This is a genomic window from Phocaeicola dorei, from assembly GCF_013009555.1.
GTDB classification, from domain to species: domain Bacteria; phylum Bacteroidota; class Bacteroidia; order Bacteroidales; family Bacteroidaceae; genus Phocaeicola; species Phocaeicola dorei.
The window spans coordinates 2,948,395-3,063,737 of the sequence record NZ_CP046176.1 but is presented as its reverse complement, the minus strand read 5'-3'; the positions used below and the strand labels follow the sequence as shown (position 1 = coordinate 3,063,737).

General features: G+C 42.9%; 92 protein-coding genes, 8 tRNA genes, 3 rRNA genes, 1 pseudogene and 1 riboswitch (1 of these 105 running past the window's edge). Of the genes and pseudogenes, 71 read left to right on the top strand and 33 right to left on the bottom strand.

Translation table 11 applies throughout. The features are described 5' to 3' along the window. Window positions 1-192 precede the first annotated feature (192 nt). Window positions 193-444: a GlsB/YeaQ/YmgE family stress response membrane protein gene (locus GKD17_RS12865; protein WP_007833616.1), complete on the top strand. Its 252-nt coding sequence runs from the start codon at window positions 193-195 to the stop codon at window positions 442-444. An 87-nt stretch (window positions 445-531) separates the two neighbouring features. On the opposite strand, the gene GKD17_RS12860 is transcribed toward GKD17_RS12865, so the two are convergent. From GKD17_RS12860 to GKD17_RS12845, 4 genes are all read right to left on the bottom strand, one after another. Next, window positions 532-1,989 carry an efflux transporter outer membrane subunit gene (locus GKD17_RS12860; RefSeq protein ID WP_007833617.1) on the bottom strand — a complete coding sequence of 486 codons (1,458 nt, stop codon included), beginning with the start codon at window positions 1,987-1,989 and terminating at the stop codon, window positions 532-534. Beyond that, a complete protein-coding gene (locus tag GKD17_RS12855) occupies window positions 1,967-5,116 on the bottom strand; it encodes an efflux RND transporter permease subunit (RefSeq protein ID WP_007833619.1) in 3,150 nt (1,049 codons plus the stop codon). Before GKD17_RS12855 ends, GKD17_RS12860 begins: the two co-directional genes overlap by 23 nt. A 12-nt stretch (window positions 5,117-5,128) precedes the next feature. After that, a complete protein-coding gene (locus GKD17_RS12850) occupies window positions 5,129-6,280 on the bottom strand; it encodes an efflux RND transporter periplasmic adaptor subunit (protein WP_007833621.1) in 1,152 nt (383 codons plus the stop codon). Window positions 6,281-6,402: 122 nt separating this feature from the next. After that, complete coding sequence (locus GKD17_RS12845; protein ID WP_227191462.1) at window positions 6,403-6,708, bottom strand: hypothetical protein; 306 nt, start codon at window positions 6,706-6,708, stop codon at window positions 6,403-6,405. A gap of 233 nt (window positions 6,709-6,941) precedes the next feature. On the opposite strand from GKD17_RS12845, the gene GKD17_RS12840 reads away from it, so the two are divergent. Then, window positions 6,942-8,102: a M24 family metallopeptidase gene (locus GKD17_RS12840; RefSeq protein WP_007833625.1), complete on the top strand. Its 1,161-nt coding sequence runs from the start codon at window positions 6,942-6,944 to the stop codon at window positions 8,100-8,102. A 158-nt stretch (window positions 8,103-8,260) separates the two neighbouring features. On the opposite strand, the gene guaA (GKD17_RS12835) is transcribed toward GKD17_RS12840, so the two are convergent. The 3 genes from guaA (GKD17_RS12835) to mscL form a co-directional block, all read right to left on the bottom strand. Further along, on the bottom strand, window positions 8,261-9,568 hold the full coding sequence (gene guaA / locus GKD17_RS12835) for a glutamine-hydrolyzing GMP synthase (protein ID WP_007833627.1): 1,308 nt from the start codon (window positions 9,566-9,568) through the stop codon (window positions 8,261-8,263). 38 nt (window positions 9,569-9,606) lie between these two features. After that, the gene (gene guaA / locus GKD17_RS12830; protein WP_007833629.1) at window positions 9,607-11,160 is read right to left on the bottom strand and encodes a glutamine-hydrolyzing GMP synthase; all 1,554 of its coding nucleotides are present in this window, start codon (window positions 11,158-11,160) and stop codon (window positions 9,607-9,609) included. Window positions 11,161-11,396: 236 nt separating this feature from the next. After that, window positions 11,397-11,837, bottom strand: coding sequence for a large-conductance mechanosensitive channel protein MscL (gene mscL / locus GKD17_RS12825; RefSeq protein ID WP_007833631.1), 441 nt, complete (start codon window positions 11,835-11,837; stop codon window positions 11,397-11,399). A gap of 151 nt (window positions 11,838-11,988) precedes the next feature. On the opposite strand from mscL, the gene gap reads away from it, so the two are divergent. The 4 genes from gap to kdsA all read left to right on the top strand — a co-directional run bounded on the left by gap (window position 11,989) and on the right by kdsA (window position 15,848). Next, window positions 11,989-12,999: a type I glyceraldehyde-3-phosphate dehydrogenase gene (gene gap / locus GKD17_RS12820; protein WP_005839282.1), complete on the top strand. Its 1,011-nt coding sequence runs from the start codon at window positions 11,989-11,991 to the stop codon at window positions 12,997-12,999. A 120-nt stretch (window positions 13,000-13,119) separates the two neighbouring features. After that, window positions 13,120-14,043 carry a tRNA (adenosine(37)-N6)-dimethylallyltransferase MiaA gene (gene miaA / locus GKD17_RS12815; RefSeq protein ID WP_007833634.1) on the top strand — a complete coding sequence of 308 codons (924 nt, stop codon included), beginning with the start codon at window positions 13,120-13,122 and terminating at the stop codon, window positions 14,041-14,043. Window positions 14,044-14,048: 5 nt separating this feature from the next. Further along, on the top strand, window positions 14,049-14,978 hold the full coding sequence (locus tag GKD17_RS12810) for a diacylglycerol/lipid kinase family protein (protein WP_007833636.1): 930 nt from the start codon (window positions 14,049-14,051) through the stop codon (window positions 14,976-14,978). A 72-nt stretch (window positions 14,979-15,050) separates the two neighbouring features. Beyond that, window positions 15,051-15,848 carry a 3-deoxy-8-phosphooctulonate synthase gene (gene kdsA / locus GKD17_RS12805; RefSeq protein ID WP_007833638.1) on the top strand — a complete coding sequence of 266 codons (798 nt, stop codon included), beginning with the start codon at window positions 15,051-15,053 and terminating at the stop codon, window positions 15,846-15,848. A 162-nt stretch (window positions 15,849-16,010) separates the two neighbouring features. Here kdsA and GKD17_RS12800 read toward each other — a convergent pair whose 3' ends face one another. The 3 genes from GKD17_RS12800 to GKD17_RS12790 all read right to left on the bottom strand — a co-directional run bounded on the left by GKD17_RS12800 (window position 16,011) and on the right by GKD17_RS12790 (window position 17,541). After that, window positions 16,011-16,523 (bottom strand): ferritin-like domain-containing protein, encoded by a 513-nt coding sequence (locus tag GKD17_RS12800; RefSeq protein ID WP_005839275.1) that lies wholly within the window; start codon window positions 16,521-16,523, stop codon window positions 16,011-16,013. 32 nt (window positions 16,524-16,555) lie between these two features. After that, window positions 16,556-16,708: a hypothetical protein gene (locus GKD17_RS12795; protein ID WP_007833640.1), complete on the bottom strand. Its 153-nt coding sequence runs from the start codon at window positions 16,706-16,708 to the stop codon at window positions 16,556-16,558. A gap of 131 nt (window positions 16,709-16,839) precedes the next feature. Further along, on the bottom strand, window positions 16,840-17,541 hold the full coding sequence (locus tag GKD17_RS12790) for a Crp/Fnr family transcriptional regulator (RefSeq protein WP_005839272.1): 702 nt from the start codon (window positions 17,539-17,541) through the stop codon (window positions 16,840-16,842). Between the two features lie 275 nt (window positions 17,542-17,816). Between GKD17_RS12790 and GKD17_RS12785 the strand changes: the two genes are divergently transcribed. Continuing rightward, the gene (locus GKD17_RS12785; protein ID WP_007854809.1) at window positions 17,817-18,683 is read left to right on the top strand and encodes a hypothetical protein; all 867 of its coding nucleotides are present in this window, start codon (window positions 17,817-17,819) and stop codon (window positions 18,681-18,683) included. A gap of 105 nt (window positions 18,684-18,788) precedes the next feature. Here GKD17_RS12785 and GKD17_RS12780 read toward each other — a convergent pair whose 3' ends face one another. Next, a complete protein-coding gene (locus tag GKD17_RS12780; RefSeq protein ID WP_007833642.1) occupies window positions 18,789-20,978 on the bottom strand; it encodes a glutamine synthetase III family protein in 2,190 nt (729 codons plus the stop codon). 175 nt (window positions 20,979-21,153) lie between these two features. Here GKD17_RS12780 and GKD17_RS12775 point away from each other — a divergent pair, with 175 nt between their 5' ends. The 19 genes from GKD17_RS12775 (at window position 21,154) to glgP (ending at window position 47,432) form a co-directional block, all read left to right on the top strand. After that, on the top strand, window positions 21,154-23,352 hold the full coding sequence (locus tag GKD17_RS12775) for a DUF5686 family protein (protein WP_007833643.1): 2,199 nt from the start codon (window positions 21,154-21,156) through the stop codon (window positions 23,350-23,352). Between the two features lie 62 nt (window positions 23,353-23,414). Further along, window positions 23,415-24,848: a TolC family protein gene (locus GKD17_RS12770; protein WP_007833644.1), complete on the top strand. Its 1,434-nt coding sequence runs from the start codon at window positions 23,415-23,417 to the stop codon at window positions 24,846-24,848. 17 nt (window positions 24,849-24,865) lie between these two features. Next, window positions 24,866-25,861, top strand: a complete 996-nt coding sequence (locus tag GKD17_RS12765; RefSeq protein ID WP_007833645.1) for an HlyD family secretion protein — start codon at window positions 24,866-24,868, stop codon at window positions 25,859-25,861. Window positions 25,862-25,921: 60 nt separating this feature from the next. Next, window positions 25,922-27,094, top strand: coding sequence for an ABC transporter permease (locus GKD17_RS12760; RefSeq protein WP_007833646.1), 1,173 nt, complete (start codon window positions 25,922-25,924; stop codon window positions 27,092-27,094). Then, window positions 27,078-28,268 (top strand): ABC transporter permease, encoded by a 1,191-nt coding sequence (locus GKD17_RS12755; RefSeq protein WP_007833647.1) that lies wholly within the window; start codon window positions 27,078-27,080, stop codon window positions 28,266-28,268. The genes GKD17_RS12760 and GKD17_RS12755 overlap by 17 nt, the downstream gene beginning before the upstream one ends. Before the next feature lie 1,688 nt (window positions 28,269-29,956). After that, window positions 29,957-31,488 (top strand): 16S ribosomal RNA (locus GKD17_RS12750). Window positions 31,489-31,619: 131 nt separating this feature from the next. After that, a tRNA-Ile gene (locus GKD17_RS12745) sits at window positions 31,620-31,693 on the top strand. Window positions 31,694-31,708: 15 nt separating this feature from the next. Continuing rightward, a tRNA-Ala gene (locus GKD17_RS12740) sits at window positions 31,709-31,782 on the top strand. 129 nt (window positions 31,783-31,911) lie between these two features. After that, a 23S ribosomal RNA gene (locus GKD17_RS12735) occupies window positions 31,912-34,800 on the top strand. A gap of 78 nt (window positions 34,801-34,878) precedes the next feature. Next, window positions 34,879-34,989 (top strand): 5S ribosomal RNA (gene rrf, locus GKD17_RS12730). The 16S, 23S and 5S rRNA genes sit together here with 2 tRNA genes alongside, the layout of an rRNA operon. A gap of 258 nt (window positions 34,990-35,247) precedes the next feature. Next, a complete protein-coding gene (locus GKD17_RS12725) occupies window positions 35,248-35,838 on the top strand; it encodes an ATP synthase subunit E (protein ID WP_032936290.1) in 591 nt (196 codons plus the stop codon). Window positions 35,839-35,847: 9 nt separating this feature from the next. Next, a complete protein-coding gene (locus GKD17_RS12720) occupies window positions 35,848-36,684 on the top strand; it encodes a DUF2764 domain-containing protein (RefSeq protein WP_007834990.1) in 837 nt (278 codons plus the stop codon). A gap of 18 nt (window positions 36,685-36,702) precedes the next feature. Beyond that, complete coding sequence (locus GKD17_RS12715; protein WP_007834991.1) at window positions 36,703-38,457, top strand: V-type ATP synthase subunit A; 1,755 nt, start codon at window positions 36,703-36,705, stop codon at window positions 38,455-38,457. Window positions 38,458-38,492: 35 nt separating this feature from the next. Next, entirely contained in the window at window positions 38,493-39,815 is a 1,323-nt protein-coding gene (locus tag GKD17_RS12710) for a V-type ATP synthase subunit B (RefSeq protein WP_007834992.1), read from the top strand. Between the two features lie 14 nt (window positions 39,816-39,829). After that, window positions 39,830-40,435, top strand: a complete 606-nt coding sequence (locus GKD17_RS12705; protein ID WP_007834993.1) for a V-type ATP synthase subunit D — start codon at window positions 39,830-39,832, stop codon at window positions 40,433-40,435. Then, complete coding sequence (locus tag GKD17_RS12700; RefSeq protein WP_007834994.1) at window positions 40,432-42,237, top strand: V-type ATP synthase subunit I; 1,806 nt, start codon at window positions 40,432-40,434, stop codon at window positions 42,235-42,237. The genes GKD17_RS12705 and GKD17_RS12700 overlap by 4 nt, the downstream gene beginning before the upstream one ends. A 213-nt stretch (window positions 42,238-42,450) precedes the next feature. Continuing rightward, window positions 42,451-42,915, top strand: coding sequence for a V-type ATP synthase subunit K (locus GKD17_RS12695; protein ID WP_005839531.1), 465 nt, complete (start codon window positions 42,451-42,453; stop codon window positions 42,913-42,915). Between the two features lie 253 nt (window positions 42,916-43,168). After that, window positions 43,169-44,839 carry a glycosyltransferase gene (locus tag GKD17_RS12690; RefSeq protein ID WP_007834995.1) on the top strand — a complete coding sequence of 557 codons (1,671 nt, stop codon included), beginning with the start codon at window positions 43,169-43,171 and terminating at the stop codon, window positions 44,837-44,839. Between the two features lie 28 nt (window positions 44,840-44,867). Further along, on the top strand, window positions 44,868-47,432 hold the full coding sequence (gene glgP / locus GKD17_RS12685) for an alpha-glucan family phosphorylase (protein ID WP_007834996.1): 2,565 nt from the start codon (window positions 44,868-44,870) through the stop codon (window positions 47,430-47,432). A 242-nt stretch (window positions 47,433-47,674) separates the two neighbouring features. Here glgP and GKD17_RS12680 read toward each other — a convergent pair whose 3' ends face one another. After that, window positions 47,675-48,766: a TlpA disulfide reductase family protein gene (locus GKD17_RS12680; RefSeq protein ID WP_007834997.1), complete on the bottom strand. Its 1,092-nt coding sequence runs from the start codon at window positions 48,764-48,766 to the stop codon at window positions 47,675-47,677. A 602-nt stretch (window positions 48,767-49,368) separates the two neighbouring features. Between GKD17_RS12680 and GKD17_RS12675 the strand changes: the two genes are divergently transcribed. From GKD17_RS12675 to GKD17_RS12645, 7 genes are all read left to right on the top strand, one after another. Next, the gene (locus tag GKD17_RS12675) at window positions 49,369-50,067 is read left to right on the top strand and encodes a PAS domain-containing protein (RefSeq protein ID WP_007835000.1); all 699 of its coding nucleotides are present in this window, start codon (window positions 49,369-49,371) and stop codon (window positions 50,065-50,067) included. Between the two features lie 40 nt (window positions 50,068-50,107). After that, window positions 50,108-50,398, top strand: a complete 291-nt coding sequence (locus GKD17_RS12670) for a histidine kinase dimerization/phospho-acceptor domain-containing protein (protein WP_007835002.1) — start codon at window positions 50,108-50,110, stop codon at window positions 50,396-50,398. Between the two features lie 34 nt (window positions 50,399-50,432). Next, window positions 50,433-50,753: an ATP-binding protein gene (locus GKD17_RS12665; RefSeq protein WP_007835004.1), complete on the top strand. Its 321-nt coding sequence runs from the start codon at window positions 50,433-50,435 to the stop codon at window positions 50,751-50,753. 75 nt (window positions 50,754-50,828) lie between these two features. Next, complete coding sequence (locus GKD17_RS12660; protein WP_007835006.1) at window positions 50,829-52,223, top strand: polyamine ABC transporter ATP-binding protein; 1,395 nt, start codon at window positions 50,829-50,831, stop codon at window positions 52,221-52,223. 12 nt (window positions 52,224-52,235) lie between these two features. Next, window positions 52,236-53,033 carry an ABC transporter permease gene (locus GKD17_RS12655; protein ID WP_007843346.1) on the top strand — a complete coding sequence of 266 codons (798 nt, stop codon included), beginning with the start codon at window positions 52,236-52,238 and terminating at the stop codon, window positions 53,031-53,033. Next, entirely contained in the window at window positions 53,027-53,818 is a 792-nt protein-coding gene (locus tag GKD17_RS12650) for an ABC transporter permease (protein WP_007835009.1), read from the top strand. The genes GKD17_RS12655 and GKD17_RS12650 overlap by 7 nt, the downstream gene beginning before the upstream one ends. A 3-nt stretch (window positions 53,819-53,821) precedes the next feature. Further along, window positions 53,822-55,156 carry an ABC transporter substrate-binding protein gene (locus GKD17_RS12645; RefSeq protein WP_007835017.1) on the top strand — a complete coding sequence of 445 codons (1,335 nt, stop codon included), beginning with the start codon at window positions 53,822-53,824 and terminating at the stop codon, window positions 55,154-55,156. 130 nt (window positions 55,157-55,286) lie between these two features. Here GKD17_RS12645 and GKD17_RS12640 read toward each other — a convergent pair whose 3' ends face one another. Further along, a complete protein-coding gene (locus GKD17_RS12640; RefSeq protein ID WP_008654620.1) occupies window positions 55,287-56,225 on the bottom strand; it encodes a ribose-phosphate pyrophosphokinase in 939 nt (312 codons plus the stop codon). 163 nt (window positions 56,226-56,388) lie between these two features. Next, window positions 56,389-56,997: a thiamine phosphate synthase gene (locus GKD17_RS12635; RefSeq protein WP_007835020.1), complete on the bottom strand. Its 609-nt coding sequence runs from the start codon at window positions 56,995-56,997 to the stop codon at window positions 56,389-56,391. A 218-nt stretch (window positions 56,998-57,215) separates the two neighbouring features. Between GKD17_RS12635 and GKD17_RS12630 the strand changes: the two genes are divergently transcribed. Together GKD17_RS12630 and GKD17_RS12625 are read left to right on the top strand one after the other, a co-directional pair. Further along, window positions 57,216-57,569, top strand: a complete 354-nt coding sequence (locus GKD17_RS12630) for a hypothetical protein (protein WP_007835022.1) — start codon at window positions 57,216-57,218, stop codon at window positions 57,567-57,569. 12 nt (window positions 57,570-57,581) lie between these two features. Continuing rightward, on the top strand, window positions 57,582-58,706 hold the full coding sequence (locus GKD17_RS12625) for a glutathionylspermidine synthase family protein (protein WP_007835023.1): 1,125 nt from the start codon (window positions 57,582-57,584) through the stop codon (window positions 58,704-58,706). Between the two features lie 113 nt (window positions 58,707-58,819). Here GKD17_RS12625 and GKD17_RS12620 read toward each other — a convergent pair whose 3' ends face one another. The 9 genes from GKD17_RS12620 to GKD17_RS12580 all read right to left on the bottom strand — a co-directional run bounded on the left by GKD17_RS12620 (window position 58,820) and on the right by GKD17_RS12580 (window position 66,241). Further along, window positions 58,820-59,551, bottom strand: a complete 732-nt coding sequence (locus GKD17_RS12620; RefSeq protein WP_007835024.1) for a HesA/MoeB/ThiF family protein — start codon at window positions 59,549-59,551, stop codon at window positions 58,820-58,822. 37 nt (window positions 59,552-59,588) lie between these two features. After that, window positions 59,589-60,719, bottom strand: coding sequence for a 2-iminoacetate synthase ThiH (gene thiH / locus GKD17_RS12615; RefSeq protein WP_007835025.1), 1,131 nt, complete (start codon window positions 60,717-60,719; stop codon window positions 59,589-59,591). A gap of 91 nt (window positions 60,720-60,810) precedes the next feature. Then, window positions 60,811-61,383 carry a flavodoxin family protein gene (locus GKD17_RS12610; RefSeq protein WP_007835030.1) on the bottom strand — a complete coding sequence of 191 codons (573 nt, stop codon included), beginning with the start codon at window positions 61,381-61,383 and terminating at the stop codon, window positions 60,811-60,813. Beyond that, window positions 61,380-61,898 carry a hypothetical protein gene (locus GKD17_RS12605; RefSeq protein WP_007835032.1) on the bottom strand — a complete coding sequence of 173 codons (519 nt, stop codon included), beginning with the start codon at window positions 61,896-61,898 and terminating at the stop codon, window positions 61,380-61,382. Before GKD17_RS12605 ends, GKD17_RS12610 begins: the two co-directional genes overlap by 4 nt. Window positions 61,899-61,919: 21 nt before the next feature. Next, window positions 61,920-63,617 carry a phosphomethylpyrimidine synthase ThiC gene (thiC, locus tag GKD17_RS12600; RefSeq protein WP_007849451.1) on the bottom strand — a complete coding sequence of 566 codons (1,698 nt, stop codon included), beginning with the start codon at window positions 63,615-63,617 and terminating at the stop codon, window positions 61,920-61,922. Between the two features lie 11 nt (window positions 63,618-63,628). Further along, complete coding sequence (locus GKD17_RS12595) at window positions 63,629-64,402, bottom strand: thiazole synthase (RefSeq protein WP_007835036.1); 774 nt, start codon at window positions 64,400-64,402, stop codon at window positions 63,629-63,631. Window positions 64,403-64,419: 17 nt separating this feature from the next. After that, on the bottom strand, window positions 64,420-65,046 hold the full coding sequence (locus tag GKD17_RS12590; protein WP_007835038.1) for a thiamine phosphate synthase: 627 nt from the start codon (window positions 65,044-65,046) through the stop codon (window positions 64,420-64,422). Further along, the gene (thiS, locus tag GKD17_RS12585) at window positions 65,036-65,236 is read right to left on the bottom strand and encodes a sulfur carrier protein ThiS (RefSeq protein ID WP_007835047.1); all 201 of its coding nucleotides are present in this window, start codon (window positions 65,234-65,236) and stop codon (window positions 65,036-65,038) included. Before thiS ends, GKD17_RS12590 begins: the two co-directional genes overlap by 11 nt. A gap of 64 nt (window positions 65,237-65,300) precedes the next feature. Then, window positions 65,301-65,404: riboswitch (TPP riboswitch) on the bottom strand. A gap of 219 nt (window positions 65,405-65,623) precedes the next feature. Beyond that, window positions 65,624-66,241, bottom strand: a complete 618-nt coding sequence (locus GKD17_RS12580; protein WP_007843305.1) for a superoxide dismutase — start codon at window positions 66,239-66,241, stop codon at window positions 65,624-65,626. Between the two features lie 108 nt (window positions 66,242-66,349). On the opposite strand from GKD17_RS12580, the gene GKD17_RS12575 reads away from it, so the two are divergent. From GKD17_RS12575 to GKD17_RS12540, 8 genes are all read left to right on the top strand, one after another. Further along, a complete protein-coding gene (locus GKD17_RS12575) occupies window positions 66,350-68,740 on the top strand; it encodes an ATP-dependent helicase (RefSeq protein WP_007835054.1) in 2,391 nt (796 codons plus the stop codon). Between the two features lie 27 nt (window positions 68,741-68,767). After that, window positions 68,768-69,931 carry a carboxynorspermidine decarboxylase gene (gene nspC / locus GKD17_RS12570; protein WP_007835056.1) on the top strand — a complete coding sequence of 388 codons (1,164 nt, stop codon included), beginning with the start codon at window positions 68,768-68,770 and terminating at the stop codon, window positions 69,929-69,931. Between the two features lie 174 nt (window positions 69,932-70,105). Then, window positions 70,106-70,178, top strand: a tRNA-Gly gene (locus tag GKD17_RS12565). Window positions 70,179-70,225: 47 nt separating this feature from the next. Continuing rightward, window positions 70,226-70,306, top strand: a tRNA-Leu gene (locus GKD17_RS12560). A gap of 24 nt (window positions 70,307-70,330) precedes the next feature. Then, a tRNA-Leu gene (locus tag GKD17_RS12555) sits at window positions 70,331-70,414 on the top strand. 16 nt (window positions 70,415-70,430) lie between these two features. Next, window positions 70,431-70,503: transfer RNA gene (locus GKD17_RS12550), tRNA-Gly, on the top strand. A gap of 47 nt (window positions 70,504-70,550) precedes the next feature. Continuing rightward, window positions 70,551-70,631, top strand: a tRNA-Leu gene (locus GKD17_RS12545). A gap of 15 nt (window positions 70,632-70,646) precedes the next feature. Then, a tRNA-Gly gene (locus GKD17_RS12540) sits at window positions 70,647-70,719 on the top strand. 124 nt (window positions 70,720-70,843) lie between these two features. Here GKD17_RS12540 and GKD17_RS12535 read toward each other — a convergent pair. Then, a complete protein-coding gene (locus GKD17_RS12535; protein ID WP_007835058.1) occupies window positions 70,844-72,346 on the bottom strand; it encodes a glutamine synthetase family protein in 1,503 nt (500 codons plus the stop codon). Window positions 72,347-72,551: 205 nt separating this feature from the next. On the opposite strand from GKD17_RS12535, the gene GKD17_RS12530 reads away from it, so the two are divergent. Next, window positions 72,552-74,084: a carbon-nitrogen hydrolase family protein gene (locus GKD17_RS12530; RefSeq protein WP_007835061.1), complete on the top strand. Its 1,533-nt coding sequence runs from the start codon at window positions 72,552-72,554 to the stop codon at window positions 74,082-74,084. A gap of 125 nt (window positions 74,085-74,209) precedes the next feature. On the opposite strand, the gene GKD17_RS12525 is transcribed toward GKD17_RS12530, so the two are convergent. Continuing rightward, a complete protein-coding gene (locus GKD17_RS12525; RefSeq protein ID WP_007835062.1) occupies window positions 74,210-75,532 on the bottom strand; it encodes a sensor histidine kinase in 1,323 nt (440 codons plus the stop codon). Between the two features lie 5 nt (window positions 75,533-75,537). Then, the gene (locus GKD17_RS12520) at window positions 75,538-76,869 is read right to left on the bottom strand and encodes a sigma-54-dependent transcriptional regulator (RefSeq protein WP_007835063.1); all 1,332 of its coding nucleotides are present in this window, start codon (window positions 76,867-76,869) and stop codon (window positions 75,538-75,540) included. A gap of 331 nt (window positions 76,870-77,200) precedes the next feature. Between GKD17_RS12520 and GKD17_RS12515 the strand changes: the two genes are divergently transcribed. From GKD17_RS12515 to GKD17_RS12440, 16 genes and pseudogenes are all read left to right on the top strand, one after another. Next, window positions 77,201-78,508, top strand: coding sequence for a TolC family protein (locus tag GKD17_RS12515; protein ID WP_007835064.1), 1,308 nt, complete (start codon window positions 77,201-77,203; stop codon window positions 78,506-78,508). A 4-nt stretch (window positions 78,509-78,512) separates the two neighbouring features. Then, window positions 78,513-79,763, top strand: a complete 1,251-nt coding sequence (locus GKD17_RS12510) for an efflux RND transporter periplasmic adaptor subunit (protein WP_007835065.1) — start codon at window positions 78,513-78,515, stop codon at window positions 79,761-79,763. 15 nt (window positions 79,764-79,778) lie between these two features. Further along, window positions 79,779-80,489 carry an ABC transporter ATP-binding protein gene (locus tag GKD17_RS12505; protein ID WP_007835066.1) on the top strand — a complete coding sequence of 237 codons (711 nt, stop codon included), beginning with the start codon at window positions 79,779-79,781 and terminating at the stop codon, window positions 80,487-80,489. Continuing rightward, window positions 80,486-82,909, top strand: coding sequence for an ABC transporter permease (locus tag GKD17_RS12500; protein ID WP_007835068.1), 2,424 nt, complete (start codon window positions 80,486-80,488; stop codon window positions 82,907-82,909). Before GKD17_RS12505 ends, GKD17_RS12500 begins: the two co-directional genes overlap by 4 nt. A gap of 985 nt (window positions 82,910-83,894) precedes the next feature. Continuing rightward, entirely contained in the window at window positions 83,895-84,728 is an 834-nt protein-coding gene (locus GKD17_RS12495) for a hypothetical protein (protein ID WP_007835069.1), read from the top strand. A gap of 106 nt (window positions 84,729-84,834) precedes the next feature. Beyond that, window positions 84,835-85,407, top strand: coding sequence for a hypothetical protein (locus GKD17_RS12490; RefSeq protein ID WP_007835072.1), 573 nt, complete (start codon window positions 84,835-84,837; stop codon window positions 85,405-85,407). Between the two features lie 259 nt (window positions 85,408-85,666). Next, window positions 85,667-87,217 (top strand): lipopolysaccharide biosynthesis protein, encoded by a 1,551-nt coding sequence (locus tag GKD17_RS12485; protein WP_007835074.1) that lies wholly within the window; start codon window positions 85,667-85,669, stop codon window positions 87,215-87,217. Window positions 87,218-87,244: 27 nt separating this feature from the next. Continuing rightward, window positions 87,245-88,600: a hypothetical protein gene (locus GKD17_RS12480; protein ID WP_007835075.1), complete on the top strand. Its 1,356-nt coding sequence runs from the start codon at window positions 87,245-87,247 to the stop codon at window positions 88,598-88,600. A 148-nt stretch (window positions 88,601-88,748) separates the two neighbouring features. Beyond that, window positions 88,749-89,621 (top strand): SDR family NAD(P)-dependent oxidoreductase, encoded by an 873-nt coding sequence (locus GKD17_RS12475; RefSeq protein ID WP_007835076.1) that lies wholly within the window; start codon window positions 88,749-88,751, stop codon window positions 89,619-89,621. 16 nt (window positions 89,622-89,637) lie between these two features. Continuing rightward, window positions 89,638-91,392 carry a thiamine pyrophosphate-binding protein gene (locus GKD17_RS12470; protein ID WP_007835078.1) on the top strand — a complete coding sequence of 585 codons (1,755 nt, stop codon included), beginning with the start codon at window positions 89,638-89,640 and terminating at the stop codon, window positions 91,390-91,392. Window positions 91,393-91,567: 175 nt separating this feature from the next. Next, the gene (locus tag GKD17_RS12465; RefSeq protein ID WP_007835081.1) at window positions 91,568-92,788 is read left to right on the top strand and encodes a polysaccharide pyruvyl transferase family protein; all 1,221 of its coding nucleotides are present in this window, start codon (window positions 91,568-91,570) and stop codon (window positions 92,786-92,788) included. A 100-nt stretch (window positions 92,789-92,888) separates the two neighbouring features. Next, on the top strand, window positions 92,889-94,235 hold the full coding sequence (locus tag GKD17_RS12460; protein ID WP_007835084.1) for an O-antigen ligase family protein: 1,347 nt from the start codon (window positions 92,889-92,891) through the stop codon (window positions 94,233-94,235). Continuing rightward, entirely contained in the window at window positions 94,183-95,184 is a 1,002-nt protein-coding gene (locus GKD17_RS12455; protein WP_007835086.1) for a glycosyltransferase family protein, read from the top strand. The genes GKD17_RS12460 and GKD17_RS12455 overlap by 53 nt, the downstream gene beginning before the upstream one ends. 17 nt (window positions 95,185-95,201) lie before the next feature. Then, window positions 95,202-96,305: a glycosyltransferase family 4 protein gene (locus GKD17_RS12450; RefSeq protein WP_007835088.1), complete on the top strand. Its 1,104-nt coding sequence runs from the start codon at window positions 95,202-95,204 to the stop codon at window positions 96,303-96,305. A 77-nt stretch (window positions 96,306-96,382) separates the two neighbouring features. Continuing rightward, a complete protein-coding gene (locus tag GKD17_RS12445; RefSeq protein ID WP_229057247.1) occupies window positions 96,383-97,348 on the top strand; it encodes a hypothetical protein in 966 nt (321 codons plus the stop codon). 59 nt (window positions 97,349-97,407) lie between these two features. After that, a pseudogene (locus tag GKD17_RS12440) lies at window positions 97,408-98,547 on the top strand (ATP-binding protein); the annotation flags it as partial. Window positions 98,548-98,671: 124 nt separating this feature from the next. On the opposite strand, the gene GKD17_RS12435 reads toward GKD17_RS12440, so the two are convergent. The 5 genes from GKD17_RS12435 to GKD17_RS12415 form a co-directional block, all read right to left on the bottom strand. Next, the gene (locus tag GKD17_RS12435) at window positions 98,672-99,184 is read right to left on the bottom strand and encodes an N-acetylmuramoyl-L-alanine amidase (RefSeq protein WP_007835092.1); all 513 of its coding nucleotides are present in this window, start codon (window positions 99,182-99,184) and stop codon (window positions 98,672-98,674) included. Beyond that, entirely contained in the window at window positions 99,181-99,300 is a 120-nt protein-coding gene (locus tag GKD17_RS12430) for a smalltalk protein (protein WP_151850991.1), read from the bottom strand. Before GKD17_RS12430 ends, GKD17_RS12435 begins: the two co-directional genes overlap by 4 nt. Window positions 99,301-99,374: 74 nt before the next feature. After that, the gene (locus GKD17_RS12425; protein WP_005852691.1) at window positions 99,375-99,881 is read right to left on the bottom strand and encodes an HU family DNA-binding protein; all 507 of its coding nucleotides are present in this window, start codon (window positions 99,879-99,881) and stop codon (window positions 99,375-99,377) included. Between the two features lie 286 nt (window positions 99,882-100,167). Beyond that, window positions 100,168-100,374 carry a DUF4248 domain-containing protein gene (locus GKD17_RS12420; protein WP_008781578.1) on the bottom strand — a complete coding sequence of 69 codons (207 nt, stop codon included), beginning with the start codon at window positions 100,372-100,374 and terminating at the stop codon, window positions 100,168-100,170. A 179-nt stretch (window positions 100,375-100,553) separates the two neighbouring features. Next, window positions 100,554-102,818 (bottom strand): VapE domain-containing protein, encoded by a 2,265-nt coding sequence (locus tag GKD17_RS12415; RefSeq protein WP_007835098.1) that lies wholly within the window; start codon window positions 102,816-102,818, stop codon window positions 100,554-100,556. Window positions 102,819-102,946: 128 nt separating this feature from the next. On the opposite strand from GKD17_RS12415, the gene GKD17_RS12410 reads away from it, so the two are divergent. From GKD17_RS12410 to GKD17_RS12360, 11 genes are all read left to right on the top strand, one after another. Next, the gene (locus GKD17_RS12410) at window positions 102,947-103,393 is read left to right on the top strand and encodes a hypothetical protein (RefSeq protein ID WP_005852686.1); all 447 of its coding nucleotides are present in this window, start codon (window positions 102,947-102,949) and stop codon (window positions 103,391-103,393) included. A 39-nt stretch (window positions 103,394-103,432) separates the two neighbouring features. Further along, window positions 103,433-103,648 (top strand): hypothetical protein, encoded by a 216-nt coding sequence (locus GKD17_RS12405; protein WP_007835099.1) that lies wholly within the window; start codon window positions 103,433-103,435, stop codon window positions 103,646-103,648. 21 nt (window positions 103,649-103,669) lie between these two features. After that, complete coding sequence (locus GKD17_RS12400) at window positions 103,670-104,860, top strand: 4Fe-4S dicluster domain-containing protein (RefSeq protein WP_007835101.1); 1,191 nt, start codon at window positions 103,670-103,672, stop codon at window positions 104,858-104,860. 31 nt (window positions 104,861-104,891) lie between these two features. Further along, window positions 104,892-105,986, top strand: a complete 1,095-nt coding sequence (locus GKD17_RS12395; protein ID WP_235778235.1) for a polysaccharide pyruvyl transferase family protein — start codon at window positions 104,892-104,894, stop codon at window positions 105,984-105,986. A gap of 101 nt (window positions 105,987-106,087) precedes the next feature. Then, complete coding sequence (locus GKD17_RS12390) at window positions 106,088-107,266, top strand: glycosyltransferase (RefSeq protein WP_007835105.1); 1,179 nt, start codon at window positions 106,088-106,090, stop codon at window positions 107,264-107,266. Between the two features lie 16 nt (window positions 107,267-107,282). Then, entirely contained in the window at window positions 107,283-108,356 is a 1,074-nt protein-coding gene (locus GKD17_RS12385) for a radical SAM protein (protein ID WP_032936300.1), read from the top strand. Between the two features lie 179 nt (window positions 108,357-108,535). Beyond that, entirely contained in the window at window positions 108,536-109,756 is a 1,221-nt protein-coding gene (locus tag GKD17_RS12380; RefSeq protein WP_007835107.1) for an AAA family ATPase, read from the top strand. Between the two features lie 3 nt (window positions 109,757-109,759). Next, on the top strand, window positions 109,760-110,395 hold the full coding sequence (locus tag GKD17_RS12375; RefSeq protein WP_005852674.1) for an RloB family protein: 636 nt from the start codon (window positions 109,760-109,762) through the stop codon (window positions 110,393-110,395). 184 nt (window positions 110,396-110,579) lie between these two features. Beyond that, window positions 110,580-111,668 carry a glycosyltransferase family 4 protein gene (locus GKD17_RS12370; RefSeq protein ID WP_007835111.1) on the top strand — a complete coding sequence of 363 codons (1,089 nt, stop codon included), beginning with the start codon at window positions 110,580-110,582 and terminating at the stop codon, window positions 111,666-111,668. Window positions 111,669-111,679: 11 nt separating this feature from the next. Then, window positions 111,680-112,489 (top strand): YjbH domain-containing protein, encoded by an 810-nt coding sequence (locus GKD17_RS12365; RefSeq protein WP_007835117.1) that lies wholly within the window; start codon window positions 111,680-111,682, stop codon window positions 112,487-112,489. A gap of 10 nt (window positions 112,490-112,499) precedes the next feature. Then, complete coding sequence (locus tag GKD17_RS12360; protein ID WP_170272831.1) at window positions 112,500-114,863, top strand: DEAD/DEAH box helicase; 2,364 nt, start codon at window positions 112,500-112,502, stop codon at window positions 114,861-114,863. A 115-nt stretch (window positions 114,864-114,978) separates the two neighbouring features. Here the strand turns inward: GKD17_RS12360 and GKD17_RS12355 are convergent, their stop codons facing one another. Further along, the gene (locus GKD17_RS12355; RefSeq protein WP_007835123.1) at window positions 114,979-115,224 is read right to left on the bottom strand and encodes a TIGR03905 family TSCPD domain-containing protein; all 246 of its coding nucleotides are present in this window, start codon (window positions 115,222-115,224) and stop codon (window positions 114,979-114,981) included. Window position 115,225: 1 nt separating this feature from the next. Further along, window positions 115,226-115,343, bottom strand: partial view of a YebC/PmpR family DNA-binding transcriptional regulator gene (locus tag GKD17_RS12350; RefSeq protein ID WP_005839937.1) — the final stretch only. Its footprint extends 623 nt past the window's final position; the window shows 118 of its 741 coding nt (coding positions 624-741); its start codon lies beyond the right edge, outside the window; its stop codon occupies window positions 115,226-115,228.

Below are 115,343 nucleotides of genomic sequence, written 5' to 3'. Positions count from 1 at the left end.
AGTAAAGATGGAAGGGAGAGCAGCTGGGAAAGAAAATGCTGAAGCCGGAAAAAGAAGATCGAAAAAAGGGAAAATGCATCCTGAATAATTTTATCAATGAAGTAAAAAAAGATTTATTCAGGCAACTTTTTATACAGAATAGCTGTTTTTATCAGTAAGATGATTAATTATAAACTCTAAAAAACAAAGCGTATGTATTTTATTTGGTACATTATTATCGGAATTATTGCTGGTTTTGTTGCCGGTAAGTTGATGAGGGGAGGGGGGTTCGGTCTCTTTATTAATTTATTGGTTGGTATTGTTGGCGGTGTTCTGGGCGGCTGGGTATTCAGTTTGTTTGGTATTGCAGCAACAGGTATTATGGGCAGTCTTGTAACCTCTATTGTGGGAGCTATATTTTTGTTGTGGATTGTTTCTTTGCTCAAGAGGTCTGATATTTCCTGAATTGGTAGTAAAAAGGAACCGTCCTGACGACACGCTTGTCGGGGACGGTTCCTAAACCAAACAAATCAAAAAATATAAGTATATTAACTAATTGCTTCCACCTCCTAAAGCGCGGTAAAGCATGATATGCAGTTTACAAGATTCCACATTCAGAGCGATACGTTCCAATTCACAATCCAGGAAACGTTCATCGGCCGACAGTACATCCAGATAGCCTGCGAATCCTACTTTAAACATTTCATTTGCATTATAAATAGATCGATGATGGATACGGCTTTCTTCTTCTTTCAACTCTTTGCGCTGGTGCATTTGGGATGATGCAGTAATGAGGTTTAATACTTCTTCATAGGCTTTTAATACCGTTTCGTGATATCCTAACAAAGCGATGCGTTGCTGGCTTTTCGCATCATTCCATAATGCACGTATAGTATTTTGTTTGAATATAGGTGCTGTGATACCTGCGCCGAGATTGTAAACCAGGGATGCAGGAGCTGTAAACCATTTATCCAGATCAAATGCGTTAAAACCTCCGTTTCCTCCAATCACGATGGATGGGAAGAAAGCTTTTCGCGCTGCAGATACGTCGGATTTACTAGCTAATAATTCCAGTTCGGCAGCCTTTATATCCGGGCGATATTGCAAAAGTTGTGACGGGATCCCTGCATCTGTGGGAAACTCATAACTACATGCTGTTTCAAATGACACTCGTTTCACTTTGAAAGGCAGTCGTCCTAATAAGGTGGCGATGGCACGTTCCTTTTCACTTATTTGCTGTTCGTTTGCAAGCAGCATTTCTTCCAATTTAAGGCGTCGTGACCGGAATTGGTCTACAGAAAGTCGGGTTACTTCACCTTCTTTCATCAGTTCATTGGTTAAATTATAAGCATCTCTGGCTGTTAGGATGGCTTCGCGTAGCACATACCGCTGTTTGTCCAGTCCTATTAATTCAAAGTAGTGTGTACCTACTTCTGATATCAATAAAGTACGTGCCAGACGCATAGCTTCTACAGACTGCATCCAGCGGGATACGGCCGATCGTTTTTTATCGGTTAGCTTACCCCATATGTCAGCTTCCCATTGAAAATTAAGTCCTAGATTGAAATTCCGATAGGGATCTGGAATATGTTTGTCTTTTTCTAAATCGGGAGTGTTGGTGGTGCTGTTACCAACTCCGTCCATAGTGTACTCGCCAAAACGTTGTACTCCACCATCAATGCCTAATGAAAGATCGGGCAGCAGCGCTCCTTTTCCTACTCGAACTTGTGAACGGGCAACGGATATCCGTTCTATAGTTTGAAGGAATGTGTGATTATTATTTAACGCTTCGGCTATATAACTTTGCAATAACGTATCTGGAAAAAATGTTTTCCATGACAAGGAAGAGATAGTGGTGCTGTCCGTTTCCCTATCCATATAGAACTCGGGTAACTCTATCTTTTCTGTCGGAGTAAGGGAAGGGGCTTTGCAACTTACCATAATCAGACAGAAAGCCCCCATTATTAAACCTGTTTTGTTTATATTGTTATTTTTCATCTTCTTCATCATAGCTGACTTTATTACGGTTAAGATGTGCAGACCAACTCTCGAAAATAAGGTAAAGTCCAGGTACAAGGAAGATTCCTACAAATGTACCGATAAACATACCTCCGGCGGCGGCTGTTCCGATGGAACGGTTGCCCAAAGCACCGGCTCCGCTTGCCATTACCAACGGAATGAGTCCGCATATAAATGCAAAGGAGGTCATCAGGATGGGACGCAGACGGCTTACGGAACCTCTAACGGCAGCATCAAAAATGCTCATTCCCTGCTTGCGGTACTGATTGGCCATTTCCACAATAAGAATGGCATTTTTACCTAGCAGACCAATCAGCATCACTAAAGCTACTTGGGCATAAATATTATTCTCCAAGCCTGCCAGTTGCAGGAAAAAATAAGAACCGAAGATACCTGCCGGCAATGAAAGTATGACGGGGAAAGGCAGTAATAAACTCTCGTATTGTGCTGCCAGCAACAAATAAACAAATAGCAGGCAGATACCGAAAATAAAAACAGTTTGTCCACCCGAGTCTTTTTCTTCACGAGTAACCCCTGACCATTCTATATCATAACCGCGAGGTAATGTTCCTTTGGCAATTTGTTCCACAGCTTCGATAACCTCTCCTGAACTGACTCCTTCGGCAGGTTCACCTGTAATCAGGGCCGAGGTAAACATATTGTAGCGTGTAATCTGGTTAGGACCGAATATACGGTCCATCGTCATAAAGTTAGAGTAGGGTACCATATTTCCGTCCTTGTTCTTGGCATAGAACTTATACAGATCTTCAGGATTCATACGATACTCTGGAGAAGCCTGTAACATCACCTTATACATTTGTCCGAAACGAATAAAGTTGGATGAGTAGAAACTGCCGATATAGGATTGGAGTGTTTCCATGGATTCATTTAAATTTACTCCTAATTTAGCTGCTTTAGCAATATCCACTTTCAGCAGATATTGTGGAAAATTAGGATTGAATCCTGAGGTTGCTCCCACAATGCGCGGATCTTCATTCAGCTTTTCTACTAATGTATTGGCAACATCGGCGAATTCTGCAAAGCTGCCTGCTGTTTTATCTTGTAAACGAAGTTCGAAGCCGCTGGCATTACCGAATCCCGGAACTGTAGGAGGCAGGAAGAACTGAATATCCGCATCTTTGATATGTGAGGTACGGTCTTTGTATATCTCTATAAGTTCGGCTGCTGTTTGATCGCGTTCACTCCACGGGGTGAGATTAATCATACCCATACCGAAATTGGCGCCTTCCGTTTCAGTCATCAAACTATAACCTGCTAATGTGGAGATGCTTTCAATTTCTTTGAAAGGAAGCAGTGCAGCTTGTACAGCGTTCAAGGCTTTTTCGCTACGTTCCAATGTTGCTCCCGGAGGCGCATCTACATTAACATAAATCATACCTTGGTCTTCATTGGGAATAAAGCCTGAAGGAAGTACTTGACTCATGCCGAAAGTGGCAAGGAAGAAAATAATCAGTGTGGCATAAGTGATTATTTTCCGGCTCAAATACTTGTGTAATCCGATATTGTATTTCTTTTCAAAGCGGTCGTACCGACGGTTGAAGAAAATAAAGAAACGACGTAGCCATCCTGCTTTTTTCTTCTTTTTTCCATCAGCGGGTTTCAGTAACAAAGCACATAGGGCAGGCGAGAGAGTCAATGCGTTTACTCCTGAGATAACAATGGCTACCGCCAGTGTCAATGAGAATTGCCGATAGAAAATACCTACTGTTCCCTGCATGAAGCCCACCGGAACAAAGACTGCCGACATGACTAGCGTGATGGCGATAATGGCTCCACCGATTTCATTAATAGCTGCTACAGATGCTTTATAAGGAGAGAGTTTCTCATGATGCATCTTTACATGGACAGCCTCCACGACGACTATTGCGTTGTCTACTACAATACCTATTGCAAGCACAAGGGCGAATAAGGTCAACATATTTATGGAAAAGCCCAGCATCTCCATAAAGAAAAATGTACCGACCAATGAAACTGGTACGGCGATAGCAGGAATTAAGGTGGAACGGAAGTCTTGTAAAAATATATATACCACAATAAATACCAGTATGAATGCTTCGAGCAGTGTCTTCAGCACTGATTGTATGGAGGCGTCAAGAAAGCGTGATACGTCATAGGAGATATTGTAATCCATGCCAGGCGCAAAACTGCTTTCCTTGATTTCTGCCATTTTTGTTTTAATATTTTGGATGACTTCCCTTGCATTGGAACCGGGGCGTTGTTTGATCATAATAGATGCCGATGGTCTTCCGTCGGTCATAGAAGTCATGTTATAATCTTCAGAATCGAATTCGATAGTGGCAACGTCTTTCAGACGTAGCAGTGAACCATCGGGAAGAGCTTTCAATACGATCTCTCCATATTCTTCTGCTGTGCTGAACTTTCCGGTATATTGTAGTACATATTGCAGTTGTTGGGGTAATTTGTCTGAACTGATACCTGTCTTGCCGGGTGCTGCTTCTATATTTTGATTACGGATGGCTTCAGTTACATCTTGAGGTACCATGTTGTAGGCGGCCAGCCGGTTAGGATTCAACCATACACGCATGGCATAATCACGGCTACCCATGATTTCTACCAAGCCTACACCGTCAATACGTTTTAATTCGCGCAAAATATTGATATCGGCAAAGTTATAAACAAACTTTTCGGTATGTGCACTGTCCGTACTCATGATGTTCAAGTACATCAACATACTGTTTACTTCTTTTTCTGTAATAACTCCGGCACGGATTACCTCTTCAGGCAATTCGTCTAGCACGGTAGTCACACGGTTCTGTACATTTACGGCAGCTACGTCTGGATCGGTTCCCACTTTAAAATAGATAGTAGTGAGGGACATACCGTCGTTGGTACAAACAGTGGTCATGTAGGTCATGCCGGGTACTCCGTTGATGGCACGCTCTAACGGGGTGGCGACTGTTTTAGACATCACATCGGCACTAGCCCCAGTGTATCGGGCGGTTACCGTTACAGATGGGGGTACGATATCGGGAAATTGAGTGATGGGCAGTGTCAAGATAGACAGCACGCCCAAGCAGACGATAATGACGGAGATTACTCCTGAAAGTATCGGTCTTTTTATAAATAGCTTAAACATAAACTGTCCGTTTTATTTTACGATAGGTTGTTTTAATTCAACTTCTTTTCTGATTGCTTCCATATCAATGGTATCGGTCTTGATGGTAATGCCGTCTTTCATCATTTGCACTCCCTCGTATACGATGGCAGTATTAGGAGTGAAATCTTGTGTCACGTAGTAATTATTATAGCGTTCCAGCGGTTGAAAACTGCGTACTTTTACTACACTGGTACTATCAACGGTATACACATAGGTGAAATCTTGAATTTCGAATGTTGATTTCTGGGGAACTAGACAGATGTTGTCCATTTGAGTCATCATACGCACTTTTCCGGTCACTCCATGTTTCAGCAGTCCGTCCGGGTTCGGAAAACGAACACGGAAGGCGATGGAGCCGGTTCCTCGTTCAAAATCACCTTCTACTGTTTCCAACGTGCCTTTGTGGGAGTAGATGGAACCGTCTGGCAAAATCAGTTCCACATTATTTTCTTCGTGTTGTTTTTGTCCGCTAAGTTGTTGGCGCTTGTATTCCAGATACTCGCTTTCATTCACTTTATAGTAAGCAAAGATCTCGGAAATATCACTTACGGTAGTCAGTAAGCTTTGCGGATTTACCAGACTTCCCGTCTTATAGGGAATACGGTCTATGTAGCCGTCAAAAGGGGCAGTGATAGTGGTGTAAGAATAATCCATCTGTGAACGTTGCATTTGTGCTTTTGCCTGTTCCACTTTCATTTGGGCCACTTCTTTTTCTTTATTGGCTTGGTCGAGTCGGATTTTTGATAAGATTTGTTTGTCAACCAGCCGGCCTATTCTCTCGGCTTCATAATTTGCCATTTCATATTGTGCCTGTGCTTGTTTGTAATTGGCTTGCGCCTCTTTTACCGTTTCGCTATATTGGTCGGAACTAAGTTGGAATAGGGGCTGTCCTTTTTTGACTTTTTGTCCTTCGTCTACATATATTTTTTGAACAAAACCTTCCACTTTGGGCTTAATTTCTACAAACTGTATAGCTTGCACATCAGCTACATACGAGCGTGGAAACTCAATGGTTGTGGGGTGAAGAATGGTGATGGGAATGAATTCTTTGTGATGTTCCTGCTTGTTGTCCGATTGACCACAAGAGCATAGCAATCCTGTACATGTACACAGGACCGCAATTTTCTGAAAATTACTCTTCATGAAATTACGAATACAATTTAAAAAGATTAATAATTGAGTTTGAGTAAATAAAAGATTCGGCTTGCATTCAGATTTCTCAGAATACAAGACCAATATGTATGAAGATACTTTAATGTGACATATTAAATGCGGTATACACAAAAGATAATGTGATGATGTACCACTTTTCCCAGATTTTCACTAACAGGTGTATAACTCTGTACCGGAACTTGGGGAATAGCAAAAAGATTGATAATCATGTCAATAGTACAGGGTAAAAAACGACTGTTCGGTAGTTGTGCACGTCCCGACATGAAATAATAAGTCTCTTCTCCTCCGCTTTCTTCATTGTTGTCAGAAGGCAGGGTGGGCTGTTCCATCGTTTCTACCATAGCCAGATTGGCATCAATTAGTGGAGCGCATACATCAAATTGTACGAGTAATAACATAATTACACATACTATTCTTACCACATATTTCTTGATACCGTTGAACATGAAAAATATTTTGTTTATTAATTCGTTTGCAAATTTAATATAATTGAACACTGTTTTCAAACCAATCATCCAAAATTAGTGAGTTTTAATATATCCTTTCTCTTTTTTGGAACTACTATCCTTTATACTGACTGAAATCTGTTATTTTTGTACTCAGTATTTTAAATAATCAGATAATATTATTTATGTTACAACCCGAATTGAAATTTCGTCGAGATAAAATACGCTATTTGATGGCCCAACAAGGTATTGATGCAGCCCTGATAGCTTGTAATGTAAATTTGCTTTATACGTATGGTGAGATAGTGAACGGCTATCTTTTTTTACCGCTTCATTCACCGGCGCTTCTCTTTGTGAAACGTCCTAATAATATTGTGGGAGAATTTGTATTCCCTATCCGTAAACCCGAGCAGATGGTGGACTTGTTAAAAGAAAATGGTATACCTGTAGCTTCAAAGATAATGTTGGAAGGTGGGGAACTGCCTTATGCGGACTATATGCGTCTTGCATCTCTTTTTCCTGGATCGGAGGTAGTGGATGGAACTGCTATTATTCGTGAAGCGCGTAGCGTAAAAACTCCGTTGGAGATTGAACTTTTTCGTCGGTCGGCTGCTTTACATGCTCGAGCATATAGTAAGATTCCCGATGTATACCATCCGGGGATGACTGATCGTGAACTATCTGTTGAGGTGGAACGCCTGATGCGACTGGAAGGTTGTCTGGGAATATTCAGAGTATTTGGTCAGAGTATGGAGATATTTATGGGAAGTGTGTTGGCCGGAGATAATGCAGCTACTCCTTCGCCTTATGATTTTGCCTTAGGTGGTAAGGGATTGGACCCGTCTTTGCCCGGAGGAATGAATGGAACTTTGTTGAAAGAGGGGTATAGTGTAATGGTGGATATAGGGGGAAACTTTTACGGATATATGTGTGATATGAGTCGTGTGTTCTCCATTGGAAAATTAAATGATGAGGCTTATGCAGCTCATCAAGTTTGTCTTGAAGTACAGGATAAGGTTGCTTCTATGACAGCGCCTGGTGTGGTATGCGAGGATCTTTATAATGCGGCCATTGAGATCGTGACGAAAGCTGGATTTGCCGATCGTTTTATGGGGGTGTCCCAGCAGGCACGTTTTATAGGGCACGGCATCGGGTTGGAGATCAATGAGGCACCAGTGTTGGCTCCGCGTATTCGGAGGGAGTTGGAGGAAGGAATGGTGTTTGCCCTTGAACCTAAAATCGTATTGCCGGGAGTAGGACCGGTCGGCATTGAAAATTCTTGGGTAGTTACAGAAAACGGGGTCGGCAAACTGACCATTTGTAATGAGGAGATTATAGAGCTTTGATTCTTTGGATGCAAATATTGAACCGGAAGAAATTAAAAGAAGCGAAAAGCTTTATGGTTCTTGCCCTAGTGTCATTTTGGGCAAAGTGAAGAGCCTGAATATAAAAAGGATCCCGAAACTAAAAGTTTCGGGATCTTACATGGTTTGAAATACATTTCTTATTCCCACTCAATGGTAGCATTTGGTTTGGGCGACAGGTCATAGCATACGCGGTTCACATTCTTTACTTCTTTTAGAATACGGTCGGTAATTTTCATCAGAATGGACCAGTCTATCGGTTCGATAGTAGCTGTCATAGCATCTACGGTGTTGACAGCTCGGATAATAACAGGCCAGTCAAATGAACGGGCATTGTCACGCACGCCTACTGATTTGAAATTGGGTACTACGGTGAAATATTGCCATACTTTCTTGTCCAAGCCTGCCAGTTGGAATTCTTCACGCAAGATGGCGTCCGATTCGCGAACAGTTTCCAGGCGGTCACGAGTGATAGCCCCTAAACAGCGCACTCCCAAACCAGGACCGGGGAACGGCTGACGGTAGACCATATCGTATGGTAAACCAAGTTCCACTCCGCAGGCACGGACTTCGTCTTTGAACAACTGGCGTAAAGGTTCTACTAATTCAAACTGTAAATCCTCGGGTAAGCCACCTACATTGTGATGGGATTTTACCATTTTGGCTGTTTTAGTACCACTTTCTACGATATCAGGATAAATTGTACCTTGTCCCAAAAAGTCGATTCCATTTAGCTTACGGGCTTCTTCTTCGAACACACGAATAAATTCACCACCGATAATCTTGCGTTTCTGCTCCGGATCAGCTACATTTTCTAGTTTACTCAGGAATCGGTCTGTAGCATCCACGTAAATTAAATTAGCGTTCAACTGATTTTTAAAAACTTCAATCACTGCTTCCGATTCACCTTTGCGCATTAATCCATGGTTCACATGTACACATACCAAATTATTGCCGATGGCTTTTAGCAACAGGGCTGCTACTACAGAACTGTCCACACCTCCGGAAAGCGCCAATAAAACTTTCTTATCGCCTACTTGGCGGCGGATCAATTCAATTTGGTCATTGACAAAGTTTGTCATATTCCAGTTGGCCTCTGCCTTGCAAGTATCAAAAACAAACGATTGCACTGCATTCTTTATTGCTTCCACATCATCCGTCAGTTGGGGGAGCTTCACTTCGCAGCATGCTTTGTCATGACCGGCAGCCATTACGGGAACTCCTGCTTTGTAAATTTCGGGAAGCACGTCAATATCCACTCCGTCAATCACATGGTTTGGGCCACCATTGATAATAACACCCTTTACATTGGGCAATGCTTTCAGCTCGGCGGCTGTGATATCGTGCGGGTAAATTTCACTATATACACCCAAAGCACGAATGGCTCTGGCAAGCACGGTGTTTTCGGTACTTCCCAAATCCAAGATAACAATCATATCTTGTTTCATTCCGTTATGTTGTTTTTAAGTTATTAGTTGGTTGTCTATTATTCCCACTCAATTGTGGCAGGCGGTTTGGACGAGATGTCATAGCATACGCGGTTTACGCCTTTTACCTTATTGATGATGTCGTTTGAAACCTTAGCCATAAATTCATAAGGAAGATGAGCCCAGTCGGCGGTCATGGCATCCGTACTAGTTACGGCACGCAGGGCAACGGCACGTTCGTATGTACGTTCGTCCCCCATTACTCCCACACTTTGTACGGGTAGCAAGATTACGCCTGCCTGCCATACTTGATGGTAAAGGGATGTTTCGTTTCCATCCGAATCTTTCACTTTCCAGTCTCTCAATCCTTGGATATAGATATCATCGGCGTCTTGCAGAATACGTACTTTCTCGGGAGTGATATCACCTAAAATACGTACCGCAAGTCCTGGTCCGGGGAATGGATGGCGTGTAATCAGATGTTCCGGCATACCTAGTTCACGACCTACGTGGCGTACTTCATCCTTGAATAGCAGACGCAGAGGCTCGCATAGTTTCAAATTCATTTTTTCAGGTAGTCCACCTACGTTGTGATGACTTTTGATTACAGTGCCGGTGATGCTTAATGACTCGATACAGTCAGGATAAATGGTGCCTTGTGCCAGCCATTTCACATCTTTAATCTTATGAGCTTCTTCATCGAATACGTCAATAAAACCTTTGCCGATAATCTTACGCTTTTTTTCAGGTTCTTCCACACCTGCCAGTTCGCTGAAGAATTTTTGGCTGGCATCTACTCCGATTACATTCAGTCCGAGACATTCATAATCATGAAGTACATTTTTGAATTCGTTCTTACGCAGCATGCCGTGATCTACAAAAATGCAGGTAAGATTCTTGCCTATCGCTTTATTTAGTAATACGGCTGCTACGGATGAGTCTACTCCGCCACTCAGCCCCAATACTACTTTGTCATTTCCCAGTTGCGCTTTCAGTTCGGCTACAGTCGTTTCAATGAAGGAGGCAGCACTCCAGTCCTGTTTCCCTCCGCAAATGTTGACTACAAAATTTTTCAGGAGCTGGGTTCCGTCTTCGCTGTGGAACACTTCCGGGTGGAACTGTACTCCCCATACTTTCTCTTCCTTTATTTGATAAGCAGCGATGGCTACTTTATCTGTTGAAGCGATAATTTTGAAATTCTCCGGAATGGCGGTGATGGTATCTCCGTGGCTCATCCATACTTGTGAGTGCTCACGAACGTTCCTCAATAGTGGGTTTTCTTGGTCGAAAGTGGAAAGGTGCGCACGTCCGTATTCACGTGTGCCGGCCGGTTCTACTTTTCCACCGTTCGTATAAGACATGAACTGTGCACCATAGCAGATACCCAAAATAGGATACTTTCCGCGAATGTCACTCAAATCGACTTTAAAGGCGCTTTCATCATAAACAGAGAAGGGGCTTCCCGAAAGGATAACGCCGATTACGGACGGATCATTGTGTGGAAATTTGTTGTAAGGCACAATCTCGCAATAAGTATTCAGTTCGCGAACGCGACGGGCTATGAGCTGTGTGGTTTGTGAACCGAAGTCGAGAATAATGATCTTTTCTTGCATATATTATTAAGATATGTAAATGATTTCGTGCCGCAAAGATACTCAGAAAAAATAAAAATCCGTCATGCTGTTGAGGCTTTTTATAATTGAATTGGAAAAACTTTGTTCTTCCTGCTTCCTTGTGGGAAAATATGCAAAAAAAAATTGGAAAGTTTAGGAAATGTCGGCTAGTATGTAGATCACGGGCTGTCCGACAAGCGCTTGAGGGGCAGTCCGTTTTTTTTGTGAATAATATTTTATTTTTTGTCAGTTTGTTCTTTCAACAAATCACGGATTTCTGTAAGTAATACCTCCTCCTTGCTGGGGGCAGGCGGGGCAGCGGGAGCAGGGACTTCTTCTTTCTTGCGATTCAGTTTGGCAAGTAATCTTATAAATAAGAATATAGAAAAAGCAATGATGATAAAGTCGAAAGTGGCTTGTAGGAAGTTGCCATAATTCAACGTTACGGCAGCTTTTTCAACTCCATCCACTACTTCGGCCGGCTTTAATTGTAGTTTCAAATCTGTAAAGTTCACGCCACCTACCAGCAATCCGATGGGAGGCATGATGACATCGGCCACAATGGAAGATACTATTTTACCGAAGGCTCCACCGATGATGACACCGACTGCCATGTCAATGACGTTTCCGCGCATTGCGAACGCCTTAAAATCTTGCAAGAAGCTACTTTTTCCCATTTTTTTTTATTTTAATATGAATTTATGTGCGAATATAAAAACAAATTCTTATTTTTGCACCGCGTTTAGGAAATAAATACTAAACGTTTAACAACATTCCAACGTAGAGTGTTTAAAAGCTATATTATAAAACCTTTAAAATTTAAACAAAATGATTAAAGTAGGTATTAACGGATTTGGTCGTATCGGCCGTTTTGTATTCCGTGCAGCTCAGAAAAGAAACGATATTCAGATCGTAGGTATCAATGACCTTTGCCCGGTTGATTACTTAGCATATATGTTGAAGTATGACACTATGCACGGACAATTTGACGGTACTATCGAAGCTGACGTAGAAAATAGCAAATTGATCGTGAACGGCAATGCAATCCGCGTAACAGCTGAAAGAAATCCGGCTGACTTGAAGTGGGATGCAATCGGTGCTGAATACGTAGTTGAATCTACTGGTTTGTTCTTGACTAAAGAAAAAGCTCAGGCTCATATCGAAGCTGGTGCTAAATATGTAGTTATGTCAGCTCCTTCTAAAGATGATACTCCGATGTTCGTTTGCGGTGTAAACGAAAAGACTTATGTTAAAGGTACTCAGTTCGTTTCTAATGCTTCTTGTACTACTAACTGTTTGGCTCCTATCGCTAAGGTATTGAATGACAAATGGGGTATCACTGACGGTTTGATGACTACAGTTCACTCTACAACAGCTACTCAGAAAACAGTTGACGGTCCTTCTATGAAAGACTGGAGAGGTGGTCGTGCTGCTTCTGGCAACATTATCCCTTCATCTACTGGTGCTGCTAAAGCTGTAGGTAAAGTTATTCCTGAATTGAACGGTAAATTGACTGGTATGTCAATGCGTGTTCCGACTTTGGATGTTTCTGTAGTTGACTTGACAGTTAACTTGGCTAAACCGGCTACATACGCTGAAATCTGTGCAGCTATGAAAGAAGCTTCTGAAGGTGAATTGGCTGGTGTTTTGGGTTACACTGAAGATGCAGTTGTTTCTTCTGACTTCTTGGGTGACACTCGTACTTCTATTTTCGACGCTAAAGCTGGTATCGCTTTGACTGATACTTTTGTTAAGGTGGTTTCTTGGTATGACAACGAAATCGGTTACTCTAACAAAGTATTGGATTTGATTGCTCACATGGCTTCTGTAAACTGCTAATCAGTTAAAAACCATATAGTGAAAGCCGTCTGAAGTAATTCAGGCGGCTTTTTTTATGTAGTTTTGCGTGGTAAGTTGCACATTTTCGTTATCTTTGTGCGACTGTTACAAAAACTTAGGATGGAAAAGTACGATTTGATAACGATATTAGGACCTACCGCTTCAGGAAAGACTCCTTTGGCAGCGGCTTTAGCTTACAAGTTGGATACCGAAATTATCAGTGGAGATAGCCGGCAGGTATATCGCCGGATGGATTTAGGTACGGGAAAAGATTTGGAAGACTATATCGTGAATGGACAGCAAATTCCTTACCATCTGATAGACATTGTAGACCCCGGATACAAATATAATGTATTTGAATTTCAACGTGATTTTTTGAATGCCTATGACCAAGTGAGATGGAAGGAAAAAATTCCTATATTATGCGGAGGTACGGGGATGTATCTTGAATCCGTGCTGAAAGGATATAGGCTGCTTCCTGTTCCAGAGAATCCTAAACTTAGGGACTCATTAGCGGGTAAATCATTAGCGGAACTCACCCGGTTGTTGTCAACTTACAAGAAACTTCATAACTCTACGGACGTAGATACTGTAAAACGAGCTATCCGGGCCATTGAAATAGAAGAGTATTACAAGCACCAATCAGCGGAATGCCGTGAGTTTCCGCAAATTCATAGTTTGATCATTGGAGTGGATATAGCCCGTGAGTTACGTCGTGAAAAAATATCCCGCCGTTTGAAGCAGCGTTTGGATGAAGGGATGGTAAACGAAGTAAGGGCTTTGTTGGATAGTGGTATTTCTTCCGAGGATTTGATTTATTACGGATTGGAATATAAGTATTTGACTTTATATGTTTTGGGTGAACTTTCTTTCAATGAAATGTTTCATCAATTGGAAATAGCTATCCATCAATTTGCCAAGCGGCAGATGACCTGGTTCCGGGGCATGGAACGGCGAGGGGTCACTATACATTGGCTGGATGCTTGCCTGCCTATGGAAGATAAGGTGGAAAAAATCATTAATTTGTTACACACTAAAAACTAAATATTATGGCTGTAGAACCAAACAGATGGGGGATTATTTATAATCCGAAAGCCGGAAGCCGTAAGACTCAGAAGCGTTGGAATGAGATACGTAGCTATATGGAAAACCGTAAGGTGGTTTTTGACTACGTACAGTCCGAAGGTTTTGGGTCGGTGGAACGACTCGCCCGTACCTTGGCTAATAATGGTTATCGAACTATTGTGATTGTAGGTGGAGACGGGGCGATCAATGATGCTATTAATGGTATTATGACTTCTATGGTGGAGGATAAGACAAATATCGCTTTCGGAATCATTCCTAATGGCATTGGTAATGATTTTGCCAAATATTGGGGGTTGGATGAGGATAATTATAAAGCGGCGGTAGATTGGATTATAAATCGTCGTCTGAGGAAAATTGATGTGGGGCGTTGTAATTATTTTGATGGAGAGAAACATACTTCCCGCTATTTCCTGAATGCCATATATATAGGTTTAGGTGCGCGTATTGTACAGATCTCAGATGGTACCCGCCGTTTTTGGGGAATACGTGAGTTGTCTTTTGTCGCTTCCATGTTCCTGTTGCTGTTTGAACGTAAATTGTACCGCACGCATCTTTGTATCAACGGCGAACATATTCGTGGACGTATCATGACGGTATGTGTGGGAAGTGCCCGTGGATACGGTTTGACACCTAGTGCAGTTCCTTATAATGGCTGGTTGGATGTGTCGGTCATTTATCGTCCGGAGTTAATTCAACTTTTCTCGGGTATGTGGATGCTGTTACAGGGACGTATTCTAAATCATAAAATGGTGAAACCCTATCGTACACGGAAAGTAAAAGTACTACGTGCGCAGAATGCTTCTGTCAGTTTGGACGGGCGTATTTTAGACCGCCATTTCCCTTTGGAAATTACGATCCAGCCTGAAGCTATAACTTTGATTATCCCTAATTAAAAAATATAGATATCCATTTCTTGTTTTAAGAGTAAAAGCAGAGTAGATATCTCAACGAATAGACGTAAGATAATGACAATTTCAGATTTAAGAAAGACAGATAATTTCTTTTTATTGGCTGGTCCTTGTGTGATCGAAGGAGAGGAAATGGCTCTCCGAATAGCAGATCGTATTGTGAAAATAACAGATAAACTGGGTATTCCCTATGTGTTTAAAGGGTCTTATCGTAAGGCTAACCGTTCCCGTTTGGATTCGTTTACAGGAATAGGTGATGAAAAGGCTTTGAAAGTACTTCGTAAAGTACGGGAAACTTTTGATATTCCTATAGTAACCGATATTCACAGTGCTGGAGAAGCTGCTATGGCCGCTGAGTATGTGGATGTGTTGCAGATTCCTGCCTTTCTTTGTCGCCAGACTGACTTGCTGGTGGCGGCAGCCCATACCGGAAAGATTGTCAACATCAAGAAAGGACAATTTTTATCACCTGGTGCCATGCGTTTTGCTGCTGACAAAGTGGTGGAGGCGGGTAATGATCAGGTTATGCTGACTGAACGAGGAACGACTTTCGGGTATCAGGATCTGATTGTAGATTATCGGGGTATTCCGGAAATGCAGACTTTAGGTTTTCCTGTGATTCTGGATGTGACACATTCTCTGCAACAGCCTAATCAAACTGCTGGTGTGACAGGTGGTATGCCGCAGCTTATTGAAACGGTAGCCAAGGCTGGCATAGCGGTAGGAGTGGACGGTTTGTTTATGGAAACCCATGAAGACCCTTCTGTAGCTAAGAGTGACGGAGCGAATATGCTGAAACTGGATTTATTGGAAGGGTTATTGACCAAACTGGTGAGAATCCGTCAGGTGTTATAAATGTTATTTGTTGGGGCTTCACAGGTAAGATGGGTTAATTTTTATTTGGACTGTGGGGCAACTTGCATGAATAGTATAAAATAAGGCCGGTTCTTGCAGTAGAAATCGGCCTTACCTTTCTTTCTCCATTAAAACAGAAGAAAGAATAGAAGCAGATGTGGATTATTTTTTTAGAATATAAGCCTTCATGCGGGCTATATCATTTAAGTAATCTTGCAAATCTTGTTCATGGTCCTCTTCTTCTGCCATAATATGTTTGGCAATATCACAAGTGGTGAAGTCAATTCCGTTTGTGAATTCGGCAATTTGCTGATAACGGTAGATGGCACAACGTTCGGATTCTACATTTTGTTTCAACAAGATTTCCGAACCGAAATCTACGGGCGCATCATATTTGCAGCGAGCTAAATCAAACCATTGTTTAGGGTCAAGTACGGGTACACCTTCCAATTCAATGATACGGTCGGCCAATAATTTTGCATGGTTATATTCCTCGGCTGCATGTTCTTGAAACTCGCGTTGTACATCACCGCGCATAGCGCCTTCTACTACGAACGAACCTACCCAATACTGGTAGAAAGCCAACCATTCTTCAGACAGAGCTGCATTCAGCTGAGCCAACAAGTCCACAATGTCAATTTTATCCTTCAGGATATTCACAGATTCTTTAGCCATAATGTAAAGTTTAAGTTAGTGTTTATTATTATTTAGTCCACAGCGGGTATAGTCATGTCGTCTAACACGCCTACGCCTTCCTGGTCTACATCTTTTTTTACGTCAGAACTGGTATAAAGCCAGATACCGAATCCCAGCACAAATAAAATAAGGAGGATGATTCCCCATAATTTACCTTTACTCATAGTTTTTTGGTTTTTAGTTTCTCTAATAACAGATGGTGCAGAAAAAGGTTTTTATAAGTCGCGAAAAAAACAGGCGTCTGTTATGGAAAAACGGACGCCTGTGTGTGTGAAGTATGAATTGATATTAGATTTTATCCTATTTTGCTGATTTTTTTTAGTTTCTCTTCATCAATGATTTTAATTTTTCTACCGTCGATGGTAATTAGTTTTTCAGTTGCAAAGTTAGAAAGCGTACGGATTGCGTTCGAAGTAGTCATATTTGATAAGTTTGCCAAATCTTCTCGTGAAAGGTAAATGCTTAGTGTAGATTCATCTTCTTCTACTCCATAAGTATCTTTCAAAAATAACAGAGATTCTGCCAATCGCCCACGAATATGTTTTTGTGTAAGATTTACGGTTCTTTCATCAGAAATTCCCAAATCGATAGAAAGTTGGCGGATAAAGAACAAAGCTAATTCTGAGTTGTCTTTTATCAGTTTCATAATGGCCGGCATGGGAATAAGGCAGATAGTGCAAGGTTCGAAAGCAGAAGCAGCTGTCACAAAGTTCCCTTCGGCAAAAAAGGCTCGGTATGCGAAATATTCTTTCGTCTTTAATACGCGGATAATCTGGCTACGTCCTCCCACACCTTCTTTGTAGATTTTTACTTTTCCACTAAGAAGACACATAAGGTGCATCGGAGTTTCTCCTTCGCAGTATATCGTCTCATTCTTTTTATACTTTTGTATCGTAAAGTTCTGAGCCAAGAACTCTCTTTGTTCCTGTGTTAAAGGTTGCCATAAGTCTGGTATACTTTCAGCAATCTCAGTTTCTGATAATTCTTTTCTAACCATAAACGTGCTATAAAACCGTGTTATAGAGCACAAATATAAGAAGAAAAAATAAAAGGACGAAGTAATCAGAAGAAAAAAGAAAGATATATTATTAATGCGAATCAGTAGTTGAAATACCTACTTGATTCAGTTAGTTAAAATGTTATTATTCAATTAATTATCTCGTTTATTTATTTCTCAATCTCCTTGAAAATCAGTATATTAGAAGAATAAAACCACTCATTATTCTAATTATGATTCCCAAGGAGAAAGAGCTAAAACTTATAAAAATATATATGTACATCTGCGATATTTACCAGTCTTCACTGAAGTTTTACTGCCAGAGATTCAGTAATAATGCAACTCCTATCTTTACAGACCAGGAACTGCTTACCGTATATCTGTTTTGCGGAGCCTATCAGCGATACTTCCAAATCAAAGAGATACATACATTCACTGAAGAATATTTGCTCTCATGGTTCCCCAACCTACCTTCTTATCAGACATTCAACTATCGGTTAAACCTGATGAGTGAGGCCATTAGTGAACTTGTAAAGCATCTCATTACATTCTTTAAACCAGAGGATTGCGATTCTATGACATCACTTATTGACTCTATGCCTATTATTACCTGTGCAGGAAAGAATAAAACAGGAAAGGTAGCTACTGAAATTGCAACCAAAGGATACTGTTCTACAAAGAACATGTATTACTTCGGTCTCAAACTCCATGCTTTAGCCTTCCGCAGGGAAGGAACTATTCCATTCCCGGAAATGATTCTCTTATCATCGGCAGAAGAGAATGACCTGACAGTTCTTAAAAGAGAAGCCGCTGATAGCCTTATAAACAGAAACATCTTTGCCGATAAGATATACTCGGATTTTTCTTACTGGGGCAATAAGCAACAAGAACAAGGAACTACTATGCTAACTCCCGTGAAAGCAATAAAAGGAGAGGAACCAGTTATTACTCAAAGAGAGAAAGCTGGAAGAGAACTGTTCTCTACTGCTGTTTCAAAGGTCAGACAGCCTATAGAAGCGTTTTTCAACTGGCTGAATGAGAAAACAAATATTCAAAGAGCGATGAAAGTCAGATCAACATCTGGACTTTTAGTACATACGATGGGAAAAATTGCCATCGCATTCATTTATCTAATTTTTTAAAACAAGAATCAGAAATCAACTACTGATTCGCATTATTAATTTATCTTCAAAAAATAACAAAAGGATAGGTTTTTATCTCCTATCCTTTCTTTTTTGTGTGAAATTTTATTTGGTGAACAGTAATTCACGATATTTAGGTAATGGCCAAATCTCATCGTCTATTTCTAGTTCCAAATGGTCAATATGGTCGCGGATTTCTTCCAAATATGGACGCACTTGTTCCTCGTAACTGAAGGCTTTCTCTACTTGGCTTCCCAAATGATTTGCTACTTTTCGGGCTTCTGTCATGTTGTGCACAGCTTTTTTAATAGCAAGTATGCGGTTTTGAATTTCACGTACCAAATTCTTCCGGTCCTCGGTCAGTTTTTCATATTCTTCGGTGGAGAATATCTCTTTTAGACCACGAAGATTTTCTAATAGTCTGTTCTGATAAATTACAGCTGTGGGAACAATATGATTGATGGCCAGGTCGCCTAGTACACGGCTTTCAATCTGGACCTTTTTAGTAAACTTTTCCAGTTCCACTTCTATACGGCAAAACAATTCATTTTCATTGAATATTTTTTCGCCTATCAGTACTGCACGAGATTGTTTATCGTTGAACTTCAGGATGGCTTCGGGTACATGGCAGATATTAGTCAATCCGCGTCGCGCGGCTTCTGCTTTCCATTCTTCCGAGTAGCCGTCACCTTCAAAACGGATGTTTTGTGAAGCGATAATGGTTTCTTTTAATACCTTGTATAGAGCTTCTTCCTGTTCCATCCCTCCGTTTACTAATTTATCTATCTGGGTCTTGAACTCATTCAACTGGTGTGCCATAGCGGCATTGATAACAATCATTGATGCGGCACAGTTAGCAGATGAACCTGCGGCACGGAATTCAAAACGGTTTCCGGTGAAGGCAAAAGGAGAGGTACGGTTACGGTCTGTATTGTCTTGCAATATGGCAGGTATGCGCCCGATACCCAATTGCAATGCTTTCTTTTCATCAGGGGTCAGTTCAGCGTCATTCAGACGTGCCACTACTTCGTCTAACATATGGGAAAGATGACGTCCTAGGAAAATAGACAGAATGGCGGGAGGTGCTTCATTTGCTCCCAGGCGATGGCTGTTTCCGGCACTGACAATAGAGGCACGTAGTAAATCCTGGTTTTTATAGACCATCATCAGTACGTTGACTATGAAAGTAAGGAAAAGCATATTTCCTTCCGCAGTCTTGGCAGGAGAGAACAAATTGATACCTGTGTCTGTACAAAGTGACCAGTTGTTGTGTTTGCCCGATCCGTTTACTCCCTTGAATGGTTTTTCGTGGAGCAGTACAGTAAAATTATGTTTGGAAGCGATACGCTTCATCAGGTCCATTACCAGCTGGTTGTGGTCGTTGGCCAGATTTACATCTTCAAAAATAGGGGCTAGCTCAAATTGGTTGGGAGCCACTTCGTTATGCCGTGTTTTTACCGGAATTCCTAGTTTGTGACATTCCAGTTCCAACTCTTTCATAAAGCTGGTTACACGTGGAGGGATGGAACCGAAGTAGTGGTCATCTAGCTGCTGGTCCTTGGCAGACGAGTGTCCCATTAAGGTGCGTCCGGTCAGACAAAGATCCGGACGTGCATTATATAGTGCGGTATCCACTAAAAAGTATTCTTGTTCCCAACCTAGATTGGCGAATACGCGTTTTACGTTTGGATCGAACATTCTGCAAACTTCAGTTGCTGCTTTGTCTACAGCACCTAATGCCTTCAATAAAGGAGTTTTATAGTCGAGTGCTTCGCCTGTATAAGAGATGAAGATAGTAGGAATACAAAGTGTGCTGTCTACAATGAAAGCCGGAGAAGAAACATCCCATGCCGTATAGCCTCGGGCTTCAAATGTGTTCCGGATACCGCCGTTGGGAAAACTGGACGCATCCGGTTCTTGTTGGATAAGCAGTTTGCCCGAGAAGCGTTCTATAACATTACCGTCATCACCGAATTCAATAAAGCCGTCGTGCTTTTCGGCAGTTCCGTCAGTCAGAGGCTGGAACCAATGAGTGTAGTGGGTAACATTGAAGGTCTTTGCCCAATTCTTCATGCCATTGGCTATCATGTCGGCCATTTCACGATTGATAGGGGTACCTTTCTCAATTGCGTTTATTACTGCTTTATAAGCCTCACTAGGCAGATATTCCTGCATTTTTTTACGGTCGAATACGTGGTTACCGTAATAATCAGCTAACTTTTCAGAGGGGTAGTCAACTTTAACGGGGCGTCTGTTGGCTAACTCCTGTAGAGCAAAAAATCTCATTTTGGACATGTTGTCTTTCTTTTACTGGTTGTTGGCTGCAAAAATACTGCTTTTTGATTAATAATTCGCTATATCGCTAATCATTTTTCATTTCTGTTAAGGATGTTAATTAAGTATTATCATGCATCAGCCTGTTGGTTTTTGTTTATATTTGCTCTTCAAATGATGAAAAGAAAGTACATTGATGCACTATATACGGATTGTCAGACTGATTATATTTTGTCTTTTGTTACCTTTAGCTGTTCAGGCTAAGAGGGAAAAGGTTGATATGCCCGACAAGCCGGTGGTGTCTGATTCCATTCTTCAGTGTATTTTCCAGTTTTCGCCGTTCTATTCCCGTATCATTGATGAGTATAAGGCTGATTTATATATAAAAGGAAAAGTGAAGGTACATAAGCGCAATCACCTTATCCGCTATGTACCGTCCATGTTCCGTTTCGAAAAACACATCAATGATTATCTTATGGAGTCTCTTAGTGAGTTGCATTATACGGCCCCTGATATATACGACCGTAAGATAAAGGCGGTATCTACTACATTTCCACGTAACAGGGGACAGATAACGGATGTGATGGATTATTTGAACATGAATATCTATTCTTCTTCATTGATGTCCGATAAACTTCTTTCTCCGTTGGATAAGAAATCTAGCAGATATTATCATTATTTATTGGATTCTATAGCTGGTTCTTCCGACTGCCAGCGGTATAAAATACTCATTATTCCCAAATTCCGTGGTACGCAATTGGTCAGTGGATATATGTGGGTTAGTGATCAGATATGGACTATTCGTGAACTTTATATTGAGGGCGTTTATGATGTGATCCGCTTCAAAGTTCGTGTCAAGATGGGGGAGGAGGGCGATGTGGAGTTTCTGCCGGTGCAGTTTGATTTGAATCTTGTTTTTAAGTTTCTAGGTAACCATCTGGAAATGGATATAGGAGCCTGGTTGAAGTACAATGAGATTAAATTTTATGAAGGAGCCGCCCGGCGTAAATCTCAAAAGAAGCATCACCATGATCTGACGGAATCCTACAAGCTGACTTGTGATTCGGAACAGCTGATAACAGATAAGGAAAAGTTCAATGAACTGCGTCCCATTCCGTTATCCGCTTTGGAAGATTCTTTGTACAGAAGTTATGCTTTACGTCAAGATACGCTTTTACGCGTACCGAAAAAGAAGAAGAATGAACATTTGGAGTTTTGGGGAGAGTTGGGTGATATGCTTATCAGTAGTTACAATGTGAATTTGTCCAGCATGGGGAGTGTGCGTTGTTCTCCACTTATTAATCCGGTGTTGTTGGATTATAGTCACAGCAGGGGTTTTTCATATAAGCAGAAGTTTAAATACAGTCGGCTTTTTCATGATGGGCGTGTACTTAGAATCAGTCCGCAGATAGGTTATAATTTTACACATAAGGAACTTTATGTGAAAGCGGATGCCGATTGGCAATATTGGCCGGAAAAGCAGGCTAGTTTTGAGGTTAGTGTAGGTAACGGTAACCGCATATATAGTAGTGTCGTATTGGATCAGCTAAAGCAATTGCCCGATAGTACCTTTAATTTTGACCAATTGGAGTTGGATTATTTTAAGGATGTGTATCTCAATCTGTTCCATAATATAGAAATAGTGAATGGCTTGTTTGTTAAAGCAGGTGTTTCCGTACATTGGAGGTATCTGATAAATAATTCGAAAGTCATTCTTGAAAAGCCGTTGCCTGATAAGGATTGGGCGGCATTGCGAGGTATCAGATCAGAATACAATAGTTTTGCACCTCGTATACGTATTGAATGGACTCCTGGTATGTATTATTACATGAACGGTCGCCGGAAGATGAATGTAGGTTCCAGTATGCCTACTTTTATGCTGGATTATGAACGGGGTATTAAAGGTGTATTCAAGAGTACGGGTGCTCATGAACGTTGGGAGTTTGATATACAGCAAAACTTGAAGCTAAGCGGAATCCGAAGTATCGGTTATCGCATTGGGGGGGGGATGTTTACCAAGCAGGAAGATATGTATTTCGTGGATTTTGCCAACTTTGCCCGTCGTAATCTTCCCGAAGGATGGAATGATGATATTGGTGGCACTTTCCAATTGTTGGACGGACGTTGGTATAACTCCTCACGTCAGTACTGGCGGGGGAATTTCACTTATGAGTCTCCCTTTATTCTCTTGAAACCCTTAAACCGTTGGCTGGGGTTAGTCCAGCAGGAGCGCTTGTATGGTGGTATCCTGTTCATGCCACATCTTAATCCATATATCGAGTTGGGTTATGGCATCGGTACACATATATTTGATGTGGGGGCTTTTGTAAGCACTATCAACGGGCAATTTGATACCTTTGGTTTTAAATTCACTTTCGAGTTATTTAATAAATAATCCTGTTCAAACAATCTGTTTGGTTTTCTGTTTATTACAACATAACAGAAACTAAACAGTGTATGCATTATAAAATATTTTTATGTGTCCTTTTGTTCCCGGTTTCATTATCAGCTCAAAACGGGGAATTATCTTTAACATTGGAACAATCTGCCAGCCTGATGAACAAGGGCAGCCACACGTTGCAAATGGCGGATAAGGCTATAGAGATAGCACGCAGTGAGCGACAAAAGATGAATGCTTTTTGGTATCCGTCTTTGAATGCATCGGGGGCATACGTCCATTTGTCCAACAATATTGAGGTCAAGGAACCTTTAAAGCAATTTACCGATCCGGCAAAAGACTTTGTACATTCCATTGTGCCCGATGATAAATTTATTTCTTCTATTCTTGATAATATAGGTGCGCATACCCTTACTTTTCCTTTGTTAGAACGTAACCTGACAACCATAGATGCTAATGTGATGTGGCCGCTTTTTACAGGCGGAAAACGAATCTTTGCGACCCGTATTGGTAACCGTATGGTAGATTTGGCCAAAGCAGGTAGGGAAGAGGCGGGAGCTACTTTGCAATCGGAGCTGGTGGAAACTTATTATGCTTTGCGTCTGGCGCAAAGAGTGGTGGATGTACGCGAGCAAACCTTTCTAGGCTTACAGAAACATTACCGTAATGCTATGAAACTGGAGAAGAACGGTATGATAAATAAGGCCGAACGCCTCTTTGCCCAGGTCACTATGGATGAAGCCAGACGTGAGTTGGAATCTGCTCGGAAAGATTTAAATGTAGCGCAAAATGCCTTGAAAGTTTTGTTGAATGTGGAAGACGCTACATCCATTAATCCCAGTTCTCCTTTGTTTATGAACCATGATCTGCCCGATGAACTTTATTTCAAGAATCTGGTCAGTACCGGCAACTATATAGTAAGTAAATTGCGAATACAGGAGGTGATGGCAGATAATCAATTGAAAATCAGTAAAAGTGCATACATCCCTACCATTGCATTGTTTGGAAAGCAGACACTTTATGCAGACAATCTTCCGAAAAACTTGATGCCCCGTACTTTGATAGGGGTGGGCTTTACTTGGAATATATTCGACGGGCTGAACCGTGAAGCCAATATCCGTCAGGCGCGTCTTACTAAACAAACTTTGCAACTGGGACGGGAAAAGGTTCAGAATGAATTGGGAGTTCTGGTAGACAAGTTATATAGCGAAATTCAGAATGCAAAGGATGATGTCGCCGCACTCAATACCACGATTGAGATGAGTCGTGAACTGGTACGTATCCGTAAAAAGTCCTTTCAGGAAGGAATGGCTACCTCTACTGATGTGATTGATGCAGAAACCATGTTGTCCAAGGTGCAGATTGCTTTTTTGCTGGCTTATTATAAATATGATGTGGCACTGGCATCTCTGCTCTCTACTTGCGGAATGCCCGAAAGCTTTTGGCAGTATAGCCGTACCGGACAAACTGAGAACTTTATATTCGGAAAATAATAAAAAAAGAAAACAATATGGAAAAAGAGAAGAAACAGTTAGGAGTCGCTTTTATCGTTGTTCTTGTGGCCATTGTTATGGTGTCTGCCATTGGGATTATAGCTATGAGCGATAAACCGGTTGTATTGCAAGGGCAGATAGAAGCTACTGAAATACGGATTTCTGGAAAACTTCCCGGTCGAATTGATACCTTTTTGGTCCGGGAGGGACAGTATGTAAAGATGGGCGACACCTTGGTTGTGATTAACAGTCCTGAGGCTTGGGCGAAGTTCCAGCAGGTAAATGCCTTGGAAGATATTGCGAAATTTCAGAATAAGAAAATTGACGACGGTACACGTCGGCAAATAGTCCGTTCGGTAGAAGAATTGTGGAACAAGTCAAAGAGTGACTTGCAACTGGCCAAGGTGACGTATGGCCGTATTCAGGCGCTTTACAAAGATAGCGTGGTCACCAGTCAGCGGAAAGATGAAGTGGAAGCCATGTATAAAGCTGCTGTTGCCGCCGAACGGGCAGCGCATCAACAATTTTTATTAGTGAAGGACGGAGCGCAGAAAGAGGATAAAGAGAGTGCCCGCTCCTTGGTGGATGCGGCTCGGGGCACTGTGAATGAGGTTCAGGCCTTGTTGATGGATGCCCGCCTCACAGCTCCCGAAAACGGACAGATATCAACCATCTACCCCAAGCGTGGAGAACTGGTAGGAGCGGGGACTCCCATTATGAGCTTGGTAGTATTAGATGATTGCCATGTAGTGCTTAATGTCCGTGAGGACTATATGCCTTATTTCCGTATGAACAAGAATTTCATGGGAGATATTCCGGCTCTTGATGTAAAAAACAAGGTATTTAAAATCAATTACATCAGCCCGTTGGGGAGTTTTGCTACTTGGCGATCTACCAAGCAGACGGGGACGTACGATATGAAAACTTTTGAAATTCATGCGCTGCCTGTAGAGCCGATGGAGGGGTTAAGACCGGGTATGTCCGTCTTGGTAAATTTGGATGAATTGAAATGATAGAAGGATAGCTGTGTTATTCTGATTGCAGTGAATGGTAAATATAAATGAACTACTTGAATGAAAGAATCTCCTTTTATAGCGGTATTGAAACGTGAACTGGACCGTATGGTTTCCCGGCGCATTTATTTTGCGTCGTGTATCGTCTTGCCTTTGTTCTCTATCTTCTTTATGGCTACAATTTTTGGTAACGGACAGATGGAGAATCTGCCTGTGGGTATTGTGGATGGTGATAATACAGCCACTTCTCGTGAGATAATTCGTATGACCGAGGCTGTTCCTACTTTCCGCATTACTCGGCATTATGCTGATGAAGTGGAGGCCAGGGCAGATGTGCAGCGGAAAAGTATTTATGGATACCTCAGTATTCCGTCTGGTTTTGAAGCAAAGGTGATGGATGGTAAGGAAACAGCTCTGACTTATTATTACCATTATGCATTGATGAGTGTGGGAAGTGAGATTCACGGAGCATTTCAAAGTTTGTTGAAAAGCATTTCGGTAGTTCCCATTGTCACTCATGCTGTGGCACTGGGTATAAATCAGGAAGAGATAGAATCTTTTCTGTTACCGGTTACCACACAGAATCATCCGTTATTTAATCCTGATATGGATTATTCGGTTTATCTTACACAGCCATTCTTTTTCGTTTTTCTGCAAGTTATCTTGTTGTTGGTCACCACATATTCCATTGGCAGTGAAGGGAAATTCCATACTTCAGCCAACTGGCTTGCGGTGGCAGATGGGAATATTTGGGTGGCGGTTACTGCCAAGTTGCTTCCATATAGTTTTATCTTTATCGTTATGAGTATTCTGGCAAACTATGTCTTTTTTGGTGTTATGCATATACCGATGGATTGTGGTTTTTGGGCGTTGAATTTTACTTCGGCACTATTGGTCATTGCTACGCAGGCACTGGCGGTTTTTCTGTTCTCTCTTTTTCCTGCGTTGAGTATTATTATCAGTATAGTTTCCATGGTAGGGTCGTTAGGCGCTACCCTTGGCGGGGTTACATTTCCGGTGCCTCACATGTTTGCACCGGTGTACTATGCCTCTTATCTTTTTCCTGTCCGTCATTTTGTCGAGATTGGACAGAATCTTCTTTATGGCAACTATGGTTATGCGTATATGTGGGGTAATGCAGCCTGTCTGCTGTTGTTTCTTATTCCCCCTTTATTGTTGTTACCTCATTTGAAACGCTCTTTAATCAGTCGGAAATATGACGATATTGAATAATATATTAGCTGTATCTTGGCACGAGTTTCGTGTAATATGTACCCGCTATTCCATTTTATTGGTACTCAGCGGTGGCATCTTTGTGTATGGATTACTTTATAACTATATGTATGCTCCCAATGTGGTACGCAATGCTCCGGTGGCAGTAGTGGATATGAGTCGCACTCCGTTAAGCCGCAGTTACATCCGTTTGCTGGATGCCACTCCGCAGGCACGGGTATTGACAAACAATGCTGATTTGCCTGCTGCTAAGGAATTGATGAAATGTGATGAAGTGGTGGGCATTGTTTACATTCCCTCGGATTTTGACGCTCGTGTGGGGCGTGGTGAAGAAGCGATATATATTATGTACAGCACCACTACGGCTTTTCTTTATTTTGCTTCCATGCAGGAGGCGTCTGCTGGAGCCATGCTTGCTGTGAATGATGATGTTCGACCCGAGCAAGTGGTTTTTCTACCTCAGGATGATATACAGTCTGTGGTTCAAACAAAGTCTGTCGATGTGGTGGGTACCGCCCTGTATAATTATACCGATGGTTATGGTACTTATTTGATACCTGCCGTTTTGATGGTTGTTATTTTTCAGACGTTGATATTTGTTATCAGTATGTTGAGTGGGAAAGAGCGTGAAACTGGAGATATACTGATGTTTGCAGGCCCTGAAGGAAGGGATCTTTCTTTTTTACGTATGGCATCCGTAGTGATAGGAAAATCATTTACTTATTTAGCCTTTTATGCTTTATTCTCTATCTTTTTGTTGGGGCTTCTTCCTTTAGTTTTCCAATTGCCTCATTTAGCATATCCGTGGAAAATTGTGGCACTTATGATACCTTATATTCTTGCTACCAGTTTCTTTGGATTGGCCTGTTCGTTATTTTTCAGTGATAGTGATGCTCCATTGTTGTTGGTAGCTTTCTTCTCTGTAGGATTGATTTTCCTGTCCGGAGTTTCTTATCCGCTGGAGTTAATGCCTTGGTATTGGCAATGGATTCATTATATGGTTCCTGCGGCTCCCGGAACTTTGGCCTTTGTTAAGATAAATTCTATGGGAGCTAGTATGTCTGAAATCAGTCAGCAATATATTATCCTATGGATACAATGTGCGATATACTTTGTTTTGGCTTGTCGAGCCTATCGCTACAATATAAAGAAAGCAAAGTGTGAAAGACAATAATTTTATGTGTGATTGTTTTTTATGTAATTCGTTTTGCTGATTCTTTATTTTTTATAAGATCTGTTTGGAACTGGAGCGAGGAGCCTGAAGGTTGTTGATATTTTAATTCTTGGTGATTATTCTCTTGTTGTTTCTTTTGCTTTTTCAGCTCCTTTTATGAGATGATGCAAGGGGGAAACTTGCAAACTTGCACAACTTGCAGTCTTTCCACACACACACACGAGCGCGCGCGATTACGCGTATGCGTACATCATAATAGCGATGGATTATTATATCCTGGTAAAGTAATGACGGACAATCCGATGAGAGTGTGAAGGGTAGAGTGGAGGAAGAGATGAAGTGGTGTGTTGGCTTCCATCTTTTTTCCTAGTTCTAGGTAGTGAATGGTATGGTTCTATCCTGTTTTTTGTAATGGGGGGATGAAGAAAATCTTTCTGGAGGTTATGGTAACCAATGAGCGGTAGGTGAACAGCAGCCGGCAGCTTTTCTGACGGAGTGTCTGGGCATTGGACGGGATGCTATGTGCTTTTGTATAGTTTGTGTGTTCCGTAAGGTTAGTAATGTGTGACCTTGTACGTTACTAACATAGAGGCCTGTATGTTAGTAACGTACCTTGTTTAAAGTAGGTAGGAGGTTTTTCGCATGCAGGATACGTGTCTTCCGCAGAATTATGTGAATTGTATTGGTAAGGTTAAAGTGTGTGGTTGTCGCAGATTCAGGGAGTCGGTCCTTTACGGTCAGTGTCTGTTTTGTTCTAGTCCTTGTCTTCCGCTTTCTTATTTTCTCCTTGTCAGGCTTTCCTGCTCTTTTCCACCGGAAGTCTTGTCACGTATCTCCCTTTCCGCCTTTTGCATTCTGTTATCCTTTCCTCCGTTGTAGTTCTCTCCGGTATCGTCCGTCTGTCTTCCACTCTCTTTTTTATGCTTTATTATTTTTTCATATTATAATGTACGCGCACGTGTGTGGGTGTGGAAGTGCTGCAAGTTTTGCAAGTTTGCAAGTTTGCCTTCCGTTTTTTTCTTTTTCCGTTTTTTCCGGCTTTTGTTTGCGTATTCGTTTTTTCTTTTTCCGTTTTTGTTTACGCGCGTGCGAATATTATAATGTGTCTGTCTTTTTCCTCCCGTGTCCTCCGTTATAAAAACCTTCTTTGTAACACATCTGTGATTCAGCGTATTACAAAAAAGTTTCAGGGAATCCGGATAATTTGTCTTGTGAAAGTTTGCCTGTTAGCGTTAAAAGGTCTACTTTTGCACCCGCAATCGAGAGAGATGCGGCACTTCAGACAGTGTTACTGACTTGGTGAAACAAACGTGGGAGATTTTCCTTGATAGTGATCTGCACCTGGTATCTTACCTTAGCGGGGCTAAGGGAGCGAGAACGGATAAGACCTCGGGAGGATGGGTGGTCCGCCTTTTATGGAAGTTTCGAAAAAAACTTTTTCAAAAAAACTTTCGAAAACATTTGGTGGTTACGATAAAATCTCTTACCTTTGCATCCGCTTTCGGAAACGATGGCAAACAAGAATAAGAGTTCTTTGAAAGATTTAAGATAAACAAACAAGTAGTACAAGCCGGTGCACCGTATATATATGGTGTACGGAAAAACAAGAACCGTCAATATTTTTATTGTATTGATAGATTTGGAGTCCTTGAGCGTAAAGTCAACTTAAGTGTTGAAAGAATATTTTTACAATGAAGAGTTTGATCCTGGCTCAGGATGAACGCTAGCTACAGGCTTAACACATGCAAGTCGAGGGGCAGCATGGTCTTAGCTTGCTAAGGCTGATGGCGACCGGCGCACGGGTGAGTAACACGTATCCAACCTGCCGTCTACTCTTGGCCAGCCTTCTGAAAGGAAGATTAATCCAGGATGGGATCATGAGTTCACATGTCCGCATGATTAAAGGTATTTTCCGGTAGACGATGGGGATGCGTTCCATTAGATAGTAGGCGGGGTAACGGCCCACCTAGTCAACGATGGATAGGGGTTCTGAGAGGAAGGTCCCCCACATTGGAACTGAGACACGGTCCAAACTCCTACGGGAGGCAGCAGTGAGGAATATTGGTCAATGGGCGATGGCCTGAACCAGCCAAGTAGCGTGAAGGATGACTGCCCTATGGGTTGTAAACTTCTTTTATAAAGGAATAAAGTCGGGTATGCATACCCGTTTGCATGTACTTTATGAATAAGGATCGGCTAACTCCGTGCCAGCAGCCGCGGTAATACGGAGGATCCGAGCGTTATCCGGATTTATTGGGTTTAAAGGGAGCGTAGATGGATGTTTAAGTCAGTTGTGAAAGTTTGCGGCTCAACCGTAAAATTGCAGTTGATACTGGATGTCTTGAGTGCAGTTGAGGCAGGCGGAATTCGTGGTGTAGCGGTGAAATGCTTAGATATCACGAAGAACTCCGATTGCGAAGGCAGCCTGCTAAGCTGCAACTGACATTGAGGCTCGAAAGTGTGGGTATCAAACAGGATTAGATACCCTGGTAGTCCACACGGTAAACGATGAATACTCGCTGTTTGCGATATACGGCAAGCGGCCAAGCGAAAGCGTTAAGTATTCCACCTGGGGAGTACGCCGGCAACGGTGAAACTCAAAGGAATTGACGGGGGCCCGCACAAGCGGAGGAACATGTGGTTTAATTCGATGATACGCGAGGAACCTTACCCGGGCTTAAATTGCACTCGAATGATCCGGAAACGGTTCAGCTAGCAATAGCGAGTGTGAAGGTGCTGCATGGTTGTCGTCAGCTCGTGCCGTGAGGTGTCGGCTTAAGTGCCATAACGAGCGCAACCCTTGTTGTCAGTTACTAACAGGTGATGCTGAGGACTCTGACAAGACTGCCATCGTAAGATGTGAGGAAGGTGGGGATGACGTCAAATCAGCACGGCCCTTACGTCCGGGGCTACACACGTGTTACAATGGGGGGTACAGAGGGCCGCTACCACGCGAGTGGATGCCAATCCCTAAAACCCCTCTCAGTTCGGACTGGAGTCTGCAACCCGACTCCACGAAGCTGGATTCGCTAGTAATCGCGCATCAGCCACGGCGCGGTGAATACGTTCCCGGGCCTTGTACACACCGCCCGTCAAGCCATGGGAGCCGGGGGTACCTGAAGTGCGTAACCGCGAGGATCGCCCTAGGGTAAAACTGGTGACTGGGGCTAAGTCGTAACAAGGTAGCCGTACCGGAAGGTGCGGCTGGAACACCTCCTTTCTGGAGAGGATCCAAAGTAAAGGTTTTTGTTTTTGTACTGCTGTTGTTGTTTATTCAAGATATGATTCCGTATTAAGACGGAAGAGAGAAAGTAAGAAGCCGGGTCTAATGAAACAGACTAGGTTGAACTTAGTCCTATAGCTCAGTTGGTTAGAGCGCTACACTGATAATGTAGAGGTCGGCAGTTCAACTCTGCCTGGGACTACGAATCTTGAGATTCGGGGGATTAGCTCAGCTGGCTAGAGCATCTGCCTTGCACGCAGAGGGTCAACGGTTCGAATCCGTTATTCTCCACTCCATCAGAGACGTAAGATACGAAGATGACCGATCTATGACATATTGTACAAGCAAACAGTAATTTTAGTAGTAAAGAGCTGAAAGTATATATCATCCCGCTGGCACGCAAGTGTGGGCGAATGAATAAGGAAAGTAAAGAAGGGCGCATGGCGGATGCCTTGGCTCTCGGAGGCGATGAAGGACGTGATAAGCTGCGATAAGCTCCGGGGAGGTGCAAATAACCTTTGATCCGGGGATTTCCGAATGGGACAACCCGGCGTGTTGAAGACACGCCACCTGATCATTTCAGGAGCTAACGCAGGGAACTGAAACATCTTAGTACCTGCAGGAAAAGAAAATAACAATGATTCCCCCAGTAGTGGCGAGCGAACGGGGAATAGCCCAAACCGTTCATGTTACGGCATGATCGGGGTTGTAGGACTACGTCGTTGCATGAAGACATCGGAGAAGAACTTTCTGGAAAGAAAGACCATAGAGCATGACAGTTGCGTATTCGTATGTTGTCGAAGCATAGTAGTATCCTGAGTAGCGCGGAGCACGAGGAATTCTGCGTGAATCTGCCGGGACCATCCGGTAAGGCTAAATACTCCCGAGAGACCGATAGCGAACCAGTACCGTGAGGGAAAGGTGAAAAGCACTTCGAACAGAAGAGTGAAATAGTTCCTGAAACCGTGCGCCTACAAGCGGTCGGAGCTGCTTAAAGCAGTGACGGCGTGCCTTTTGCATAATGAACCTACGAGTTGCCTTTGCCGGCAAGGTTAAGTGTGACGACACACGTATCCGAAGCGAAAGCGAGTCTGAAGAGGGCGTATAGTCGGCAGTGGCAGACGCGAAACCAAGTGATCTACCCTTGGCCAGGTTGAAGGCTGGGTAACACCAGCTGGAGGACCGCACCAATAAGCGTTGAAAAGCTTCTGGATGAGCTGAGGGTAGGGGTGAAAGGCTAATCAAACTTGGAGATAGCTCGTACTCCCCGAAATGCATTTAGGTGCAGCCTTGTGGGTTACTGATGTGAGGTAGAGCGACTGATAAGATGCGAGGGCTTCACCGCCTATCAAGTCTTGACAAACTCCGAATGCGCATCAGTTTTACCTCAGGAGTGAGGGCATGGGTGCTAAGGTCCGTGCCCGAGAGGAGAAGAATCCGGACCACCTGCTAAGGTCCCGAAATGACAGCTAAGTTAAACTAACGAAGTCTGACTGCTAAGACAGCTAGGATGTTGGCTTGGAAGCAGCCATTCATTTAAAGAGTGCGTAACAGCTCACTAGTCGAGGAGTCTGGCGTGGATAATAATCGGGTATTAAGTTGTCTACCGAAGCAGTGGGATCATTGAAATGATCGGTAGGGGAGCATTCCAGTCAGCGTCGAAGGCGTACCGCGAGGTATTCTGGAGCGTCTGGAAAAGCAAATGTAGGTATAAGTAACGATAAAGGGGGCGGGAAACCCCCTCGCCGAAAGACTAAGGTTTCCTGATCAACGCTAATCGGATCAGGGTAAGTCGGGTCCTAAGGCTCAGCCGAAGGGCGATGCCGATGGCAGAAACGGTTAATATTCCGTTACTACCTCCAGGAGTGATGTGGAGACGCAGTAGTGACAATGCCGCCATCTGACGGAATAGATGGTTGAAGGGTGTAGATGTTGATCTTGGCAGGCAAATCCACCATGAGAATCGAACCTGATAGTATGCCGCGTCCCTCGGGACAAGGCAATAGTGCATGTAATCATGCTGCCAAGAAAATCCGCTAAACTAAATCCTGTAGGTACCCGTACCGTAAACGGACACACGTAGTCGGGATGAATATTCTAAGGCGCTTGAGTGATTCACGGTTAAGGAACTAGGCAAACTGACCCTGTAACTTCGGGATAAAGGGTCCCTACCCGGTGACGGGAGGGCGCAGAGAATAGGTCCAGGCAACTGTTTAACAAAAACACAGGGCTGTGCTAAATCGAAAGATCCTGTATACAGCCTGACACCTGCCCGGTGCTGGAAGGTTAAGAGGAGACGTCATCGTTGAGAGAAGCGTTGAATTGAAGCCCCAGTAAACGGCGGCCGTAACTATAACGGTCCTAAGGTAGCGAAATTCCTTGTCGGGTAAGTTCCGACCTGCACGAATGGTGTAATGATCTGGACGCTGTCTCAACCGTGAGCTCAGTGAAATTGTAGTATCGGTGAAGATGCCGATTACCCGCGATGGGACGAAAAGACCCCGTGAACCTTTACTATAGCTTATCATTGAATCTGGGCACGTGATGTGTAGGATAGGTCGGAGGCTTTGAAGGGGGTACGCCAGTATCCTTGGAGCCGCTGTTGAAATACGACCCTTCATTTGTTTGGATTCTAACCCGTGTATATGGGGACACTGATTGGTGGGTAGTTTGACTGGGGTGGTCGCCTCCAAAAGCGTAACGGAGGCTTCTAAAGGTGCCCTCACGGCGATTGGTAACCGCCGTTAGAGTGTAATGGCATAAGGGCGCTTGACTGGGAGACTGACAAGTCGATCAGGTAGGAAACTAGAGCATAGTGATCCGGTGTTTCCGTATGGAAGGGACATCGCTCAAAGGATAAAAGGTACTCCGGGGATAACAGGCTGATCCCTCCCAAGAGCTCATATCGACGGAGTGGTTTGGCACCTCGATGTCGGCTCGTCACATCCTGGGGCTGGAGAAGGTCCCAAGGGTTGGGCTGTTCGCCCATTAAAGTGGCACGCGAGCTGGGTTCAGAACGTCGTGAGACAGTTCGGTCTCTATCTATCGTGGGCGTATGAAATTTGCGTGGCTCTGACACTAGTACGAGAGGACCGTGTTGGACAGACCTCTGGTTTACCGGTTGTGCCGCCAGGTGCATTGCCGGGTATCTAAGTCTGGATCGGATAAGTGCTGAAAGCATCTAAGTACGAAGCCGGCCACAAGATTAGATTTCTGAGGGTCGTTGTAGACTACGACGTTGATAGGATGCAGGTGTAAAGGTAGAGATACCAAAGCCGAGCATTACTAATTGCCCGTCCACTTTCCTTATATTTAGGATGGTGTATACGTTCGGTTATTACTACAGGATAAGATAACGCTGATGGCTTGTCGATATGTCGCCCTTATTCAGGTGGCTATAGCACAAGGGTTCCACCTCTTCCCATTCCGAACAGAGAAGTTAAGCCTTGTCACGCCGATGGTACTGCGTCACAGTGGGAGAGTAGGTAGCTGCCGTTTTTGATTGAAGCCTCCGGACTTGAAGAAGTTCCGGAGGCTTTTTTTTGCATATGCACGCATGTGGCGGAGTCTAGTAACGGAAATAATCCTATGTTCTGTAACATGAATATGGTATATTTTTCTCTTTTTGCAGTACTTTTAGTGTAAATTCTATCATTAAATTCTTTTTCTATCATTGATTTTTGTACTTTTGGGCTATTCTTTTTGAATTTATTGAAGAAAGAAAGTGTTAAACTCAAAAAAATATCTTCTAAGAATATGGAAAATAAAATTCAGGAGCTTACCGATAAGATTTATCGTGAAGGTGTGGAAAAAGGAAATGAAGAAGCACAGCGACTTATTAGTAGTGCTCGCGATGAAGCAGCAAAGATTGTAGAGGATGCCCGTAAGGAAGCTGAGTCTATTCTCGCTTTGGCTCGGAAGTCAGCCAAGGAAACTGCCGAAAATACACAATCAGAAATTAAATTGTTTGCCGGACAAGCAGTAAATGCATTGAAGACCGAAATAGCTACCTTGTTGACCAATGAGGTAGTCAGTGAAAGTGTGAAAGGATTTGTGGCAGATAAGGAGTATCTGAATAAGTTTATTGTTTCATTAGCTGCCCAATGGTCTGCTAACGAATCTATCGTGATCTCTACCGCAGATGCCGAAGGACTTAAGAAATATTTTGCAGCGAACGCAAAAGCTTTGTTGGATAAAGGAGTGAGAATAGAAGAAGTGAACGGAACGAAATCACTTTTTACTATCTCACCAGCTGACGGCTCTTACAAAGTGAACTTCGGTGAAGAGGAATTTGAAAATTATTTCAAGGATTTCCTTCGTCCTCAATTAGTAGAAATGTTGTTTTAAAACGGGACTATGACAAATTATTATTGCCTGGTAGCCGGTTTGCCGGATCTTTCGTTGGAGGATGGCAAACTGAACTATACAGTGGCTAATTTTAAATCGGAAATCTATTCGGAATTATCGGAAAAGGATAGGAAGTTAATCGACTTGTTCTATTTGAAATTCGATAATGCTAACCTGTTGAAACTGTTGAAAGATAAGGAAGCTGCGACAGATTTTGAGGGGAATTATTCTCAGAATGAGTTGCTGGCGCTTATCAGTTCGGTGCGTGAAGGCGATGCTCCGGATAAGAGATACCCATCTTATCTTTATGAATTTATTACTGCTTATTTGGCTCTTTCCGCAGAGGAACTCTATCGTGCGGAAGATATGTTATCTGCCTGCTATTATGCGTATGCCATGAACTGCGGTAATCAATTTGTTTCCTCCTGGTTTGAATTTAATTTGAATATCAATAATATACTGGCTGCCTTAACTGCACGTAAATATAAAATGGACGTATCTCAGGTAGTAGTGGGCAAGACGGATGTGAGTGAGATGGTTCGTACATCGAATGCCCGAGATTTCGGTTTGTCCGAAATACTGGAATATTTTGAGCAGGTACTCCGTATCAGCGAAATTGAAGAATTAGTGGAAAGGGAAAAGAAGATAGATTTGTTGAAATGGAACTGGATGGAAGACGCTGTCTTTTTCAACTATTTTACTGTGGAGCGGATTTTCGTGTTTTTGTTGAAACTGGAAATGATTGGCCGTTGGATTTCTATGGATAAGGAAAAGGGAAGCGAACTGTTCCGTCAGATTATTGATAAATTGAAGGACGAGATACAGATTCCCGCAGAATTCAGATAATAAACAGATTAAAGATATATGGCAACAAAAGGAACTGTTAGTGGCGTAATAGCCAACATGGTTACTCTTACCGTTGACGGACCGGTGGCACAGAATGAGATTTGCTACATTCTGACTGGCGGAGACCGGTTGATGGCAGAGGTTATTAAGGTAGTAGGCAGCAATGTTTATGTGCAGGTGTTTGAAAGTACACGTGGATTGAAAGTGGGTGCTGAAGCCGAATTTACGGGACACATGCTTGAAGTGACTCTAGGTCCGGGTATGTTGTCTAAAAATTATGATGGTCTGCAAAACGACCTTGATAAAATGGACGGAGTATTCCTGAAACGCGGACAATACACCTATCCATTGGATAAAGAAAGAGTGTGGCATTTTGTACCGTTGGTGAAGGTGGGTGATGAAGTTGGTCCATCGGCTTGGTTGGGACAGGTGGATGAGAACTTCCAGCCATTGAAAATTATGGTACCATTTCAGTTGACAGGTACTTATGAAGTAAAATCTATTGTTCCTGAAGGTGATTATACTATTGAGGATACTGTAGTGGTTCTGACGGACAGAGAAGGTAAAGATATTCCGGTAAACATGATTCAGAAGTGGCCGGTAAAAAAGGCAATGACTAATTATAAGGAAAAGCCGCGTCCTTATAAATTATTGGAAACCGGTGTCCGTGTTATTGATACGGTTAACCCCATTGTAGAGGGGGGAACGGGATTTATTCCCGGTCCGTTCGGTACAGGGAAAACAGTGCTTCAGCATGCCATCTCCAAGCAGGCGGAAGCGGATATCGTAATTATCGCTGCTTGTGGTGAACGTGCGAATGAGGTGGTGGAAATCTTTACGGAGTTCCCCGAACTGGTAGATCCGCATACAGGACGTAAGCTGATGGAACGTACTATCATTATTGCCAATACCTCGAACATGCCGGTGGCTGCCCGTGAAGCGTCTGTGTACACGGCTATGACCATTTCTGAATATTATCGTGCTATGGGGTTGAAAGTCTTGCTGATGGCAGATTCTACTTCCCGTTGGGCGCAGGCCTTGCGTGAGATGTCCAACCGTATGGAAGAGTTGCCTGGTCCGGATGCATTCCCGATGGATATCTCGGCTATTATCTCCAACTTCTACGGACGTGCGGGATATGTGCATCTGAATAATGGTGAAACCGGTTCTATTACTTTTATCGGTACTGTATCTCCAGCAGGTGGTAACTTGAAGGAACCTGTAACGGAGAACACCAAAAAGGTGGCCCGTTGCTTTTATGCCTTGGAGCAGGAACGTGCCGACAGGAAGCGTTATCCGGCTGTGAACCCGATTGACTCTTATTCAAAATATCTGGAATATCCGGAATTTGAGGAATATATCGCCAAACGTATTAATGGTGAATGGATTGGTAAGGTGAACGAAATCAAGACAAGATTGTTGCGTGGTAAGGAAATTGCTGAACAGATTAATATTTTGGGTGATGATGGTGTACCTGTAGAATATCATGTAATCTTTTGGAAATCAGAGTTGATTGATTTTGTGATTCTGCAACAGGATGCTTTTGATGAAGTGGATTCAGTGACTCCGATGGAACGTCAGGAAGAGATCTTGAATATGGTAATCGACATTTGTCATACGGAATTCAAGTTTGATACTTTTATTGAGGTGATGGATTATTTCAAGAAGATGATCAACCTTTGCAAACAGATGAACTATGCTAAATATAAATCTGAGCAGTATGAGGATTTTAAGAAGCAGTTACAGGAATTGGTTGCCGAGAGAAGTGTCTGATTTTAATTTTTAATTTTAATTTATAATGAGTAGAGATGGCAACAAAAGCATTTCAAAAGATATATACTAAGATTAGCCAGATTACCAAGGCAACCTGTTCGCTGAAAGCGTCAGGAGTAGGCTATGATGAGTTGGCAATGGTTAATGGGAAATTAGCCCAGGTGGTAAAAATCATGGGTGATGAAGTGACTTTGCAGGTGTTCGAAGGTACGGAAGGTATTCCGACCAATGCTGAAGTCGTATTCTTGGGCAAGTCGCCTACACTGAAAGTGAGCGAGCAGTTGGCCGGACGTTTCTTCAACGCTTTTGGTGATCCGATTGATGGGGGACCAGAAATTGAGGGACAGGAAGTGCCTATCGGCGGTCCGTCTGTGAATCCGGTTCGCCGTAAACAGCCGTCGGAACTGATTGCGACTGGTATTGCTGGTATCGATTTGAACAATACGTTGGTATCAGGACAGAAGATTCCTTTTTTTGCTGACCCTGACCAACCGTTTAATCAAGTGATGGCCAATGTGGCATTGCGTGCCGAAACCGATAAGATTATTTTGGGCGGTATGGGTATGACTAATGACGACTACCTGTATTTTAAGAATGTATTTTCTAATGCCGGTGCGCTCGACCGTATTATCAGTTTCGTGAATACTACGGAGAATCCTCCGGTAGAACGTCTGTTGATTCCGGATATGGCGCTGACAGCTGCTGAATATTTTGCAGTGAAACATAATCAGAAAGTGTTGGTGTTGCTGACTGACATGACCAGTTATGCTGATGCGTTAGCTATTGTGTCTAACCGTATGGATCAGATTCCTTCCAAGGACTCTATGCCGGGATCTCTTTATTCGGATTTGGCGAAGATTTATGAAAAAGCGGTACAATTCCCCGCAGGTGGTTCAATCACTATTATTGCGGTAACTACCTTGAGTGGCGGTGATATTACGCATGCCGTTCCTGATAACACGGGTTATATCACTGAAGGTCAGCTGTTCCTACGTCGCGATAGTGATATCGGTAAGGTTATTGTGGACCCGTTCCGTTCGTTGTCTCGTTTGAAACAGTTGGTGAGTGGTAAAAAAACTCGTAAGGATCATCCTCAGGTGATGAATGCTGCCGTACGTTTGTATGCCGATGCCGCCAATGCCAAGACTAAGATGGAAAATGGTTTTGACTTGACTAATTATGATGAACGTACTTTGGCATTCGCTAAAGATTACGCAAATCAGTTACTCGCCATTGACGTGAATCTGGATACTACTGAAATGCTGGATGTTACATGGGGATTGTTCAGCAAATACTTTAAGCCGGAAGAAGTCAATATAAAGAAAGAATTGGTTGACCAGCATTGGAAAAAACAATAAATTAATGAAGAAACATGGCAATAAAGTTTCAATATAACAAGACCTCGCTACAACAGCTTGAGAAGCAGCTCAAGGTCCGTGTGCGTACGCTTCCTATTATTAAAAATAAGGAAAGTGCTCTCCGCATGGAAGTAAAGAGATGCAAGACAGAAGCTGCCGGGTTGGAGGAAAGGCTTGAAAAACAGATTCAGGCATACGAGGCCATGTTCGCACTTTGGAATGAATTTGATGCTTCATTAATAAAAGTGAGTGATGTTCATTTGGGTATAAAGAAGATTGCCGGTGTACGAGTTCCCTTGTTGGAAAACGTAGACTTTGACATTCGTACTTACAGTCTGTTCAACAGCCCGAAATGGTATTCCGATGGAATACATTTGTTGAAAGGATTGGCACAGACTGCTATTGAAAGGGAATTTATGCTTGCCAAACTGAACCTGCTGGAACATGCGCGTAAAAAGACCACTCAGAAAGTGAATCTTTTTGAGAAAGTGCAGATACCCGGATACCAGGATGCTCTGCGAAAGATTAAACGATTTATGGAGGATGAAGAGAACTTGTCCAAGTCATCGCAGAAGATTCTGAAATCTATTCAAGAGAAAAGAAAGGAGGCAGAGGCATGATTACAAAAATGAAGAAGTTGACTTTCCTTATTTATCATAAGGACTATGAATGTTTCCTGCAAAGTGTCCGTGACTTGGGCGTAGTCCACGTGGCAGAAAAAGCGCAGGGGACAGCGGAGAATGCCGAATTTCAAGAGAGCATCCGTTTGTCCGACCGCTATGCTTCAACTATTAAGTTTCTGCAAGGTTTTAATGCTGAATTGCAAGAACAGGAGGGAGATGTAGCCCGTGGAGAGAAAGGGCTGGAGGAAGTGGAGGCACTACAACTGGAGAAAACCCAGTTGCAGCATCAGTTGCAGGTTTGCGACAAAGAGCGTGCCGCGTTAGAGGTATGGGGAGATTTCGATCCTGCATCGGTTATGCGGTTGCAAGAAGTTGGATATCAAGTGAATTTCTATATTTGCTCAGAGAAGAACTTTAATGAGGAATGGTTGGATACGTACTATGCTACGGAGATTAACCGTATTGGCTCACGCATTTATTTCATTACCATAACCAAAGAAGGATCGTTGCCCGAATTGGAAGTGGAATCGGTCAAATTGCCAGTAATGTCTTTGAGTCGGCTCGCTGCCAGATGTGAAAGTTTGGAACAGCAAATGAAGAGTGTGGATGATAAGTTGGCTGCTATAGCAGGAGAAAAACTTCTTTCTTTGCAAGTTGCACAAGCCAATGTCCGCTCGCAGATAGAATTCTCAAAAGTGGTGCTAAGTACAGAACAGGCTGCAGATAACAAATTGATGTTGTTACAGGGGTGGGCACCGGCTACGCAGATTCCGGAGATTACTAATTTTCTGAATCAGCAGGAGGCGTACTTTGAAATTGCTGATCCTACGCCGGAAGACAATGTTCCTATTCAGTTGAACAATAAAGGGTTCTTTCGTCTGTTTGAACCGATTATGAAGCTGTATATGCTTCCTAAATATAATGAACTGGATTTGACGCCGTTCTTTGCCCCTTTCTTTATGCTCTTTTTCGGGCTGTGTCTGGGCGATTCGGGCTATGGTCTGTTTATGGTATTAGGAGTGACAGTTTATCGTATGTTGGTGAAGAATATCGGTGCTTCCATGAAGCCCATCTTAACTTTGGTGCAGATTTTGGGTACTTCTACTTTCTTCTGCGGTATGCTGACAGGTACTTTTTTCGGATTCAATCTGTATGGTAATGATATTCCGTTCTTTAACAAGATGCGTGATTTGTTCTTCTTGGACAATCAATGGATGTTTAATCTTTCATTGATTTTGGGAGCGGTACAGATTATTTTCGGTATGATACTGAAAGCGGCTAATCAGATTATTCAGTTCGGATTGAAATATGCATTGTCAACTATCGGATGGATTATTGTATTGGTAAGTACAGCTTTGGCATTCCTATTGGGAGATACCATGCCGATGGGAGGAACTGCTCATTTGGTAATTCTGGGGCTTGCCGGTGTGCTGATTTTCTTGCTCAACAGTCCAGGAAAGAATATTTTCCTCAATATCGGTTTGGGTTTGTGGGATTCCTACAATATGGCAACCGGTCTGCTGGGTGATATCCTTTCGTATGTGCGTTTGTTTGCTTTAGGCCTGTCGGGTGGTATTCTTGCCAGTGTATTCAATAGTCTGGCGGCTGGAATGAGTCCTGATAATGCAATTGCAGGTCCGATAGTGATGGTATTGATTTTCTTGATAGGTCATTCTATCAACATGTTTATGAATATATTGGGAGCAATGGTTCATCCGATGCGTCTGACTTTCGTGGAGTTTTTTAAGAATTCGGGTTACGAAGGAGGGGGCAAGGAGTACAAGCCTTTTAAGAATTAAAGAATGAGAATAAAGAATTAAAAGCTGTATAAGCTTTTTCGGCATTGTCATTTTGAATAAATGTTGTATTCCTGTGTAGACAGAGAAGCCAGAAAGGGAGAATCTGAAGATAGTATGCAGATCTTTCGCTAAGTTCAGGATGACATGAAAAATATTCCTTTTAGGAGGAGTTTGATAAAATAAAGAATTTAAAAATTAAAAAATAGAAGAATTATGGAAATGAATTTATTGATTGCTTATGTAGGCATCGCAATTATGGTTGGTTTATCAGGTATCGGTAGTGCGTATGGTGTGACTATCGCAGGTAATGCATCTATCGGTGCATTGAAAAAGAATGATAGTGCATTCGGTAACTTCTTGGTGTTGACTGCGCTTCCTGGTACACAGGGGCTGTATGGTTTTGCCGGTTACTTCATGTTCCAGAGCATTTTCGGTGTTCTGACTCCGGCTATTACAGGTATTCAGGCTGCTGCCGTGTTGGGTTCCGGTATTGCTTTGGGACTTGTAGCTCTTTTCTCCGCTATCCGTCAGGGGCAGGTTTGCGCTAATGGTATCGCTGCCATTGGTCAAGGACATAATGTATTTGGCAATACATTGATTCTGGCCGTTTTTCCTGAATTGTATGCTATTGTTGCTTTGGCTGCAACCTTCTTGATGGGATCTGCATTGGCTGCGTAATCAGATTAGTTTTTTTATATAGGCGGTTATTTCCTGTTTTTATGGAAATAGCCGCTTTTTTTATTCTAATGTAAGGCAGAACCTTAAAAATATTTATTATTGTAGCTGATATCAGTATTTTTTGTGAAGATTGTTAGAGCGAAATGATTGAATGTTAATTCAGAAACTGTCTGAATAACATAAAGTTGCAAAAAAACTTTATTATCTCATTGAAAATATGTACCTTTGCGACCGAATTAAGATTAGTTAATAGATGGCAAAAGAATTGTTAGCCCCTGATTATATCTTCGAAGCAAGTTGGGAGGTATGTAATAAAGTAGGGGGAATTTATACAGTGTTGTCCACTAGGGCCAAAACACTGCAGGAAGCATTCAAAGACAAAGTCTTTTTCATAGGACCCGATTTTTGGGCAGGAAAGGAAAACCCTTTGTTCAGTGAAAATGAGAATCTTTGTGCGGCATGGCGTGAACATGCTTTGAAGAAAGATGGACTGAAAGTTCGTGTGGGGCGCTGGAATATTCCGGGAGAGCCTATCGTTATATTGGTGGATTTTTATCCTTTCTTCTCTAAAAGAAATGAAATATATGGCCGGATGTGGGAGAATTTCAAAGTCGATTCACTTCATGCTTATGGAGATTACGACGAAGCGTCTATGTTTTCTTATGCAGCCGGAAAAGTGGTTGAAAGCTTTTATCGTTTCAATTTGACCGAAAATGATAGAGTCATTTATCAGGCACATGAATGGATGACAGGTATGGGCGCCCTTTATTTGCAGAAAGCGGTACCCGAAATAGCTACTATTTTTACTACTCACGCTACTTCTATAGGCCGGTCTATCGCCGGAAACAATAAACCTCTTTACGATTACTTATTTGCTTATAATGGTGACCAGATGGCTCGTGAACTCAATATGGAGGCAAAGCATTCTATTGAGAAGCAGACTGCGCATCATGTGGATTGCTTTACTACGGTTAGTGAAATTACCAACAATGAATGCAAGGAGTTGTTGGACAAGCCGGCAGATGTGGTGTTGATGAATGGGTTTGAGGATGATTTTGTTCCGCAAGGCCGTACGTTTACCGCCAAGCGTAAGAAAGCTCGTGCTGCGATGTTGAATTTGGCTAATAAATTGCTGGGCTTGACGATGAGTGATGATACTCTTATTGTGGGCACAAGCGGTCGTTATGAGTTTAAAAATAAAGGTATCAATGTCTATTTGGAGTCTTTGAACCGATTGACCCGTGATAAAAATTTGAAAAAAGAGGTGCTGGCATTTATTAATGTACCAGGTTGGGTGGGGGACCCTCGTGAAGATTTGGTGGAACGTTTGAAAAGCAAAGAAAATTTCACAACTCCGTTGGAGTGCCCGTTTATCACACATTGGTTGCATAATATGAGTCATGACCAGGTACTTGATATGATGAAGTATTTGGGAATGTCCAATTCGGCGGAATCTAAGGTAAAAGTAATATTTGTACCTTGTTATCTGGATGGAAAGGATGGCATCTTGAATTTGGAATATTATGATTTGGTGTTGGGGAATGACTTGAGTGTTTATCCTTCCTATTATGAACCTTGGGGGTATACACCATTGGAAAGTGTAGCATTCCATGTACCTACTATAACAACTGATTTGGCCGGATTTGGTTTGTGGGTAAATTCGTTGAAGGGTAGATACTGTGAGTTGAAAGATGGTGTGAAAGTTATCCATCGCTCGGATTACAACTATTCTGAAGTAGCGGATGTTATAAAGGACACCATATCGGAATTTTCGGGATTGCCGGAAAATGTAATCAAGACTATGCGTAAAAATGCGGCGGACATTGCGGAAAAGGCATTGTGGAAGCATTTTATCAAATATTATTATGAAGCTTATGATGTGGCATTGCATAATGCACAGAAAAGGCTTATTATGAATAGCTAATTAATTATTAATAAATAATTTGAGAGACATGAAAATCAAAGTAAGTAATGCGAATACTCCTAATTGGAAGGAAGTTACAGTAAAATCACACATTCCCGAAGAACTGAAGAAGTTGGAGGAAATGGCTCGTAACATCTGGTGGGCATGGAATTACGAAGCAACAGACCTGTTTAGAGATTTAGATCCTGTGACTTGGAAAGAAGTGGGGCAGAATCCCGTTGCTTTATTGGAACGTTTGAGCTATGAAAAGCTGGAGGCATTAACCCAGGATAAGGTGATTGTAAAGCGCATGAACGATGTATATGCTAAATTTAAAGCTTATGTAGATGCTAAGCCGGATAGCAAACGTCCTTCTGTAGCCTATTTCTGTATGGAGTATGGTTTGACACATGTTTTGAAAATCTATTCCGGTGGTCTGGGTATTTTGGCCGGTGACTACTTGAAAGAAGCATCAGACAGTAATGTAGATATGTGCGGTGTTGGCTTCTTGTATCGTTATGGATATTTTAGCCAGAGCCTTTCAATGGATGGTCAGCAGATTGCTAACTATGAATCACAGAATTTCGGTAGCCTGCCTATTGAACGTGTAATGGATGAAAACGGACAGCCGATGGTGGTCGATGTTCCTTATTTGAACTATTTCGTTCATGCATATGTATGGAAGGTAAATGTAGGACGTGTTCCTTTGTATCTGCTGGATACTGATAATGAAATGAACAGCGAATTTGATCGCCCTATCACATATCAGTTGTATGGTGGAGACTGGGAGAACCGTTTGAAACAAGAAATCTTGCTAGGTATTGGTGGTGTGTTGCTGTTGAAGAAACTGGGCATTAAGAAAGATGTTTATCATTGTAATGAAGGACATGCTGCTTTGTGTAATGTGCAGCGTTTGTGTGATTATGTAGAAAGCGGGCTGACATTTGACCAGGCTTTGGAAGTAGTTCGTTCTTCTTCTTTATATACGGTTCATACTCCGGTTCCTGCGGGGCATGACTATTTTGATGAAGGCTTGTTTGGAAAATATATGGGTGGTTATCCACAGCGTATGGGGATTTCTTGGCAGGATTTGATGGACTTAGGTCGTATTAATCCGGGTGATGCAGGCGAACGTTTTTGTATGTCTACATTTGCTTGTAATACTTGTCAGGAAGTAAACGGTGTAAGCTGGCTGCATGGCAAGGTTTCTCAGGAGATGTTCTCTGGAATTTGGAAAGGCTATTTTCCTGAAGAAAGTCATGTAGGTTATGTGACTAATGGCGTTCACTTCCCGACATGGAGTGCTACTGAATGGAAGAAACTATATGCTAAGCATTTTGCTCCTAACTTCCTGGAAGATCAATCTAATGAGAAAATTTGGGAAGCTATTTATAATGTAGCCGATGAAGAAATTTGGGAAACCCGTATGGCTTTGAAGCACAAATTGGTTGACCATATTCGTAAGCAGTTCAGTGAAAGCTGGTTGAAGAATCAAGGTGATCCTTCACGCATTGTTTCTCTGATGGAAAAGATTAATCCAAATGCCTTGTTGATTGGTTTTGCCCGTCGTTTTGCTACTTACAAACGTGCACATCTGCTGTTTACTGATTTGGAACGTTTGTCTAAGATTGTGAATAATCCTGATTATCCGGTACAGTTCTTATTTGCAGGTAAGGCTCATCCACATGATGGTGCAGGTCAAGGGTTGATCAAGAAGATTGTGGAAATTTCCCGTCGTCCGGAGTTCTTGGGCAAAATCATCTTCTTGGAAAATTATGATATGCAGTTGGCACGTCGTTTGGTTTCAGGTGTTGATATTTGGATGAATACTCCTACCCGTCCTTTGGAAGCTTCCGGAACATCAGGCGAGAAGGCTTTAATGAATGGTGTTGTTAATTTCTCTGTGCTTGACGGTTGGTGGCTGGAAGGTTACCGTGAAGGAGCAGGATGGGCGTTAACTGAAAAACGTACTTATCAGAATCAAGATCATCAAGATCAATTGGATGCTGCAACTATTTACAGTATTTTGGAAAATGAGATTCTTCCGTTGTATTATGCACGTAACCGTAAGGGATATTCTGAGGGTTGGGTGAAGACTATCAAGAACTCTATTGCTCAAGTGGCTCCTCATTATACAATGAAACGTCAGTTAGACGATTATTATGCTAAGTTCTATACTAAAGAAGCGAAACGTTTTAAAGAATTGGTAGCCAATGATTATGCAAAGGCTAAAGAACTGGCTGCTTGGAAAGAACGAGTTGCAGAACTTTGGGATTCCATTGAAATCGTTTCATGTGAAAAGACAGAAGAGCTAGCTAGCGGTAATATTGAAAGCGGAAAAGAATATATCATTACTTATGTTATAGATGAAAAGGGATTGGATGATGCAGTAGGTATTGAACTGGTTACCACTTTCACCAATGCGGAAGGTAAGGAGCATATCTATTCTGTAGAACCAATGGAAGTAATTAAGAAAGAAGGTAACTTGTATACATTCCAGGTTAAACACAGTTTGTCTAACTCAGGTAGCTTCAAGGTGGCATACCGTATGTTCCCGAAGAATGTTGATTTGCCTCATCGTCAGGACTTCTGTTATGTTCGTTGGTTTAATTAATCATTGAATTAAGATAATATTTCTATTTAAAGAACTGTTTCCTTGGAAAAGAGAGGAAGCAGTTCTTTTTTATTAGTCTGTTCGCCCAAAGTTCTATTGATATTATCATTCTAGTTTTTGTCTAAGCCGAGATTGCTATGGAAAGTGCGTATTATTGGGAAGGGTGACAGGACGAGTATAAAAAATACCGATGCCTTTCTAGACATCGGTATTTTACTTTGTGAACTATTTTTGCAGTTGTTTTATTTCAACAGTTCGTTCAGCTTGGACTTGATGGCATCGCCGCGGAGATTACGTGCTACAATGGTACCCTCCTGATCAACCAATACAGTAGCAGGAATTGAATTGACGCCATAAAGTTTTGCACCTGCATTGTTCCAACCTTGTAAGTCAGACATTTGTGGCCATGTAATATTTAGGGCAGTGATAGCCTCTTTCCACTTGTCTGCATTTTCGTCCAAAGAAACACCTACAATCCCGAAGCCTTTATCTTTGAAAGCCTTGTATGCTTCTACAACATTAGGCATTTCTTTACGGCAAGGTCCGCACCAGCTAGCCCAAAAGTCAATCAAAGTATATTTATTTTTGCTGACGAAATCAGACAGGCTTACAGTTTCACCTTCAGGAGTCTGCATAGAGAAATCAATGTATTTCTGACCTACAGCCGTTTTCTCTGAAGTTTCAATGTGGGCTTTCAACTTGTTGATACGTTCATTAACTAATGCGGCAGGAATTTTCTCTACCAACGCTTTTTGTTTGTCAAGTTCGAATGCGCCTGCATAGGAAGGAAGCAGATATACACCGACCGGATTGGTGATATTGGCTTCAATTGTTTGATAAACCATATCCATGCCTACACTGTCTTTCTTTTCAATCTCAGCCATGATAGCTTCTACCTGCTCTTCTGTCAAGCTAGTGTCGCTTTGAGCCTTTTGGTACATTTCATTCATTTCCTTGCTTAAAGCCATGAAACCATCTTTGAATTTTTGGTAAGCGTCATTATTAGGAGTACCTGAAACTTTGCTTTCCTTACCTAAGGTTACATTAATATTCCCATTTTCAAGAAAAAGATCAGTAAAGTAACGCTTGTTTCCTTTCATATAAGTGATGTAGCGGTTTACAGCCGTATCTTGTTTTCCGGTGAATACGAAAGTTCCGCTTTTGACAATAGCGGAATCGAGTTTTACAAGATCCCCTCCTGCGTATTCCTGTAAATAGATTGTGTCGCCATCAGTGATGTCTTCTACTGAACCTGTAACCTTATAGGAAGGCGAATTCTGACATGCAACGAAAGCCATGCTTCCTGCAGCCAATAAATAAACTAATTTTTTCATTTTAATATGATTATAATTTGCACGCAAAGATAACTACTTAATTAATATGTTTGCGGAAAAAAGGTTTTTATTTTCAGAATGAAATTAGGAATCTGTAGTTTAGCTTTGCTTTTTTTGAATTTTATGGGCATTTATTTAATTCCTTTGGTTTTTTTGCACAAATCTATGGAATAAAAAGTATAATCCTATTAGACCAATGTTATTAGTGACTATCATCCTGATAATATTACTCTCTCTTGCATTAATCAAAGTAATTGCAAAAGGAAAGTTTTTTGATTGTAAAATAAAGACAGTAGAACAATTTCATGACGCGATATGGAATAATGCACATGAGTTTATTTTTTTGATAGACCAGACTTCTCATGTAGTGAAAACAAATTATTGTACTCTGTATAAGCAACCTGTCAATAAAGACAGAACTTGTTTTGGTGAGATTTTACAATGCTGATATGCCAGAGAGCAGGAAAATTGTAATAAGCATGAACGGTGTAGGGGCTGTCCTGTCCGGTATAAAATAAAGGAATTGTTCAATACCCATTCTTCTTTTAGTAATTTGGAGGTCGTGATGGATAATTGTTTCTCGGCCGTCGGGTGTTTATAATATGGTTATTTCCGGGCGCTATTTATTGCTGGAAAATAAATATTATGTTATTTTAACAGTGCATGATATCAGTAAGGAGCGTGTGTTGAAGTCATCTTTGCAACATAGTAATGAGAAATTTCTTTGTTTTTTTGATAATGTGACCGTTGGGTGTGCTATTTGCGACAAAGATGGCAAGTTGGTGGAAGTGAATGATACTTATGTGAGATATATGGGTACCACCTCTAAAAACGAGGCTGTGAATCAGCTTAATATTTATACCAATCCATGTATAAACCCAAAATTTAAAGAGATAATGAAAGCGGGTGTTCCCGTATCGGAGGAAGTGAAGTATGATTATGAAAAAATAAATAAGTATTATGTAAGGAGCTGTCATAAGGATGTGCACTATTTTCGTTTTATTGTGAATTACATGTGGAATGCCGGAGGAGAAGTGGAGAATATTTTAATTATTTGGGTAGAGAATACGCTTATTCATAAAGCACTCCGTCAGAATAATATGTTCCGTGAGATAATTACTTATGCTTCTTCTATTTCCAAGATAGGCTTTTGCTCTCTTAATTTGTCCAAGAGCGAGCAATTGGTGACACCGGAGTATTTAAAGAATTTGGGGATAAAGGAAGAAATAGACATGCCCGGATTTTTTCTAATTTGGAACATGCCCATCCTGATGACCGGAAATTTTTCCTTGAATATATAGAAAAAGCCGATTATGAGAGAATGGAGCCGTTATTCGTATTATGACAGATGGAGAATATCGTTGGGTGAAGCAATATTTAATTCAGCAAGTTTTTGATCTGGAGAACAGAAATATTGTTCTGGCAGGAGTGAATGTGGACATTGACGTACAAAAACGGACGGAAGAAGCTTTGCGCATCGCTAAAGAAAGTGCAGAAAGTTCCGATCGGTTGAAGTCTGCTTTTCTTACGAACATGAGTCATGAGATACGTACTCCTTTGAATGCGATAGTCGGTTTCTCTAATTTGCTGATAAATGCTGACAATAAGGATGATTTTGATAGCTTTAAGTAGATTATAGAGCAGAATAGTACCTTTACTGTTACAGTTGATCGGTGGTATTCTGGATCTTTCGAAAATAGAATCGGGCACATTGAAGTTTGTATGGAGTGATGTGAATATTAATGCAATGATATACGATTTGGAGAAGGTATTTCAATTACGAAACAAAAATAATCCGGAGGTGGAGATCAGGTTTGTGCCCGGTATGGAAGAGTGCGTGATTCGTACCGAGCGACTTATGGGGGGGCGGATCGGTGTTGAATTCGAGCAGGGAGAAGGTTCCACTTTTTGGTTTACAATTCCTCAAAAGCCCATCATTCACTTTGCTGAAAGAAGAGAAATAGTACGCGCAATGGAAAATTATTAGTCGGATGAATAAATATTACTTTATTTATATCCTCCATTCTTGAAAAATACCGTATTTTTGCAACTCAATTACAAAATGAGTATGCAACAATCTAATTATATAATTGAGGTAAAAGGTGTTTCCAAGTTTTTTGGTGATAAAATGGTCTTGGATAACATTAATTTATATGTAAAAAAAGGTGAGTTTGTAACCGTGTTGGGTCCCTCCGGTTGCGGAAAGACTACTCTTTTACGTTTGATTGCCGGTTTCCAGACTGCTTCGGAAGGCGAGATAAAGATAGCTGGAAAAGAGATCACGCAGACACCTCCGCATAAGCGCCCGGTAAATACCGTGTTTCAGAAGTATGCTTTGTTTCCTCATTTGAATGTGTTCGATAATATTGCCTTCGGATTGAAATTGAAAAAGATTCCCAAGCAGACTATCGAGAAGAAAGTAAAGGCAGCTCTTCGTATGGTAGGAATGACAGACTATGAGTATCGGGATGTGAATTCTTTGTCAGGCGGGCAGCAACAGCGTGTAGCCATAGCCCGTGCTATCGTCAATGAGCCGGAGGTGTTGTTGCTGGATGAGCCTTTGGCTGCTTTGGACTTGAAAATGCGTAAAGATATGCAGATGGAATTAAAAGAGATGCATAAGACATTGGGCATCACCTTTGTTTATGTGACGCATGACCAAGAGGAAGCTTTGACATTGAGCGACACAATTGTTGTAATGAGTGAAGGAAAAATACAGCAGATCGGAACACCGGTGGATATTTATAACGAACCCATCAATTCGTTTGTAGCCGATTTTATAGGTGAGAGCAATATTTTGAACGGAACAATGATACAGGACAAGCTTGTGCGTTTTGCAGGAGTGGAGTTTGAATGTGTGGATGAAGGTTTCGGTGAAAATATGCCGGTAGATGTTGTGGTACGTCCTGAAGATTGGTATATTTTTCCAGATTCGGATGCTTCACAGATTTCCGGTATCGTAACCTCATCCATCTTTAAAGGTGTGCATTATGAAATGGTGGTCGAGGCCAATGGTTATGAATTTATTGTACAGGATTATCATCATTTTGCTGTGGGTGAGCAGGTAGGTTTGTTGATAAAACCTTTTGATATCCATATTATGAAAAAAGAACGTGTATGCAATACGTTTGAAGGAGAACTGGCAGACGGAACGCATGTGGAATTTCTGGGATGTACGTTTGAGTGTCTGCCAGTGGCTGACATTGAGCCGGGGGCCAAAGTGAAAGTACAGGTAGATTTCAAGGATATCATTTTGCAGGATAATGAAGAGGATGGAACTTTAACCGGGGATGTACGTTTTATCCTATATAAGGGAGACCATTATCACCTCACCGTGTCATCGGACTGGGGAGAGGATATTTTTGTTGATACCAATGATGTATGGGATAATGGTGATCATGTAGGTATCAGCATCCTTCCCGAAAGTATAAAAGTAACTCAGGTTGTAGAATCATAATAAAGAAAAGAGGTGCTCAGAACGATACGATTTTTCTTGTCTTCACGTAAAAGCTGGACTATTCCTTACGTGATATTTTCGGCGGTATTTGTTATTCTTCCGCTACTTTTAATAGTGGTTTATGCATTTATGGATGATGCGGGTTATTTCACTTTGGGAAATTTTGCCAAATTCTTCGCTCATCCCGAGGCAATCAACACATTTGTTTATTCTATTGGCGTGGCCATTATCACAACAGTGGTATGTATCTTATTGGGATATCCTGCTGCCTATATTCTGACACAGACGCGGATGAAATATGCATCGACGGTGGTGGTATTGTTTATTCTGCCCATGTGGGTGAATATTTTAATACGTACACTGGCTACGGTAGCATTGTTCGACTTTATGAACGTACCTTTAGGAGAGGGGGCTTTGATATTCGGTATGGTATATAATTTTCTGCCTTTTATGATTTATCCTATTTACAACACTTTGCAGAAATTGGATAAAAGTTATGTGGAAGCGGCACAAGATTTGGGCGCCAATCCTATGCAAGTGTTTTTCAAGGCTGTGCTACCCCTGTCCATGCCGGGTATTGTGAGTGGTATATTAATGGTGTTCATGCCTACTATCTCCACATTTGCCATTGCCGAATTATTGACAATGAATAATATTAAACTGTTTGGTACTACTATCCAGGAAAATATTAATAATAGTATGTGGAATTATGGGGCGGCCTTGTCGTTGATTATGCTGTTCCTTATTGGTGCGACAACCTTGCTCGCTTCAGATGATAAGGATCATAACGAAGGAGGTGGGCTATGGTAAAGAAAATTTTGTGTCAGGGATATTTGTGGCTGCTTCTGCTATTGCTTTATGCACCTATTTTTATCATTATGATCTATTCGTTTACCGAAGCAAAGGTGCTGGGCAACTGGACTGGGTTTTCCACCAAACTCTATTCATCCCTGTTTGTTGCGGGTACACATCATTCATTGACAAATGCCTTGGTCAACACCCTGAGCATTGCCTTGATTGCAGCTACCGTATCTACTTTGCTGGGCAGTATTACGGCAATCGGTATATTCAATCTTCGTACCCGTGCTCGTAAAGCAATCAGTTTTGTCAATAACATTCCTATCTTGAATGGAGATATTATTATTGGTATATCTTTATTCTTGCTGTTCGTATCTTTGGGTATTCCACAAGGATATACCACTGTGGTTCTTGCACATATCACATTCTGTACTCCATATGTGGTGTTAAGTGTGTTGCCGCGTTTGAAACAGATGAATCCGAATATTTATGAGGCGGCGCTTGATTTGGGGGCTACCCCTATGCAGGCACTCCGCAAGGTGATTGTTCCTGAGATTCTTCCGGGAATGATTTCTGGTTTTATGCTGGCGGTGACTTTGTCCATTGACGATTTTGCCGTGACTGTATTTACTATTGGTAACGAAGGGCTTGAAACTCTTTCCACCTATATTTATGCGGATGCACGAAAAGGAGGGCTGACTCCTGAACTTCGTCCGCTTTCTACCATTATATTCGTATTGGTGCTGGTATTGTTGGTTATCATCAATCGCCATGCAAGCAAGAAAAAGGAGGTATAAAAAATGAGGAAAATAAATAAATGGCTGATGGTGTGTGTGTGTGCGTTATTTTCTTTAACCGGATGTTATAACACAGAGCCTCGTGAAAATGTACTGAAAATATATAATTGGGCCGACTACATTGATGAGGATGTGTTGGCGGAATTTCCCCGGTGGTACAAAGAACAGACGGGGGAAGATATACGGATTGTCTATCAGACTTTTGACATCAATGAAATCATGTTGACCAAGATAGAACGCGGACATGAAGATTTTGATGTAGTTTGTCCTTCGGAGTATATCATAGAGCGTATGCTGAGGAAAGGTTTATTGCTTCCCATTGATACTGTTTTTGGAAAGACTCCCAATTATCTACATAATGAATCTCCTTATATCCGCGAACAATTGGATAAATTGAGTCGGTCGGGGCATCGTGCTTCAGATTATGCCATCGGTTATATGTGGGGAACAGCAGGTATCCTTTTTAATACCGATCATGTTCCGGCGGAAGATGCCAGGACTTGGGCCAGTCTTTGGAATCTGAAATATAAGAACAAGATTCTGATGAAGGAAAGTTATCGTGATGCATATGGTACCGCATTGATTTATGCCAATGCCGGGGATTTGAAAAAAAGTAAGGTTACGGTAGAGGAGTTGATGAACAACTATTCGCAAGCGTCCATCGATACTGTTGAGAAGTATCTGAAAGCAATGAAACCCTTGATAGCAGGTTGGGAAGCCGATTTTGGCAAGGAAATGATGACTAAAGGTAAAGCATGGCTGAACATGACCTGGAGCGGGGATGCGGTATGGGCGATAGAAGAGGCTGAAGGAGTGGGCATCCATCTGGACTATGAAGTGCCGGCAGAGGGAAGTAATGTGTGGTATGACGGATGGGTGATCCCTAAGTATGCTAGAAATAAAAAGGCTGCCAGTTATTTTATTAATTATTTATGCCGTCCTGATGTGGCTTTACGTAATATGGACGCCTGTGGTTATGTGAGTGCCGTCGCGACTCCCGAGATTTTGGAGGCAAAGATAGATACTACCTTATCTTACTTTGCAGATTTAAGTTATTTTTTCGGTCCTGCTGCCGATAGTATACAAATAGATAAAGTGCAGTATCCTGACCGTACAGTGGTGGAGCGTTGTGCCATGATTCGTGACTCCGGTGACAAGACCGAATTGGTCTTGGAGATGTGGTCGCGTGTAAAGGGGGATAATTTGGGGGTAGGCGTGGTTATTGTGATTCTGGTATTTGCCGGGATTATGGTGGTATTCACCGTGTATAGAAAGCTTCAGCGTTATCAGCATGAAAAGGTGCAACGTCGTCGCAGGAATCACCGGAGAAAGAAATGACTTAATCTAAAGGAAGAAAACATTAGTCTTGCTGATAAAACGATTTAGGGAATCCAATCTTTAGGTAAAATTAAAATAAAAGTCCGAACTTGGGAAAGTCCGGACTTTTATTTCTATAATCATATAAAGATTAAATGATGTATTGTGAAGAGATAGACTCATTATTCATCACGCGGCGGATTGTTTCAGCAAACATATCGGCAATGGTCAGTTGCTTCACTTTAGAACAACGGTTAGCATAAGGAATACTATCGGTAAATACCATTTCTTCTAGGCCGGAGTTCTGAACGCGTTCAGATGCAGGACCTGACATTACACAGTGAGAAGCGATCGCGCGGACGGAAATGGCTCCCGCTTCTTTCATAATATCGGCAGCTTTGGTAATAGTACCTGCTGTATCTACCATATCGTCAATTAAGATGACATTTTTATTTTTTACATCACCGATAATTTGCATGGTGGCCACTTCATTGGCTTTCAGGCGCGTCTTGTTGCAAAGCACCAAGGGTACACCCAAATATTTGGAATAAGTGCTGGCGCGTTTTGAACCACCCACGTCCGGAGTTGCGATTACCAAGTCTTCCAGTTGCAATGATTCAATGTAAGGTAGGAATACGCCAGAAGCGTAGAGATGGTCTACCGGTACATCAAAAAATCCTTGAATCTGATCGGCATGTAAATCCATTGTGATCAAACGATCAATGCCTGCCACGCTCAGAAGATCGGCTACCAGTTTAGCACCGATGGAAACACGAGGTTTGTCTTTTCTGTCCTGACGTGCCCATCCAAAGTAGGGGATAACGGCTACAATACTCTTTGCGGAGGCTCTTTTAGCTGCATCAATCATTAGCAGCAGTTCCATTAAGTTGTCAGAGTTAGGAAAGGTAGATTGAACCAGAAAAACATGTGCGCCTCTAATTGATTCTTCATAAGAAACAGCGAATTCACCATCAGCAAAATGCATGATGTTCATGTTTCCTAATTCGCAACCGAGGCTGTTGCAAATCTTTTCTGCAAGGTATCTCGAATTTGTTCCTGAGAATACCATAAAAGGTGATGTTTTGCTCATTTTTGTAATAGATATTACCTATTTGTTAATTTGCGTGCAAAGGTACGTATTATAATTAGAAATTAAAAATAGAAATTTAAAAATAACTTCTCATTATTGTAATATGTTTGGTGTGAAGCATATTCTTCGTTTTTTAGACTTCTATTCTAAATTTTTTGATAAATCAGTCTGCTAAATCTCTTAATTTCCGGAAATGTTCTATCACGCATCGGTAATCGCGGTCAGTACATGCATCGAATTTATTCCAAAGGGCGCCCAATATGGCGGCTCCTCCGAAACCAAAGTCCTTTACCTCCAGCAAGTTTTCTTCGTCAATGCCTCCCAAAGCTATGACTTTCTTGTCGATAATGCTCGCTTTGGCGGCGGCACGGAGTTCTTCGGCGGTGTATGCCGAGTTATAATTCAACTTGGATATACTATTGAATACCGGACTCAGAAATACATAATCGCAACCAGATTTGTGCTCTTTAACTTCGTCTAGCGAATGGCAGGAACAACTGACATGTCCTTTGTATCCTTCCGGCAGATTCGGATTACGGCCGTTCAGGTGAATTCCTTTCAGTTTGTATTCCTCTTTCAGATAAAAATGTCCGTGAACCACGATGCGTTTGTGATATTGTTCGGGGATAAGGGTTAGCAGACGTTCTGCAAACATAGGTGCCGTACCGGGCTTTCGCAGATGGAGTGTATCTAGCCCCTCCTCGAAAAGAGCTGTAATTATTTTATCTTCCTCCACAAAATAAGTGGGGGGTGTTATTAGAATTAACTTCATACCTTATGACTAATTGCTAAGCAAAGATAGCAACCTATTTGTAATAATCCTAGTGGATTTATAGATTTATTTTTGATAAGCCTGTAAATCAATAGGATACTTTCCCTGAAAATGTAATTCATGCGATGGAAAAGTTTTAAATAATGTGTGCGTACCTGCATGAAATAGGCGTTTTTTATTTACTTTTGCGCTAATAAACAAGACGAATAGATAGAATTATGAATAAAAAACAATTTCTTGCAGCTGCATTTTGCTTGATGGCGCTTGCCGGATGTACGCAAAAAACGGAATTGCCTGAGAATCCTAAAGATCAAGAAGAGTACCGTGATCATCAGGGAAACAGTTGGATTTACAACGCTATGCTGATGCGTTGGGCATTAATGCCGTCTATGGCCAACGGACTTTCTACCACACATTATTATTATCCCAAATCTGATTCGTGGACAGATGCTAACGGAACGAAAGTGGATGCTCCTTCAAAAGTGAATGTGGGGTCAAAATCGTCTGCAAAATCAAAATCGAGCGGAAGTGTTTTTGGGAAAACACGCCGTTCATCCGGTGTTCATAGTTAACAGGAAGCGGATATGAAAAGAATACCAGTTACGCCACGTCTGGATTACCGTGAGAAAATAGAAGCGCTAGGGTTTGATTTTCATGGTGATTATTGGCGCGAGGAAGCATATTATCATTTTACGGCTGAAGAAACAGCTTGTTTGGAGGAAGCGACCAATGAGGCGTACCACCTGTATTGTGAGGCTGCCCAATTCATTATTGAGGATAACCCGGAATTTATGGAGCGTGCGTTGAATATTCCGAAGGAGATTGGTGAGCGTATTCGTGCTTCTTGGGATGCGGATGAGTTAAGTCTGTATGGTCGTTTTGATTTTATATTAGCCAAGGATGGTACTCCGAAAATATTGGAGTTCAATGCTGATACACCGACTTCTTTGCTTGAGGCATCTGTTATCCAATGGCAATGGAAAGAAGATGTTTTTCCGGAATGCGACCAGTTTAATGGCATTCATGAAGGATTGGTGCAGTCATGGAAAGATATTTTCCCCAAAAAAGGAGAGATTTATTTTGCCGGTGCATTAGAGAATAATGAAGATACAGGAACGTTGCAATATCTGGCAAGTACGGCGATGGAGGCTGGGTTTTCTACCCGAGTATTAGATATGCAGGCGCTGGATTTGCAGAATGGACGATTTTTTGATCCGGCAGGTGAACTAGTGAACCGGTGCTTTAAACTTTATCCGTGGGAGTGGATGGTGGACGAAAGTCCTGACGGATGTCTGGCGGAAATGGAATGGTTGGAGCCGATATGGAAATTGGTGATGTCCAATAAAGCGATCCTTGCCACATTGTACGAGTTGTTTCCGGATTCTCCTTATGTGCTTCCTTGTTATTTGTCGCGCCCTCGGTCGGGTTTGTTTTGTAAAAAACCGGTCTTCTCTCGTGAAGGTCATAATGTAAGCGTTGTTGATATCCGGAATTGGGAGGAACATGTACGTATAGCTGAAACGGAGGGTGATTATAACACTGGAGCTTATGTATATCAGGAGTATGTGGAACCGACAGTGTACAGTGGCAGATATCCAGTTATTGGCTCTTGGATTATAGGAGGAGAGGCTGCGGGTATCGGTATTCGCGAAAATCGTATGGAGGTTACGGATAACTTGTCCGAGTTTGTACCACATATTATAGGATAAAGTCAAACTATTTATGTGCCAGTCGGAGCCGGGCGACGGATGTCGTCATGCCTCGGCTGTTGGCACATAATTGAGGAATTAAATGTCTTTTGAATAGGGCCGGTTCGATTCCTCTAAAAAGAAATGAGATGGGTTTCCATCGTTTTCACGTTAATCGTCCATAATTTGCCGCTTAGCACTTCGCCATATTCACCTATAATCTTCAACACTTCAGCGGCTTCGGCGCAACCTATCATGCCAGGGGTTACACCCAATACTCCTTTGGGTGGATGAGGCATGGACAGCATTTCTGCTTCATCGGGGAAAAAGTGGCGGTAATCGGGGCCTCCCCGGTAATTGAAGACGGATACTTGACCTTCGAAGGCGCGGATGGCGCCATATACATAGACTTTTCCCCATTTCACACAGATGTCATTAATGAGGTAGCGGGTAGCGAAATTATCACATCCGTCTATAATGATATCGTAGGTGCGGATGATTTCATCCGCATTCTCTTTAGTCAGTCTTGTGGGATAGGCATTGATTTGCACATCATGGTTCAGGGCTTCGAGACGTTTCTTGGCTTGGGTGGCTTTGGGCATACCTACCTCGGCTTCACTATAAAGTACTTGACGTTGCAAGTTGCTGACACTTACCATATCATCGTCTACTAATCCAATGGTACCTACTCCGGCTCCTGTCAAGTACAAGGCAACAGGAGATCCCAGACCGCCTACACCGACTATAAGTACTTTGGCTTGTTGAAGCCGTTGTTGGCCTTTTTCTCCCAATTCAGGGAGAATGATTTGACGGTTATATCTTTCCACTTTCTTTGTTGTTAAGTTGAAAAAGGGGCTTTGTATCATTGATACAGCCCCATTCCTTTAAAAATATGGGTAATATCTATCGCATTGGTGTGAACTTGTCAAAAGAAACATCCCAGTCTTTCCATACCGGTTCCCTTCCTAATGATTTCAGTGCGTTTTCCACTTCCATAGCTGTACGTTCATCGCTTACATGGAATTGTTCCAAAGCTTGCGGATAGGTATAGTATCCTCCCGGTTCGGTTTTGCTTTCAGCGCTCATGGTAGTCACTCCGAGTCTTGCCATGTTGTCGCGGATTTGTGCCGGCTCACGGGTGGAGTAGGAGATGTCCACATCGTGGTCGAAGATGCGCATGGCAAAAGTGAGCTGCGCCAATTCACGGTCATTCATGATGACATTCGGCTGGAAACCACCGTTTTCTGCCGGACGCATACGAGGGAAGTTTACACTGTATTTGGTTTTCCAATACTTTTTCTGAAGATAACGCAAGTGATAAGCCATCATGGTCACATCGGTGCGCCATTCTTCCAATCCGATGAGTACCCCCATGCCTATGGAGTGGACTCCTGCCTGTCCCATACGGTCGAAGCTGTTTACCCGCCACTCGAATTTGGATTTCATTCCGCGTGGGTGGTATATATTATAACGGGCTTTGTTGTAAGTTTCCTGAAAGCAAATGACTCCATTTAGTCCGTGTTCTTTCAGTTCGGCATATTCTTCGGCTTTGAGGGGCATTACCTCTATTTTCAAATTGCTGAAATATTTTTTGGCGATGTCCAAGGCTTTGGCCAGATAAGGGACTCCGGCTTTTGCCGGATTTTCTCCGGTCACTAGTAATAGGTTTTCAAAAGGACCAAGTCTTTTGATGGCTTTGTATTCATCTTCAATCTGTTCGGGGGTGAGGATGGTACGAGCCATCGGGTTGCTGATATGAAAACCACAATACACGCAAGAATTGGTGCAGGAGTTTGTTATATACAGCGGTATAAACATGGAAATGGTTTTGCCGAAACGTTCTTCGGTATATCTTTTGCTTAGTTGCGCCATCGGCTCTAGGTATTTTGCTGCTGCGGGGGAGATGAGTGCCATAAAGTCGTCCACATCGCAATGTTCCTTACCAAGGGCGCGGAGCACGTCATGTTCGGTTTTGGAGTAGATGGCTTTGGTGATCTTTTCCCAATCTATTTTTTCAAGTTCTTCTGAAAACATGATTGTTATTTTTTCTTGTTATTGTTCATAAGATGATTTTGCTTTTATAAAAGTCTGTTTAAGCCTTTCCGGCATTTTATCAGGCTTCAAGCTATAATTTCCTTATTATTTTTCTACATTTCTTTTTGTCGTTTTCCGTCAGTTCGGGATGTTGTTTTGTTCCTCCCTTCTGGATAACGCCTTTGATAGAGAATCCGCTCCACTTCAGAATTTCGCGCAACGCTTTTACTACGCCGCGTGTCTGGTTAAACCAGATATTGAATGGCCATGGGGTGGAGCAGGTGCTTACGATGACTGCTTTCTTGCCTTTATGCAACGCTTGAGGGAGCCCTTTCGGACTTTCTCCCATCATGCCGTACACGATGCGGTCGAACACTACTTTCATATGTCCGTTCATATTTCCCCAATAGCAAGGTGAGCCAACGATCAGCACGTCTGCCCATTGTATCTTTTGAAGCGTGTGCTGCGCGTCGTCTTCGGGTAGGACACAGGTCTGCCGGCTGCGGCAAGCCATGCATCCTGTACAGGGGTGCACCTGCAATTTACGGATGGGTATTACTTCCACTTCGGCGCCACGTATGCGGGCTTCTTCGGTCATGATGTCCAGCATTTGGCTGATAAGTCCTTGGTTACGTGGGCTTCCGTTGAGTATCAATATCTTCATTTCCTTATTTTTTTTAGGATGTTGTTGCGGGCACATTGCACGGCGACCGTATAGTATTCCGGTTCCATATTTTCCAAGTATGCTTTCAGTTCTCCTATCAGTTCCGGTTCTTCCAGGCAGATGTCATAGGCAAGTTTCATGCAGACGGCTTGTCCGGATGCGCTTTCGGCAGAAGACAGCATGCCTTGAAGGCAGAAATCAAAGAAAGCTGCGTTGACAGGCTTTGGGACAGGAAGATGATGAAGGATATTCAGTAGCAGACGTCTTGTTCCGTCATGGGGGCATTGCATGGCCCGCAGCATCAGTTCCTCCCTTTTATCCATCAATAGGGAAGGGAGGAGGATGCTCAGTTTTTCACAAGTCCAAGTGGCATGCCAAGCTATCTTTGTTTCTTCATGCTGTGTCAGAGTATAAAGAGCATCAAAGCGGTCGGGGGAGCCGACTACTTGATCCACTATGTTGTCTATGTGTTTTCTTCCTAAAGTTCCTTCAAGTGCTTTCTTGAAATCTTCCATAGTTTTCACAAAGTCAGCTGTTTAATTACCCACGTTCTTCAAGTCGCGGCTCAGTTTCATGGCGCAGAAGTTGGGGCCGCACATGGTACAGTACTCACCGTCCGTATGGCGGCCTTCATTGAAGTATTCCAAAGCGCGGTCGGGATCCAGACTCAGATGGAACTGGTCGCGCCAACGGAATTCGTAACGTGCCTTGCTTAAAGCATTGTCACGGATCTGTGCGCCCGGATGCCCTTTCGCCAGATCGGCTGCATGGGCGGCAATCTTGTAAGTGATGACACCAACGCGTACATCTTCTTTGTTGGGCAATCCCAAATGTTCTTTCGGGGTGACATAGCATAGCATAGCAGTGCCCAGCCAGCCGATTTGTGCGGCACCGATGGCCGAAGTGATATGGTCATATCCCGGAGCGATGTCCGTTACCAGCGGACCGAGGGTGTAGAACGGTGCATTGTGGCAGTGAGAGATCTGGCGTTCCATGTTTTCTTTGATTTTATGCAAAGGTACATGTCCCGGTCCCTCAATGAATGCCTGTACGTTTTTGTCCCATGCGCGGAGTACAAGTTCACCCATGGTATCTAGTTCGGCAAACTGTGCCTCGTCATTGGCATCAGCGATACAGCCCGGACGAAGTCCGTCACCCAAGGATACGGCTACATCGTATTGTGCCAGAATATCACAGATGTCGTCAAAATGCTCATATAAGAAACTTTCCTTGTCATGTACCAGACACCACTTGCTCATGATGCTGCCTCCGCGGCTTACGATGCCGCACAAACGTTTGTCAGCCAGATGTACATTTTGGCGGCGTATTCCGGCATGGATGGTAAAGTAATCCACTCCTTGTTCGCATTGTTCGATTAATGTATCTTTATAAATCTCCCAATTCAGATCCTCTACTTTACCGTTTACTTTCTCTAATGCCTGATAGATAGGTACGGTACCTACGGGGACAGGACAGTTGCGGACAATCCATTCGCGTGTTTCGTGAATGTTATCGCCGGTCGAGAGATCCATCAGGGTGTCACCTCCCCATTTGCAGCTCCACACGGCTTTTTCCACCTCTTCGTCAATGGAGGAAGTGGTGGCGGAGTTTCCGATGTTCGTGTTGATCTTCACTAAAAAGTTCCTGCCGATAATCATAGGCTCGCTTTCGGGGTGGTTGATATTGGCGGGAAGTACGGCACGCCCTGCGGCTATTTCATCACGTACGAATTCAGGGGTGATAAAGGTGTCGATGCCCAGTTCCCGGCAATTCATGTTTTCACGGATGGCTACATATTCCATTTCCGGTGTAACGATGCCGGCTTTGGCGTATGCCATTTGTGTGATGGCCTTTCCAGCTTTGGCACGATAGGGCAGGGCGATGTGTTCAAAGCGCAGGTGGTCCAGACTTTTATCGTCGCGGCGCATCTTTCCGTATTCTGAAGTGATGGAGGGCAGTTGTTCTACGTCTCCCCGTCCGGTAATCCAGCTTTCGCGCATACGGGGAAGTCCTTTTTTCAGATCGATTTCCATATTGGGGTCACTGAATGGGCCGCTGGTGTCATAAATATAAACGGGAGCATTGGGCGTTGTTACTTTTTCACCGTTCACTATATTCACAGTAGGAGTCAGGTTTACTTTCTGCATTCCTACTTTGATGTATGAAAACAGGGTTCCTTGCATATATGCCTTTTCGGCATGAGCGTATGCTTTTTGATCTTGCTTTTTGTCCATCATATTTCTGTTTAATCTAAGAATGAAGTTAAAGGGGATGAGGCAGATGCGATCAAGTTCTGTCCTACTGCTCCTAAGCCTGCTTCATAAGCGCGGCGTCCGGCAATGACAGCTTCCTTGAAGGCTGTTGCCATGACTACCGGCTGACCGGCTACTGCGATGGCTGTATTGACCAGACAGGCGTCCGCGCCCATTTCCATCGCTTCGGCAGCATGGCTGGGGGCACCTATTCCGGCGTCCACTACCACAGGAACGGAAGCTTGTTCGATAATGATGCGCAGGAAGTCACGTGTCTGCAAGCCTTTGTTTGTCCCGATGGGGGCGGCAAGCGGCATGACAGTTGCTGCTCCTACCTCTTCCAGCCGTTTGCACAATGTAGGATCTGCCTGACAATAGGGCAATACGACGAAACCTAGTTTGACTAGTTCCTCGGTTGCTTTCAATGTTTCGGTAGAATCCGGCAACAAGTAGCGCGGATCGGGATGGATTTCCAGTTTCAGCCAGTTGGTGCCAAAAGCCTCGCGGGCCATTTGTGCGGCAAAGACGGCTTCTTCGGCTGTGCGCACACCGGAGGTATTGGGCAATAGCTGTATGTGAGGGTGAATGATATGTTTCAGCATATCATCTTCCTTATCGTCCAATTCAATGCGTTTCATGGCTACGGTTACCATTTCACATCCTGATGCCAGAATGGCTTCTTCCATTACGGTGTTTGAATTGAATTTACCGGTTCCCAGAAATAAACGGGAATTAAATTCTTTTTCAGCTATAATCAGTTTCTTCATTGTATTTTGTGATTTTATTATAAATTCATGATTCGTTTAGTTTCCGCTACCGGGTCTTTCGCCCGGAGTATGGTTCCGCTCAAAGCAATGCCGGTGATTCCCGTTTCCATGATGGAAGGGATATCTTCCAAAGTAATTCCCCCGATGGCGACGATGGGCAGATGGATATCTGCCTCGTTCATTTGCTGAATAATGGAACGGTAACCTTCTAGTCCCAGCACTGGAGAGAGAGCCTTTTTTGTGGTAGTAAAACGGAACGGGCCACAGCCGATGTAGTCAGCTCCAGCTTCGTAATGCATCTTTACATCGTCAAATGTATTGGCGGTGCCTCCGATGATGAATTCTTTTCCTAATATTTTCCGTGCTTCGGCTACGGGCATATCCTTTTTTCCCAAATGCACTCCGTCGGCATGAATTTTATTGACCAACTCCACGTGGTCGTCTATGATAAATGTTGCTCCGTAGTCTTTGCATAAGCCTTGCAGACGTATGGCTTCCCGTTCCACTTCGTCAACGGAAGTGTCTTTCATACGTAGCTGGATCCAGCGGCAACCGCCTTCCAAGGCCATGCGTGCGGAATCATAATAGGAATATGTGTCGGTGAAGTGAGTGATGAATTGAAGTTCCACGGTCTTATCCTCCACATGCAGCTTTAATGACTACCAGACTGTCATTGGGGTGTAACACACATTTCTCCCACTCTATACGGGGGACCATCCGGTTGTTTACCGCTATGGCGATACCTTTCTCAGGAAGTGTCAGAAAGGTGGAAAGTTCGGCTACGGTGCATCCGTCCTTTACTTCGGTTTCTTTGCTGTTTACTGTCAGTTTCATACTATAATATCAGTTTATGAATTTACTTGTAAATACAAAGAGTTGCTTTTTGACCGGATGGTATGAGGTAAGAAGTAACAATCCCTTCGGCGGTACTAACCGCATCAGGTTCACAGGGTATAATCTCAGCCCGTCCGCTGTTTACGTGGGGCACCCCTTTGTTTTACGATGGCAAAGATATGGGAAAGAAATGAATAATGCTACAACAGACTGCTTTATTTTTTGTGGAAGAATGTTTTTTTATGATTATCTTGCATTGTGCTTGTTTATTCTTGTAAAAGGATGAATGTATATCTGCTGTATCTTTGCATCTTAAAGCAGATTGCCCCGCTCCCTGAATGAATAGGGGCGAGGCAGCCTTATTATGATGTATAGTTAAGGGTCCTTTTATAGACGTTTTTCTACTACATCCCAGTCAATGATTTCCCATAACTTGTTCACATGATCTGCACGGCGGTTCTGGTAATCCAGATAGTAAGCATGTTCCCATACATCGAAACCCAGCAATGGTTTCAGTCCTGCACGCCACGGGTTGCTTCCGTTAGGTTCTTTGGTGATATGTAGTTTTCCCTGCTTGTCTACAGAAAGCCAAGCCCAGCCCGAACCGAACAGTCCTGTGGAAGCGGTGTTGAATTCTTTCTTGAAGTTTTCAAAGCTTCCGAAGTCTCGGTTGATGGCTTCTGCTAGTTTTCCGGACGGTTCATGCTTGCTGGGTTTGGGGGTGAACTGAAGGAAATATAATGTATGGTTTAATACTTGTCCGGCGTTATTGAATATCGCTCCGTCGGGAGCTGATGTAACAATTTCCTCTACGGACTTTCCTTCAAATTCCGTACCTGGAACTAAAGAGTTCAAATTGTTTACATATGTTTGTAAGTGCTTGCCATAATGGTAGTCTATAGTAGCCTGACTGATTACAGGTTCGAGTCCGTTATTTGCATACGGGAGTTTTGGCATTTCGTAAGTCATAACTAATGAAATTAAAGTGGTTAATAATATATTCATTTTTAGTCGAGGTTTTAATTAAACTTCTATCATAATAACATTATTGGGCATGGAATTGTTCTGATAAACTCAAACTTTCTCTATCTTTGCAGGCGAAAGGTGAAATTTATGACGAATTATTTAGAAGAATTGAATGAAAGCCAGCGCGATGCAGTGCTTTACAACGAGGGTCCCTCTTTGGTGATAGCTGGAGCAGGTTCGGGGAAAACACGCGTGCTGACTTATAAGATAGCTTATTTACTGGAGCAGGGATATACTCCTTGGTCTATTTTGGCATTGACTTTTACCAATAAGGCTGCTCGCGAAATGAAAGAGCGTATAGCCCGTCAGGTGGGCGATCAGGCACGCTATTTATGGATGGGGACGTTCCATTCCATTTTTTCGCGTATCCTGCGGTGTGAGGCACAGGTTATCGGCTTTAGCTCCAATTTTACCATCTATGATTCTTCAGATTCGAAGAGTTTGATCAAGTCTATTGTAAAAGAAATGCAATTGGATGATAAAACCTATAAATCAGGGTTGATACAGGCGCGTATCAGCAATGCGAAAAATCATTTGGTTTTTCCTGATGCATATGTTTCGAACGCAGAGCTTTATCAGTATGATTTGAATGCCAAAGTACCCGCCACCCGTGATATTTACCGGCAATATTGGGAACGTTGCCGTCAAAGCGATGCGATGGATTTTGATGATTTGCTGCTTTATACTTATATGTTATTCCGCGATCATCCTGAAATTTGCCGTAAGTATGCGGAGCAGTTTCGTTATGTGCTGGTGGATGAGTATCAGGACACCAATTTTGCGCAACACAGCATTGTGCTTCAGCTTACCCAGGAGCATCAGCGTGTATGCGTGGTGGGGGATGATGCGCAGAGTATTTATTCCTTCCGAGGGGCTAATATTGACAATATATTGAAATTTACTCAACTGTATAAGGGGGCCAAGCTTTTTAAACTGGAGCAGAACTATCGTTCTACCCAGACCATTGTGTGTGCGGCAAACAGCCTGATAGAGAAAAATAGCGAGCAGATAAAGAAGGAGGTATTTTCAGAAAAAGCGAAGGGGGAGCCTATCGGAGTTTTCAATGCCTACAGTGATGTGGAGGAAGGGGAGATTGTTGCCAACCAGATTGTGAAACTGCGTTCACGGGAACATTATTCTTATAATGATTTTGCTATTTTATACCGTACAAATGCTCAAAGCCGTATTTTCGAGGAGGCTTTGCGGAAGCGTAGCCTACCTTATAAAATTTATGGAGGACTTTCTTTTTATCAACGCAAGGAGATTAAAGACGTTATTTCTTACTTTCGTCTGGCGGTAAATCCGAATGATGAGGAGGCTTTTAAGCGGGTATTGAATTATCCGGCGCGAGGAATCGGGGATACTACGTTGAACAAAGTTATTGATGCGGCTGCACAGCATCATGTTAGTCTTTGGATGGTTTTGGAAGAGCCGTTGGCATACGGCTTGAATATTAACAAGGGGATGCATACCAAGTTACAGGGGTTTCGTGAACTGGTAAAAAGTTTTATAGTGGAGATCCCGAAAAAGAATGCATATGAATTGGGGGCAATGATTGTTCGTCAGTCCGGCATTATGAATGAGATTTATCAGAGCAATGATCCGGAAAACCTGAGCCGTCAGGAGAATATTGAAGAACTGATAAACGGTATGCATGATTTTTGTGCAATCCGTGAAGAAGAAGGGAATGAGAACATCCTGTTGACGGATTTCCTGTCGGAGGTTTCTCTGCTGACAGACCAGGATAACGAGAAAGAAGAGGATGCTGAGAAGATAACCTTGATGACCATTCACTCTGCTAAAGGCTTGGAGTTTAAAAACGTTTTTGTAGTTGGGTTGGAAGAGAACTTGTTTCCCAGTGCTTTGTCACTCAATTCGTATAAGGAATTGGAAGAGGAGCGCCGCTTGTTTTATGTGGCGATTACACGTGCCGAGGAGCATTGCTATTTGTCTTTTGCCAAGAGCCGGTTTAAATATGGAAAGATGGAGTTCAGTAGCCCGAGCCGTTTCTTGAAAGATATTGATGTACATTTCCTGAAGCTGCCTCAGGAGGAACAGATGGCCCGGAGAATAGACGAGAGAGCCAGCCGTTTCTGTCGTGAGCAAAATGAACGTGCGTCTCGTTTCTTGTTTGACGAATCTGCTTCGCAGCCTTCTTATGGGCGTTCTTCATCAAATTTGTCTGGTGGTCAGAAATCATTTTTTGTTGGAGAAAGACCGAAAGCTGAGATTATCCGTCCCAGTGTGCCGCGCAATTTGACTAAGGTAGGTCTTGCTACGGTCTCAAAGCCGTCCGCGGCGGGAACCTTGCCGGTGAATGTGCTGGCAGGGCAGGTGATAGAGCATGAACGCTTTGGAATAGGCGATGTGATAAAAGTGGAAGGAACCGGTGAGAACAGCAAGGCGACTGTCCGTTTCCGGAATGCCGGAGAGAAACAATTATTGCTGAAATTCGCCCGGTTCAAAGTTGTGGAATAAATATTCTAATAGAATTCTGATACAAAAATGATAGATATCCATAAAGTACCTTCTCCATGCTATGTGATGGATGAAGCATTGCTCAGAAAGAATCTGAGTTTGATAAAGAGTGTGGCAGACCGGGCCGGAGTTGAGATCATCTTGGCTTTCAAATCTTTTGCCATGTGGAAATCATTTCCCGTTTTTAGGGAATACATCCGTTATACTACAGCTAGCTCTGTATATGAAGCCCGTTTGGCATATGAAGAATTTGGCAGTAAGGCCCATACTTATTCTCCGGCGTATACGGATACTGATTTTCCGGTTATCATGCAATGCAGCAGTCATATAACCTTTAACTCCTTCAGTCAGTTCCGGCGTTTTTATTCTATGGTTAAGGCCTCTGGAGAAAAGATATCCTGTGGTATCCGTATTAATCCTGAATATTCGGAAGTAGAGGTGGAACTTTATAATCCTTGTGCTCCCGGTACACGTTTTGGGGTGACGGCCGATTTGCTTCCCGAGACTTTACCGGAGGGTATCGAAGGCTTCCATTGTCATTGTCATTGTGAATCCAGTTCTTATGAATTGGAACATACTTTGCAGCACATAGAAGAGACGTTTGCCCGTTGGTTCCCACAAATAAAATGGTTGAATTTGGGAGGGGGGCACCTGATGACACGTAAAGATTATGATACGGAGCATCTTATTTCTTTATTAAAAGGATTGAAAGCCCGTTATCCTCATTTGGAGATTATTTTAGAACCGGGTTCGGCTTTTACTTGGCAGACCGGACCTTTGGTCGCTTCTGTTGTCGATATAGTGGAAAACCGGGGGATAAAAACTGCGATTCTGGATGTTAGTTTTACTTGTCACATGCCCGATTGTCTTGAAATGCCCTATCAGCCGGCAGTGCGTGGTGCCGAAGCTTTACCTGTCGATGCGATAAAAACAGCTTTAACGGAAGAGAATATCTACCGTTTGGGTGGAAACAGTTGTTTAAGTGGCGACTATATGGGTAGCTGGCGTTTTGACCATCCGTTACAGGTAGGAGAACGCATTGTTCTGGAAGATATGATTCATTACACTATGGTAAAAACAAATATGTTTAATGGAATCCATCACCCTTCTATCGCTATTTGGCATACAGATAATACATTGGAAGTATATAAAGACTTCCGGTATGAGGACTATCGTGATCGCATGTCCTGATGGTAATTAAAAAAACTTTTGGTTTGTATTGATTATGAGGAAATTGATGAAATAATGTAATAAAAGTGCTATAAAAAGTATAGAAAACTTTTGGAAGTTTAGAAAAAAGCACTACCTTTGCATCCGCAATCGGGAAACAGCTGAGAAATAGTTAAAGACCGAAGGCGGATATTTGCGGAAATAGCTCAGTTGGTAGAGCATAACCTTGCCAAGGTTAGGGTCGCGAGTTCGAGTCTCGTTTTCCGCTCACATAAATAAAATTTTGTGCGTTGTGACAAGAGTGTTACACAGAATGCCCAGGTGGCGGAATGGTAGACGCGCACGTTTCAGGTGCGTGTGTCGAGAGGCATGCAGGTTCGAGTCCTGTTCTGGGCACTATAGCACGAGATTTTCGTTTCTGGAGGAATGGCGGAATTGGTAGACGCGCCACTTTGAGGGGGTGGTGACAGTTATGTCGTGTGAGTTCGAGTCTCATTTCCTTCACGAAGAGAGGATATTTGCGGAAATAGCTCAGTTGGTAGAGCATAACCTTGCCAAGGTTAGGGTCGCGAGTTCGAGTCTCGTTTTCCGCTCACACAAATAAAATTTTGTGCGTTGTGACAAGAGTGTTACACAGAATGCCCAGGTGGCGGAATGGTAGACGCGCACGTTTCAGGTGCGTGTGTCGAGAGGCATGCAGGTTCGAGTCCTGTTCTGGGCACTATGTTAGAGGTTTGCGGAAATAGCTCAGTTGGTAGAGCATAACCTTGCCAAGGTTAGGGTCGCGAGTTCGAGTCTCGTTTTCCGCTCAAAAGAAAAGACCAGTGTAGAAATACATTGATCTTTTTTATTTATCATGGCGTGAATGTAGAAAACGGAAGAAGGTCAAATCAATAAATATTGATATACCCTCCTCCCGCTGTTTTAGTCAAATCATCCGCAATGGAAATATTTATTGACCAACGCTAACATTCCTTCCGGATTATCTTTCAAGTCGTTACGTAAAGTCAGATCGTTATAGCCAGTTAATTTGCTGATGATTCCATCAATCATAGTAGGGCTGAACACATTATGTTTTTGGAATATTTCGCGCTGTTGCTGCAAACAGGCTGCGGAAGCCGTACAGCTATCGGGAAGCTGGGTCAATGCCTTCAGTTTGTCTGCATTTTCTTTCTGATGAATATTGACGTTTACGTAAGTTTTTTCTGCAATGTCTAGTGCATTTTCTATTTCAAAACCATGGCGGCAGGCTACAGCTAGTCCTGCTATCAGTTGGTAGAGATCGGCCGATCCGTCCGGTGATCGCATTTCCACCGTTTGTTTTTGTGTGGTATCATAATGGCTTTCCGTTTCCAGTGGATTGGCAGTCATGCACATATCTGTTTTAGCTGCCCATCCTAGAGGTACGCGTACCAATACTGAACGGTTGCGGTCACCCCAGCAAATATTAGTTGGCGCTTCCTGATGGGGAACCAGGCGGAAATAAGAAGTAGGATTGGTGTTACCGAATGCAGTGATGGATGGAGCAAGTTCCATTATGCCGGCAATAGCTTTGCGTGCTGTTTCTGATAAAACACCTTCTTTCAACATTTGGTTTTGTCCATCTTTCATGATACGCATGTGGATATGCAATCCGGAACCAGCTTTTCCTGTAGTTATTTTAGGCGCGAAAGTAATGTTATAACCATGTTTATAGGCCAGATTACGTATAATCCATTTGGCAATCATCAATTGGTCTGCCGCATCTTCGGCATTGACAGGCAGGAATTCTATTTCATTCTGTTCATATATCATGCCATTCAAGGTAAAATTACCTACTTCGGAGTGTCCATACTTTATTTGTCCGCCTGCTTGTGCAATATAGACCATGCACTGGGTACGGAAATCATTGAACTTGGCGTATGGTGCTGATTCATGATAACCTTTCTGGTCTGTTGCCTCGAACATATTTGTATCCGGAGCAATTACATAGTACTCCAATTCTCCCATAGCCTGAAATTCCATGCCGGTTATTTTATTGAATGCCTTGCATGCTTTGTGTAAGGTATGTTCGGGTGAACTTTCCAACGGCTTTCCATCCTTGTTAAAGAAAGAGCAAAGCATGGAAAGTGTGGGGATCTCGGCAAAAGGATCTAAAAAAGCCGTCCGGAATCGGGGAATTACATATAGATCACTGCTGCCCGCCTCAATGAATGGAAATAGGCTGGAACCGTCCACTCGCTCCCCGCAAGTCAGGATAGCATCTAGATATGCTTGGTTGTTGATAACGAAATTCAATGTCTTCAGTCGTCCGTCTCCGGCAGGATACATAAAGTTGACCATACGGATGCCATTCTGCTGAATGTATCGTTTTATGTCTTCTTTGGTAAACTCTGCACAAGGTTTTTCTAGAAATGCCACCAATTGGTTAGGGTTCATTATTAATTCTTTATTCATAGCAAAATTGGTTGTTTTTTGTTTGTTATTGGGTTAACTTTCCAAAGATAACAAAAAGTTTTCTGAAAATCCTATGAAAAGTTCATAGATATTTTCTTTCATACTGAGTGATATTCTCTTTATCTTTTTCTGTTTGGGAGAACATCGTTTTATAATTTGTCCTACCTTTGCACCGCTGTTTTAAAATATAAATAAGAGAATCATTATGGAACCGATGCATAAAATTAATAAAGTAGAGGTCCGGAATTTACAGATCGAAGATTACATCCAATTATCACAATCATTCAAGCGGGTGTATGCGGATAAGGATGTGTTTTGGACACACGAGCAAATAGAAACGCTTATCCGAATTTTTCCGGAAGGGCAAGTAGTAACGGTGGTAGACGATAAGATAGTGGGATGTGCTCTTTCTATTATTGTAGACTATGATATGGTAAAGGGAGATCATACCTATGCCAAAGTAACTGGTAATGAAACTTTCTGTACGCATAATCCGGAAGGGAATATTTTGTATGGTATCGAGGTGTTTATCCATCCGGATTATCGCGGTTTGCGTCTGGCACGCCGTATGTATGAGTACCGGAAAGAATTATGCGAGAAACTGAATCTGAAAGCGATCATGTTCGGTGGTCGTATTCCTAATTATTATAAGTATGCGGATACGATGCGTCCTAAGGAATATTTGGATAAGGTGCGTTCCCGTGAGATTTATGATCCAGTATTGACATTTCAGCTTTCCAATGATTTTCATGTGCGTCGTGTCATGAAGAATTATCTTCCCAATGACGAAGAATCCAAGCATTGTGCCACTTTGTTGCAATGGGATAATATTTATTATCAGGAGCCTACGCAGGATTATGTGGATAAGAAAACCACTGTACGTGTAGGGTTAGTGCAATGGCAGATGCGCCCTTATAAAACATTGGATGATGTATTTGAGCAGGTTGAGTTTTTCGTAGATGCCGTTTCCGATTATAAGAGTGATTTTGTTCTTTTTCCGGAATATTTCAATGCGCCGTTGATGGCCAAGTTCAATCATTTGGGAGAAGCCCAGAGCATTCGTGGTTTGGCACAATATACCGAAGAGGTTCGCGACCGTTTTATCAATTTGGCTATCAGTTATAATATTAATATCATTACGGGTAGTATGCCATACGTAAAAGAGGACGGAGGGCTTTATAATGTTGGTTTTTTAGTACGGCGTGACGGTTCATACGAAATGTATGAAAAGGTACATGTCACTCCCGATGAGATAAAGAGTTGGGGTCTTTCGGGTGGTAAGATGGTGCAGACTTTTGATACGGATTGCGCTAAGATTGGTATTTTGATTTGTTATGATGTGGAATTTCCCGAACTTTCTCGTATCATGGCCGATCAGGGAATGCAGATTCTGTTTGTTCCATTCCTGACTGATACTCAGAACGGTTATTCTCGTGTGCGTGTTTGTGCTCAGGCACGGGCTATCGAGAATGAATGTTTTGTCGTTATAGCCGGTAGTGTGGGTAATTTGCCGCGTGTACACAATATGGATATTCAGTATGCACAGTCTGGTGTATTTACTCCGTGTGATTTCGCTTTCCCTACTGATGGTAAACGGGCTGAGGCGACTCCGAATACCGAAATGATTCTGGTTTCGGATGTTGATCTGAATCTGTTGAATGAATTGCATACGTATGGCAGTGTGCGCAATTTGCGTGACCGCAGGCATGACCTTTATGAACTGAAGGTAAAGAAATAAAAAATGTTTCATTACGGATTACTTAGGTTAACGCTGGTTTATAGATAAGTGGTTATTATTTTATATTTCCACTTTACTTTTAAGAATAATCTGTGTTAATCAGAGTAATCCTGTGATGAGCTCTGTTATTTCGGAATAAAAGGAACTATGGGCCATTCAATAACAAACAGAGTTTTTCCTTGTCCGCTTTCCTGTAAATAGAGATTACCCCCATGTCTTTTTATAATCTGCCGGCACAGACTAAGCCCGATCCCCGTCCCTTCTGTTTTTGTAGTAAAGAAAGGAACGAATATTTTTTCTTGTAACTCCATAGGGATTCCCCGCCCATTGTCAAGTAGTTTTATATAAAGTTTGTCTGTTACCTCCAGTGTTACTTCTATTTGTCCGTCTGTCTTTCCTTCCAATGATTGCATACTGTTCTTCAGCAGATTTAAGAAAACTTGAGAGAGTTGCTTCTCATCGCCCTCAATATATATGTCAGAAGGGGTACTGCGCAGAATGAAATGGATATGGGCATTCTCAAAATCAGATTGTAGCAACAGAGCCAGATTGTGCAATGAATCGGTCAGTGAGAATCGCTTCTTTTTCGGTTCCGGCATATACGATAAGCGTCGGTATGATTCTGTGAATTCCATCAATCTTTCGCTCTGTTCACAAATCACTCCAAGTCCTCGTATTACTTTCTCGTCCGTACCGGGACGCAATGAAAGTGTTTGTGACAGGGAAACAATAGGAGCGATGGTATTCATTATTTCATGAGTAAGCACCCGGGTCAGTTTGCTCCATGACTCACTTTCTTTCTCACTCAGTTCATTGCTGATATCTTTGATAGCCAACAGGGTAATCGTTTCTGAATTTAGTTTCATCCGGTTCATGGATAGTGACAGCTGTTTTTTTGAGTTGGATTGTAAAAGAAAAGAATCTTCCACATTTCCATGGGCTATGAAATCTTTCAAGGCCGGATATTGCTCTTCCAGTTGGCGGAGGAATATGATTGGCTCAACTCCCAGCAAACGTAAAGCTGCGCCATTCACAAATATGACTCTCTTTTCGGAGTTCCACGCTAGCACTCCATTCGGTACTTCTTCCAGTAAAGAGTAATAAAAGTTCTCCTGTATCCGGCTCTGCGATTTCGTTGTGGCAAGCAATTCATTGATCCGGTTTAGTGAATGGCTCAGTGCATTCATTTCTTTATCTGCCGATTGCTCGTTGAACAATATCATGTTCTCTTTATCTTCCACCGCATCCAGAAATATCCTTATTTTGGTATTGAACTTATTCAACCGTTTTACCAAAGCTCCGATTAAAAAAAGCGAAAAGATGAATAGCAGACTGCCTAGAATGAGGGCGGTATGTGTAATGACAAGTGCGATCCCTGCTCCGGCTACAGCGATTATTAATAAGATGTAGCTCAGGATAACCATATATAGATGTTTGCTGAATACCATGATTATCAGAGCTTGAAGCGTTTTATCTTATTGTAAAGTGTCTGGCGGCTGATGCCTAACTGTTCGGCTGTTGCCGTCAGATTTCCATCGTTTTGACGGATAGCTGTTGCTATGGCCTGACGTTCCACTTCTTCTAGATTGGGTACGGTAGTGGAGAATTGCGGGTTCCAGGTTTGTTTTACGAAAATGTCTTTAGGACGGATGACATTTCCTTCACATAAGATGATCGCTTTCTCGATGGCATGTTGTAATTCCCGGATATTTCCCGGCCAATGATAAGAACATAATTTCTCCAAAGCATGTTCATGCAAGGAAATATCTTTTTTTTCGTATTTGGCGGCATAACGTTGCATAAAATAATCAATGAATAAATGTATATCGTTCCCCCGTTCCCGCAAAGGCGGAATTTCCAGGTGGATGGTATTCAGTCTGTACAATAAGTCCTCACGGAAAGTCCCGGAATCCACCATCTCCTGAATATTCTTGTTAGTAGCTGAAAGCAGCCGGATATCCACTGGGATTACTTTATTACTGCCGATGCGTGTAATTTTTCGGTTTTGTAATACGGTGAGCAACTTTGCCTGCATGGCTAGAGGGAGATTTCCTATTTCATCCATAAACAGGGAACTGCCGGATGCCGCTTCAAACTTTCCCGGCCGACTCTCGTAGGCATCGGTAAAAGAACCGCGTTCATGTCCGAACAGCTCACTTTCGAATAAAGATTCACTGATTGCTCCCATATCTACCGTTACCATAGTATGTTCCCGTCGTGTGGAAAGCCGGTGTATTTCCTGTGCCAGCATCTCTTTTCCCGTTCCGTTTTCTCCGGTAATCAAGATATTGGCGTCTGTGCGTGCCACTTTCACTACCATTTTCATTAACTGCTGCATGGCAGGAGATGTCCCCACAATCATTGGTGATTGGCTTCTATCGAGGACTCTGTTTTTCCTTTTCTTACCACTTCCGAAAGCTTCTTTTATTTTGCGTACCAAGGTCCGGTTGTCCCAGGGCTTCAACAAGAAATCGGTCGCATCATTCTTTAAGGCTCTTACCGCCAGGTCCACATCACCGTATGCCGTAAGCATGACTACGGGTAGTGCAGGAGCTATCTCGCGGATTCGTTTCAGCCAATACAACCCTTCGTTGCCGTTATTGATTCCTGCTGAGAAATTCATATCAAGAATAATTACATCTACCGGAGAGGTATTCAGAATAGATATAATTTGATTCGGATGATGGGCTGTCTTTATTTCGCTGAACTCCGTTTCCAGCAACAGTTCCAGTGAGGCCAATACTCCTTTATTATCATCTACTATTAAAATTGTTCCTTTTTCCATAGCATTTTGCTTTCAGAGGCTAAAGATATCTGCTTTTGACTGTTCCTGCAAATGAGGTGTCCAATTATTGGACGTTTTTTATTATTTTCTGTAATGCTTTTATTTACCGTAGGGGCGGTTTGACACTTGGAATGCGTCTTTAGTCCGTTTTATCCGTGCTTCAATATTTTCCTTGGTTCGCCTCGGCTTTGCGGTGTTTATAATTTGGACGTTATACCGTCTAAAAATTGGACGATCAGTTTATGACTTGTTTTGTAACTCGTTGGTTATTAATATGTCGTTTGTTTTGGCATACCATTTGATCTCTATTCTGTGTCCAAACCAAAGTAAAATGAAAAATAATTTGATAATTGTGTGTTTGTTGTCGAGTCTGTCTTTGCCTGTGTGTGGGCAAGGTACACTGGACGATTGCATACGCTATGCCTGGGAACATAACCCCGGTTTCAAGAATATCCGGATAGACGTAAAGGAAGCACGTACAGACTATGTGGCTGCTATGGGTAAATTTCTTCCTCATGTTTCAGTACAGGCGGAAGTGGGCAGGCACATCGGGCGTTCTATTGACCCGGATACTAATGGATATACTGCTGATTCATATAATCAAGGGAATGTAGGAATGGAGGTGACTCTTTCTTTATTCGAAGGCTTTGCCCGGATCAATCGTTTGCGATATACACATTGGACTAAAAAAGAGAAGGAATGGAATCGTTTGGCAAAGCAGAATGATCTGGCTTATCAGGTAGCCGAAGCCTATTATAAAGCGGCATTGGATAAAAAACTTTCAGAGCTGGCCGCTGAGCAGCTTCGTTTGGGAGAACGTTATCTGAAACAGACGGAAACTTTCGTAGAACTGGGTCTGAAGTCGCTTTCGGACTTGCAGGAGGTGAAAGCGCGTCATCAAGGAGATGTGTTCAGAGAGCGTTCGTATGAAAAAAATCGTCAGATGTCTTTCCTTTATTTAAAAGAAATAGTAGGAATGAAAGAGGGAGATACTTTGTCTGTTTCCTTATCAGCTGGTGAAGATACACCCTTATTAATGCCTCAGGTAGAAATAGAGGAAATCTATTTACAATCTGTACACGCGTTGCCGGATTATAAACGGATGGAGATGTGGGAACGAGCAGCCCGTAAGGAGTATGCTGTGGCCCTTGGGCAGTTCAGCCCCACCATCTTCGCCCGTTTTTCATGGGGATCTGATTTTTATAATTCCTTGTTCTCGTTACATCAATTGCGTGACCATTGGAATAAATATATAGGAGTGGGTATTTCATTTCCTATTCTTAGCGGATTGGATCGGTATGCCGGAGTAAAGAAGAAGAAATTGAACTTGCAGCGGGTGCGGAACAGCATAGAGGAAGAGAAACTGCATTTACGTAATGAAACGGAACAAATTGTACTTTCATTACATTCGGGATGGGAAGAACATCGACAGGCTGTCCTACAGGTAAAAGCCGAAACACAAGTGCTGAAAGAAACAGAAAGGAAGTGGGAGGAAGGGCTTGTTTCCGTATTCCAACTGATGGAGGCGCGAAATCGCCTGCTTGCCGCTAAAGCGGAAAAAATAAGAGTACGTTTGCAGTACGAACTGACATCACGACTGGCTATGTATTATCAAACAGGAAGTTTTATTAACCACTAAAAATATGGACACACTAATTGAACGTAAAAAGCGTTTCACTCCCAGGCAGATTTATGGAGGTGTGGGAGTATTATTCATACTGGTACTCATTCTCTATTTTATTTTTCGTGATACCGGTTCTTCCATGACCATTGACAAAAGCCGTATCACTATCGCTACAGTTACAGAAAATGAGTTTAATGATTATATCCGCGTGATTGGCCAAGTACTTCCCAGCCGCATGATTTACCTTGATGCTATAGAAGGCGGAAGGGTGGAGGAACGCCTTCATGAGGAAGGAGCAATGGTAAAGAAAGGGGATGCGATTTTGCGTCTGAGTAATCCGCTGCTGAATATCGGTATCATGCAAAGTGAAGCTGATTTGGCCTATCAGGAAAACGAGTTGCGTAATACCCGTATCAGTATGGAGCAGGAACGGTTAAGCCTGAAGCAGGACCGTATCGGTATGCAGAAAGAATTTCTTATAAAGAAACGTCGTTACGGGCAATACAAGCGGCTGATGGAGGAGCAATTGATAGCGAGGGAGGATTATCTTCAGGCTACGGAGGAGTATGAAGCGGCAAAAGAACAATTGTCGGTATTGGATGAACGGATCCGCCAGGATAGTTTGTTTCGTTTGACTCAGATATCCAGCTTGGACGAGAATATTATGAATATGAAACGAAGTCTGGCATTGGTACGTGAACGTCTTGAAAACCTGAAAGTGAAAGCTCCCATAGACGGACAGGTGGGTAATCTTGAAGCACAAATCGGACAATCAATTTCTGCCGGAGAACATATCGGCCAGATTATTACTGCTGATCTGAAGGTACAGGCATTGATTGACGAGCATTATGTGGAGCGTGTCGTTCAGGAACTTCCTGCCGACTTTACCCGTGACGGCGAGAATTATAAATTAGAAGTAACCAAAGTATATCCTGAAGTGAAGGACGGGCAGTTTCGTACTGATTTCCGTTTCACAGCAGGGCGTCCCGGAAATATCCGGGCCGGACAAACTTATCATATCAATCTTCAGTTGGGAGATCCTGTCAAGGCTGTTCTGATTCCTCGGGGAGGTTTTTTCCAAATTACCGGAGGGCGATGGATATATGTTGTGGATGAAAGTGGTAAATTTGCCGTCAGACGCCCTATTAAGATTGGCAGACAGAATCCTCAGTTTTATGAAGTGACTGACGGTCTGGCTTCCGGTGAGAAAGTTATTATTTCCGGTTACGAACTGTTTGGAGATAATGAGAAACTGATTTTAAACGAATAAAAAACACACGTAAGAATGATTAAAGTAGAAAACCTCTCTATGTTGTTCAGCACCGAGGAAGTGCAGACCAAAGCATTGAATGAAGTAACTTTCGAGATTGGAAAGGGAGAATTTGTCGCTATCATGGGGCCGTCCGGTTGTGGAAAATCTACCTTGTTGAATATACTTGGAACATTAGATACCCCTACTTCGGGCTCCTATCTCTTTGAAGGAAAGCGAGTGGATAAAATGAATGAAAACCAACTGACCGCTCTCCGAAAAGGAAATATCGGTTTCATCTTCCAAAGCTTTAATTTGATTGATGAACTGACTGTATATGAGAATGTTGAACTCCCATTGGTGTATCTTAATATAAAGCCGACAGAACGTAACAGGCGGGTAAAAGAAGTGCTTGAAAAAGTGAATATGCTGCATCGCGCCAATCATCTGCCACAACAGTTATCAGGTGGACAGCAGCAACGTGTGGCCATAGCCCGTGCCGTAGTAACCAATGCCAGGCTTTTGCTGGCGGATGAGCCGACAGGTAATTTGGACTCTACCAATGGGGTGGAGGTTATGGAACTGCTTAGTACACTGAACAAACAGGGGACCACCATCATCATTGTTACCCATTCACAGCGTGATGCTGCTTATGCACATCGTATAATCCGTTTGCTGGATGGTAAAATTATTGCCGAGAATCGTAACCGCCCTATGGAATCTGACAGCAAAATTGAAATTTTATGATTATACAAAATTATTGGAATAGCGTTTGGCGTAATCTGATGAAGAGGAAAGGTTTCAGCTTCATCAATATTTTTGGCTTGGCTGTAGGCATGGCATCAGCTTTATTGATATTTACTTACGTTGCTTTTGAATTTAGTTTTGACAAAATGCATAGTAAGAGTGAACGGATTTATCGTGTGCAAAGTACTTTTCATGAGGGGGAAGTTCTGACGGATGATTGGGCGACCAGTTCATTCGGATATGGTTCGGCCATGCAGGAAAATCTGGCGGGAATTGAGGATTATACCCGTGTAGGATGTATTATCCAACCGGAGCAATTGGTAAAATATGGCGAATTATGTCTGCGCGAGAATGGGATAGCATACGCTGATCCTGGCTTTTTCCGTTTGTTTGATTTTGAATTGTTGAAAGGTGACCGCGCTTCTTGTCTTTCCATGCCATGTCAGGTAGTGATTACGGAACGGATTGCCCGCAAATATTTCAGAGATGAAGACCCTGTCGGGAAGATACTTATTTTTAACAGCAATATGGGGAAGGTGTCTTGTGAGGTAACTGGAATCATGAAAGAAATGCCTTCTAATTCGCATATACATTATAATTTCCTTTTATCATATGCCACCTTACCTAAATGGGTACAGGAGTATTGGTACAAACATGAAGCCTATACATATGTATTGCTGGATTCGCCCGAGCGCAAAGAAGAGATAGAACGTGCTTTTCCTCAATTGGCCGAGAAGTATAAAACTGAAGAGGCATTGAAAAACAAGACTTGGGGGGTGCGGTTGGAGCCATTGGAGAAGATTCATCTCAATCCTCAATTAGGTTATGAGGCCGAGTTGAAAGGGAACCATTCGGCCATCATCGCGTTGATTTTCGGAGCTATTGCTATTTTGATTATTGCTTGGATCAATTATATAAATCTGACAGTTGCCCGTTCTATGGAGCGTGCCAAAGAGGTAGGAGTGCGCAGGGTAGTGGGAGCTTTCCCGAAACAGCTTGTTGGTCAGTTTCTATTTGAAGCATTTGTAATGAATTTGATCGCTTTTATCATTGCGTTAGGATTGATCGAACTATTACTTCCTTCCTTCAATCAGTTGGTAGGACGTACTATTACTTTCTCTGTATGGTTTACGGAATATTGGGGGGGCGGGGTTCTATTGCTTTTTATAGTCGGTATTTATATTTCCGGTTACTATCCTGCCCGCGCATTGTTGCGTAAGAAGCCGATTGTTTTACTGAAAGGTAAATTCCAAAATAGCCGTTCTGGAGAAAATACACGTAAAATATTGGTCATAGTGCAATATACGGCATCCATGATATTGCTTTGTAGTACATTAATTGTGTTTGCACAGCTCAGCTATATGCGTCGGCAGTCTTTGGGAGTAAAGACTGACCAGATTTTGGTAATCAAGTTTCCCGGACCTACTGAGGGTATGAAAACAAAGATGGAGTCTATGCGGAGAGCTATCAAGAAATTGCCATTGGCGTCGAAAGTAACTTGTTCCGGGGCGGTACCGGGTGAAGAGGTGGCCATGTTCCTGTCCAATCATCGGGCACATGATGCGTTGAAGCAAAACCGGTTGTACGAGATGCTGAGTTGTGACCCTGATTATATAGATGCATACGGACTGGAAGTGGTAGCCGGACGGGGTTTTTCCGAGGAATATGGGGACGATGTGAATAAATTGGTTATCAACGAAACGGCTGCCCGTATGTTAGGATATGTGGATAATGATGATGCCATTGGTGAGGAAATAGCTGTTGAAACGCTAGGAGAGCCCATGCAGGTAATCGGGGTAGTGAAGGATTATCATCAGCAAGCGTTGAATAAAGGTTATACAGGGGTAATGCTTTTCCATAAAGATAAGATTGAATGGATTCCTCAGCGTTATATTTCGGTTGTGATGAAACCGGGTGATCCTTCGGAATTAGTATCACAGATAGGAGAAATATGGAATAATTATTTTGCGGATTCCAGTTTTGATTATTTCTTCCTCGACCAGTTCTATGACCGGCAGTACCGTCAGGATGAGGCTTTCGGCGTATTGATGGGAGGTTTTACCGGATTGGCTATTTTTATCTCCTGCTTAGGTTTATGGGTGTTGGTTATGTTCTCTTGTGCCGTCCGTACCAAGGAGATGGGTATCCGGAAAGTATTGGGGGCATCTCGTTGGAATCTGTTTTATCAGTTGGGTAAAGGTTTCTTTATTCCTATTATTATCGCTATTCTGATTGCGTTGCCTGTGGCATGGGGCAGCATGAATGCATGGTTGGCTCATTATCCGTTCCGAACAGAATTGAAAGTGTGGTTCTTTCTGCTTCCTGTGGTCTTGATGTTGTTGATTTCTTTTCTGACTGTAGCAGGACAAACCATAAAGGTTGTTTATAGTAAACCCGCTCGGTCATTGAAATATGAATAATGGAATATAAGATATCCGTGGTTAGTAATTCATTTACAAGGAATATCATTTAAAACCAATATAAATTATCGTACCAGTTCATTATGGCAGATCAATACTGATAAACTTTGAAAACCTTTTGAATTTTTCTACAAAACTAATTTTGCGTCTAAAATTATTTTATTAATTTTACAGCGTTTTTAAGGAGAGTCTAACTCTCTATAGTTACAAATGAGCGATGAGAAAGGGTGCCCTGATGGCATCCTTTCTCTTTTGTAGTGTGTTTTTGTATAATTTATATTGTATTTTACTTATGTCACGATTATGTGAAATCACGATACATCTTTTGTATTTCCGTTTCTTTTACTTTTATCAGACTTAATCGTTTTTCTTGCATTAAAAAACAATTGGACCTCCCTTTGTTATATATTTAACACTCTTTTAATCTCATTTTGTTGAACAATCTACGCGATTCAAATGTTAATATAATGTGTTTTTCATAGTAATAGATTTAAGATTAATAGTTAGTATTTGCTTGTGAAAGTCAGTACACTTACGGATAAAAGCGTTTATCCGAAAAGAAAAGAGAGGCGACCGGAAACGGAAGCCTCTTTCTTTTTGAGCATTTTTAGTTCACCATAATTATTGTGAGAGGAAAATTAATTCTGATTGTATAAATAATATAATGTGTTGAAAATAAGATTTTTCCCTTTTTAAGCCTTTAATAAAAAATGGAGTTCTCTTAGTAAGAGAACCCCATTTTGCTGCAAAGATAGCTATAATTCCTTAATACAGAAAATTCCGCATTAAAAAAGTATTCCAAAGTATGCTTATAAATGACAATTGTTTGCAAAAATAATATGAAAGGTTATAACTATAGGACACTCTATCAGGCATTTAAGTAAACTTGGGGTTCTCTTACTAAGAGAACCCCAACAAAAAAACGAAAATTGATGGCTTATTCGAGCCTCATTTTTTAGAAGAATAATTTAATTATGATGTTTTGATGGAAATAAAAAGTCCTATGGAGCTTGCAACCGAAGCACTCTCTTATAATAATCAAAACATAGCGAGCGAAGCGCCTAAGTTACTGCTCTGCAGTTCAATCGCTTCCGTCTCAGACCAGGGGTCAAATAAGGGAGTCACGCCATTGGCGGGAATAGGGAAGGAACATCCTGAACTCAATTGGTATTATCTGTATCTGCCTAACAAAGAATTGAAGCGCTATATCGGCGTTTTTAGTGGCAGGAAGTCCGTAAAACTTCGTAAGCCGTCAGGTGAAGCAGAAGAAAGATACTTTTGTTTCAAGGTATTTTCCTATACTTCGACGGACCACAGGAAACGCTTCGAGCAATGCGCCTATACTAAGGAGGAATATACTGCCCGTCGTGATTCCGCCCGGGTAGTGAAAGAAGCCTTTGCCACCGGTTCCGCCCGGAAATTGAATGCTTTGACGGACGAGAAAGAAATCGAAGGCAACGGCTGGCTGTTTGTCTGCGCTCCTTTGGATCAGTTGGAACTTATTTTGTCTGCTATGTTTCCTCGCCAGTATTTGGTGACGGACTATAACACGCACCGTGCGGCGGTCATCCCCCAGTGTCAGATGGAGGAATTTATCTATTTGTACGAATCCATGCCTTATAATATCGAGTTGATGAACCGTCCTTTGGAGGATTATCTTCAGAAGAAACAACGAATTCGCATTACCGGTGGTGTTTTTCAGGGGAAGGAGGGGTGTATTATGCGTTTGCACCGGAATACAAGGCTGGTGTTTGCTTTCGGAAATATGACGGTGGCGGTGAGTTATCTTCATGCTTTTCCGTTCGAGAAGGTGGAGTGACAAGCCGTTTCTTATTTGATTAAAACGAGTTGTATGGCTTTGTGAAAATTCTGTTTACTTGGTCTATACTTTGTGAAGTGTTTTCTTATAAAATAAAATTAGAATAATGGTAATAAGTGCGTTACTGAAAGGTGAATTTATCACAGTAGATAATCATCATGAAAACCTTCCGTTTGAGTGGGATAGTAAACAAGATATACATTTAGATAAAAAAAGCAAAACGAAATATAATGGAAAACCTGTAGCTGTATCTGTTAAGGTTTCACTAAATACAGACAGGGGGATAAATATAGTTCCGGATAAACATTTAAGTGATAAAAATCAAAGGAGAGTCAGGGAAAAGATGGAGCAAGAGTTGCGAGAGGCTTTTGAAGATCCTAAAAATAGGGAAAGGGTGAAGCTTTTTGTCAGAGATACTCTCCACTTTATTGTTGATATTAGCGGTAGAAAAGATCCAAAAGAAGAATATGTAAGAGATGCATTTAATCGCATTATGAGATTTTTCGGGCTGGCAGAGCCGACAGGTGAACTATTAGTAAATGAAGCCAATAATTATTTTCAGAAATACAAGATTGGAAATCATTTTTTTTATATAGCATCAGAGTCGAATACTATTGAGATGAGTGAGTTTGATAAGGAAGGAAAGCGAAAATATGTTGATAAGGGATTTCATTTATAATATTGGATGTTTAGATTTTATGTATACATTGGCTTTTTTATTAATATGCATTTAATGACATATATGGTAACTATTTGATATGGCTCATCAGTAATAAGGTAAGCGTCTAATCCTTTTTAAGTCGGTTAATAGTATAGCCTTACCTTTACATTATAATTAATAAATTTTTAAATTATGATAATGAGTGCCATGAAGTTTCCCTTTTATATAGGGAAGCTATCTTTTAAAGGAACTTTTCCTTGTGTCCTATTAAAACATTATGAACCAATCAACTAATAATAAACGTATCGCTAAAAATACCATATTCCTTTATTTGCGTCAAATACTGATCATGGCGGTCAGTCTGTACACTGTGCGGGTGACATTAGAGGTATTAGGTGAAGAAGATTATGGAATATACAATGCTGTTGGTGGCTTTGTAGCTATGTTTAGTATCCTTTCTGGAGCCATGTCAATAGCAATTGCGCGCTTTATCACTTATGAGAAGGGGCAACCGAATGTTACCACTTTTCGTGTACAACAGATATTTTCCGCTTCCTTGCTCATTCAGGTTGGCATGGGAATTGCTGTCTGCTTGCTGATAAGCACATTTGGAGTCTGGTTTATAGAGAACAAAATGGTGATACCGTTTGAAAGACTTGACGTTGCGTTTTATGTGCTATGGTTCTCTGCATTGGCTTTTTTCATTAACCTGTTGAGTGTTCCATATAATGCTTTGATTATAGCCAACGAGCAGATGAAAGCGTTTGCCTATATCAGCATTGTGGAGGCTGTGTTGAAATTGGCTGTGGTAGGTCTGCTGATTATCATCCCACTTGATAAATTGTGGCTGTATGCTCTCTTCATGGTGGTGGTTGCCTTGATTCAGCGCAGCATATATGCCATTTATTGCAAGCGGCATTTTACAGAATGTCGTTTTGTAATGGCTTTTGATAAAAAACTACTATTCCGAATGTTTGCTTTTTCCGGATGGGCTTTTTTAGGCAATGGAGTGATTGTCTTGAAAGACCAGGGTAGTAATGTGCTTTTGAACTTGTTCGGTGGCCCGGTGGTGAATGCCGCGCAGGGGATTGCAATGAGGGTGAATACTTCCGTGTACAGTTTTGTGGCCAACTTCATGCAAGCTTCAAATCCGCAGATTACCAAAAATTATGCGGCTGGGAACTTGGATGAGATGCATACTCTTATTATTCGAAGCGGAAAGTTCGGCTTTTTCATTCTGCTGATAGTCCTGCTTCCGCTATGCGTGGATATAAACTATGTATTGGGATTATGGCTTTCCGATGTACCTGCCCATACAGCTAATTTCATCGTACTTGTTCTTTTGTATTCACTTGTTGATTGCTGGGTGAATCCGCTTTGTACAGGTGTTTTGGCGCAGGGGAATATAAAATCTTATGAAATCGTGCTTACTTTCATTTATCTGGTAAATTTTATTGCATCATACGTGTGCCTGAGGGATGGCTTGCCCGTAGAAACAGTCTTTGTGCTTAATATTGTATTTAAGGTATGCGTGCTTTTTGCGTTGTTATTGCACTCGCGTTCAAAATACGGTTTATCCATCGTCCGCTTCTTTAAAAGTTGCCTTATTCCGTCACTTGTCGTATTCTCCGTTTCTGCACTTTTCGTTTTTGCTCTGCTGGGAAAAGAGGCGTCAGATTTCGGACTATTTTTTATGAGGACATTGGTGATAACGGTTTTTACCAGTGTAACCGTATATGCACTGGGTATGACGCGGACAGAAAGGTTTTACATCAAAAAAATATTGAAAGAGAAATGGCACGGGATTTACAGCCAGATCCAGAGATGATATTTATAAATAAAAACTATCACAACAATGGCTAAAACGATTGAAATAGTAAAGGTGTCCACAACAGGTGATACCATACGGTATGAATTGTGGGATAATACGGGACTGGGCCTTTTAAAAAAACAGAAGGTTGAAGCATGGGTGAAATTCCATAATGTGGAATGTTTTGGATTTTCGGCAAAAGGATTGCCCGAATCTATATTGGTACTGCCTATAACGCTTTATCTGCTTCCCGTAACATGGTTTTACGGTGTGGAACTTGTTGTACCATCGATAGACAAGAGGTTGTATGAGAGACTTCCCCAAATCTACAATTCCTATTCTAAAATCTATGGACCTTTTAAGGAAGAATGGCATGGCAAAGTGACGGCCAAAACAATAGTTGAGAATAAGATTCCTGAAAGTCGATTCGATAATGTTATCTTTTTTTCAGGGGGTATTGATGCGGTACATGCCGGAATAAACAATCTTGGAAAAAGTAATGTCCTCGTAACTGTGCCTAGCATAGAAGGTCCGGAGTCTTCATCAAAAGAAATTTCCGGGCAGCATTTCCTTGTGGCAAAATCGCGTCTCATACGTGAGTTCTCGGCTGTTTCTGGAAGTGACTGGCTTATGGTTACGAATAATTTTCGTATGGATATATTCGATGATTCAAAAATACAGCATGACTTGAGGCATATTTTTGCACTCAACAGTGCGGCATTTCTGGCAGACGGTTGGTTTGGTATAAAATATTTGGGTAACCTACTTTCTTCCGCACCATTCGCTTATGCCATGGGCATACCTACTCTTATTATGGGAAGCACTTTTGAACCCATTGAAAATCAACCGTTAGTCAATCAGGATGGGGCTAATCCAGAACTGTCCGATGTGATAAAGTTTGCCGGGATATCCTTTGCCGGGCAGGACGGGCAATATATGCGTCGTTCCCAAAAAATGAAAAATATAGCTGCGTGGTGTGCGGCTCATGGTAAGAAAATTGAAATATGGGCTTGTTGTAAAGACAATGCCGAGCAATGTTGTATGTGCCATAAATGTATGAGAACATTGCTCAACATCCTTTGTGTGAAAGAAAAACCTGTTGATTGGGGATTTGTAAACTTTGATGAAAAGAAGTTTTCGCACCTTGTCCGTTTCTACCGCTATTACGAGAATAATCCATGTTGGATTTGGGACATCATAGATTCGATTGACGATGACACGGTTTACCCGTATTGTGACAAGTTGCTGCATTGGCTCAAAAAAACAGGTTACAAGAGATATTTCAAAAGGGTCCGGAAAATGAAAGTTATTCGGAAATGGTTAAGGATAGTCAAGGTTCACAAATATCCGCACTATGTGAAAGTGATGTTTTCAAAGCTTGCTGGTAAGAAGCTTGAATGAAATCTCTTGTTGTTTTATTCATTGAGTTGATATTCTCAAATCGTTGTATAAGGGTATTCAATCCGATAATGTTGATTTTTTCAAATTGATGTATTGATGAATAGATTTTGTCACTTGAATTTTTAAAGTATATCAACATACGAAGATTATGGAACTGAAGAAATATATAAAGAGAGTAGGACGTTATCTGTTGACAGGATTACCTGTGCAACACGTTACAGCAAATATTGTTACTTTGCTACCGAATAAATTACTCTGTGGACGGACGGCTCTTATCACTGGTGGCACGAGTGGCATTGGGTATACTATAGCCGAAGCGTTTCTTAGGAGTGGGGCGTCAGTTTGTATCACGGGACGCGATGAAGCAAGATTGGTTGCTTCAATTCATAAATTGAAGAACCAATGCTCAATAGGTATGGATAATGAAATTCATTTTCTTTTACTTGACAACCGTGATGTCCAGTCTTTTTCCGAAAGGTTAAAAGAAGCTGAGCATATTTGTGGAAAGATCGACATTTTGGTAAACAATGCGGGCTTGCTTGGAGGAGATATATCCACCGCTACAGAGGAAGAGTATGATGCTGTATTAGATACTAATCTGAAAGGTACTTTTTTCCTTTCGCAAATGGTAGCAAGGAACATGAAGCAAAATAAGATAAAAGGCAATATTTTGAATATTGCTTCTTCTTCGTCTTTCCGACCGGCTGCATCGGCTTATACCCTATCGAAATGGGGCTTGCGAGGATTGACACTGGGACTTGCCAAATCGTTCGCACCTTACGGCATTGTGGTGAATGGCATTGCTCCTGGACCAACAGTCACTCCTATGATTTTGAAAGATGTAAGTAGTAACCTTTTATTCGAGGGAAATCCATTGGGTCGTTATGCTTTGCCTGAGGAAATAGCCAACATGGCTGTTTTCTTGGTTAGTGACATGGGAAGGACAGTGGTAGGAGACATTGTTTGCATGACGGGTGGAGCGGGACTGATTACGTTTGATGATGTGAATTATAACTTTTAAAGAATTAGATTGGAAAATGGAACAATACTATACTGATGAGCGTAATGTGCAGATACTCATAGCTCTCCTTAAAGCACATGGCATAAAACAGGTGATCGCTTCTCCCGGGTCAGCTAATGTCACTTTCGTAGGGAGTTTACAACAGGACCCTTGGTTTGAAATGTACAGTTGTGTGGATGAACGTTCCGCTGCCTACATGGCTTGTGGCATGGCTGCTGAAAGCGGAGAACCGGTAGTGTTAAGTTGTACGGGAGCAACGGCATCGCGTAATTATTTCCCGGCACTTACAGAAGCTTTCTACCGTAAATTGCCCATATTGGCGGTCACTTCCACACAAGAAGAGTCCAAGATTGGTCACCTTATTCCGCAAGTCATTGACCGACATCAGCAACCTTCTGACATCGTGAAATGCAGTGAACATTTGCAAACGGTCAAAGATGAGGATGATGAATGGAATGTAACGTTAAAAGCCAACCGTGCGATTTTGGAACTTGACCACCACGGAAGAGGGCCTGTCCACATTAATCTGACAACCCGTTATAGCCATAACTTTTCCATAAGAGAATTGCCATCCGTGAAGGTTATTCATCGTTATTTGCCTCATGGTAAACTTCCACCAATCCATAAAAGAAAGACTGCTGTTTATATTGGGTCGCATTCGAAATGGAAGCCTGAGGATGCGGCTTTGTTGGAGGCGTTTTGCCACGCATACAATGCAGTCGCGTTTTGTGATGCTACTGCCAATTATCATGGAAAGTATTGTGTAAATTATAATTTACCTGCTTGCCAAAGCATAGCAGACACTAATAAAAATCCTGATTTACTGATACACATCGGGGATATGTCGGATGAGGCAGGAATGGTAGGAACCCCTAAAGAAGTATGGAGGGTTTGTCAGGACGGAAAATTGTCTGATAGATATGGAAAGCTAAGCGCTGTTTTCGAAATGTCTGAAGGAGATTTTTGGAGCCACTATGTGGCAATGGCCAAAGAAGAAAATGGAGATGATTCCTATCTTATGTCATGTTTGAATATGGAGAAGCGGATTTTGGGTAAATTGCCGGAACTTCCTTTCTCTCATATCTATGTGGCTTCTCGGCTACACGACAAAATACCTGAAAATTCAGTTATGCATTTGGGTATATTAAGCCCCTTGCGTTCATGGAGTTATTTCAGATTTCATCCCACGGTGGATATTTATTGCAACCAGGGTGGATTTGGTATCGATGGTAACCTCTCTTCTTTGATAGGTGCTTCTTTGATTCATCCTGAGAAACTTTATTTTGGAGTAGTCGGCGACTTGTCTTTCTTTTACGACATTAATTCGCTTGGTAACCGTCATATTGGGAACAACCTGCGGGTTTTGTTGATTAATAATTCTCTTGGGGCAGAATTTCTGTTGTTCAAGCAAACAAACATCATTACTTGTGTGAATGACATAGAGTCTTATATTTCAGCGGAAAACCATTTCGGTAACCAATCATCTGTATTAGTCCGCCATTATGCGGAGGATTTGGGATTCGAGTACTTGTCTGCGTCTAGTAAGGAAGAGTTTGATAAGGTTTATCCTCGTTTCGTTACTCCCGAATTAGCAGAAAAATCGATGATTTTTGAGGTTTTTACCCATGTGAAAGATGAGAATGATGCGTTAAAGAGAATGTGGAATATCGAAATAGATAAAAGTTTGAAAGGAACAGCTAAGAAAGTTGTTAAATTCCTGTTTGGACACGAGGGGATGAACAACACAATAAAATTCATATTAAAGAAATGATATTGGTATGAGTCCTCAATTTAGAATTTCATATTTAAATATATACTTTCGTTTTGAATCAAAGACCAATAGTATAATCATCTAGCGAAACAACTCATATTATGGTAATAATAGCCATTAGGAGCTATAGAGAAGGTAAAGGATTGAGTGGTTTGAATGTTTTAATAATAAAGTCATGAATATTTTAATGATAAATCAACCTCTAAACAATCGTGGGGACGAATCGGCTCATAAAGCTTTGTTGAGAGCTGTTTGCAAGGAAAAGAAGAATGTACGTGTGACAGTATTGTTCATTGGTGCAAATCCTGACAGCATACACCAGTTTGATGTACATTTACCACAAGTGACCTATGTCAATCTTTCTGAAATGAGGGGAATGGGATGTTTGTCCAAATTGGGTATGATTTACAATGTACGTTGGATTTGGCATTTACATCCGATGATTTTCAATATAATGAAGTTATATAAGGAATCGGATGTAGTGTTGTGTGCACCTGGAGGCATTTGTATGGGAGGGTTTCAGAACTGGTGGCATCTGTTTATGTTACAACTTGCTAAATATATAGGAAAACCTTTGGTTTATTATGGGCGTTCGTTTGGCCCTTTTCCTGTTGTAACACGAAGTAATCGGCAGTTTAAAAAACTAAGTGTTGAAATGTTACATTATTTTTCTTTTTTATCTATCCGTGACAAGAAGTCTGAGTCCTTGGCACAGGAGTTGGGCATTCGGTATGTAGCTACAGTAGATTCTGCATTTTTGGATTCTCCCAAGCTGGAATTACCTGATGAAATACTTAGTTTTATAGGTCACAAACCTTATGTAGTATTTGTACCCAATCAACTTAATTGGCATTATGCTTATCGGCATGTTTCTGATGACTCTTTGTTGACATTTTATTCTAGCATTATTGACTTATTGATTAAACGTTATCCCAGTCACAATATTGTCATGTTACCGCAACTTTTTAATGCTGGTGGCTGGTGTGATTATTTGTTCTTCGAAAAAATTAAGGGTCGGAATCCTAATGCTCCATTAGTGTCTATTAGTGATAAATACAATTCAGATGTTCAGCAAACAGTTATTGCTGGTGCACAGAGTGTAATAGGTGCCCGTTATCATTCTATTGTATTTGCTATTAATAATGGTGTGCCATTTATATCTCTTAGCTACGAGCATAAAATGTCCGGTTTATTGTGCTCGTTAGGAGGGGAAGAAATGATGGTGGACATAGTAGATACTTTTATTTCGTCTGAAAATATGCAAGCGACTATTGAATTGATTCGGAGTAAATTAAATGTTATTTGCTTAGATCAGAAACTTAGATTTAAGGCACAAAATATGGCTCAGAACAGTTTTGATAAGTTTGTCAGGAGTATCTTTTCAATCTGCGGCTAGATATAATTGGGTAGATAACATGTCGATAGTTAATAGACAGCCGTTTTTTACGTTCAGTATATAGGTACTTTTTCGGGGGCTGACATTTTATGCTTTATATATGGATATTTTTAATGTAATTATTCTGATACTTTTTGCTGAGGTCATATTTTTCCCTATCAACAAAGGGTATTCTTTGGCTGCTGTAATAGTTATACTACTTTTAGTACCAAGTATTTTGAAGTTTAATATAGGTGTGAATTTAAATGTGTTCAATTTAAGCATATTCATCTTTTGTGCTCTTTTATTTTTTTATAGCAGGCATCAACAAGTACAATTCCGAGGAATTTTCCAGATAATAAAAGGGTATTGGGGCTATGTTGTTGTCTGTGCATTTTTAGCATCATTTGGTGAAATTTCTATTGGAGAGTATCTGAAGAACATGCTATTGTTTTCTGTAGAATATACGATGTTTGCCTATGCTATGTGTTATATAAGCTTGGATGATAAGGCAATTAAGATCATAGATATATCATTAATAGTCTGTGCTTTTATAATTATTGCTTATGGGCTATTTAATTATTTCACATTTTTCAATCCATATATTGCTTATATCAGTTTGTTAACGGATAATTTTGATATGGCAAATGTTTTTCAAGAAGAAAGCCGTGGCTTAATTGCAGGGCGAATATCCAGCACTTTTATTCACCCGTTACAGTTGGGACAAGCTTCATTATTACTTTTTTGTTATGCACTACATCAATTTGAGCATCGTTCTCGGTTATTTATATATTGGCCGTTGGTTGTTGGCTTGATGTTGATGTGCGTGTTTTGTGGATCACGTTCTGCATTAGTGCCAATGTTGCTAGCTATTGCAATATATGTAGTGTATTGTAAAAGAACGTCTTATATCGTATCATCTGTTTTAGTAGGCATTGTTTTGGCGCTTTTTTGTTATCCGATGCTTTCAAAAGAAACTAAGGATACAGTGGAAGGTTTTGTGTTGTTTTGGAATGATAAAGCGGCTGCTAAGGCTGAAATGCATGGTAGTTCTCTAGGTGGGCGTACAGAACAGCTGACCTATGCATTCCAAGTGATTGATAACAGGCTGTTAATGGGATATGGTGAAGGGCACGTACGCAATTATGGAGAGACTCATTCAGGTATGTTGGGTTATGAAAGTGTAGTTTTAGAGGAACTTGTAGATGGTGGAATTTTGGGTACTGTGTTCTTCTTTATTTTCTATATCGGTTTATACAAGGGACTGTTGAGAAAGTGTATAAATAAAGAAGAGAAGGGACGCGCTCATACCTTGTGCTTTCCATTTCTTTTTAGCATTTGTTTGACAGGGATATCTTATTCATTTTTTACCTTGTATATGATATTTTATTTTCTTACTTTATATAATATAATCAATGGCAGAGAACAGCGATTTTACATTGAAAGTAACAGCACTTATCATTCTTAATTACAATAATTATAAGGATACTCTCAACTGTATTAGGAGTGTTGAACATTATAATACTGCTCCTGTTAAATTGGTCGTGGTAGATAATGGGTCTACACATCGTGATGAGGTCATGAATTTGAAACAATATGTAGAGAGGAGGTATGCAGGGCGTAATTTGCGACTCAATGACGAAGAGTTGTCAGTAAAAGTTAGTTCTTCATCGGTAACCTTGCCTTATATTACATTTATTGAAAGTTCATCTAATGATGGATATGCACGTGGTAACAATAAAGCCTTGCATCTTTTGGAGAAGGATGCGGATGTACAGTATGTGATGATTCTTAATAATGATGTACTTTTCATACAGGATATAATTCCTGCGTTGGTAGCTTTTGTGGAGAACCATGAGGATGCCGCATTGGTCAGTCCTCTTTTATATAAGAAGGACATGGAGGAGATTGATGTCAATTGCGCGCGACTTGACACTTCCTATAAAGCAGAATTGGTAGAAAACTTTTTTCATTATTGTTATAAGGCTATAGGGACTGATAATCCTTTTGTGGAAAAACGTTATATTATTAAGAAAGGGACACTTCTTACTAAAGTGATTCCTATTGAACTACCTTCTGGTTCGTGCATGTTTATACGTAAACAATTATTTGCTGACTTGCGTTTTTTCGACCCCTACACTTTTTTGTACTTTGAAGAGAATATACTTTGGCAAAAAGTAAAATCCATAGGCAAGCGGAATTATCTTCTTACAGGTTTAAAATGTATTCACTTGGGGGCATCTACTACTTCTTTTTCACCAAGTTTGTTCATACTGGATCATAATTATAGAAGTGCCCGTTATTATATGAAGAATTATATGGGGGTGTCTAAACCTGCTTATTGGCTTTATTGCTTTTCGGTTGTAGTGTCAAAGTTTTTGCTTCGATTGCAAAAAGCGATTATGCATAAAAAATAATATTTATTTTCTAAAAAATGAAAGTAACCCATATCTTCTGGAGCCTCGGCTTCGGTGGCATCGAGACCATGCTTGTCAATATTGCCAACGAGCAAGCCAAAGCAGGGGCTGAGGTGAGCATCATTATTATTAATGACTGGCTGGAAAAGTCGCTTGTAGACACACTCTCATCGCGTGTTAGACTCGTTTGTCTCAACCGCAAGCTGCACTCGCGTTCACTGAGTTTCATATATCAGTTGAACCGTGTTCTAGACCGGTTATCTCCTGATGTGATTCACCTGCATTGTAGCGAATTAATCCGGTTGCTGTGCAATAAGCAAAGTCGTGTAGCGTGTTCCACGCTACACGACTTACCAATAGGATCGGTAAGGCGTGGGCGTCTGATGAACCTTGTGCCCTTTGCCCACATGGTACTCGCCAGATCGAGCAATGTGGTGAACATCGACGAAGTGCCGTTAGTATTCTCTATCAGCAATGCTGTGCAGCAGGCACTGCATGATAATTATGGTGTGGAGAGCACGGTGGTATGCAACGGTATCGTGACCTCCCGTTTTGTCTCACGCCCTAAGACCATGCCCGGCAGACAGTTGCGCATCGTCATGGTGAGCCGTCTGGAACACGACAAGAAGGGGCAGGACTTGCTCATCCGTGCAGTGGCAGCGTTGCAAGGAACTGTTACGGTGGACTTTATCGGTATCGGCTCCAGCATGGAATATCTAAAACAGCTCACTGCCGAATTGCATGCTGAAACGTATGTACGTTTTCTGGGCAAGCAGACGCAGGGCTACGTGGCAACGCATCTGGCTGACTACGACCTCTTTGTGCAGCCATCCCGTTGGGAAGGTTTCGGTCTGACAGTTGCGGAGGCTATGGCGGCAGGCGTACCTGTATTGGTCAGCGAGGGGCAAGGCCCTGCCGAGGTGATACAGGGCAACCGCTATGGCTGGGTTTTTGTCAATGGAGATGCCGACGACTTGCAGCGGCAGATAGTCTTTATCAAGGAACATTATGGCGAAGCGATGACGAAGGCCGATGAAGCGAAGGACTATGTGAGGAATACGTATGATGTGAGTGTCACGGCACGGGCCTACTTGCAGAATTATGAGATTCTAAAAAAATAAAAGTATATTGAATGAATTTCATATAATATGTGTTGTATGAATATCCTCAATATGTCATCTATAATGAATATGCACACATGAATAGAATTAGATACTTTTTTCGCATACACTTAAAAGGAATAACTCGTATTTACCGGTTGTTTCGTAGAATAATGCGTAATGCTTTCTATGTGAGATTAATGGGAGTTGGAAAGTTAAAAAAAGCTGATACTTTTTTCTTCGTAATAGATCCTCGCTTTAATCATCCCGGGCTTGCTGACCGTATGAAGGCAATAATCGCATGTTATAATGAAGCAAAGAAAAATGGGTTGCATTTCAAGATTGTATTCAAGCAACCTTTTGTGCTGGAGGATTATTTACACCCGACAAGCATAGATAATGATTGGGTGGCCGATTTTAGAGATTTGGAATATTCCTTCTTTAAAACCCGGTTTGTGGATGAGAAACGAGGGTGGCATTTGTCGGCAACGTCTGGGTGTCAATATCATTGCTATAATTATACGGGCGATATTATTCCTGAGATATTTGAGAATACGGGATATAAATGGCATGAACTCTACCATGAGTTGTTTACACCCAACGAGGAAATTGTACGGGCCATCCATGACACGGGGATGCCTCCCCAAAGCTATTGCGCCATACACCTGCGATTTGTGAATGCTTTGGAAGATTTTGAAGAAGGACATTATAATAGACTCTCAACGGAAAGTGAAAAGCAACTCCTTATAGAACGATGTAAAGCTGGTATTCGAAAGATAATTGCCTGCAATCCTCACAAAAAGATGCTGGTGTTTTCAGACAGCAAAATATTTCTACATTCATTAGATGATCTGCCTGTGGAAACGCTCAATCCTGATACCATCGGTCATATTTGTTTTAATAATAATCATGAGCAGGTGTTGAAGGCTTTCCTCGATCAATATATGATTTCGCTAGCAAGTAAAGTTTATATGATCACTGCACCAGAGATGTATTCTAGTTCTTGTTTTTCTTTGTGTGGCGCTAGAATTGGCGGTGTGGAGTTTGAACATATGATTGTATAGGGTTTAAATTCTTCTCTGAAAAGAAATAACCCTTTTTATTAGGATTTAAACGATGAATCATGGAACAGCAGCAGTTGAAGAGATGCCCGATAGGGATACAGACTTTTGAGAAAGTCATAGAGGGGAACTACCTTTATATAGATAAGACGGAATATATTTACCGTATGGCACACGGTGCTTCCAATTATTATTTTCTGAACCGTCCCCACCGGTTCGGCAAGTCGTTGCTGGTTTCCACGATGCACAGTTATTTTGCTGGGAAGAAAGAACTCTTCAAAGGGCTTGCTATCGAAAAGCTGGAAAACGAATGGACGGAATATCCGATGCTGCATTTTGACATGAGCCGAGCCAAGCATGTGGACAAGGAGAAACTGAATGAGTATCTGGTCTGGCAGTTGCGGGGATATAATGAAAAATATGGCCTGACGAAAAACAATGATGCGGAGGTTAACATCCAGTTGGCAGATCTGATAAAGCGTGCCTGTGAACAGACGGGCCGCCAGGTGGTAGTCCTCATTGACGAGTATGACGCGCCCTTGCTGGATGGGATGCACGAGGAAGAGAATCTCCCCGCACTTCGTAATGTGATGCATAATTTTTACAGTCCGCTGAAGGGGTGTGACCCTTATCTGCGCTTTGTGTTCCTGACCGGCGTCACCAAGTTTTCGCAGCTCAGCATGTCTGGCACTTTGAACAATATCTCGAATGTCAGTATGTTGAAACCATACGCTGCCATTTGTGGCATTACTCAGGAGGAAATGCTGGAACAGATGGCCGGACATATAGAACACCTGGCCATATCACTGGAGATGAGCAAAGAAGATATCCTGCTGAAATTGAAAGAGAAATATGACGGTTATCATTTCACCTGGCCTTCGCCCGATATTTATAACCCGTTCAGCCTGCTGAATGCCTTGGAAAGAAGGAAGATAGACAACTATTGGTTTGGCAGTGGCACACCCACCTATCTGGTAGAGATGCTGCGTAAGTGCCACGTCCTTCCCTCTGAAGTGGGGCACAGTATGCAGGCCATGGCTGCCAGTTTTGATGCCCCTACTGAGCGGATGACAACTATTGTGCCTTTGCTCTATCAGAGCGGCTATATCACGATAAAGGACTATGACAAGCTGACGGAGCTTTATACGCTGGATATCCCGAATCGTGAAATAAGGGTGGGGCTGATGCAAAGCCTGTTACCAAACTAGCAGAAACCCACAACATCGAAAAGTGGGTGGTGGAGGAATGAAAAGCAAGTAGGAAATTAGAACAAAGGGCTAAGACAGAACGCCACTTGTCCGCCTTAGCCTTTCAATAAAAATAAATTTACTTTTCCAGAAATCTGTATTCACTTTCCACATCAAAACAAGGGCACGCCTTCGGAATGCTTCCCGGCATGTTCCGGTGTCCTCGGATCTTCGCGTCCGGAAAGAGTTTCCTGAGCTTCATTAGCAACAACAGCAGCTGCTCACATTGTTCCTGCGTGCGCGTGTCAGCCGGGTGGCCTTCCGCATCCAGACCACCCTCATAGCAAATGCCGATGGAGCAACGGTTCCAGGGGCGGCAGTGCGCGCCCACTTCCTTCAGCTTGCGGTGCTGGGTGATGATGCCCGAGCGGCGGATGTAGAAATGATACCCGATGGTGCGGAACTTGCGCTGGCGGTGGCAGCGCAACAGGTCCTCTACGGTGAAGTCCCGGTTCTCGCGGGTGGCGGAGCAGTGGATGATGATATATTTCACCTCCTGCATGTACGGTCCGTCCTCGACGCTTTTCAGCAGTTCTCGTTCGCTCGCCACTTCCTCATCGGCGGTGAACAGGGGGAAGGATTCCTCTATCATAGGCTGAAAGGAAAGGTTGTGCAGCTGGTGATGCCCAGTGCGGTGAGGGCGGCGATTGCCGCCTGGATGATGGCCTGAAGAACCTTCTGCCATGTGATTTTATTATTTTCGCTCATTATTCTTTAAATTTTAGTTCTCCATAAGAGTTCGGGAAATTACCGGAACGGACATACAGTCCGTCCCGGCCGGGTCACACCTGTCCTTCGGTGGGCTGGTTGGCTTCGTTGCCTCCTCCTTCTCCTCCCGTCAGGTCCACGGTGGTCTCGCCCGCCTTGATGCTCTTCAGCAGGATTCTGGCAGCACGGCGCGAGGGCACGAGGTTGAACACGGCGTCCTCCAGTAAGTTTCGGAACCGGTCGCCGGGAGTCCAGTTCACGTTGAGCTGTTCGATGTGTATGGCGGGGTTGAAGGTTTCCAGGTTTTCCGCCCCCCGGCTTTGGATGCTGATGCTGAACACGCCCAGGTCGCCCATCTCGATGCGCTTTCCCTCCAGCAGCATCTCACGCATGCAGTCCACGGTTTGCATCAGCACGGCATAGATGTCGGCGCGGTTGTACTTGGATCCGTGGCTGGCGATGTGCCCGGCAAACTTGTCCAGTGTCAGGATGTTGGTGTACTGTGACTTGGCGTAGGCCTTTTTGGGCGCATCCTCATCGATGGGGTTGCCAAGCATGGCAATACTGTAATTGATCGACATAATCGGTTTGTTTTTAATGGTTAAACACTCAGTCACTGCGCGGCTGTAGCGGACTGTCCGGAATATCCACCGGGCCGGCAGGTCTTGGAGAATGTGCTGAACAGACTTGGCTTGTCCGTTGAACAGACCTAACCTGTTCGTTGAACAGACTTAGCTTGTCCGCTGAACAGACTTAGTCTGTCCGTCGCATCTCTTTGACATGTGCAAAGGTATCACCCCTCAAAATCGCAGTGTCCGTCTATGTCTGTTTATGTCCGTCTACGGAAAAATTTCTTTCGGAATGGGGTCAGGGTGTGGCGGATGGCTCGCCCAGGTACTGGCGGATCAGGGTCACCTGCTTCCAGGTGAAGGTGCGGTTCCGGCTTTGGTAGCCGGTTCCGGTGAGGGCTTCGACCAAGGGGTGGCAACGGGCTATCCAGCGTGTGAGGTGGCGCACGGCGGTGGCGGAAGTGGCATCGGGAAAATATTGCAGGGCGAGTTCTTGTTTGTTCATGGCTCTTGAATTGTTTTTTTGTAAATGCTTGAATATCAATTTTAGTGGAGGATATGGAGGGGTATTATATAATTTATATAAATGATATACTTATTATTCTTTCCTTTAAAGGAAGATACTTCTTACTTTCATATAATGGAAAGTTTGAAAAATATCCTCCATATCCTCCACTAAGGGTGTCAGAAGGGGAGTTCGGTATTCTCTTCGGAAGGCTTTTCGCCGGGGGGATCCGCCTGTTCCGTTTCGGCCGGCAGCAAGTGCTGTACCTCCTCGGTAGTGCGCTCCACCACCACCCAATAGTTTGCGTTGGAGGCCTTTACCTGTCGGAAGCCCAGCTCGCGCATGGCACGGCCCACCTTCTGGAGACTCAGCCGCAGCGAGGTGTTGCCGAAACGACCGATGATCTGGCTGCTGGTGGTATAGACTCCCCGTTCCAGCCCCACGGGCTTGCGGTAGTAGGTCAGGATCAGTTCGTACTCCGGACGGGGCACCTCAAACTGCTGCACATGGCCGCGCAGCTGCTGGATCTCTTTATCGGTAAACCAGTAACGGAAATTTACATCCTGGTAGAGCGCGTACGTCTGGCTGTAGATGCCCTCGTAGGGGATGTCCGCTTCCCACGGGCTGTCTATGTCCTCCACCTCGAAGGGCAGCCATCGCCGGTTCCCCGTGTCGTCGGTGAGGAACTGGAGATTGTTCCCGGTGGCTACGAACGAGGCTACATGGGGCAGGTGCACCTTGTTGCGTCCGTAGGCTCGGCGCTCGTCCACGTAGCGTTGCGTCACCATCGCCTTCAGCTGGTTCAGCTCCGAGGGGGGCATGGTATCGATCTCCTCCAGATTGATCACCAGGTTCTCGGTCATGGTGAACAGGTCGTCTTTGGTCATGCGGCTAGAGTTGCTCTTTGTGGTGTAATATTCGGACAATACGGGCGGCAGAATATGCTGCATGAACGAGGTCTTGTAACTGCCTTGCCGCCCTATCAGGGTGAGGATCACCTGGTTCACCACGGTCTCGTCCAGGGCGGCGGCAATCATGGACACCATCCACCGTTTCAGGATGTCGGCAAAGCGGACGGGAGTTTCGGAGAGGTCGTTCCGTTCCCGGCTTTTGTCCTGCTGCAACGGACTGTGCGGACTTTCCTTGACATGCACCATGGCGGCCAGCCGGCCGATGTAGTCGGTCTCTCCGTCCCAGGGCGGCAGACCGTCCAGATACTCTTTCAACGGATGATATTCCTTGACGAAATCACTGCCGAGCAGCGTATGCAGCTCGTTCAGGTTGACCGCCATGCCATGGTGTTGCATAGCGCACCACAGGGAGTTCTCGATGTGGTCGGTGAGCCGCTGCCAGTGGCAGGCGGAAGCTTCGGGACGGTCGGTGTACGCATCAGCAATCAGTTGTGTCTCAATCTGGTGGGTAAGCATGTTCATCCGGAACTTCATATAGCTGTTGATAAACTCCTCCATCTCCTCCACGGTGGCCTTCTTATGAGAGGAATCATTCTCTTTCTCCTTTTTTCGGACGGAACGGGGCAGGGGGACGGTGTTGAACTCCATCGTGAGCGAGTAACAACTCTTTATGATGGGCAGCAGCTGCTCGCGCGGATAATCGGGAAAAGTCCGGAGGGCCCATGCCTCGGCGTCCGCCTGCGGAACACCGCAGCGGTTGGTATGATAGAAACAACGGCTTACGTAGTCGTTGTAGCTGCCCGGTGCGTATGCTATTCCTTCCTCTTCCAACTGTGCACGGATAATCTTGTAGGCACGTTCCGCCGTCACGGTCACGGCAGTACCGCGCTTCGGCTTCTCGCGGGGCTTCATTCCGCTGGTGTGGAAGGAGGAGGCTTCGGGGCGGAGCAGGGCTTCGGGGTCGTGGCAGAGGACCGACATGCGCGTGGCGTTCTTGCATTGTCCGTCAATCTCCACTCCGCACAGGCGAGCGTAATGGTCGTTCACCCACTCCCATACCATGCGGTAGTTGGCCTTGGTCACTCCGCCCTCCACGTGGCTGATGACCCGGATGCCGCATCCCGAGATGGTGATGTACACCAAAAAGGAATGAATATCCTCCTTTACCAAAGTCAGGATGGCGGCGAATCGCTCGGGGGGGATGCCGTCTATGTCCACCATGATAAATCCCGTGAATCCCTTGACATGGGCGTAGGTTCTCCCTCCCTCCAGCAGGACGGAGGGGATGAATGCCGGCTGTGCGTTCTTCATGTTGCTTTTGGTGAGCTTCCACTGCTCCAGCTGCTGCGCGTCGCCTGTCGCCTCGATGTCGGACAGCGTGGCCAGATGGGCGCGGTAATGACGGGTGGCGGTGGTGTGGGTGCTGTTGGTTATCTCCTTGAAAAGAACCTGCCAGGTGGTGGGTTCAGGCCGGGTGTCGCGCAGGGAGTGGAAGCGCGATGGGTTGCTTGATTTAAAAAAATCTTTATTCATAATGTGTAGCGTAGAATTTTGTGTCTGCAAAGTACAGAGTAAATTTTCAGGAGGACAATAGCGATTTAAAATAATCACTCTATGATTTAAAATAATCGGGAATAATTAGAAATCAAGATAAAACGATAATGAAAAACGAGACTAAAGAATCTCAAAATACTGCGAGGGCAAGTGTTGTTATCAACATTCATGGCGGTAACAATCAAATACTGCCCAACGCTACAGAGGTAGTGCAAAATTTTTATGGTGCTGAGTTCGCCCATGTGAGAACACAGAACAATGGTATGGAAGAGAAAGAGGAGGATGAGGCAGTGCGTATTGCCCGTGGCACGTTGTGCATTTACTACTCTGATGACTGGGAACTGAATGATATCATCCGCCGCATAGCTGATTGCCGCAGTGCGTCGGACTTGGCGAACCTTGTGGTGAATGATATGCATAAGCATACCATCCTTACTGCCGAACGTATGGTAAGCAAGGATTTCATAGAGGCGCTCCAGCAGTTCCTGACGTTCAAGTCGGGGACGTCCACGGGTAATATTCGTACGCAGATAAATAATGTGAGGAGAGAATGACCAGAAAGATAATTTAAAATTGATAAAATAAAAGTTACAATGAAGAGTCAAAACAAACAATCTGTATGGACGTGCATGAGTGAAAAAGCATTTTCTGCCGATGTGCATTGGATGACGATTTTCACTCCCGCTTATCAACGTGAAGCTACCATGGAGTGTTTCTATCGTACACTCATCACTGACGTGTATTCGTTTATCGGCAAATGCCTTGTGCTGGCGTTTATGCCTGCCGGCTATTTGCTTTCAAGAAAATAGGTCTATATATTCTTCTTTGCCATGTTAAAACTAAATCAAAAAAAACTGTCTTACACATTTGACCGGTGCCAGCAGTGCGGCATTTGTTATGCGGTGTGTCCTGAAAATGCCATTTCATTATCTTTGCGGCATGACGGGTTGCACGATATAAAGATAAATGCTGCGCTTTGTATCGCTTGCGGCAAATGTGTGAGAAGTTGTCCGGCTAACAAAGAGTATGGTTACGAAGGCTATTTTGATGGCTTTGCACAAAAGAAATACTACTTGGGATATCATGCGGACAACCGTATCCGTAGGGAATCTTCTTCGGGTGGTGTATGTAAAACATTGATCATCGATTCCTTAAAGAATGGCATGGTAGACGGGGCTTATTCGTTGAAGTGTACAGATTCTTTCCCTTTTGCCCAAGGTGAGTTTTATACCCGTGAGCATATTCCTTCATTCGGAGATATGCCAAATTCCGTGTATCACTCCGTGATGGCTTGCACGGAAATTGACCGGATTCAACCTTGCAAGCGATTGATGTTAGTGGGGACGGCCTGCCAGTTGAGAGCCTTGAACTCCATCATAAAGGATAAATGCGATGAGGTTGTCCGGGTGTGTATCTTTTGTAAGCAACAGAAAACACTGGACTCCACACGTTTCCTGGCTAAGATGATGGGTACGTCCGTTCCTCCAAATTTAAAATTCCGACCCCGCTATCGCGGAGATGGTTGGCCGGGAATCGTGAGAGTGGACGGATTTGAGCTGCCCTGGAATAGGGCAGCTCAAATCCCGTTCGGTAAACGATTGTGGACGGTGCCTGGATGCGGCATCTGTGGGGATTCTTTTGGTATGGAAGCAGGAGCGGACATCACGCTGATGGATCCTTGGACTATCTGCTCGCACAATGAGTTGGGAGAGACTTTGGTAACGGTTCATACTCAGAAGGGGGATGAATTGCTTCAACAATGTGTTTCCCTGAATCTGGAACCCCGGTCATTTTCCGAAGTGGAGCCTGCACTTTCGCTCAAGGATGTGTGGCGCAAACAAGTGACCGAGCCGGTCTACAGGGGCAGACCTTGTAAGAAACGTTATGTCCGTGCAGTCCGTGCGGAACGGAGGCAGCAAAGATTGTTGCGCATGGTGGTGGAAATGCTGCCTCGCTTACCCATTATCTGCTATCGGACTCTTGCTAAACTGCCCGATTTAAGAAACAGAATACTAAAATAACCCTTCATTCTTTTTAACGATGCAAATTAAAGTGATTACCAGACATACGCCCAATAATTACGGTTCGTTGTTGCAGTCCATTGCAACCCTCCGGGTGATTGAATCTTTGGGACATCAGTGTGAGATTATTGATTATTGGAAACGCGATGAGGTGGGACTGCAAGGAATTCTCACATCGCTGCAAGGAAAATCATTATGGAAAAACAGTTTGTTTAAACGTATGGCATACGTGGCTTTGCGGTATCCGGGTGAGAAAATAGCGGCGTTACGTTTCGATAAAATGCGTAGGCGGTATCTAAAGCTGACTCCCCGTTGCTATTCAATGGAGGAGTTGGAGTCGCTTCAAGCGGATGTGTTTATGACGGGTAGTGACCAGGTATGGGGACCGTTGCTGGATGGAGGATATGATGAAGCCTATTTTCTTTCTTTTGTAAAGGAAGGTATACGTAAGGTATCGTATGCAGGCAGCTTTGGCCGCACTGAGTTTTCGGACATTATTATTGCATCTTATAAGCGGTTACTGTCAAAATATGATGCGCTTACTGTACGTGAAAGCAGTGCCGTGAAGCTTTTGGAGGAGTGGGGGATTGACTGTGGAGGACAAGTACTGGATCCTACTTTATTGCTCGACTCCGGTCAGTGGAGTGAGTATATTGAAGAAGATGTGAAAAAAGAGTATGTATTGATTTATGAAATACATAACAATCCCCGGTTGGACGATTATGCCAAGCGTTTTGCCGCTCATGCCGGTCTGCCGTTAGTACGTGTGTCTCCTACGCTTCACCAGTTAGCCCGAGGGGGCAGATTGGTGTTTTGTCCGGAAATAGGTACATTCCTTTCGTATATCAAGAATGCCCGTTACATGCTTACCGACAGTTTTCATGGAACAGCTTTTGCCATCAACTTCAATACTCCATTTCTGGAAGTGCTGCCCAATAACAAGACCGGAGCACGAAATCAAAGTATACTTCAACTGACAGGACTGGAAGACCGAATTGTCACAGATTTTAACGACTTCTCATTGGTAGACCGGCAGATTGACTATGCTAAAGTGAATGAGATAATGCATAGAGAGCGGGAGAGATCGATGGAAAAACTGGCGGAGTTGTGCGAATGTCAGATGTGAGAATTGATCGATATTCTTTACCCTTAAAGTGTATAACAAAATAACTTAATCAGGCTTTGCAGCCTTGAAAATCTTGCAGGTCATATAATTAATGTTGATATATGAAAATCTTACTGGCTAATAAATTCTATTACCGCCGGGGCGGTGACTGTGTCCATACACTCAACTTGGAGCAACTGCTCAAAGCGCACGGTCACGAAGTGGCTGTGTTTGCCATGGACTACCCTGAAAATCTGGAAACTCAATGGAGCAAGTATTTTCCTTCTGAGGTGAAGTTCAAACTCGGAACGGGCATGATTGAAGCACTGATGAGACCGTTTGGCACGCGAGAGGTACAGCGGAAGTTCAATGCGCTGCTCGATGATTTCCATCCGGATGTGGTACATCTCAACAACATCCATTCGCAACTTTCGCCGGTCATTGCAGAGATGGCGCACGAAAGAGGTATAAAGGTGGTGTGGACCCTGCACGACTATAAATTGCTGTGCCCTCGATACGATTGTTTGCGAAATGGGGAAACGGTATGTGAATCCTGCTTTGCAGACAAGCACAAGGTGTTGGAATATAAATGCATGAAAAACTCGAAAGTAGCAAGTTTCCTCTCTTATGGTGAGGCAATGAAATGGCACCGGGAGCGCTTGGAGAACTGCACGGACGCTTTCGTCTGTCCTTCACAATTTATGCGCGACAAGATGAAGCAGGGGGGATTTGCTGCTGCAAAGTTGCACACATTGTGCAATTTTATCGATGTAGCCCCATGTGTGGCCGATGATTACAGTCAACGTGATGATTATTATTGCTTTATCGGCCGCCTTTCGCACGAGAAAGGTGCCAAGACTCTGATTGAAGCGGCCAATGCGTTGCCGCAACATAAACTGGTGGTAATTGGGGGAGGGCCTTTGGAAGACGAGTTGAAGTCTATGGCAGGCAAGCACATTGAGCTGGCAGGCTTTAAACAGTGGAGCGAAATCAAGCGCTTGGTGGGCAAAGCCCGTTTCTCGGTCATCCCATCGGAATGGTACGAGAACAATCCACTTTCGGTCATAGAAGCTCAGTGCCTGGGCACTCCGGTGCTGGGTGCCCGGATTGGAGGTATCCCTGAATTGATATCAGAGGAAACGGGCATGACTTTCGAAAGCCGCCATACGGCCGACTTAAAGGAAAAAATTGAAGCGATGTACGGTCGGACTTTCAACAATGCTAAGATTGCTGCCGCTTCACATAAGCGATATAATGCGGAAAGGTATTATAATGAAATAATCACAGTGTATAAAATGTAAAAATATTATAATGTTTATGGCTTATCAAAAAACTGTTCCTACTCCTACGGATGCAAGTATCATCCTGACTTATCGTTGTCCCATGAAGTGCAAGATGTGCAACATCTGGTTTAATCCCACCAACAAAAGCGAAGAGATAAAAGCGAGTGATTTGAGAACACTGCCTAAGTTGAAGTTTATCAACCTGACGGGTGGCGAACCTTTCGTCCGCGAGGATTTGGCGGAGATTGTGGAGGAATGCTACCGGCATACCGACCGTATTGTCATTTCGACCAGCGGATGGTTTGAGGATCGTGTGGTGGCGCTGGCAAAGAAGTTTCCAAATATCGGCATCCGCATCTCTATCGAGGGATTGAGTTGTAAGAACGATGAACTGCGTGGACATGCGGGTGGCTTCGACAAGGGACTTCGTACACTGCTGACATTGAAGGAAATGGGGCTGAAAGATATCGGTTTCGGTTGCACGGTGTCTAACAATAATTCTAAAGACATGCTTTCGCTCTACCAACTGAGCAAGAGCTTGGGGATGGAGTTCGCCACAGCTGCTTTTCATAATTCGTACTACTTCCACAAAGAAGACAATGTAATCACTAATAAAAATGAGGTGTGTGGTGACTTCAAGCAACTGATAGAATGGCAGCTGAAGGAGCGTCATCCGAAGAGCTGGTTCCGTGCCTGGTTCAATATGGGACTGATAAATTATATTGAAGGCGGTCGCCGTATGTTGCCTTGTGAGGCCGGTTCGGCTAACTTCTTCATTGATCCCTTTGGTGATGTATATCCTTGTAATGGGCTGGAAGAGAAGTATTGGAAGAAGTCGATGGGAAACATTCATGAAACTCCCGACTTTATGACTATATGGGAGAGTGAGCAGGCACAGGAGGTTCGCGCCATGGTGCGCCGTTGTCCCAAAAACTGCTGGATGGTGGGAACTGCCAGTCCTGTGATGCACAAGTATATTAAGTATCCGTTGAAGTGGGCGTTGGTTAATAAACTGAAGTCACTGCAAGGGAAAGATATTTGTCTAGAACCGAAATGGTGCGATGTAGGGCAAGACTCTTGTCAAGGTGATTTAAGGGAGAAATTCTGATGAAACTAGTAGTTACCGGCACCCGTGGTATCCCCGATATCATGGGTGGCGTAGAGACGCATTGCGAGGAACTGTTACATGTTATTAGACATAAAATAATATAATTCACTTGATAGTTATCCTTATATGAAAAATAAAAGCTATATTTGTGATAAAATCTCGAATGAAGCGATTAAAGTATGATTATTCAATTTACAATAGGAAATTTTCTATCTTTTAAAGAACAGTCTACATTGTCATTAGCGGCATCGGCTTTGAAAGAAATACAGGTTCCGGCTGAAGATATAATCTTTAGTGTAGGGACTGCCGGATTATTGTTAATGAAGAGTGCGGTTGTTTACGGTGCCAATGCATCCGGTAAATCCAATTTCATTAAAGCATTTGAGTTCTTCAAGTGGTATGTGATAAATTCATCGAAGGATATTCAGGCAGGGGAACGTGTCAATATAGAAAGTTTCCGGTTAAATTCGCTTACAGCAGGTGAACCAAGTTATTTTGAAGCCATATTCTGTGATGAGGATAATCAATATCGTTATGGTTTTGAAGCTGACAATTCATCGGTACATTCGGAATGGCTCTATCAAAAAGCTAATAAGAAAAGGGCTAAGGAGGTGGAATTATTCTACCGGGAAAAAGACAGTTTTGATATTCATACCAAGTTTGCCGTTGGTAAAGAGCTTGCAGGTAAACGAATGGTGAGAGCAAATGCACTATTACTTTCTGTTGCGGCACAATTCAATGATCCGACGGCAGTGGAGATCATGAAATGGTTGAACGATACCACTATTATTTCAGGTTCTAATGATGAGAAGATATGGAATACCGCCACCATCCAACTGGATGACATCACAATGAAACAGCGAATTGTGGAGTTTTCCCGTTATGCTGATTTAGGTATTGAAAATATTGAAAAAATTGATAATACTATTGTCAGTACGCATACACAATACGATGATGAAGGTAATGAAGTCAAAGCTGTTACCTTCCCATTCAGGAAAAATGAATCGGAAGGTACAATAAAGTATTTTTCTTTAGCATATCCCATTATTGATGCTTTGGATAATGGGAAGCGTCTGATTATAGATGAATTTGATTCCAAAATGCATCCACTTCTTACGTGTAGAATTATTACCTTGTTTAATTCAAAAGAAACAAATCCGAAAAATGCCCAATTGATTTTCACTACCCACGATACAAACTTGTTGAGTGCTAATATATTCCGACGAGATCAGATTTGGTTTACACAAAAAGACCGTTATGGAGCAACCGAACTTTATTCATTGGCAGAGTATAAAGTTCGTAATGATGCTTCGTTTGAAAAAGATTACCTGTCCGGAAAGTATGGAGCTATTCCAATTGTCGGAGATTTAACCCGTTTGTTTAATACGCAAGAAAAATAAACTATGGCGGCTACAAAAAGGAAAAATATGAATCCGCGTATCGAAAGAAAGATAACCCGTATCAGTGGTGTGCGTGAAGTGAAACAAACATTTCTGATTATTTGCGAGGGGGTTAATACTGAACCAGACTACTTTAATGCCTTCCGCTTGACTTCTGCCACTGTGAAAGCTATCGGTCAAGGCATGGGGACATTAGCATTAGTACAGAAAGCTATCAATATAAAAGAGCAGGAAAGGCAAAGAGGAAGGACATACAATCAGAATTGGGTGGTCTTTGACAAAGATGATTTTCCAGAAAATGACTTTAACTCCGCAATCCTGTCAGCTCGCCAGAATGGTTTTGAAGTGGCTTATAGCAACCAGGCTTTTGAATTTTGGTTCTTGCTTCACTTCAATCTGTATCAGGGGGCTTTGCATCGTTCCAGATATGAAAAAATGTTGAGTACTTTGCTCGGATTTGCTTATACAAAGAAGTCGGGCGTAAGCTCTAAAATGTTTAATGCTTTATTTCTTAAACAAGAACAAGCCATTAATCACGCTAAAACTATCATGAAACAATTTGATGGGAATAATCCGGCACAACAAGAGTCTTCTACTACTGTTTATAGGCTTGTAGAAGAATTGAATAATTTTTTATAGAAAGCCAAATAATTGGGGCGAAGTTGCCTTTGTCTGGTTGTTGAGGGATTTGGCGTGGTTTCTTAATAACTAATATTTACCGATAAAACTTATCTCCTCATTTCCTGTATCAGGAAATGAGGCTAAATGCATTGTGGCTGTCCTATTCGGATTGTAGCCTTCATTAATAATAATCTAAATTTTGATGAAACTAGTAGTTACCGGTACCCGTGGTATCCCCGATATCATGGGTGGCGTAGAGACGCATTGCGAGGAATTATTTCCGCGCATAGCAGCCAAAGGTGTGGACACCACTCTCATCCGCCGCAAAGATTATGTGAGAGATTCTCTCACCGAGTGGAAGGGGGTGAAGCTGGTGGATATCAGCGCACCGAAAAGGAAATCATACGAAGCGGTTGTCCATACGTTTCGGGCTGTAAACAAGGCGAAAAAGCTGGGAGCGGACGTGGTGCATATTCATGCCATCGGACCTGCGCTGTTAGTGCCATATGCAAAGATGCTCGGCATGAAGGTGGTGTTCACGCATCACGGGCCCGACTATGACCGTGACAAGTGGGGCTTTGCCGCCAAAAGTGTGCTGAAACTGGGGGAGCGGTTGGGGTGCAGGTTTGCAGATGATGTAATCGTCATATCTGAAGTAATTCAGGATCTGATTGCCCGGAAGTACCATCGACGTGAGAGGGTACATCTGATTTACAATGGTGTGCCGAAGCCTGAAATTTGCGACTATCCCGACTATTTTGAAGAACTGGGTATTGAGAAAGGAAAGTACATCCTTGGCATGTGTCGTTTTGTGCCGGAGAAAAACCTGCACCACCTGATAGAAGCTTTCAAGAAGTTGGAAGCTGGAGATTGTAAGTTAGTGCTGGCGGGCGATACGGATTTTGAAGATGAATATTCACTGGGGTTGAAGAAGATGGCGCAAGAGGCAGGCGTGGTGCTGACGGGATTCGTGAAGGGACGTAAGTTGCACTCGTTGCTGACAAATGCTCGCTGTTATTGCCTGCCTTCATCGCACGAAGGGTTGCCTATTGCATTATTGGAGGCTATGAGTTATCACTTGCCGGTGGTGGTGAGTAATATTCCTGCCAATCTGGAGGTAGGCCTTTCTTCTGACTGCTATTTTCATTGTGGAGATGTGGATGCTCTTGCCGCTCGATTGCAGAAGGTGATAGACGAGGATTATCATAGTGTGCAGTATGATATGGCTCCGTATGATTGGGACAAGATTGCAAAGCAGGTGATGGGAGTTTATGAGGGTTTGTTGAAATAAGAATAAAACGGATGATGATAAAAAAACTGATTTGTGCGGCGGCATTATTGATGGTAGCAGGTTTGCAGCATACGCAGGCACAATATGTATATGGCACCACGGGGCTTCTTCACGCCCCCAGCGCGGATATGCAGCGCGACAAGACTTTTCTGTGCGGGTTTTCCTATCTGCAAGTGGCGGCTACCCCGAAGCATTGGAATTATGACACGTGGAATTACTACATAAACATCACCCTCTTTCCGTGGCTGGAAGTGGGCTATACCTGTACGCTGCACAAAATAGGATTGCCCCAGTATGGTTATTCATATAAGTTCCGCAATCAGGACCGCCAGTTTTCCGCCCGGCTGCGTGTATGGAAGGAGGGATGGTGGAAGGAGTGGACACCGCAGATAGTGGTGGGGGCGAACGATCCGTCCACCAACGATGTGCTGGGCGACCCCGATAAGGACGATTATGGTTTTACGGGTACGTCTTCGGTGGGTAACGGACACTGGAACCGCTATTACATAGCTGCCACCAAGCACTTCGGGGTGAAGAATGTGGGGGAGTTGGGGATGCACTTCGGTTATGTCTATAACAAGCGGCTGGATTATCACCGGAACGGACCTGTGGCGGGGGTGAATTTTCAGTTTGCCCTGCCGGCTACCTCTTTTTGGATGAAGGCTGTGAATGGGCTGAATGTGATAGCGGAATACGATAGTTATTCGGTGAATTGTGGTATCGGGTATAACTTTTGGAAGGATTATATTAGTGGTGTGGTGGAACTGACCCAATGTAAGTATCCCAGTGCAGGGATGGTATTCAGGATACATCTGAAATAAGGGATGATACATGGCAAGGAACGATTGTCTTCGTGACTACCAGCAGGAGATGAAGCTCAGGCTCTTTGAAGAGTGGGAGCTTCACCGGAGTGTGATGGTACAAATGCCTACAGGCACGGGAAAGACACATCTGCTGGCTGCGGTGGTGAAAGAGTTTCTTTGTGGTGGCGGTGTCGGTATGCGGGTGTGGATAGTGGCACACCGCAGGGAGCTGGTAGAGCAGATAGAGGAAACCGTAGCCCGGTATGGAATGGGAAAAGAACCGGACAAGTCGGCAAAGAACGGAAGGACGGGGAAAGACAGTATGCCGGAAGAATCCGGGAGGGTGAGGGTATTTTCCATCCAGTGGTTGTCACGAAACCGGAAGATTATGGACGGACAGCCGGATTTGATCGTCATTGACGAGGCGCATCATGCCCTGGCGGAAACCTACCGGGAGCTTTGGAAGAGATATCCGGAGGCGAGGAAACTGGGCATGACTGCTACTCCCTGCCGGCTGAGCCGCAAGGGATTCACGGATTTGTTTGATACCCTGATTACCTCATGGAGCATTGCGGAATTTATCGGGAGGGGCTGGTTGTCGTCATTTGACTATGTGTCCATCCGTGCGAACAGCAGTGAACAGCGACTGATTGACTCGTTGAAGAAACGGGGTGCGGACGGGGATTATCAGGTAAAGGAAATGAATGCGGTGTTAAATCGGGAGACCGGTATCCGACAATTGTATGAGAGCGTCCGTCGATATGCCGCCGGGAAGAAAGGGATAGTCTATGCCGTGAGCATCGCACACGCCCGACAGATTGCGGCTTATTACAGCCTGCATGGCGTGGAGTCTGTTGCTATCGACAGCAGGACCCCCGCTCTGGAACGCAAGGAACTGGTAGAGGATTTCAGGCGGGGAAAGATCAGCGTGTTGGTCAATGTGGATATTTTTTCTGAAGGTTTTGACTGTCCCGATGTGGAGTTCGTGCAGCTGGCACGTCCCACGCTTTCGTTGGCGAAATACCTGCAACAGGTGGGCCGGGGGCTGCGGAAGTCGGATAATAAGGAATCATGTGTGCTGATAGATAATGTGGGATTGCACCGGATATTCGGTCTGCCTGTCCGTGACCGTGACTGGGAGGCGATGTTCGAAGGACGGATGGCGGGAAATGCTCAGCCCCGGACACGGATGGAGGACAACGGGCTGTCTGTGTCCGTTCCGCTGCCGGAGGATGGCAGGCGGAATGAAGAACTGGAGGTCGTGATGACACACGCCCGTCTGCTGGATGCTGTCCGGAACGGGGACTTGGTTCGTCTGGGAGAGGACGGTCCGGCCGATGGGGAGCAACGGACGGCCTTGAAAGCCTGTCGTGACCGGCAGAGTGGTTTGTGGGGCTTGAGGTGCGGGAACAAAATCACAGTGATTCCTCAATACCGGGAAGTATTTGATATTTGTGCAAACCGGGCTGCTGTCCGTTTTAAAGATGGCCGGACAGGGGTGGTGGATAAGTCCGGAGTCCTCATGGTGGTGACAGGCTGTTGCCGGAGATTGAGATTCCTGAAGGGAGAACTTCTTTCTGTCACCAAAGAGGATGGGAGTGACTGTTATACCGATTTGAAGACAAACAGAACTTATCAGGAGAGGCCGGTGGTTTTTTCATACGGCGGCATAGAGCTGCTGCGGGTGGGGGAGACTTTCCATAGCCGCACGCGGAAGGCGTATACCTCTATGCATGGTTTGCACAAAGACAGTCTTTGTTTTTATGGTTTCTACTTGAAGATACCGGATTACCGTGTTCCGAAGTCTTGCCGGCTAGTTGATCCTGTGTGGTCTGCTATATTTGATGTCTTCGCCTGCGTGCTGGAAGGGGATGATGAAGAGGTGTACTGGTGTTGTGGTTGTTTGGCGGACCGGAGCATTGTGGTGATGGACGGGGAAGGAAGCTATTATCGTGTGGAGAAAGGAAAGGGGAAGCGGTATATAGCTTGTAATGCTCCTAAGGCGGGCGAGGCGGATTTTGCCTCCGTGGTGGAAGGTCTGAGGAAGGAAGCCGGGCGGCGTGCGGAGAGCGTACAGCGGGAACGGCAACAGAATGAGGAAGAGAAAAGGCGGAAGAGGCTGGAGGAAATAAAAGATGTCCTTCCTTTCCGGATGGGGATGAAGTGGGGGCTGAAATGGGGAGATCGCATCGTAGTGCCTCCCTGCTACCGGAATATCTGTGTTCCCGTAGGCGGTTATTGTGCTTTTGAAGGGAATGCCTGCCAGTGGGGGGTGATGGCGCTGGATGGAAAAGTGGTGGTGGAGGCCAGATATCAGAAGGTGGAGATAGAAAAGGATGGAACGGTGCATCTGACCATCATTCCGGGTAAGGTAAAGACCATCAACCTTTGAAGGGCCTTGAAGAGAACAGAAAATGAAACGGAACAATGATCCGGAAGTAAGATAATATATTGAAAAAAAGAGAAGCTGTCTCAAACTTGAATTACAAGATAAGACAGCCTCTTTTTTATTGTTTCATTTCACGCAACGCCTTACATAATTGATCCGGACAGGAAGTAGAACGGTTTCCGCATCTTACACCTTCCAGTTTCTGTAAGACCTCTTCCACTTTCATTCCTTTCACCAATCGGCTGATACCTTGTAAGTTTCCATTGCATCCGCCCCAAAAGAAAACTTGTTGAATAACGTCATCTTCTACTTCCACTTCGATGTGGCTGCTGCAAGTGCCTTGCGTCTTATAGGTTATTTTCATTTTATTCTTCCTCTTCAGATGCAGGTTTCATGTTTGTATAAACGGTCTGAACATCATCAAATTCTTCCAGACGCTCTACCATCTTGTCTAGAGTTTCACGTTGTTCAGGAGTCACATCT

Coding starts and splice junctions, on each gene's coding strand:
- GKD17_RS12865 (WP_007833616.1), top strand. CDS start 193: ATGTATTTTATTTGGTACATTATTATCGGAATTATTGCTGGTTTTGTT.
- GKD17_RS12860 (WP_007833617.1), bottom strand. CDS start 1,989: ATGATGAAGAAGATGAAAAATAACAATATAAACAAAACAGGTTTAATA.
- GKD17_RS12855 (WP_007833619.1), bottom strand. CDS start 5,116: ATGTTTAAGCTATTTATAAAAAGACCGATACTTTCAGGAGTAATCTCC.
- GKD17_RS12850 (WP_007833621.1), bottom strand. CDS start 6,280: ATGAAGAGTAATTTTCAGAAAATTGCGGTCCTGTGTACATGTACAGGA.
- GKD17_RS12845 (WP_227191462.1), bottom strand. CDS start 6,708: ATGTTATTACTCGTACAATTTGATGTATGCGCTCCACTAATTGATGCC.
- GKD17_RS12840 (WP_007833625.1), top strand. CDS start 6,942: ATGTTACAACCCGAATTGAAATTTCGTCGAGATAAAATACGCTATTTG.
- guaA (WP_007833627.1), bottom strand. CDS start 9,568: ATGAAACAAGATATGATTGTTATCTTGGATTTGGGAAGTACCGAAAAC.
- guaA (WP_007833629.1), bottom strand. CDS start 11,160: ATGCAAGAAAAGATCATTATTCTCGACTTCGGTTCACAAACCACACAG.
- mscL (WP_007833631.1), bottom strand. CDS start 11,837: ATGGGAAAAAGTAGCTTCTTGCAAGATTTTAAGGCGTTCGCAATGCGC.
- gap (WP_005839282.1), top strand. CDS start 11,989: ATGATTAAAGTAGGTATTAACGGATTTGGTCGTATCGGCCGTTTTGTA.
- miaA (WP_007833634.1), top strand. CDS start 13,120: ATGGAAAAGTACGATTTGATAACGATATTAGGACCTACCGCTTCAGGA.
- GKD17_RS12810 (WP_007833636.1), top strand. CDS start 14,049: ATGGCTGTAGAACCAAACAGATGGGGGATTATTTATAATCCGAAAGCC.
- kdsA (WP_007833638.1), top strand. CDS start 15,051: ATGACAATTTCAGATTTAAGAAAGACAGATAATTTCTTTTTATTGGCT.
- GKD17_RS12800 (WP_005839275.1), bottom strand. CDS start 16,523: ATGGCTAAAGAATCTGTGAATATCCTGAAGGATAAAATTGACATTGTG.
- GKD17_RS12795 (WP_007833640.1), bottom strand. CDS start 16,708: ATGAGTAAAGGTAAATTATGGGGAATCATCCTCCTTATTTTATTTGTG.
- GKD17_RS12790 (WP_005839272.1), bottom strand. CDS start 17,541: ATGGTTAGAAAAGAATTATCAGAAACTGAGATTGCTGAAAGTATACCA.
- GKD17_RS12785 (WP_007854809.1), top strand. CDS start 17,817: ATGTACATCTGCGATATTTACCAGTCTTCACTGAAGTTTTACTGCCAG.
- GKD17_RS12780 (WP_007833642.1), bottom strand. CDS start 20,978: ATGTCCAAAATGAGATTTTTTGCTCTACAGGAGTTAGCCAACAGACGC.
- GKD17_RS12775 (WP_007833643.1), top strand. CDS start 21,154: ATGCACTATATACGGATTGTCAGACTGATTATATTTTGTCTTTTGTTA.
- GKD17_RS12770 (WP_007833644.1), top strand. CDS start 23,415: ATGCATTATAAAATATTTTTATGTGTCCTTTTGTTCCCGGTTTCATTA.
- GKD17_RS12765 (WP_007833645.1), top strand. CDS start 24,866: ATGGAAAAAGAGAAGAAACAGTTAGGAGTCGCTTTTATCGTTGTTCTT.
- GKD17_RS12760 (WP_007833646.1), top strand. CDS start 25,922: ATGAAAGAATCTCCTTTTATAGCGGTATTGAAACGTGAACTGGACCGT.
- GKD17_RS12755 (WP_007833647.1), top strand. CDS start 27,078: ATGACGATATTGAATAATATATTAGCTGTATCTTGGCACGAGTTTCGT.
- GKD17_RS12725 (WP_032936290.1), top strand. CDS start 35,248: ATGGAAAATAAAATTCAGGAGCTTACCGATAAGATTTATCGTGAAGGT.
- GKD17_RS12720 (WP_007834990.1), top strand. CDS start 35,848: ATGACAAATTATTATTGCCTGGTAGCCGGTTTGCCGGATCTTTCGTTG.
- GKD17_RS12715 (WP_007834991.1), top strand. CDS start 36,703: ATGGCAACAAAAGGAACTGTTAGTGGCGTAATAGCCAACATGGTTACT.
- GKD17_RS12710 (WP_007834992.1), top strand. CDS start 38,493: ATGGCAACAAAAGCATTTCAAAAGATATATACTAAGATTAGCCAGATT.
- GKD17_RS12705 (WP_007834993.1), top strand. CDS start 39,830: ATGGCAATAAAGTTTCAATATAACAAGACCTCGCTACAACAGCTTGAG.
- GKD17_RS12700 (WP_007834994.1), top strand. CDS start 40,432: ATGATTACAAAAATGAAGAAGTTGACTTTCCTTATTTATCATAAGGAC.
- GKD17_RS12695 (WP_005839531.1), top strand. CDS start 42,451: ATGGAAATGAATTTATTGATTGCTTATGTAGGCATCGCAATTATGGTT.
- GKD17_RS12690 (WP_007834995.1), top strand. CDS start 43,169: ATGGCAAAAGAATTGTTAGCCCCTGATTATATCTTCGAAGCAAGTTGG.
- glgP (WP_007834996.1), top strand. CDS start 44,868: ATGAAAATCAAAGTAAGTAATGCGAATACTCCTAATTGGAAGGAAGTT.
- GKD17_RS12680 (WP_007834997.1), bottom strand. CDS start 48,766: ATGAAAAAATTAGTTTATTTATTGGCTGCAGGAAGCATGGCTTTCGTT.
- GKD17_RS12675 (WP_007835000.1), top strand. CDS start 49,369: ATGGTTATTTCCGGGCGCTATTTATTGCTGGAAAATAAATATTATGTT.
- GKD17_RS12670 (WP_007835002.1), top strand. CDS start 50,108: ATGACAGATGGAGAATATCGTTGGGTGAAGCAATATTTAATTCAGCAA.
- GKD17_RS12660 (WP_007835006.1), top strand. CDS start 50,829: ATGAGTATGCAACAATCTAATTATATAATTGAGGTAAAAGGTGTTTCC.
- GKD17_RS12650 (WP_007835009.1), top strand. CDS start 53,027: ATGGTAAAGAAAATTTTGTGTCAGGGATATTTGTGGCTGCTTCTGCTA.
- GKD17_RS12645 (WP_007835017.1), top strand. CDS start 53,822: ATGAGGAAAATAAATAAATGGCTGATGGTGTGTGTGTGTGCGTTATTT.
- GKD17_RS12640 (WP_008654620.1), bottom strand. CDS start 56,225: ATGAGCAAAACATCACCTTTTATGGTATTCTCAGGAACAAATTCGAGA.
- GKD17_RS12635 (WP_007835020.1), bottom strand. CDS start 56,997: ATGAAGTTAATTCTAATAACACCCCCCACTTATTTTGTGGAGGAAGAT.
- GKD17_RS12630 (WP_007835022.1), top strand. CDS start 57,216: ATGAATAAAAAACAATTTCTTGCAGCTGCATTTTGCTTGATGGCGCTT.
- GKD17_RS12625 (WP_007835023.1), top strand. CDS start 57,582: ATGAAAAGAATACCAGTTACGCCACGTCTGGATTACCGTGAGAAAATA.
- GKD17_RS12620 (WP_007835024.1), bottom strand. CDS start 59,551: ATGATACAAAGCCCCTTTTTCAACTTAACAACAAAGAAAGTGGAAAGA.
- thiH (WP_007835025.1), bottom strand. CDS start 60,719: ATGTTTTCAGAAGAACTTGAAAAAATAGATTGGGAAAAGATCACCAAA.
- GKD17_RS12610 (WP_007835030.1), bottom strand. CDS start 61,383: ATGAAGATATTGATACTCAACGGAAGCCCACGTAACCAAGGACTTATC.
- GKD17_RS12605 (WP_007835032.1), bottom strand. CDS start 61,898: ATGGAAGATTTCAAGAAAGCACTTGAAGGAACTTTAGGAAGAAAACAC.
- thiC (WP_007849451.1), bottom strand. CDS start 63,617: ATGGACAAAAAGCAAGATCAAAAAGCATACGCTCATGCCGAAAAGGCA.
- GKD17_RS12595 (WP_007835036.1), bottom strand. CDS start 64,402: ATGAAGAAACTGATTATAGCTGAAAAAGAATTTAATTCCCGTTTATTT.
- thiS (WP_007835047.1), bottom strand. CDS start 65,236: ATGAAACTGACAGTAAACAGCAAAGAAACCGAAGTAAAGGACGGATGC.
- GKD17_RS12580 (WP_007843305.1), bottom strand. CDS start 66,241: ATGAATATATTATTAACCACTTTAATTTCATTAGTTATGACTTACGAA.
- GKD17_RS12575 (WP_007835054.1), top strand. CDS start 66,350: ATGACGAATTATTTAGAAGAATTGAATGAAAGCCAGCGCGATGCAGTG.
- nspC (WP_007835056.1), top strand. CDS start 68,768: ATGATAGATATCCATAAAGTACCTTCTCCATGCTATGTGATGGATGAA.
- GKD17_RS12535 (WP_007835058.1), bottom strand. CDS start 72,346: ATGAATAAAGAATTAATAATGAACCCTAACCAATTGGTGGCATTTCTA.
- GKD17_RS12530 (WP_007835061.1), top strand. CDS start 72,552: ATGGAACCGATGCATAAAATTAATAAAGTAGAGGTCCGGAATTTACAG.
- GKD17_RS12525 (WP_007835062.1), bottom strand. CDS start 75,532: ATGGTATTCAGCAAACATCTATATATGGTTATCCTGAGCTACATCTTA.
- GKD17_RS12520 (WP_007835063.1), bottom strand. CDS start 76,869: ATGGAAAAAGGAACAATTTTAATAGTAGATGATAATAAAGGAGTATTG.
- GKD17_RS12515 (WP_007835064.1), top strand. CDS start 77,201: ATGAAAAATAATTTGATAATTGTGTGTTTGTTGTCGAGTCTGTCTTTG.
- GKD17_RS12510 (WP_007835065.1), top strand. CDS start 78,513: ATGGACACACTAATTGAACGTAAAAAGCGTTTCACTCCCAGGCAGATT.
- GKD17_RS12505 (WP_007835066.1), top strand. CDS start 79,779: ATGATTAAAGTAGAAAACCTCTCTATGTTGTTCAGCACCGAGGAAGTG.
- GKD17_RS12500 (WP_007835068.1), top strand. CDS start 80,486: ATGATTATACAAAATTATTGGAATAGCGTTTGGCGTAATCTGATGAAG.
- GKD17_RS12495 (WP_007835069.1), top strand. CDS start 83,895: ATGGAAATAAAAAGTCCTATGGAGCTTGCAACCGAAGCACTCTCTTAT.
- GKD17_RS12490 (WP_007835072.1), top strand. CDS start 84,835: ATGGTAATAAGTGCGTTACTGAAAGGTGAATTTATCACAGTAGATAAT.
- GKD17_RS12485 (WP_007835074.1), top strand. CDS start 85,667: ATGAACCAATCAACTAATAATAAACGTATCGCTAAAAATACCATATTC.
- GKD17_RS12480 (WP_007835075.1), top strand. CDS start 87,245: ATGGCTAAAACGATTGAAATAGTAAAGGTGTCCACAACAGGTGATACC.
- GKD17_RS12475 (WP_007835076.1), top strand. CDS start 88,749: ATGGAACTGAAGAAATATATAAAGAGAGTAGGACGTTATCTGTTGACA.
- GKD17_RS12470 (WP_007835078.1), top strand. CDS start 89,638: ATGGAACAATACTATACTGATGAGCGTAATGTGCAGATACTCATAGCT.
- GKD17_RS12465 (WP_007835081.1), top strand. CDS start 91,568: ATGAATATTTTAATGATAAATCAACCTCTAAACAATCGTGGGGACGAA.
- GKD17_RS12460 (WP_007835084.1), top strand. CDS start 92,889: ATGGATATTTTTAATGTAATTATTCTGATACTTTTTGCTGAGGTCATA.
- GKD17_RS12455 (WP_007835086.1), top strand. CDS start 94,183: ATGGCAGAGAACAGCGATTTTACATTGAAAGTAACAGCACTTATCATT.
- GKD17_RS12450 (WP_007835088.1), top strand. CDS start 95,202: ATGAAAGTAACCCATATCTTCTGGAGCCTCGGCTTCGGTGGCATCGAG.
- GKD17_RS12445 (WP_229057247.1), top strand. CDS start 96,383: ATGAATAGAATTAGATACTTTTTTCGCATACACTTAAAAGGAATAACT.
- GKD17_RS12435 (WP_007835092.1), bottom strand. CDS start 99,184: ATGATAGAGGAATCCTTCCCCCTGTTCACCGCCGATGAGGAAGTGGCG.
- GKD17_RS12430 (WP_151850991.1), bottom strand. CDS start 99,300: ATGAGCGAAAATAATAAAATCACATGGCAGAAGGTTCTTCAGGCCATC.
- GKD17_RS12425 (WP_005852691.1), bottom strand. CDS start 99,881: ATGTCGATCAATTACAGTATTGCCATGCTTGGCAACCCCATCGATGAG.
- GKD17_RS12420 (WP_008781578.1), bottom strand. CDS start 100,374: ATGAACAAACAAGAACTCGCCCTGCAATATTTTCCCGATGCCACTTCC.
- GKD17_RS12415 (WP_007835098.1), bottom strand. CDS start 102,818: ATGAATAAAGATTTTTTTAAATCAAGCAACCCATCGCGCTTCCACTCC.
- GKD17_RS12410 (WP_005852686.1), top strand. CDS start 102,947: ATGAAAAACGAGACTAAAGAATCTCAAAATACTGCGAGGGCAAGTGTT.
- GKD17_RS12405 (WP_007835099.1), top strand. CDS start 103,433: ATGAAGAGTCAAAACAAACAATCTGTATGGACGTGCATGAGTGAAAAA.
- GKD17_RS12400 (WP_007835101.1), top strand. CDS start 103,670: ATGTTAAAACTAAATCAAAAAAAACTGTCTTACACATTTGACCGGTGC.
- GKD17_RS12390 (WP_007835105.1), top strand. CDS start 106,088: ATGAAAATCTTACTGGCTAATAAATTCTATTACCGCCGGGGCGGTGAC.
- GKD17_RS12385 (WP_032936300.1), top strand. CDS start 107,283: ATGGCTTATCAAAAAACTGTTCCTACTCCTACGGATGCAAGTATCATC.
- GKD17_RS12380 (WP_007835107.1), top strand. CDS start 108,536: ATGATTATTCAATTTACAATAGGAAATTTTCTATCTTTTAAAGAACAG.
- GKD17_RS12375 (WP_005852674.1), top strand. CDS start 109,760: ATGGCGGCTACAAAAAGGAAAAATATGAATCCGCGTATCGAAAGAAAG.
- GKD17_RS12370 (WP_007835111.1), top strand. CDS start 110,580: ATGAAACTAGTAGTTACCGGTACCCGTGGTATCCCCGATATCATGGGT.
- GKD17_RS12365 (WP_007835117.1), top strand. CDS start 111,680: ATGATGATAAAAAAACTGATTTGTGCGGCGGCATTATTGATGGTAGCA.
- GKD17_RS12360 (WP_170272831.1), top strand. CDS start 112,500: ATGGCAAGGAACGATTGTCTTCGTGACTACCAGCAGGAGATGAAGCTC.
- GKD17_RS12355 (WP_007835123.1), bottom strand. CDS start 115,224: ATGAAAATAACCTATAAGACGCAAGGCACTTGCAGCAGCCACATCGAA.